General features: G+C 63.3%; 91 protein-coding genes, 2 tRNA genes and 28 pseudogenes (1 of these 121 cut by a window edge). 50 read left to right on the plus strand and 71 right to left on the minus strand.

Annotation, left to right across the window (positions count from 1 at the left end; translation table 11 throughout):
• The 5 genes and pseudogenes from H9K75_RS19925 to H9K75_RS19945 form a co-directional block, all read left to right on the plus strand.
• On the plus strand, window positions 1-1,377 hold the 3' portion of the coding sequence (locus H9K75_RS19925; RefSeq protein ID WP_187723864.1) for a PIN domain-containing protein. 261 nt of this gene lie to the left of the window's left edge; only the last 1,377 of its 1,638 coding nucleotides appear in the window; its start codon lies off the left edge, out of view; its stop codon occupies window positions 1,375-1,377.
• Window positions 1,378-1,491: 114 nt separating this feature from the next.
• The gene (locus H9K75_RS19930) at window positions 1,492-4,194 is read left to right on the plus strand and encodes a Tn3 family transposase (protein ID WP_008344252.1); all 2,703 of its coding nucleotides are present in this window, start codon (window positions 1,492-1,494) and stop codon (window positions 4,192-4,194) included.
• 144 nt (window positions 4,195-4,338) lie between these two features.
• Window positions 4,339-4,644: pseudogene (locus H9K75_RS19935) on the plus strand (CBASS oligonucleotide cyclase); the annotation flags it as partial.
• A gap of 38 nt (window positions 4,645-4,682) precedes the next feature.
• The gene (gene nucC / locus H9K75_RS19940; protein ID WP_003050273.1) at window positions 4,683-5,408 is read left to right on the plus strand and encodes a CBASS effector endonuclease NucC; all 726 of its coding nucleotides are present in this window, start codon (window positions 4,683-4,685) and stop codon (window positions 5,406-5,408) included.
• An 8-nt stretch (window positions 5,409-5,416) separates the two neighbouring features.
• Window positions 5,417-8,039: pseudogene (locus tag H9K75_RS19945) on the plus strand (AAA family ATPase).
• 40 nt (window positions 8,040-8,079) lie between these two features.
• Here H9K75_RS19945 and H9K75_RS19950 read toward each other — a convergent pair.
• The 25 genes and pseudogenes from H9K75_RS19950 to merT form a co-directional block, all read right to left on the minus strand.
• Window positions 8,080-8,829 (minus strand): TIGR03747 family integrating conjugative element membrane protein, encoded by a 750-nt coding sequence (locus H9K75_RS19950; RefSeq protein WP_003153644.1) that lies wholly within the window; start codon window positions 8,827-8,829, stop codon window positions 8,080-8,082.
• Window positions 8,826-11,015 carry a type IV conjugative transfer system coupling protein TraD gene (gene traD / locus H9K75_RS19955; protein WP_004350569.1) on the minus strand — a complete coding sequence of 730 codons (2,190 nt, stop codon included), beginning with the start codon at window positions 11,013-11,015 and terminating at the stop codon, window positions 8,826-8,828. The genes H9K75_RS19950 and traD overlap by 4 nt, the downstream gene beginning before the upstream one ends.
• 4 nt (window positions 11,016-11,019) lie before the next feature.
• A complete protein-coding gene (locus tag H9K75_RS19960) occupies window positions 11,020-11,568 on the minus strand; it encodes an integrating conjugative element protein (protein WP_003109779.1) in 549 nt (182 codons plus the stop codon).
• 1 nt (window position 11,569) lies between these two features.
• Window positions 11,570-12,154, minus strand: a pseudogene (locus H9K75_RS19965) (transglycosylase SLT domain-containing protein); the annotation flags it as partial.
• The gene (locus H9K75_RS19970; protein ID WP_003098886.1) at window positions 12,136-12,873 is read right to left on the minus strand and encodes a TIGR03759 family integrating conjugative element protein; all 738 of its coding nucleotides are present in this window, start codon (window positions 12,871-12,873) and stop codon (window positions 12,136-12,138) included. The gene H9K75_RS19970 and the pseudogene H9K75_RS19965, both read right to left, overlap by 19 nt.
• A 12-nt stretch (window positions 12,874-12,885) precedes the next feature.
• On the minus strand, window positions 12,886-13,530 hold the full coding sequence (locus H9K75_RS19975; RefSeq protein ID WP_003098888.1) for a hypothetical protein: 645 nt from the start codon (window positions 13,528-13,530) through the stop codon (window positions 12,886-12,888).
• Window positions 13,527-14,126: a PFGI-1 class ICE element type IV pilus protein PilL2 gene (gene pilL2, locus H9K75_RS19980; RefSeq protein ID WP_003098890.1), complete on the minus strand. Its 600-nt coding sequence runs from the start codon at window positions 14,124-14,126 to the stop codon at window positions 13,527-13,529. The genes H9K75_RS19975 and pilL2 overlap by 4 nt, the downstream gene beginning before the upstream one ends.
• A gap of 137 nt (window positions 14,127-14,263) precedes the next feature.
• Window positions 14,264-16,541, minus strand: a pseudogene (locus H9K75_RS19985) (helicase-related protein).
• A 136-nt stretch (window positions 16,542-16,677) separates the two neighbouring features.
• Window positions 16,678-16,983: a hypothetical protein gene (locus H9K75_RS19990; protein ID WP_003116817.1), complete on the minus strand. Its 306-nt coding sequence runs from the start codon at window positions 16,981-16,983 to the stop codon at window positions 16,678-16,680.
• Window positions 16,984-17,179: 196 nt separating this feature from the next.
• The gene (locus H9K75_RS19995) at window positions 17,180-17,392 is read right to left on the minus strand and encodes a hypothetical protein (protein WP_449757723.1); all 213 of its coding nucleotides are present in this window, start codon (window positions 17,390-17,392) and stop codon (window positions 17,180-17,182) included.
• A 50-nt stretch (window positions 17,393-17,442) separates the two neighbouring features.
• Window positions 17,443-18,550 (minus strand): annotated as a pseudogene (locus tag H9K75_RS20000) (DUF6094 domain-containing protein).
• 64 nt (window positions 18,551-18,614) lie between these two features.
• Window positions 18,615-19,262, minus strand: a complete 648-nt coding sequence (locus H9K75_RS20005) for a hypothetical protein (protein ID WP_003116820.1) — start codon at window positions 19,260-19,262, stop codon at window positions 18,615-18,617.
• A gap of 75 nt (window positions 19,263-19,337) precedes the next feature.
• Window positions 19,338-19,598, minus strand: coding sequence for a hypothetical protein (locus H9K75_RS20010; RefSeq protein WP_003090124.1), 261 nt, complete (start codon window positions 19,596-19,598; stop codon window positions 19,338-19,340).
• A gap of 16 nt (window positions 19,599-19,614) precedes the next feature.
• On the minus strand, window positions 19,615-20,022 hold the full coding sequence (locus H9K75_RS20015) for a hypothetical protein (RefSeq protein WP_003116821.1): 408 nt from the start codon (window positions 20,020-20,022) through the stop codon (window positions 19,615-19,617).
• Window positions 20,023-20,125: 103 nt separating this feature from the next.
• Window positions 20,126-20,467, minus strand: a complete 342-nt coding sequence (locus H9K75_RS20020; protein ID WP_003116822.1) for a hypothetical protein — start codon at window positions 20,465-20,467, stop codon at window positions 20,126-20,128.
• Between the two features lie 94 nt (window positions 20,468-20,561).
• Window positions 20,562-21,271: pseudogene (locus tag H9K75_RS20025) on the minus strand (DUF3275 family protein).
• A gap of 72 nt (window positions 21,272-21,343) precedes the next feature.
• Window positions 21,344-22,171, minus strand: coding sequence for a DUF932 domain-containing protein (locus H9K75_RS20030; protein WP_003116824.1), 828 nt, complete (start codon window positions 22,169-22,171; stop codon window positions 21,344-21,346).
• Window positions 22,172-22,314: 143 nt separating this feature from the next.
• A complete protein-coding gene (locus H9K75_RS20035) occupies window positions 22,315-23,220 on the minus strand; it encodes a DUF3577 domain-containing protein (RefSeq protein ID WP_003116825.1) in 906 nt (301 codons plus the stop codon).
• A gap of 213 nt (window positions 23,221-23,433) precedes the next feature.
• A pseudogene (locus tag H9K75_RS24240) lies at window positions 23,434-23,980 on the minus strand (XF1762 family protein).
• Window positions 23,981-24,119: 139 nt separating this feature from the next.
• Window positions 24,120-24,416 (minus strand): annotated as a pseudogene (locus H9K75_RS20045) (DUF3085 domain-containing protein); the annotation flags it as partial.
• A gap of 33 nt (window positions 24,417-24,449) precedes the next feature.
• A pseudogene (locus H9K75_RS25785) lies at window positions 24,450-24,968 on the minus strand (Tn3 family transposase); the annotation flags it as partial.
• Window positions 24,932-25,447, minus strand: a complete 516-nt coding sequence (locus H9K75_RS25790) for a Tn3 family transposase (RefSeq protein ID WP_003098931.1) — start codon at window positions 25,445-25,447, stop codon at window positions 24,932-24,934. The gene H9K75_RS25790 and the pseudogene H9K75_RS25785, both read right to left, overlap by 37 nt.
• An 18-nt stretch (window positions 25,448-25,465) precedes the next feature.
• On the minus strand, window positions 25,466-27,154 hold the full coding sequence (merA, locus tag H9K75_RS20055; protein ID WP_003098932.1) for a mercury(II) reductase: 1,689 nt from the start codon (window positions 27,152-27,154) through the stop codon (window positions 25,466-25,468).
• 10 nt (window positions 27,155-27,164) lie between these two features.
• Entirely contained in the window at window positions 27,165-27,452 is a 288-nt protein-coding gene (merP, locus tag H9K75_RS20060; RefSeq protein WP_003116826.1) for a mercury resistance system periplasmic binding protein MerP, read from the minus strand.
• A 12-nt stretch (window positions 27,453-27,464) separates the two neighbouring features.
• Window positions 27,465-27,814: pseudogene (merT, locus tag H9K75_RS20065) on the minus strand (mercuric ion transporter MerT).
• Between the two features lie 71 nt (window positions 27,815-27,885).
• Here merT and merR point away from each other — a divergent pair.
• Window positions 27,886-28,292: pseudogene (merR, locus tag H9K75_RS20070) on the plus strand (Hg(II)-responsive transcriptional regulator).
• 261 nt (window positions 28,293-28,553) lie between these two features.
• On the opposite strand, the pseudogene H9K75_RS20080 reads toward merR, so the two are convergent.
• The 10 genes and pseudogenes from H9K75_RS20080 to H9K75_RS25795 all read right to left on the minus strand — a co-directional run bounded on the left by H9K75_RS20080 (window position 28,554) and on the right by H9K75_RS25795 (window position 36,752).
• Window positions 28,554-29,377 (minus strand): annotated as a pseudogene (locus H9K75_RS20080) (GTPase).
• Between the two features lie 287 nt (window positions 29,378-29,664).
• Window positions 29,665-29,943, minus strand: coding sequence for a hypothetical protein (locus tag H9K75_RS20085; protein WP_003116828.1), 279 nt, complete (start codon window positions 29,941-29,943; stop codon window positions 29,665-29,667).
• 97 nt (window positions 29,944-30,040) lie between these two features.
• Window positions 30,041-30,777, minus strand: a pseudogene (locus H9K75_RS20090) (DUF5983 family protein).
• An 82-nt stretch (window positions 30,778-30,859) separates the two neighbouring features.
• A complete protein-coding gene (locus tag H9K75_RS20095) occupies window positions 30,860-31,546 on the minus strand; it encodes a hypothetical protein (RefSeq protein WP_003116830.1) in 687 nt (228 codons plus the stop codon).
• Window positions 31,547-31,728: 182 nt separating this feature from the next.
• On the minus strand, window positions 31,729-32,121 hold the full coding sequence (locus H9K75_RS20100) for a hypothetical protein (protein WP_187723865.1): 393 nt from the start codon (window positions 32,119-32,121) through the stop codon (window positions 31,729-31,731).
• 21 nt (window positions 32,122-32,142) lie between these two features.
• On the minus strand, window positions 32,143-32,355 hold the full coding sequence (locus H9K75_RS20105) for a hypothetical protein (RefSeq protein ID WP_003116833.1): 213 nt from the start codon (window positions 32,353-32,355) through the stop codon (window positions 32,143-32,145).
• Between the two features lie 337 nt (window positions 32,356-32,692).
• Window positions 32,693-33,004, minus strand: coding sequence for a hypothetical protein (locus tag H9K75_RS25655; protein WP_003108988.1), 312 nt, complete (start codon window positions 33,002-33,004; stop codon window positions 32,693-32,695).
• Window positions 33,005-33,378: 374 nt separating this feature from the next.
• Window positions 33,379-33,839, minus strand: a pseudogene (gene lspA / locus H9K75_RS20115) (signal peptidase II).
• A gap of 3 nt (window positions 33,840-33,842) precedes the next feature.
• Window positions 33,843-36,211: pseudogene (locus H9K75_RS20120) on the minus strand (heavy metal translocating P-type ATPase).
• Window positions 36,212-36,326: 115 nt separating this feature from the next.
• Complete coding sequence (locus H9K75_RS25795) at window positions 36,327-36,752, minus strand: cation transporter (protein WP_226858327.1); 426 nt, start codon at window positions 36,750-36,752, stop codon at window positions 36,327-36,329.
• A 91-nt stretch (window positions 36,753-36,843) separates the two neighbouring features.
• On the opposite strand from H9K75_RS25795, the gene cadR reads away from it, so the two are divergent.
• Window positions 36,844-37,242, plus strand: a complete 399-nt coding sequence (gene cadR, locus H9K75_RS20125) for a Cd(II)/Pb(II)-responsive transcriptional regulator (protein ID WP_003098965.1) — start codon at window positions 36,844-36,846, stop codon at window positions 37,240-37,242.
• A gap of 67 nt (window positions 37,243-37,309) precedes the next feature.
• On the opposite strand, the gene H9K75_RS24250 is transcribed toward cadR, so the two are convergent.
• Both H9K75_RS24250 and H9K75_RS24255 read right to left on the minus strand, forming a co-directional pair.
• On the minus strand, window positions 37,310-37,684 hold the full coding sequence (locus H9K75_RS24250; RefSeq protein ID WP_011516992.1) for a DUF3703 domain-containing protein: 375 nt from the start codon (window positions 37,682-37,684) through the stop codon (window positions 37,310-37,312).
• Window positions 37,685-37,696: 12 nt separating this feature from the next.
• Window positions 37,697-37,933, minus strand: coding sequence for a hypothetical protein (locus tag H9K75_RS24255; protein WP_003098970.1), 237 nt, complete (start codon window positions 37,931-37,933; stop codon window positions 37,697-37,699).
• A gap of 384 nt (window positions 37,934-38,317) precedes the next feature.
• Here H9K75_RS24255 and H9K75_RS20135 point away from each other — a divergent pair.
• Window positions 38,318-38,952: pseudogene (locus H9K75_RS20135) on the plus strand (cation transporter).
• A 723-nt stretch (window positions 38,953-39,675) separates the two neighbouring features.
• On the opposite strand, the gene H9K75_RS25660 reads toward H9K75_RS20135, so the two are convergent.
• From H9K75_RS25660 to H9K75_RS20185, 12 genes and pseudogenes are all read right to left on the minus strand, one after another.
• Window positions 39,676-39,960 carry a topoisomerase DNA-binding C4 zinc finger domain-containing protein gene (locus tag H9K75_RS25660; protein WP_404826447.1) on the minus strand — a complete coding sequence of 95 codons (285 nt, stop codon included), beginning with the start codon at window positions 39,958-39,960 and terminating at the stop codon, window positions 39,676-39,678.
• A gap of 30 nt (window positions 39,961-39,990) precedes the next feature.
• Window positions 39,991-41,705, minus strand: a pseudogene (locus H9K75_RS20140) (DNA topoisomerase III); the annotation flags it as partial.
• A 283-nt stretch (window positions 41,706-41,988) separates the two neighbouring features.
• Entirely contained in the window at window positions 41,989-42,429 is a 441-nt protein-coding gene (locus H9K75_RS20145) for a single-stranded DNA-binding protein (protein ID WP_003098976.1), read from the minus strand.
• A gap of 73 nt (window positions 42,430-42,502) precedes the next feature.
• The gene (locus H9K75_RS20150; RefSeq protein WP_003098978.1) at window positions 42,503-43,030 is read right to left on the minus strand and encodes a DUF3158 family protein; all 528 of its coding nucleotides are present in this window, start codon (window positions 43,028-43,030) and stop codon (window positions 42,503-42,505) included.
• A pseudogene (locus tag H9K75_RS20155) lies at window positions 43,027-43,817 on the minus strand (PFL_4669 family integrating conjugative element protein). Before H9K75_RS20155 ends, H9K75_RS20150 begins: the two are co-directional and overlap by 4 nt.
• 429 nt (window positions 43,818-44,246) lie before the next feature.
• A pseudogene (locus H9K75_RS20160) lies at window positions 44,247-45,484 on the minus strand (STY4528 family pathogenicity island replication protein).
• A gap of 3 nt (window positions 45,485-45,487) precedes the next feature.
• Window positions 45,488-46,046 (minus strand): annotated as a pseudogene (locus tag H9K75_RS20165) (DUF2857 domain-containing protein).
• Window positions 46,047-46,060: 14 nt separating this feature from the next.
• On the minus strand, window positions 46,061-47,740 hold the full coding sequence (locus H9K75_RS20170) for a ParB family protein (RefSeq protein ID WP_023108429.1): 1,680 nt from the start codon (window positions 47,738-47,740) through the stop codon (window positions 46,061-46,063).
• Entirely contained in the window at window positions 47,733-48,002 is a 270-nt protein-coding gene (locus H9K75_RS24260) for a hypothetical protein (protein WP_003050422.1), read from the minus strand. Before H9K75_RS24260 ends, H9K75_RS20170 begins: the two co-directional genes overlap by 8 nt.
• Window positions 47,986-48,860: pseudogene (locus H9K75_RS20175) on the minus strand (ParA family protein). The gene H9K75_RS24260 and the pseudogene H9K75_RS20175 overlap by 17 nt, the downstream one beginning before the upstream one ends.
• A 42-nt stretch (window positions 48,861-48,902) precedes the next feature.
• Window positions 48,903-49,115 (minus strand): AlpA family transcriptional regulator, encoded by a 213-nt coding sequence (locus tag H9K75_RS20180; RefSeq protein WP_003090093.1) that lies wholly within the window; start codon window positions 49,113-49,115, stop codon window positions 48,903-48,905.
• Window positions 49,116-49,233: 118 nt separating this feature from the next.
• Window positions 49,234-49,980: a hypothetical protein gene (locus H9K75_RS20185; protein WP_003120040.1), complete on the minus strand. Its 747-nt coding sequence runs from the start codon at window positions 49,978-49,980 to the stop codon at window positions 49,234-49,236.
• Window positions 49,981-50,430: 450 nt separating this feature from the next.
• Here H9K75_RS20185 and H9K75_RS20190 point away from each other — a divergent pair, with 450 nt between their 5' ends.
• From H9K75_RS20190 to H9K75_RS20210, 5 genes are all read left to right on the plus strand, one after another.
• On the plus strand, window positions 50,431-50,931 hold the full coding sequence (locus tag H9K75_RS20190) for a DUF305 domain-containing protein (RefSeq protein WP_003098996.1): 501 nt from the start codon (window positions 50,431-50,433) through the stop codon (window positions 50,929-50,931).
• Between the two features lie 599 nt (window positions 50,932-51,530).
• Window positions 51,531-51,606 (plus strand) — tRNA-Gly (locus tag H9K75_RS20195).
• Between the two features lie 154 nt (window positions 51,607-51,760).
• Window positions 51,761-51,851 (plus strand) — tRNA-Leu (locus tag H9K75_RS20200).
• 13 nt (window positions 51,852-51,864) lie between these two features.
• Entirely contained in the window at window positions 51,865-52,509 is a 645-nt protein-coding gene (locus tag H9K75_RS20205) for a DUF6806 family protein (RefSeq protein ID WP_187723866.1), read from the plus strand.
• 88 nt (window positions 52,510-52,597) lie between these two features.
• Complete coding sequence (locus tag H9K75_RS20210) at window positions 52,598-53,146, plus strand: M48 metallopeptidase family protein (protein WP_187723867.1); 549 nt, start codon at window positions 52,598-52,600, stop codon at window positions 53,144-53,146.
• A 3-nt stretch (window positions 53,147-53,149) separates the two neighbouring features.
• On the opposite strand, the gene murI is transcribed toward H9K75_RS20210, so the two are convergent.
• From murI to H9K75_RS20245, 7 genes are all read right to left on the minus strand, one after another.
• The gene (gene murI / locus H9K75_RS20215) at window positions 53,150-54,046 is read right to left on the minus strand and encodes a glutamate racemase (RefSeq protein ID WP_187723868.1); all 897 of its coding nucleotides are present in this window, start codon (window positions 54,044-54,046) and stop codon (window positions 53,150-53,152) included.
• Between the two features lie 114 nt (window positions 54,047-54,160).
• Window positions 54,161-55,267 carry a TerB family tellurite resistance protein gene (locus tag H9K75_RS20220; protein ID WP_187723869.1) on the minus strand — a complete coding sequence of 369 codons (1,107 nt, stop codon included), beginning with the start codon at window positions 55,265-55,267 and terminating at the stop codon, window positions 54,161-54,163.
• 253 nt (window positions 55,268-55,520) lie between these two features.
• A complete protein-coding gene (locus H9K75_RS20225) occupies window positions 55,521-56,081 on the minus strand; it encodes an NADPH-dependent FMN reductase (protein WP_187723870.1) in 561 nt (186 codons plus the stop codon).
• A 247-nt stretch (window positions 56,082-56,328) separates the two neighbouring features.
• The gene (locus tag H9K75_RS20230; RefSeq protein ID WP_187723871.1) at window positions 56,329-56,937 is read right to left on the minus strand and encodes a DUF938 domain-containing protein; all 609 of its coding nucleotides are present in this window, start codon (window positions 56,935-56,937) and stop codon (window positions 56,329-56,331) included.
• Between the two features lie 125 nt (window positions 56,938-57,062).
• Window positions 57,063-58,364 (minus strand): amidase, encoded by a 1,302-nt coding sequence (locus H9K75_RS20235; RefSeq protein WP_187723872.1) that lies wholly within the window; start codon window positions 58,362-58,364, stop codon window positions 57,063-57,065.
• Between the two features lie 20 nt (window positions 58,365-58,384).
• Entirely contained in the window at window positions 58,385-58,816 is a 432-nt protein-coding gene (locus H9K75_RS20240) for an MAPEG family protein (protein ID WP_226858328.1), read from the minus strand.
• 39 nt (window positions 58,817-58,855) lie between these two features.
• The gene (locus H9K75_RS20245; protein ID WP_187723873.1) at window positions 58,856-59,164 is read right to left on the minus strand and encodes a DUF883 family protein; all 309 of its coding nucleotides are present in this window, start codon (window positions 59,162-59,164) and stop codon (window positions 58,856-58,858) included.
• Between the two features lie 362 nt (window positions 59,165-59,526).
• Between H9K75_RS20245 and H9K75_RS20250 the strand changes: the two genes are divergently transcribed.
• The 3 genes and pseudogenes from H9K75_RS20250 (at window position 59,527) to H9K75_RS25290 (ending at window position 61,847) form a co-directional block, all read left to right on the plus strand.
• Window positions 59,527-60,741: an ABC transporter substrate-binding protein gene (locus tag H9K75_RS20250; RefSeq protein WP_187723874.1), complete on the plus strand. Its 1,215-nt coding sequence runs from the start codon at window positions 59,527-59,529 to the stop codon at window positions 60,739-60,741.
• Between the two features lie 45 nt (window positions 60,742-60,786).
• Window positions 60,787-61,158, plus strand: a pseudogene (locus tag H9K75_RS25285) (alcohol dehydrogenase catalytic domain-containing protein); the annotation flags it as partial.
• Between the two features lie 198 nt (window positions 61,159-61,356).
• Window positions 61,357-61,847, plus strand: a pseudogene (locus H9K75_RS25290) (zinc-binding dehydrogenase).
• Window positions 61,848-61,920: 73 nt separating this feature from the next.
• Here H9K75_RS25290 and H9K75_RS20260 read toward each other — a convergent pair.
• The gene (locus H9K75_RS20260; RefSeq protein WP_187723875.1) at window positions 61,921-63,474 is read right to left on the minus strand and encodes a fumarate hydratase; all 1,554 of its coding nucleotides are present in this window, start codon (window positions 63,472-63,474) and stop codon (window positions 61,921-61,923) included.
• A 239-nt stretch (window positions 63,475-63,713) separates the two neighbouring features.
• On the minus strand, window positions 63,714-64,268 hold the full coding sequence (locus H9K75_RS20265; RefSeq protein WP_187723876.1) for a DUF3617 domain-containing protein: 555 nt from the start codon (window positions 64,266-64,268) through the stop codon (window positions 63,714-63,716).
• Between the two features lie 348 nt (window positions 64,269-64,616).
• Between H9K75_RS20265 and fumC the strand changes: the two genes are divergently transcribed.
• Window positions 64,617-66,011: a class II fumarate hydratase gene (gene fumC, locus H9K75_RS20270; RefSeq protein WP_187723877.1), complete on the plus strand. Its 1,395-nt coding sequence runs from the start codon at window positions 64,617-64,619 to the stop codon at window positions 66,009-66,011.
• 23 nt (window positions 66,012-66,034) lie between these two features.
• Here fumC and H9K75_RS20275 read toward each other — a convergent pair whose 3' ends face one another.
• The 5 genes from H9K75_RS20275 to proV all read right to left on the minus strand — a co-directional run bounded on the left by H9K75_RS20275 (window position 66,035) and on the right by proV (window position 72,117).
• A complete protein-coding gene (locus tag H9K75_RS20275; protein ID WP_187723878.1) occupies window positions 66,035-66,775 on the minus strand; it encodes a response regulator in 741 nt (246 codons plus the stop codon).
• Between the two features lie 4 nt (window positions 66,776-66,779).
• Window positions 66,780-68,321 (minus strand): ATP-binding protein, encoded by a 1,542-nt coding sequence (locus H9K75_RS20280; RefSeq protein ID WP_187723879.1) that lies wholly within the window; start codon window positions 68,319-68,321, stop codon window positions 66,780-66,782.
• Window positions 68,322-68,497: 176 nt separating this feature from the next.
• A complete protein-coding gene (gene proX / locus H9K75_RS20285; RefSeq protein WP_187723880.1) occupies window positions 68,498-69,535 on the minus strand; it encodes a glycine betaine/L-proline ABC transporter substrate-binding protein ProX in 1,038 nt (345 codons plus the stop codon).
• 29 nt (window positions 69,536-69,564) lie between these two features.
• Entirely contained in the window at window positions 69,565-70,809 is a 1,245-nt protein-coding gene (gene proW, locus H9K75_RS20290; protein WP_187723881.1) for a glycine betaine/L-proline ABC transporter permease ProW, read from the minus strand.
• Between the two features lie 12 nt (window positions 70,810-70,821).
• The gene (gene proV, locus H9K75_RS20295; protein WP_187723882.1) at window positions 70,822-72,117 is read right to left on the minus strand and encodes a glycine betaine/L-proline ABC transporter ATP-binding protein ProV; all 1,296 of its coding nucleotides are present in this window, start codon (window positions 72,115-72,117) and stop codon (window positions 70,822-70,824) included.
• 385 nt (window positions 72,118-72,502) lie between these two features.
• Between proV and H9K75_RS20300 the strand changes: the two genes are divergently transcribed.
• Together H9K75_RS20300 and H9K75_RS20305 are read left to right on the plus strand one after the other, a co-directional pair.
• On the plus strand, window positions 72,503-72,772 hold the full coding sequence (locus H9K75_RS20300) for a hypothetical protein (RefSeq protein ID WP_187723883.1): 270 nt from the start codon (window positions 72,503-72,505) through the stop codon (window positions 72,770-72,772).
• Between the two features lie 76 nt (window positions 72,773-72,848).
• Complete coding sequence (locus tag H9K75_RS20305; protein WP_226858329.1) at window positions 72,849-73,772, plus strand: reductase; 924 nt, start codon at window positions 72,849-72,851, stop codon at window positions 73,770-73,772.
• Here the strand turns inward: H9K75_RS20305 and H9K75_RS20310 are convergent.
• Window positions 73,769-74,365, minus strand: a complete 597-nt coding sequence (locus H9K75_RS20310; RefSeq protein ID WP_187723885.1) for a YqhA family protein — start codon at window positions 74,363-74,365, stop codon at window positions 73,769-73,771. The two genes, H9K75_RS20305 and H9K75_RS20310, sit on opposite strands and share 4 nt — an antisense overlap.
• A gap of 418 nt (window positions 74,366-74,783) precedes the next feature.
• On the opposite strand from H9K75_RS20310, the gene urtA reads away from it, so the two are divergent.
• The 13 genes and pseudogenes from urtA to H9K75_RS20375 all read left to right on the plus strand — a co-directional run bounded on the left by urtA (window position 74,784) and on the right by H9K75_RS20375 (window position 88,647).
• Complete coding sequence (gene urtA / locus H9K75_RS20315; protein WP_187723886.1) at window positions 74,784-75,968, plus strand: urea ABC transporter substrate-binding protein; 1,185 nt, start codon at window positions 74,784-74,786, stop codon at window positions 75,966-75,968.
• A gap of 39 nt (window positions 75,969-76,007) precedes the next feature.
• Complete coding sequence (gene urtB / locus H9K75_RS20320; protein WP_187723887.1) at window positions 76,008-76,913, plus strand: urea ABC transporter permease subunit UrtB; 906 nt, start codon at window positions 76,008-76,010, stop codon at window positions 76,911-76,913.
• 3 nt (window positions 76,914-76,916) lie between these two features.
• Entirely contained in the window at window positions 76,917-77,984 is a 1,068-nt protein-coding gene (gene urtC, locus H9K75_RS20325; protein ID WP_226858330.1) for an urea ABC transporter permease subunit UrtC, read from the plus strand.
• Between the two features lie 103 nt (window positions 77,985-78,087).
• Window positions 78,088-78,816, plus strand: coding sequence for an urea ABC transporter ATP-binding protein UrtD (gene urtD, locus H9K75_RS20330; protein WP_187726125.1), 729 nt, complete (start codon window positions 78,088-78,090; stop codon window positions 78,814-78,816).
• 24 nt (window positions 78,817-78,840) lie between these two features.
• Window positions 78,841-79,536 carry an urea ABC transporter ATP-binding subunit UrtE gene (urtE, locus tag H9K75_RS20335; protein WP_187723888.1) on the plus strand — a complete coding sequence of 232 codons (696 nt, stop codon included), beginning with the start codon at window positions 78,841-78,843 and terminating at the stop codon, window positions 79,534-79,536.
• A 43-nt stretch (window positions 79,537-79,579) separates the two neighbouring features.
• Window positions 79,580-80,617, plus strand: coding sequence for an aliphatic amidase (locus tag H9K75_RS20340; protein ID WP_187723889.1), 1,038 nt, complete (start codon window positions 79,580-79,582; stop codon window positions 80,615-80,617).
• 102 nt (window positions 80,618-80,719) lie between these two features.
• Window positions 80,720-81,523: a CbbQ/NirQ/NorQ/GpvN family protein gene (locus H9K75_RS20345; protein WP_187723890.1), complete on the plus strand. Its 804-nt coding sequence runs from the start codon at window positions 80,720-80,722 to the stop codon at window positions 81,521-81,523.
• Complete coding sequence (locus tag H9K75_RS20350; protein WP_187723891.1) at window positions 81,510-82,778, plus strand: hypothetical protein; 1,269 nt, start codon at window positions 81,510-81,512, stop codon at window positions 82,776-82,778. The genes H9K75_RS20345 and H9K75_RS20350 overlap by 14 nt, the downstream gene beginning before the upstream one ends.
• Complete coding sequence (locus H9K75_RS20355) at window positions 82,744-83,568, plus strand: nitric oxide reductase activation protein NorD (RefSeq protein ID WP_187723892.1); 825 nt, start codon at window positions 82,744-82,746, stop codon at window positions 83,566-83,568. The genes H9K75_RS20350 and H9K75_RS20355 overlap by 35 nt, the downstream gene beginning before the upstream one ends.
• 90 nt (window positions 83,569-83,658) lie before the next feature.
• Window positions 83,659-84,840, plus strand: a complete 1,182-nt coding sequence (locus H9K75_RS20360; protein ID WP_187723893.1) for a transporter substrate-binding domain-containing protein — start codon at window positions 83,659-83,661, stop codon at window positions 84,838-84,840.
• Window position 84,841: 1 nt separating this feature from the next.
• The gene (locus H9K75_RS20365) at window positions 84,842-85,465 is read left to right on the plus strand and encodes an ANTAR domain-containing response regulator (RefSeq protein ID WP_226858331.1); all 624 of its coding nucleotides are present in this window, start codon (window positions 84,842-84,844) and stop codon (window positions 85,463-85,465) included.
• Window positions 85,466-85,614: 149 nt separating this feature from the next.
• Window positions 85,615-87,594 (plus strand): annotated as a pseudogene (acs, locus tag H9K75_RS20370) (acetate--CoA ligase).
• 531 nt (window positions 87,595-88,125) lie between these two features.
• Window positions 88,126-88,647: a LapA family protein gene (locus H9K75_RS20375; RefSeq protein WP_226858332.1), complete on the plus strand. Its 522-nt coding sequence runs from the start codon at window positions 88,126-88,128 to the stop codon at window positions 88,645-88,647.
• A gap of 104 nt (window positions 88,648-88,751) precedes the next feature.
• Here the strand turns inward: H9K75_RS20375 and H9K75_RS20380 are convergent, their stop codons facing one another.
• Window positions 88,752-89,057 (minus strand): c-type cytochrome, encoded by a 306-nt coding sequence (locus H9K75_RS20380; protein ID WP_187723895.1) that lies wholly within the window; start codon window positions 89,055-89,057, stop codon window positions 88,752-88,754.
• Between the two features lie 180 nt (window positions 89,058-89,237).
• Between H9K75_RS20380 and H9K75_RS20385 the strand changes: the two genes are divergently transcribed.
• Both H9K75_RS20385 and ilvD read left to right on the plus strand, forming a co-directional pair.
• On the plus strand, window positions 89,238-89,474 hold the full coding sequence (locus tag H9K75_RS20385; protein ID WP_187723896.1) for a TIGR04438 family Trp-rich protein: 237 nt from the start codon (window positions 89,238-89,240) through the stop codon (window positions 89,472-89,474).
• Window positions 89,475-89,815: 341 nt separating this feature from the next.
• Window positions 89,816-91,681 carry a dihydroxy-acid dehydratase gene (ilvD, locus tag H9K75_RS20390; RefSeq protein ID WP_187723897.1) on the plus strand — a complete coding sequence of 622 codons (1,866 nt, stop codon included), beginning with the start codon at window positions 89,816-89,818 and terminating at the stop codon, window positions 91,679-91,681.
• A gap of 52 nt (window positions 91,682-91,733) precedes the next feature.
• Here ilvD and H9K75_RS20395 read toward each other — a convergent pair.
• A pseudogene (locus H9K75_RS20395) lies at window positions 91,734-92,662 on the minus strand (MBL fold metallo-hydrolase).
• Window positions 92,663-92,888: 226 nt separating this feature from the next.
• Between H9K75_RS20395 and H9K75_RS20400 the strand changes: the two are divergent.
• Window positions 92,889-93,671: a LysR family transcriptional regulator gene (locus H9K75_RS20400; RefSeq protein WP_404826370.1), complete on the plus strand. Its 783-nt coding sequence runs from the start codon at window positions 92,889-92,891 to the stop codon at window positions 93,669-93,671.
• Between the two features lie 10 nt (window positions 93,672-93,681).
• Here the strand turns inward: H9K75_RS20400 and bfr are convergent, their stop codons facing one another.
• From bfr to H9K75_RS20415, 3 genes are all read right to left on the minus strand, one after another.
• Complete coding sequence (bfr, locus tag H9K75_RS20405) at window positions 93,682-94,164, minus strand: bacterioferritin (RefSeq protein ID WP_187723898.1); 483 nt, start codon at window positions 94,162-94,164, stop codon at window positions 93,682-93,684.
• An 83-nt stretch (window positions 94,165-94,247) separates the two neighbouring features.
• The gene (locus tag H9K75_RS20410) at window positions 94,248-95,447 is read right to left on the minus strand and encodes an MFS transporter (RefSeq protein WP_187723899.1); all 1,200 of its coding nucleotides are present in this window, start codon (window positions 95,445-95,447) and stop codon (window positions 94,248-94,250) included.
• 113 nt (window positions 95,448-95,560) lie between these two features.
• Window positions 95,561-96,601, minus strand: a complete 1,041-nt coding sequence (locus tag H9K75_RS20415) for a GlxA family transcriptional regulator (RefSeq protein WP_187723900.1) — start codon at window positions 96,599-96,601, stop codon at window positions 95,561-95,563.
• Window positions 96,602-96,700: 99 nt separating this feature from the next.
• On the opposite strand from H9K75_RS20415, the gene lgt reads away from it, so the two are divergent.
• The 6 genes and pseudogenes from lgt (at window position 96,701) to H9K75_RS20445 (ending at window position 103,626) form a co-directional block, all read left to right on the plus strand.
• Window positions 96,701-97,525 (plus strand): prolipoprotein diacylglyceryl transferase, encoded by an 825-nt coding sequence (gene lgt / locus H9K75_RS20420; protein WP_187723901.1) that lies wholly within the window; start codon window positions 96,701-96,703, stop codon window positions 97,523-97,525.
• Window positions 97,526-97,739: 214 nt separating this feature from the next.
• A complete protein-coding gene (locus H9K75_RS20425; protein WP_226858333.1) occupies window positions 97,740-98,399 on the plus strand; it encodes a GntR family transcriptional regulator in 660 nt (219 codons plus the stop codon).
• Window positions 98,396-99,898 carry a malonyl-CoA decarboxylase gene (locus H9K75_RS20430; protein WP_187723902.1) on the plus strand — a complete coding sequence of 501 codons (1,503 nt, stop codon included), beginning with the start codon at window positions 98,396-98,398 and terminating at the stop codon, window positions 99,896-99,898. The genes H9K75_RS20425 and H9K75_RS20430 overlap by 4 nt, the downstream gene beginning before the upstream one ends.
• Before the next feature lie 246 nt (window positions 99,899-100,144).
• Window positions 100,145-101,139 (plus strand): annotated as a pseudogene (locus H9K75_RS20435) (Bug family tripartite tricarboxylate transporter substrate binding protein).
• Window positions 101,140-101,197: 58 nt separating this feature from the next.
• The gene (locus H9K75_RS20440) at window positions 101,198-101,947 is read left to right on the plus strand and encodes an enoyl-CoA hydratase/isomerase family protein (protein ID WP_187723903.1); all 750 of its coding nucleotides are present in this window, start codon (window positions 101,198-101,200) and stop codon (window positions 101,945-101,947) included.
• Window positions 101,948-102,063: 116 nt separating this feature from the next.
• Complete coding sequence (locus H9K75_RS20445; RefSeq protein ID WP_187723904.1) at window positions 102,064-103,626, plus strand: malonate--CoA ligase; 1,563 nt, start codon at window positions 102,064-102,066, stop codon at window positions 103,624-103,626.
• Here the strand turns inward: H9K75_RS20445 and H9K75_RS20450 are convergent.
• Window positions 103,623-104,263 (minus strand): annotated as a pseudogene (locus H9K75_RS20450) (FMN-binding negative transcriptional regulator). The gene H9K75_RS20445 and the pseudogene H9K75_RS20450 overlap by 4 nt on opposite strands.
• A gap of 411 nt (window positions 104,264-104,674) precedes the next feature.
• On the opposite strand from H9K75_RS20450, the gene H9K75_RS20455 reads away from it, so the two are divergent.
• A complete protein-coding gene (locus H9K75_RS20455; RefSeq protein ID WP_226858334.1) occupies window positions 104,675-104,818 on the plus strand; it encodes a hypothetical protein in 144 nt (47 codons plus the stop codon).
• A 51-nt stretch (window positions 104,819-104,869) separates the two neighbouring features.
• On the opposite strand, the gene H9K75_RS20460 is transcribed toward H9K75_RS20455, so the two are convergent.
• A complete protein-coding gene (locus H9K75_RS20460) occupies window positions 104,870-105,313 on the minus strand; it encodes a universal stress protein (protein WP_187723906.1) in 444 nt (147 codons plus the stop codon).
• 160 nt (window positions 105,314-105,473) lie between these two features.
• Between H9K75_RS20460 and H9K75_RS20465 the strand changes: the two genes are divergently transcribed.
• The 8 genes and pseudogenes from H9K75_RS20465 to H9K75_RS20500 all read left to right on the plus strand — a co-directional run bounded on the left by H9K75_RS20465 (window position 105,474) and on the right by H9K75_RS20500 (window position 113,389).
• Window positions 105,474-107,930: a heavy metal translocating P-type ATPase gene (locus tag H9K75_RS20465; RefSeq protein WP_187723907.1), complete on the plus strand. Its 2,457-nt coding sequence runs from the start codon at window positions 105,474-105,476 to the stop codon at window positions 107,928-107,930.
• Window positions 107,930-108,067, plus strand: a complete 138-nt coding sequence (gene ccoS, locus H9K75_RS20470; RefSeq protein ID WP_187723908.1) for a cbb3-type cytochrome oxidase assembly protein CcoS — start codon at window positions 107,930-107,932, stop codon at window positions 108,065-108,067. The genes H9K75_RS20465 and ccoS overlap by 1 nt, the downstream gene beginning before the upstream one ends.
• A gap of 126 nt (window positions 108,068-108,193) precedes the next feature.
• Window positions 108,194-109,572: pseudogene (gene ccoN / locus H9K75_RS20475) on the plus strand (cytochrome-c oxidase, cbb3-type subunit I).
• A gap of 15 nt (window positions 109,573-109,587) precedes the next feature.
• Complete coding sequence (gene ccoO / locus H9K75_RS20480; protein WP_187723910.1) at window positions 109,588-110,220, plus strand: cytochrome-c oxidase, cbb3-type subunit II; 633 nt, start codon at window positions 109,588-109,590, stop codon at window positions 110,218-110,220.
• Between the two features lie 22 nt (window positions 110,221-110,242).
• The gene (locus tag H9K75_RS20485) at window positions 110,243-110,380 is read left to right on the plus strand and encodes a cbb3-type cytochrome oxidase subunit 3 (RefSeq protein ID WP_187723911.1); all 138 of its coding nucleotides are present in this window, start codon (window positions 110,243-110,245) and stop codon (window positions 110,378-110,380) included.
• A 29-nt stretch (window positions 110,381-110,409) separates the two neighbouring features.
• Complete coding sequence (ccoP, locus tag H9K75_RS20490; RefSeq protein ID WP_187723912.1) at window positions 110,410-111,324, plus strand: cytochrome-c oxidase, cbb3-type subunit III; 915 nt, start codon at window positions 110,410-110,412, stop codon at window positions 111,322-111,324.
• Between the two features lie 247 nt (window positions 111,325-111,571).
• Window positions 111,572-113,017, plus strand: coding sequence for a cytochrome c oxidase accessory protein CcoG (gene ccoG, locus H9K75_RS20495; RefSeq protein WP_187723913.1), 1,446 nt, complete (start codon window positions 111,572-111,574; stop codon window positions 113,015-113,017).
• A gap of 66 nt (window positions 113,018-113,083) precedes the next feature.
• Window positions 113,084-113,389: a FixH family protein gene (locus H9K75_RS20500; protein WP_226858335.1), complete on the plus strand. Its 306-nt coding sequence runs from the start codon at window positions 113,084-113,086 to the stop codon at window positions 113,387-113,389.
• Window position 113,390: the final 1 nt, after the last annotated feature.

Raw genomic sequence — 113,390 nt, forward strand, 5'->3', positions numbered from 1 at the left:
TTCTCGCATGTGCACGCGGTGCTCAAGCGCCAGTCAGCCCACTCAAAGATGGTCATGGACGCCTACCAGAATGGCCCGTTGACCTTGGGAATCGTCGCTCAAATGCTTGGAAGGAGCGTAGTTGACGTTGTCACCGGATGGCCCAATTCGGGCCCGAAGCTCTTTGTGTCGCGGGGCACTACCGAAGACCGTCAAAGCTCTGCCCAGCTATTGGAGCGGCCCGATGCGGCGTATGTGGTTGACGCTGCAACCATCGCGGAGCTTACGCGCATTGGCTGCCAAAGGGCACTTGCGGTTCTTCCAACGGTCTACTGCTCAACCAAGACGTTAGAAGTCCTGGAGGTCTGCCTTGAAAATGCGCAGACTGTTGGTGAGAGTGGGAGCCTGTTGGATGACGAAGGCCAGATACGCTTTATTGAGTACAGCGCCCGCGACAAGGAACGCCGCGTCGCGTTGTTACGGGAGATGGTCGAAGCCGTTCGTACACATTGCGAGGTTATTCCCGCGTACGGGCCGGATACCTTGCCTGATGGCTTGGAGAAAGCAGAAGAGGCGCTCGAAGCGGAAGAGTATTCCGCGATGCTGTTGATCGCTGAACGAGATGCGACGTTGTTGACAGTCGATGGTCGGCTGGCCCAACTGGCTGCTGCCACCCTCCAGCGACCTTGGGTGTGGCCTCAAGTGCTGCTGATGCATGCGGGCAGCAAAGGTGTGATTGGACCGAGAGACTACAGCCAAGCGGTGCTGCAACAGTTCCTGAGCAATCGCACCTTCGTGTCTTTGGCTGCGGATGACCTATTGTGGATGGCCTTGCAAGGTGGCTTCACCTTGCGATATGGCATTCAACAGTTCAAGGAATATCTGGCGAGCCCAGACACTGAGTTCGTTAGTGGCGCTCGCGTTGCGCTTGGGTTCTTGAACCTGGTGGCTTCCCATCATTCGCAGGTAAAAGCGTTTGCCGAGCTTTTGGGTCATCTCGTTGAAGGTGCATTGCGGCATCCGAGCGCCGATGCAGAGTGGCTACTGGCGAAGATTACGGACCTCGCTGCACAAGTGGTCGTATCAACTGCAGGCCCGGAAATGCACTATCCACCGTTGGAGACTCTGCGTGAAGCCCGGGCCAATGCCCTTGGCACTTTCCTGGGTGAGGCCGTCCAGGCAGGCTTGGAACTTACAGCACAGCCAGACCAACGGCGAGCGGTCAAGCTGGATGCACTCAAGTGCACAGTGGTGCCGCATCTCGTGTTTGACGGTGATGTTCCCGAGCTGGAAGCCGCTGTGATTGCGCAGGTTGAGCCCACGCTGCCACCCGAGGCTTCTGGACAAAAGACATCCCTATCCGAAATGGGGTCTCCTCGTTTTCAGTGCAATAAGTGACGGTACGCAAAGCTAGCACTGGCGCGGGGGTGGTCTGGGTAGACCGTTGATTTCATTGACTTTCCTGTTCGCTTTGTAAACGGGTATGGTGGCCTCCCACTTTTGAGGTTCACGATGCAGGGTTGGCACACAACGTTTTTGGGGATGCGTGGGCTCCCCCGCGATATCAGCGACTTCGAGATGAAGGCATTTTTCACCTTCGATGGTGCCGAGCGCGACGCAATCAATGCACGCCGAGGTGATTCCCACAAGCTTGGTCTGGCGCTCCATATTGGTTTCCTGCGCATGAGTGGGCGTTTGCTCGGTGCCTTTCGGGTAATTCCAGTACTCGTGCGGGCGCGTCAATGGCTGTACAAGAACAAGCTGGTGATCGTGCACGAGCGGGCAATTCGGACACTGATTGCGGCGGCACTTGCCCAGCTTGAAGTTGAAACAGGCACCGCCATCGCCGCCAGCGTTGATCCAGCAACACTTGATCGCTGGCGAGCCTCAGTTTCAGAGCTGCGCCCAGATGGACAAACCCAGCAGAGTTGGCTATGGGCTGCACCGGCGAAACACTCAACCCGCCAAATCAGCGAGGTACTGGAGCGCATCGACCTGCTTTACACGCTGGACGTTCATAAGCACCTGGCAGACATCCCCGATCTCATCTTGCGCCGCTACGCGCGCCGACTTGTCTCCAGGCCGCCCTCAGCCGGAGCCAAGATCAAAGAGCCAGCGCGCACCGTGGAGGTCGCATGCTTTCTTCGGTATTGCCTGTTCACCACCACAGACCAGTTGATCCTTATGGTGCAGCGCCGGATCGCCGATCTGTGGCGTCAGGCTGCCGCCGATGTCCCCGCTACCGTCAATTGGGCCGCAATGTACAAAACGCTGCTCGGCGAACTTGTTGCCTTGAGCGCGCAAGGTGCGGTGCCAGATGCTGAGTTGCGTGCCCGTCTTGAAGCCTTGATCACCGAAACCCAGAAACGCAAACCACCGAGCAGGGCCTCCCTGGTCCGCGAGGGATTGATTGATGGAATTCGCCCCGTGCGGTCGTTGCTCGTCGCCATTGCAAAGCTGCCCTGGCAGGCCACCGGCGAGCATCCTGCCATCGAGTACCTTGCCAAGCTGCAAGCTTTATATCTCAAAGGATCCAGAAAGCTGCCAGTTGAAGTGGTGGCACCAAGTCTGGGAATGATCTGGCAGGTTTCGATCTCCAGCCCAGACCGGGAACGGGCGTTTCAGGCGTTGGAGGTGGCCACCCTGTTTGCCCTGCGCCGCGCGGTGCGCAATGGCTCGGTCTGGATTGAGCACAGCCTGAGCTTTCGGGGTCGTGCGCGCTTGTTCTTCACGGACGAGCGTTGGCAGGCAGAGTCCAAGAAACACTATGCCCGTCTATCGTTACCCAGCAAGGCTGCCACTTTCTTGAAGCCTTTGCTGGCCAGAGTAACTGCCGGTGTCGATGCGGTGGCCGCTGCAGCCCGCAGTGGCGTACTGCGCGTGGATGATGAACTCCATTTGTCGCCATTGCCCGCAGAGGACGAAGACCCAGAAGTGACCAAGCTGCGCGCGGCTTTGGATCACCGCATCGGTGAGGTTCAATTGCCGGAAGTGATTCTGGCCGTTGACGCCCAGGTGCGCTTTAGCTGGATCATGCTCGGACGTGAGCCGCGCTCTACCGACGAGCTGCTGATGGTCTATGCCGGCATCATGGCCCACGGCACCAGTCTGACTGCGGTCGAATGCGCGCGCATGATTCCGCAATTGTCTGCCACCAGCATTCGCCAGGCCATGCGCTGGGCGCGGGACGAACGGCGTCTGAGCCAGGCCTGCCAGGCTGTGCTGGAATTCATGCAGCGACACCCGATTGCCGCCACCTGGGGGCGGTCCGATTTGGCATCTTCTGACATGATGACCATGGAGACCACCAAACGGGTGTGGCAAGCCCGGCTTGATCCTCGGCGCAACACACCTTCCATTGGAATCTACTCCCATGTAAAAGACCGGTGGGGCATCTTCCATGCGCAGCCCTTTGTGCTCAATGAGCGCCAGGCGGGCGTGGCCATTGAAGGTGTCATCCGCCAAGAAAAGCTGGAGACCAGCCAGCTTGCTGTGGATACCCATGGCTACACCGACTTTGCCATGTCACATGCCCGTTTGCTTGGTTTTGATCTTTGCCCGCGGTTGAAGGAACTCAAACAGCGCCACCTCTTTGTGCCACGCGGCACCAAAGTGCCCGCAGAAATCGCTGCGGTGTGCGAAGCCAATGTCGACGTCGCTTTGATCGAAAAGCATTGGGATAGTCTGGTGCACCTGGCAGCCTCGGTCATGAGCGGACATGCCAGTGCGGTGGCAGCTCTTGCGCGGTTCGGTTCTGCCGCCCAGGGCGATCCAATCTATGAGGCTGGCGTGCAATTGGGGCGGTTGCTGCGTACGGCGTTTTTGGCTGACTACTTTGTCAAGGACGCTTTCAGGAACGAGTTGCGCCGGGTGCTCAATCGGGGCGAGGCTGTTAACGCCCTCAAGCGCGCCATTTATACCGGCCGGATCAGCCCGGCGCAGGCCAAACGTGTCGATGAAATGCAGGCTGTGGCCGATGCGTTGAGCCTGATGGCCAACATCGTGATGGCGTGGAATACCTCACAGATGCAGGCGGTCCTGGATCGCTGGTCGAACCGCCGCCAGGTCATTCCACCGGAACTGATCGGGAAGATTGCGCCCACCAGGCTGGAGAGCATCAACTTGCGGGGTGTGTTTCGCTTCCCGGTTGACCGCTATGCTGACCAAATCCTGCCTTCGCGGCCAAATGCATCGATAACTGGCACCAATGGATGAAACCGACCACGGTTTGACGCCACGAATCGCAGATTTGAAAGTGAACAGGAAAGTCAATGAAATCAACGATCTACCAACACCACCTCCGCGCCAGTGCTAGCTTTTCGTACCGTCACTTATTGCACTGAAAACGAGGAGACCCCGTTCCTGATCGAGGTAATGGCCCTTGAGTGTCTTTACGGCGGCTGGGGAGGATCGTTCGATCGCGAGATCCAGTCGTTCTTTGCCACGCTTGCCGATCGAGTTCATGACGAGTGGCCGGATCCCGCCGGACTTGGCCCGGCGATCAGCAACGATATGGATGCCGCGCGCAAGCAGCGCGCGCAGCAGCTGCTGTTCCAGGCGAGCCAAGACGCAAGCATCGCCATCGACCACGCGCGTCGTGGTCGCAATATCGAAGCGCTTCGCGCCTGGCGCGCACTGTTTGGCCCCAAGTTCCCACTGTCCTGATTCCATCGGCTTCCATACACGTCCCATCGAGGTACAGCATGTCCCAGTGGTCGCTTTCCCAGCTCCTGTCGTCCCTGCATGAGGACATCCAGCAGCGCTTGTCCGTAGTACGCAAGACCTTCGGTCACCCGGGTACGAAGGGGGATGCGAGCGAGAACGTCTGGATCGACATGCTGGATACCTATCTGCCCAAACGGTACCAGGCGGCCAAGGCGCATGTGGTGGACAGCCTGGGGAACTTCAGCCAGCAGATCGATGTGGTGGTGTTTGATCGGCAATATTCGCCTTTTATCTTCACCTACGAGAACGAGACGATCATTCCAGCCGAAAGCGTGTACGCCGTTTTCGAGGCCAAGCAGACGGCTGACGCGGGGCTTGTGGCCTATGCCCAGGAGAAGGTCGCCAGTGTGCGCAGGCTGCACCGCACGAGCCTGCCGATCCCGCACGCTGGCGGGACCTACCCAGCGAAGCCGTTGATTCCGATTCTGGGTGGCTTGCTCACCTTCGAGAGCGAATGGAGTCCTGCATTGGGTCCATCCATGGACAAGGCGCTGAACGCAAACCTCACCGAGGGGCGTCTGGACATCGGATGCGTTGCCGCCCACGGGCACTTTTTCTATGACCAAGCCAGCGGCGCGTACAGCTACACCAACGAAAACAAGCCGGCGACCGCGTTTCTTTTCAAGCTGATCGCGCAGCTTCAGTTCAGTGGAACGGTCCCCATGATCGATGTGGAGGCTTACGGTCAGTGGTTGACCAAGTGAGGGGCGCTGTGGCAAGCATACGTTCGGAGTACCACCGGTTCCTGGCGCACTTGGCGCAGCGGCACGTGCACGACGACGTGCGCCGGCTGGCGCACCTGGTGCTCGATCACCTGCAGCCACTGGCCGAGGTCGGTGCTGCACGCCGGGGCGCTCCACGCGCTTGGCGCCGCTGGCCATCGCGCATCTGGCGCAGATGCCTGTCGCCTACGACGGGGACGCGCGCGGCCCCGAAAACGGGCCGGCGCTCGGGCGACTGCACCAGCTCGAAGTCGGGCCGTTTCGAGGATTCATGCGGCAGGAGACGTTCGACCTCAGCCATGACATCACCTTGGTCTACGGTGCCAACGGCACCGGCAAGAGCAGCTTCTGCGAAGCCTTGGAAGTGGCGATGCTCGGTTCGATCAGCGAAGCGCAGGCCAAGCGGGTCGACCAGCGGACGTACTGCAACAACGCTCGCCTGCGCCGCCACGTCGCGCCAGTCCTGTCGTCTACGGCGGCGGGCGAAGCGCAGGCCGTCCAGCCCGACGAAGCTGAGTATCGCTTCTGCTTCATCGAGAAGAACCGCCTCGACGATTTCGCCCGAATCGCCGCGCGGACCCCGAGCGATCAGCGCCAGCTCATCGCCACCCTGTTCGGCGTGGACCAGTTCAGCGAGTTCGTGCGCGGCTTCAACCCCTCGCTCGATCAGGACCTGATGCTTGCCGGCGTGCAGGCGGCGCAGCTGGCGCAGCGTCGCCTGCGGTTGGCGAACTCCGAACAGACCATCGCCGCCTACCCGCAGAAGATCGCAGCGGTCGAGGGCCTGGAACAAGCTTTGGCGCAGCGCATGTCACCTGGCGCGACCTATCAAGCCTGCGTGGACTGGCTGCTGGGTACGCCGCAGCAGCAAGGACGGCTACCGTATGTCCAGGCTCAGCTGGACGCCAACCCGCCTGCCATTCACGAGGTGACCCAGGCCCGCCTGCAAGCGTTGCTGGCAGAGGCCTACCGCGTCCAGGGACTGTGGCAAGCGTCTTCCGCGCAACTCGCGGCCCGCGCGGGCGAGGTGTCGTACGCGAAGCTCTACGAGGCCGTGCAAGCGTTGGCGGACGGGGCGACCGCGTGTCCGGCATGTGGAACCGGACTGGCCGCTGTGGCACAGGACCCGTTCGCCAGGGCGCGAATGGGCCTGGAGCAGCTCGCGCAACTGGCCGTCCTGCAGCAGCAAGAGGCCGGGCATCGGACGCAGTTGAGCGAGGCGGTCCGAGCGCTGTGGGACGAAATGCGCCGCGTGGTGGCGGCGGCTGGGGTCGCTTGTCCTGCCGAATCGCAGGCCGCGGGCCTGCCACTGCTGCCTCCCACGTCGGCGGGCAATTGGCTCGGCGGCTGGGTGAATGGGGACCAGCGCGCCTGGCAAGCCCTCTTACGGATCGCACAGATCATCGAAGGCTTCGACGCGCAGGCGCGCGACGTGCATGCCCAGCGCGGCGCGATGGCCCAGGAGCGGGACCGCCTGCAACAGCATCAGCTGGAGATCGAACGGCTGCGGACCATGCGCACGACTGCGGATCAGGAGCTGGCGGCCGCCCGCCAAACCGTGGCCCAATTCGACGACGCGAACCGCGGCCTGATCCAGGCGGCCACGGACGAAATGCCGGTGGTGGTGCACCATCAGCGGGTCAAGGCCGCCTACGACGGCTTCCTACCCGAGATTCAGGCATACCTGACCGCTCTGCCGGGGTTCTGCTACAGGGGCTGGGAGACCAAGCCCGCCATCTCTACAACGCATTCAACCGGGCCGATCCGCCCGGCGATCTGCTGCACGCGCTGTGGTTGCCCGTGGCCGAGAACGGCAAGATCGAGGTGGAGTTCGCCGGCGAGCCGGGCGTGCGCTACGACGCGTTGATCGTCTTCAGCGAAGGGCACATCAAATGCTTGGGTCTGGCGATTCTGCTTGCCAAGAACCTCGCGCAGGGCTGCCCCGTGGTCATCTTCGATGACGTCGTCAATGCGATAGACGACGACCATCGCGATGGCATCTGGCGTACCTTCTTCGAGGACGGTTTGCTCCACGGCAAGCAGGTTATCCTCACCTCGCACGCAGAGGAGTTCCTGCACCGCATCCAGCAGGAGTTGGGCGTGCGCCGCGCCGCGGCCATCAAGCGCTACAAGTTTCTCCCGCATCAGGGAGAGCACGAACTGCGGGTCGACAGCGACCCGCCAGCGAAGAACTATGTTCTTCTGGCCCAGCAGGCGTTGGCGGCTGACGAGAAACGCGAGGCACTGCGCCAGGCCCGGCCGGCGCTGGAGAGTCTGACGGACCGCCTGTGGACGTGGCTGGGTCGGCGGGCGGACGGCCGGATCGACATCAAGCTGAGCGGGCCCCGCGCGCCTTGGGAGCTGAACAATAAATGCACCAAGTTGCGGTCGGCCGTCGAGCGTATCGCGGCGCAACATGCGGGTGCGCCGGATGCCGTAGGGGCGTTGGTCAGGCTGCTCAATGTCAGCGGTACGAGTATTGAATGGGGTTACCTCAATAGCGGTGTGCACGACGCTCAGCGCGATCATGAGTTCGATCGGGCGACGGTAAGAACGGTCGTCGAGGCGGTTACGGCGTTGGATGCTGCTCTTGATACCCTGCAGAACCGATGAACGGCACACGGCTTTGCAGAGCAGTGCCGCCCGTGTCACCTCATAAGTACTTCTTGAAGCTGCCTGCGGTCAGGCTGACTGCCATCCCCAGCAACGCCGCGCTGGGCAGCAGGATGACCAGAGGATGCACCGCTATGGGCAGTGCGAGATAGGTGACCCAAGGCAGCACGGCCAACGGCATCAGGCTGGCCTTCGCGCGGTGGTAGATGAAGCCGGATTCGCGGCCCGCGCCGAACCGGCGCACATCCCGTCGCACCAGGCCGTCGATCAGGCCGACGAATGCTGCAGTGAGGATCAGCGGCAGCGTGAGTACCAGGACCAGCAGGCGCACCAGGAAGGTGAGCGTCGTGAAGGCCGCAGCGATCAGGTAGCTTTCGGCCCAGACATAGACTTGGCTGATGTAGTAGCGGAAGTTGCGGCTCTGCCCGTGGCTGGCCGCGCGGGCGCGCTCGGCGGTCTGGCTCATGCGCTCCAGCAACCCCGAGCGCACGAACACCCACTCGTACCCGGTATCCACCAGCTCGTGCGCCGTGCGCCCGGGCTCCTGCACCACCACGCTGCGCGTGAAGTGGTTGGACAGGTGCCCGAGTTCGTACTGCAGCATCTGCTGGGAGTGGCGCCAGCCCTGGTCCTTCCAGAACAGGTGCATGCCGACGCACTCCACCACGATCGAGAACAGCAGCGAGCCGATGAGCACCCCGAGCAGCCGGAACGGCAAGGTGATGGTGCCGACGATCAGCCCCTGGCGCTGGTTCTGCTCCCGCTGCGCGGTCGAGGCGGCATCCTTCATGGTGCGGCCTCGCCGGTGCTGTCGTCGGCGCCGGTGGCCACCGCGTCAGGCTCGGCTGGAGCGGCGTCATCCAGCAGGTCGTCGGGCAAGGCTGCATGCGGCAAGGCTGCGGAACTGGTGAACTCCCACCACTGCGTGGCCTCGCTGTAGCTCTGGCGCATATACCCGGCCAGTTGCTGCAAGTCCGTCGGCATCACTTCATCGGGGTCTGGCGCCGGAAGCGGCATGCGCACCTTCCAAAGCTGGCCGCCCTGCAGCAGCGCGAAGCATTGGCCCTTGGGCAGACCGACGACGTGTGACGGCTCGATCATCGGCACGCTGGCCATGCTGATGCGGTCCTGGGTGTTCGACGTGAAGTCCGTCGCGCCGCGGATGTCTGAGCTGTCCGTCGCGCCCGAGACGATGGTGGTCGTATAGACCTCGACCTTCGGCAACTGCCTCGTCAGCAGTTCCGCGGTGGCCGTCTCGCGCACGCGCAACATGAATAAATTGTTGAAATTCCCGATCACTTGGCCGGCCTTCGCGCGGTTGCCGATGCGGGCCTCGATGTCCGAAAGCGTTTGCGTGTAGGCGGTGACTTGCAGGCCCGCGCCACCGCCCTTGTTGATGAGCGGAATGAACTCGTCACCCATCAATTCATTGAACTCGTCCGCATGCACGTTGATCGGCACGCGCGCACCAGCCGATGCGCCCGGCAGGCCATCGTCGATTCCGTGCTTGTAGATGTGCCCAGCCACCGAGACGAGATCGCTGAACATCGAGTTGCCGACCGCTGCGGCGACCTCCGCATCGGACAGCGCGTCCAAGCCGACATAGACGACGGCGCGCTTCCTGATCACCTGCATCCAGTCGAAGATCGGGCGCGGGTCGGCCAGGTCGGAGTAGTTCGGCGCCAGGAGCTGGGCGATCTTGCCGCTCGTGAGCTTTTCCAGCAGCGGCAGCAGCGATGCAACGATCTTGTCGAAGTAGGTCTTGTCGTAGCGCACCGCCGAGCGCAGGCCATCGAGCACAGGGTCGTAGTTGCGCGCCTGGGAGAGGTATTGCTCCAGCGCCACCACACGCTTCTCGCGCCCGATCATGTTCCTTGGGATGTTCTTCTCGTTGAGCTTGGCCTCGATCTGGACGATCACCTCCCAGGCCTTGGGCTCCGTCTTGGCAAAGTAGTGCTGGGCGTACTCAATGAACAGCGCGTCGATGTTGATGACGTGGCGCTGGATCAGCATGTAGTCCGGGCGCTGCCCCAGTTCCACCAGGGCGCGGGCGATGATGTTCACGAAGCGCCATGCGAACTCGCGGAACGCCGCGCTGTTGCCTTCGCCGGAGAGCTGCCCCGCGATGCGTGTCGCCACTTCCGAGATCCGACCGAAGCGGCCCACGGCGTTGTAGCGGGCGCTGATTTCCGGCCAGCCCAAGTGGAAGATGTAGAACTCGCCTTCGCGGCCAGCGCGCTGGGCTTCGACGTACATCCGTTTCAAGAGATCGGCATCCCCCTTGGGGTCGATGACGATGACGACCTCATGCTCGCCGGCAGCATTCCTGCGGCGGATGTCCTGCGTGACGAACAACTCGGCCAGGCGCGTCTTGCCCACCCGCGTGGTGCCCAGCACCAGCGAGTGCCCGACGCGCTCGCCCAGCGGCAGGCTGACGTCCACTTCGTCGGGCTCGATGCCGTGCAGCCTTGGCAGGCCGCCGACAGGCGGCAACGGGCGCACGGGGTTGAAAGGCGCGTCCCAGCCGGTGAGCTTCGGCAGGCGCGAGAGCGGCAATGGCGCGAATTCCAGCCGTTCCTCCAGGCGCCTGGTCAGCCGGTAGGCCGGCGTCGGCTCGACGTAGCGGCGGAACTCGGGCCGGTACGTCTGCATCAGCCGATGCGTGTGCTTCTGCTCCCAGAGAAAGCCGCGCCCCACGAATAGGCGCTGCTGGCTGACCGGCACGTCCTTGCTGGTCATCACGTAACGCGGCAGACGGCGGATGTTGCGCCGGTAGCGCAGGATGATGCGGGCATCGCGGTAGCGGATCGCGCCGTAGGCGCCGAACGCCAAGGCGCTGCCGATGCCCATGGCCGGGCTCAGCGCGAGCGACCATGGGGCCACCAGGCACAGAAACGCGGCGCCTGCACACGCCGCGACGGTGTATAGCTCCACCGCTGGGCGTAGCAGAACCTCGACCGGCTGTTTGCCCGACATGGCTTCATTGCTCGATGCCGGTGGCCGTGATCAGCGCCGGGTAGTGCCGCAGGCCCAGGCGATCGGCCAGGTCGTCGCCGGCCACGGGCGCGAGCGGCACGCCCGGCACCAGGGCGCGCAGCCGCGCCAGGCCCTGCGCGGTCTCGACGTTGACGACCAGGCCGACCGCGCCACGTTCGCGCAAAGCGGCGGCGCGGCGCTGCAACCAGGCCCGGGAAGCCTCGTCGTCGCCGATGACCACGAACGGCCGCAGGCCGGGCGCTTCGATCACCCGTCGCGCGACGGTGCCGGGCGTGAGCTTGGCGCTGCGCACCGGCAGCATCGCGGCTTCGTCCGCCCGTGTGGCAGGAACCTGGGGCGTCGGGATGGACGGCCGCGCCGGTGCGTTGGCGCGCGGCTGGAGATTCAGGGCTTCGTAGTACGGCAATGCCGACGTGCCGCCACGGTCCTCGACAACGATCAGTGGCTCGCCGGCACGCGAGGCCAGCGGCAGGCCTGACAGCAGCATGAGTAGGCCCGTGAACGCGAGATGGGCGGGATGGGGTTTCGTCATGGGAGGTCTCCTGGCGCGCCGCGAGGACCGCGGCGGCTGGTCGCGTGCCCTGCACGCGGGCAAGGTGGCGCGACACGCTGCGCCGATAGCGGGCGGCGGGCTCGCCGCCTGCGGGGCGGTGGTAGCGGCCGATCGCCAGCAGCCAGTCCTCGCCGGGGGTGTGCTGCTCCTTCAGGATCTCGGCGGCAACGGCCAGGTTGCGATACGGATCCAGCAGGTCGCACGCGCCGGTAAAGCGGTGCTTGTGGTAGCCGAGGTTGATCTGGCCCAGGCCCGCATCAATGCGCGTGTGCGGCGTGGCGCGCATCGCCTGCTGCAGGCCAGCGCAGGCGTCGGCGCGCGTGGCGAAGCGGCGCGACTGGCCGGCGACGTTGAGGGACCACGGCCACGGCACCAGGCGCCCGTTGCGCCGGATGCCGCTCTCCTGCAAGGCCACGGCGTAGAGCACGGTCGAGGGGATGCCTGCGCGCTGGGCGGCAAGCTGGTAAGCCGGTGGCGGAACCTCCTGGGCCAGGGCGGCAACGGCATACAGGCCGGCAGTGAGCACCAGTGCGCGCAGGGGCATGGCTACGGCTGGCGCTGCCATTGGCCGTTCACTTCGCGCACGGCGGCGGGCAGATCGCCGGGCAGGCCCAGTGACAGCCAGCGGCCGCCGTCGTGGTTGAGCGTGATGCTGCCGGCGCGCACGCGCGCCGGGTCGATCTGCGCGCGCTTGGCCCAGTCGCGGATGCGCGCGTCATCCTGGCGGCTGCCCACCATGTACAGGTCGAACTCCGCGCCCGAGGATTGCAGGCGCTGCACGAGCTGTCCGCAGGCTGCGCAGCCGTCCTTGACGAACACCGCCATGCGGCCGCTGCCGCGCAAGGGACTGCTGGATGGGCCGGCGCCCGGCTTGTCGTCGGGCAGGTTCACGCGCTGCATCCCCGGATTCAGGCGCTGCCAGGCCTCGTCGTAGGCGCGCTGGTAGGCGAGCAGCTTCTCGACGCGGCGCGCTTCCACCTGCACCTGCAGTTCCGCATAGCGGCGCCGTTCTTCGTCCGTGCGAGCTTCGATGCCCAGGGCGGACAGCGGGTCCAGGTTGGGCGAGTAGATACCCAGCGGCCCATCCATCAGCTCGCGGTAGCGTGCCCATTCTTGTGGCTGCAAGCCCCATTCGGTTGCCACCCGGTCGTCCAGCACGCGGGCGGCCAGCGGGCGCTCCTGGCTCTGTGCGTTGCGCGCCGAGGTCGTTGCGGGCTGCTGCGCCCAGGCGGGCCATTGCGACGACGCCACCAGGACCGCGAAAAGGAGGATCGACGGCTTCATGGGGTGCTCCGGTCAGGGAATCGCCACGCGGCGGGTCTGGTTGCCGGCCTGGAACACTGCGGTGTTGCCCTCGATCGCCTGCAGGCGCCACGGGCCGACCGCATCCCCGGGCAGCAGCACCTGAAGTTGGGCGGGCGTGAAGTCCCCGATGCTCGGCGCGACGGACACGCTGCGCTGGCCGGCGCGCAGTTCGGCGCCGACGACGCGGAATGGCAGCGGCGGCAGCTCGGTCTTGGAGGCGGCGGACGTGCGCGATGCGCGCCGCTGGGCGGGTGCGGTGGCACGCGCGGCGGCTTGGCGCGCCTTGATCTGCTCGACCTCCGCGCGCAGCGCCTGGAGGTCGTCGGCCGCTGCGTAGCCACTGAGAGATTTCTCGACCTGGGCCGCGCGTGCTTCCAGAATCTGGCGGGTGTCTTTGAGGTCAGCGTCCGTCGCGACGGCCGGGCGCTGCTGGATGGCCTCGATCGTCTCGGCCAAGCCAGTTGCCTGCGCTTCCAGGCGTTGCAGGCGGGAATCCAGCCGCTCCTGGTCGGCCTGGTCGCTGAGGGCCTGGTAGCCCAGGGCCGCCAAGACGCTGAGGAAGATCAACCAGAGCCACATCAGGCTCTGCACCACCACGGCGGCGGTCGATCGCTGGGCAGGTTGCGGGGCGTTCATGGCTGGCCTCCCGAAACCATGGGTGCCAGCGGGAACGTCTGCACCGCCTCGGTGGCGGGTGGCTCGGATGGGGACTCGGCGACCGCGCGATCGCCGGGCCGCTCGAAGCAGATTTGCCGTGCGCGGTCATCCGCGTGCAGTTCCCAGGCCGGGCCAGCCAGCGTGAGCAGCGCATCGCGCAAGGTCATGGGGCCGAGGTGCAGGTGTACCGCCGGCAACGGCAGCGCGTACAGCTCGATCACGGCATGCGCGGTCTGGCACAGGCCATAGCCGCTGCGTTTGAGCACGTGCCGAAGCCCATCCCCGACCGTGGCGCGGGCATCCTCGGGCATGGACACGTCGATGGTCTGCAACAACAGGTCGCGCTGCGCCGCCATGGGTGCCAGTTCGACCAGTGTGTAGCGGGCGTAGCGCACGACCGGGATGTACTCGGAAGCCTCGGGTTCAGGCGCGGCCAAGACTTCCGCGATGGTGTCGGGCGCGACCGGCGCAGTCGTCGTCGCGCAGCCACCGGCCAGCACCGACCACAGCAGGCCGAGAAATCCCGCCAGAAGGCGGCGTTCGGGATAGTGAAACCACGGTGGAGAGGGGCACATAGCTCGGCGTCCTGAAACATCCAGCCCTCACCATCGCCGCTCAGGCCGCGAGCGGCAGCAAACAATGCGAACCAGGCAGCGTCCGATTTACCGGGAGCGGCAAAAAAAACGGCCCGAAGGGCCGTAAGTGGAACGTGTCATGCGGCGACAAGCTGCCGGGCCAGTGCGACCTCGACGGAATCACCGTCCTGGTTCAGGACATCGAGCCCGGATTCGGGCACGTCGCCCGAGGTGGACTGCGAGACCATGATCTTCTTGGCCATCAGCTCCAGGCAGGTCATCTGCGAGGAACCGGCGTAGCCGAGGTAGATCACACGCACGGGCTGCTTCTGCCCGATGCGCCAGGAGCGGCGTGCCGCCTGCTGGAGCGAGTACACGTTGTAGCCCGACTGCATGAACACGATCGTCGGGAACTCCAACAGGTCCAGCCCCGTCTTGACCAACTCGGGGTTGGTGATGAGCACGTCGATGCCACGGTCCAGTTGCTCGGCGATCCAGTCTTCGCGGCGGCTGGCATCCACGCTCGCGCGCAGCACCGCCACCTTGAAGCCTTCCTGCTCCAGCAACACCTTCAGGCGCGACGTGGTGTCGCGCGTGCCGGTATAGACCGTGTAGGCCAGGACCTTGCGGCCCTGCGCCTTCTCCTCTTTGCAGATGTCGATCAGCTCACGCTCCTTGGGGCTGATCTCGAACTCGTTGAACTGAGCCGGGACAAACGCCAAGGTGTTGCGCGTGCGCGGATGCACCACGGTCTCCGACCGGAAGCAGCAATCCGGCCAGGCCAGCAGCACGTTGAGGACCACACCCAGCAAGGTCGTATCGCGTCGCGCCAGAGCCTGTTTCAGCTCGGCGGTCAGCCGACCCGCCAGATCGCGGTAGGCCGCGGCTTGCGCCGTGTCCATCGCGACTTCACGGAACTCCTCGTCATACGGCGGCAGGACGTTGCCACCGATGTCCTTGAGCTTGAGAAAGATCGTGAACGGCAGGATGCAGCGCAGCACGCCCTTGGGCCAAACCCCGGGGCCTTGACCGTGCGCACCGATACCTTGGTGCCCTTGGCCGTCTTGTGCGCCGTGCCGGTGCTCTCGGAGTAGATGTCCTTCAACACCCCGTGATCGCGCATGAACGCCATCGCAGCCGAGGTCATGCTGCCGCTCGTGGTCGGGCGGTAGCCGTCTTCGATCATCCGCCCGGAAGGGCTCGGAACAGCAGGTGGAACAGGTCGTCCCCGTAGCCGCCCATCAACGTGCCGGTCAGCAGCAAGGTCTTGCGAGCCTTCGCCGCCAGCACGCCCATGGCCTGGCCCTGGGCACTGCCCCCGTTCTTGTACTCATGTGCCTCATCGGCGATGAGCAGGTCGAACGTGCCTTGCGGCAGGTAGCGTTTGATGAACTCGGACGGCTGATAGCCGCCCTCGCCAAAGCCGAACTCCATGTTGGCCATCGCACGTTCCATGCGCGTGGCCTGACGGTCGGAAAACACCAGCTCGCCGTTGCCATCCATGAGGTTGATGAACTCATGGATGTTGTCGCCGAGCATCGACGCCAGGAACCCGTCACCGAACTTTTGCATCAGCTTCTGCGCGGTGACCTCTCCGATGGTCGGTATGCGCTTTAAGGCTTTGAGCACGGCCGAGGACTGGTCGCTGCCGGACAGACTGCGCGGGCGGATCAGTGTCCACAGGGGCGCGGCGCAGTGGCCGCACTTCCTGCGGCACTCCTCGGCTTGGAGCGCGATCGGGTTGACCGGCTCGCCGTCGAGGTCGGTGATGACCGTGCCGCAGTCCGGGCAGGCCGCCACGTCGCCGTGGCGGGTGCGCCGCGTGGTGAAGACAGGCTTCCAGTGAAAGCCCATCCGCATCCTGACGCGCCCCAGGACGAAGAACTCCTGGCCCGTGGGCTGCACGCCCAACTGCTCGCGCAGCTTGATGAGCTTGACGAGCGTATCCGGCCCGTTGAGTACCCACACCTTGGCACCGGCCACCGTCTCCTGGATCTCGCGCCGCCACTTGTAAACCAGGTGGGGCGGCGACAGCACCAGAGTGCGGCGATAGCCTTCGGCGTTGAGCACGGCGGCCGTGGCAATGCCGACGGTCGTCTTGCCGCAGCCCATCTCGCCATTGACGATCGCAGCACGTTCGCCACGGTCGATCAGCAGCTCGGCGGCGGCGTGGACGACTTCGGCCTGGGCTGGGAACAGCTTGCGCTTGAGGCTGGCGACCACCAGTTGCCGGTGCGCCTGCGGTTGGCCGGTATAGACCGGCGGATTAGCGCTGTTGAGGGCGTCGAGTAGTTCGTCGCCGAACTCGCCGACAAAATCCTGAAGGCTCAGGGTCAGAGGGGAAGATTCCGCGTCGAGCAGTTCGCCCTGTACGGGCGCGGATTCAGCGGCAGTGGTTTCGAGATCGAGGGACATGGTGATGCTCCAAAGAAAAATGGGGCATGCACCACCCCCAGCGGGGCAATGGCATGCCCCGTGGTGGGAAGAGAATCGACGCGTGGCTGAGGGTGGTTGAAGGTGCTGGCCTGGGCGGCCCGCAGGTGAACCGTGCTCAGTCTTCGGACGGAAGCACGATGACGGTTGCGCAGCGCTGCGAATCGGTGACGATGCGAATGGCGAGCCCCGGATGGATCACGTAGTGCGATTCCAGCGACGCGCCCGATTGAAGCGCGCTGCTGTTCGTCTGCCATTGCTGGATGTTGACGTCGCCCCAGTCGCCACGGGTGTGGCGCCTGAAGTACGGGATCGGGTCCAGGCGACCCGCGCGGACCAGGCGGTCTACACCTCTGCTGAAGATGAGCGCCCCGATGGGGAACGCCAGCCGCTGGCAGTAGGTTTCGATGCGATGCGATGCCATGGGCTCCTCCTTGATGAGTCATTGAGCCACGACACCCCTGCCGGAGTGAAGTGGCTCCGTCAGGTGGATGAGGATGACGATGTGGGGCCTCAGATCAGGTCCCGCTCTTCGGGAAGCTGGACCACCGTGGTCTGGTGGTCCTCGCTGGTCTTGACGATCAGCGCCAGGTCCGGCGTGATCCTGAACTGCGAGATCATTAGGTTGTCCTGTTGGATCGCCACGTCGTTGGCTTGGCGTGTGGCCTCATCGATCTCGCCCCAGTCCCGCGCACATGGCGCTGGACATAGGCCAAGGGGTCGATCAGGCCTCGCCGGGCCAGCCAATGCACCTTCTCGCTCAACTTCAACGTACTCGGTGCGAACAACGGTTGCTTGTGCGGCGCAGGCCGCTTGAACGGATTGGGGATCATGGTGTTTCTCCTTCGAGTTGGTACAGCAGGACGGCAGCGCGTCCGGTGGATCAGCGAATGGTCAACACCTCGCCCCGTGTCGCGGAGCCAGGTGTCATGTCCCACGCGCGGATGACGGGAACGAACTTGTCGGTGAGGATGCGGGTCTCGGCGATGGAGCCGTCTTCGCGTTCGGTGAACTCCCGCTGGAGCGTCTTGTCCTTGTGGGTGTCACCTTTGACGACGAGCACGCGCCCGGTCTTGGAGCGCACAACCCCCGAGATCGCACCCGCGGCCAGAGCCAGGGCGAGATGCCAGCGGGACAAGGCCCGCGCCGGTGGACGCAGCGATTGCTGCGCAGCCCCAGGTGCGTGTCCTGCGATGGCCACAAGCCTTGCAGCCTGCCAACCTCATCGGCGAACTGCTCGGGCTCCATCGTCACGCGGAAGAAATGCTCTGGCTCGGCCGGGCTGGCGGGGACGATGTACGGCAGGAACGGCCACTCGCTCGGCAGTTCCTCGGCTTCGACTTCGCCTTGCCCTACCTGCAACAGCAGATTGCGCACGGCCTTGACGCCATCGGGCACCTGCTCGCGCTGGCGCACCCGGCGTCCGAAGATCACCACCTGCTTGAACTGCGTCTCCACCGCTCGGTAGATGCGCAGGTCCGTGTAGTGGCGCGTCAGCCAGCCGACCAACTCCGCGTCGAGCACGTAGCCGGGACGATGAAAACCAGCACGCCGCCGTATTGCAGCAGCGAGAGCGTGCGCTGGTAGAACAGCTTTTCAAGGCGGGCACGGCCCTGGCCCTGATAGCCGATGTTGCCGTTGACGTCCTTGGACAGGTCCCCATACGGCGGGTTGAGCCAGAGCAGCCCGAAGGACTGCTTGGAGACCATCGTGTCCATCAGGTCCGCGTGCAGGCAGTGATCGACCAGGCCGCGGGCATGGCGCGCCCGCTCCGCGTCGAACTCGACGGCGAACGCCTTTGCCTGCTCGCGCCCGAGGGCATGGGCGGCTTCGGCGATCGCCACGCCTTCGCCGGCGCAGGGATCGAGGATGCACATCGGCCCGTCGCTGGGCATCAGTGCGTTGAGCGCTCTTTCGAGCGTGGGTTCGTCGGTCGGGAAATATCCGTTCTTGACGAAATTGCGGGCGAGCCGCGGGAACATGAGGGCCATGGAAGTCTCCTGGTTGGCGGGGATGAAACACGGAAGTACGCCAAGGCGTGCCTCCGAGGGTGGGTCAAGCCGCTACCGCTTCCGGCGTCCAAATCTTGGCCGGATACGGATAGGCGGTGAGCGCGTCGCTGCGGATCAGGGAGCCGAGCGCCAGGGTCAGCGCCGGCACGTCGATGGCGAGCCGATGGCCTTCCAGCGGCCCGAGGGCGAACGGAAGGCGGGCCAGCATCTCGCGGGTTTGCAGCAGTTCCAGCACGGTCTCGCGCCAGTGATCGAGCAGCGGCAACGGGCAGGTGTCCCGCACCAGCATCCACAGGCGGTCAAGCCTGTGGGCGCTGTCGCGTGGCAGCAGTGCCAATGCGCTGGCGTTGGCCTTGTCGGGCTTGACGCAGCGCCGGTCGAACAGCCACACGTTGGACAGCGAGCCGAACAGCGTCCGCCGGTACGCGCGCGTGATGCGCTTTTCCAGGCGATCGACGTTGCCGATGAATACCGGGACGCTGCCGCCCTGGTCGGTGATGACGTGGAACTGGTCCAGTCCCTGCTCGTCGCGCCCGAGGGTCAGGCGAGCGAGGAACTGCTGGACGGCGGTGTCCCGCGCCCAGATGGACAGGAAGATCAGGTTGCCCTGGTCATCGCCGACGCAGGCGTCGGCCATCACGTCCGGGCATTCGTCGATGCGGTACAGCGTGGAAGAAGTGTTTGCGGGCATGGTGGTGTCCTCGGATGAACGGGAACAGCACCGCCCGCTGGGCAAGTACTGCCCCAGGGGGTGGAAGAAAACCGCTCAGTCCGGCTCGAACTGCCGGGTGTGCGGGTTGAAGTGAAGCGGCTCGTCCGCCGAAGTGATCGGCGTGAAGCCTTCCAGGTAGATGTTGTTGAGGTACTGGTCGCGGTAGGTCAGTGCCTGCCGTGCCTGGTCCTCGGTGAGGCCGTTGTCGATGAAGTACGCCAGCATTTCCTCGTCGGAGGACACTTCGTCGTTGGACAAACTCCCTTCAACGAGTGCCAGCAACGAGGGCGGAAGCGTTGCCAGGATCGGGTCCATGTCGGTTCCTCCTGGCTCAGGCCATCGACGCCGCGGCGGATGCCGCGGATGCCGTGGGTGTGCGCCGCCGGGCGTGGTAGGCGCGAACGCCTGCACGCCAGTCGGCGGACTGCTCCGGTGCGAGGTCCAGATAGGACAGCGGGCACGTGTAGTAGTACGGGTGCATGGACTCGTCCAAGGACTTGTAGCCCCACTGGCCGCCGCTTCGTTCAAGCAGATCGCAGCGGATGTAGCGCAGGGACTGGCCCGGTGCGAGATCACGATGCACGCCTTCGACCTTGGCGGTCACTTCGGCGACGGACCACAGCACGTTGCCGCGCAGGGTGTGAGCGATGACCTTGACGCTGGCGCGCTCGGTCTCTTGCGGTGCGATCAGTTCCGCGATCAGTTCGGACCGCGATTGGTTTGAGAAATACCAGCCCATGAGAGGCCTCCTCGAAAAGTTGAGCTGAAGGCCTCCCCGTGGGGAAGAACCCCAGCGGGTGATGGAATGCCGCATCTGCGGCGAAGGAACCTATGCGTCGCCCTCAATCCCAGTCGTCATCGTCTCGATCACAACCGGCCGGGCAGTAGCCGAACTCGATCCCGTGCGAGCAATAGCCATGCTCCGCATTCCAGTCCTGGGTTTCCTGCCGTTCGGCAGGTGTTGCGTAGTCCCATTCCTGGGCCGCGATTTCGAGAGCCTGAGCACGTTGCTCATCCGGCAAACGATTGGCCTGTGCGTCGATCGCCGAACTGAAGAGCGTCACGTAGTGGTCGTAGGACAAGCCGCAACCGCGCTGGGCGTGTGCGGCGGCCGCTTTGCAAAGGTCCCGCCACGCGGGTTCATCCAGCGTTGAACGCGGGGTATCGCAAGCGATGGTGGACATGATGGAGACCTCCAGAAAATGGCCAGGGCCTCCCCCGCATGGGAAAGGAACCCCGGCGGGTGGATGAAGAACACCGCGCATGCGGCGTCTGCGATCACGCAGGTTTTGGTTCGGCCTGGCGGCTCCACTCCTGCGTCTTGAAGTCCAGCGCGTAGCCCAGCTCGCCCAGGCGGGCGATCTGCGCGCGCAGGGTGCGGCGGTCGATGGTCGAATCCAGTTTCACGGACTCGCCCAGCGGCCACAGCAGGCCGAAGAGCGCGGCGTCACCGTCTTCGGTGCTGCCGGGGGCAGCGGCCGTAGCAGGCGGTGGCGCATCCACGCCGAAGGGCGTGGTATCGACCAGCGGGTCCGCGGACGCCTGCACGGGTGCGGGCTTGGCGGGCCTGGACGCTTTGGTGGGCTTGGCCGGCGTTGCCGCAGGCTGCGCCCCTTGCTCTTCATCGAGCGGATCGACGTCCTGGGTGGCGAAGCTGCGGGCTTCGTCGCGGCTGAGTTTGTCGATGCCGTTGAGCGTCATGCCGTCGAGGCTGGCACGGATCTCGAACCGCATGCCGCCGCCGACCGGATAGGACTTCGGGAAGATGTACCTGATGATGAATTCCCCGTCGTACTTGCCTTCGGGTACTGCTCCAGCTCCGGGTCTTTGACCTCGAAAGTACCGAGGTGCGTCGCGAGGCGGCCAACCGTGAACGGGCCGTTCTTGCCGCGGATGGTACGCAGCGTGAGCTGGCCGGGACGACGATGGGCGCAACAGATTTCTCGGAAGCCGATGGGGTTGCCATGATGGTTCTCCTGATGATGAATGACGGGCCGCCGACGGCACCCGGTGGATGAGAGGAAATGGCCTCGCCCGAGGTGGGCGAGGTCCGCGTGGCATCACGCCTTGAGCTGGCGCATGCCTTCGGCCAGCAGCCACAACGCCCGGTTCAGGCGCAGGTTCTGGTCGATGCCTTGCACCGGACGGGTGCGCTGATTGCGGCCGTTGGCCGTGCGTCCGTTCAGGCCCCCTTTGACTAGGTTCTCCTGGACGCGGTTGAAGACGGCCCACAGGTCGTTCTTGCGGTCGTCCCATCGCCGAGGGGCCAGCAGTTGGCTCTCGGTGACAGGCGTGGACTTGGCCGGATCGTCGTACTTGAGTGCGAGCGCAGAGTTCGCAAAGACCTCCGCTTCGCCCTCATCGAGGGTGATGGTGCGCATCGCATCGCGCGCGTTATGCACGCGCTCGAAACCTTCGAGGACTCCGTAGGCACCTTCGATCACCTGGCTGGCCACGTCGCCCTTGTGGGGAACGCGGATGTCTGCGGTGGTGTCACCGCAAACCAGGCCGTTGTGGCAGACGAACCGGAACATGCCGGCGAGCATCTGATAGCTGCTCGTGCCGTCATGGCTGTTGAGCAGGATGATCTCGTTCGCCTCGTCGCCGTTGATCTGGCTTGCATGGCGAAGTCGGATGAGGTGCTTCGTGTACTCGCGCCGGTCTTCGTTGCGCACGCGCGTCTGACACACCATGAAGGGCTCGAAGCCCTCCTGGCGCAGCTTGGTCAGCACGGTCGAGGTCGGTATGTAGGCATACCGATCGGACCGGCTCCCATGTGGAGCGTCGGCGAAGATCGACGGAACGACGGCACGAATGCGGTCGTCCGAGAGTGGGCGATCAGAGCGCAGGATCGGGGATTGCGGAGCAAAGCGGGATACCAGAGACATGGCTGATCTCCTTTGAGAAATTCGACAACCGCGTGGCCGTGAGACCACGCGGAACTCGGGGATGAAATGCGCAAGCACGCGTCCTGGGACGCGGCGTACGTGGGGAGGAAAAGCGACAAGGCCCCGTGAGAGGCCGTGCCGGATCAGAACGAAGCAGCCAATGCCGGCTCCTGCTCCTGGACTTGCGCCTCGGGCTCGCGCTCGGCGGGCTCGGTGGCCGTGTCGATGGCATCGTCGGCTTCGGACGCGGATGCGTCTTCGGCCGGCGGCGCCTCGGCTTGCGCCTGGCTCGTCGGATAGACCTGGGTGCCGTCGATCTTGATGAGACCGATGTGGACCAGCGTCGATTCCAGGCTGGCGGCCGGTTCCCCGGCGTGCTCACCCTTGGTGCGGATGTACGGATCGATCTTCATGTCGTTCAGACGGAAGGCGATCAGCACCTTGCGGTCACCCTCGACGGCCTGAACGCACCGGCGAACCAGGTGCTCGGCTTCCGGGGTGGCGACGATGGTGTCGAAGTACCGATACTCCGGTTCATCGACAGGCCCGGCCAGTGCCGCGACGGTGCAAGAGAGGAACGAGTCGCCAGCTTTTGGGGTGACGTCCTTCACACGATTGAGATAGCCGATGCCGCGGGTGATCAACTCGTGCTGCTCGATCGAAGCCAGTTCGGCCCGGTCGATCAGTTCGGCCTTGAGCAGTCGCGCCTTGAGGGACGCGGCGGCCTGACCCTTCTGCTCACCCTTGTCGCGGATGTACACATCGCCCCACAGGTCACCGAGGCGAAAGCGCACCAGCGGGCGCTGCTTGGGATCGTCAACGCCGATGTAGCGCTGAACGAGCTTCTTGGCCTCGGCACCCGAGACCTTGACGTCGAAGTAGCGGTAGCTGGGGTCCCGGGCGGGGCCGACCAGCGCGGCGATGGTGCATGCCAGGAAAGGCTGCGCACGGCGGCCGCCCCGGACGGGCACTTCACGGACACGCTGGATGTAGCCGATGCCCGAGGTGTGGAGGTCGAAATACGATTTCTCGTTGGACGTGGTGTTCATGGTGAATCTCCATTGGGATGAAGCGGAGACACACCGGCCCACGCATGCGGGGAAGGTGCGTGACCCCGCGGTGGGTTGATAAGGCGAAAGCATCCGCCACCAGAGGCTGGTGGCCGCTCGCGGAAGGATGCGGTGCGAGCTGGCTCGGTCACGCAGTGGGAACTGCGCCGCAACCTCGAAGACCGATGGTTGCCTGGCATGTCGCTGACGACGTCAGCAGGCATGGGGCCAGCATGGCGGGGCCTCGCGCGCGCGGCAGCAATCAATCGGCACCCGGGCGCTTCCCTTTGTCCGCGCCACCCGGCGCCTGTCACAGGCACTTGGCGCCGCGCAGGTGCTCGGGGTATCGGCGCGCGGACGGCCGGGACGGCTCCAGGCGCCGCCACCGCGCGCGCCGATCAGCCGCCAGCCGGCGGCGCGCAGGCTGGCGCCACCTTCGTCGGGCATGGTGTAGGTGAGCAGGCGTATGTAGCCCAGCGCCCTTGCCGCCTGCCAGGCCGCGCCGTAGAGCTTGCTGCAGGCGCTGGGTGTGCCGTCGGTGCACAGCCGCGTGACTTCCAGCGTCCAGGTGCCGCGCGACCGGGCGGCCGACAATGGCCACGCCGTGGATCAGGTCGCTGTCGCTCAGCGTGACGGCCAGGGCGAACTTCGCGCCCTGGACCGGGCGGTGGTGGCGATGGTGCGACAGAACGAATGCATTGGCCGTGCGCAGCGACACCGGTAGGAGGTGCAGCCTCGGCGAGGTCGATGGCGTGTTCATGCGGTTGTCTCCGGTGGCATGCCGGCGTTGTGGCCGGCGGGGCGTGCCTCGGCGGCTGGAGACAAACGCGCACGCGCGGCGATGGCGGCGGTGCGAACAAAAGAAGGCCCCGATGCGGGGCTGCGAGGCGGTTGCCGCGTCAGGCGGGAGGCACCACTGCTAAGGACAGGTGCGTGGCGGTGGCGGAAAGCACGAGATCGTCCGCCGAGTGCTGGAGGCGCGTGAACAGGCCGTCCTTCGGGTCGAAATACTCCGCGAAGTCATCGCCGCCCAGCTCGCGGCCGGCGAGGTGCCACCAGTCATCGAACGGGTCGGTGTCCGGGTTGCATCCGACGGCGTAGGCGAGCAGTGCCTGGCGCCCATCCGGGCGACGCTCCCCACGCTCGGCGAGGAAGTACACGCCCTGATCCTTGACCAGGACAATGCGGCACTGATTGGGGACGTCTCAGAAAACGGAAAAAATCGTACGCTAAGCCGGTTGCAGCGGTCGTAGCGGCCTGAACTTGCCCGCGCCGATCTTGGCGCTGCTGCGCCAGAGGTAATCGCCGGTCAGGTTGATGTGCTCCCAGCCCAGCGGCGACAGGTACTGCAACAGGGCGTCATCGACAGTCTGGCCGTGACCGCGTAAGGCGTTTGAGGCCCGTTCCAGATAGACCGTGTTCCACAACACTATGGCCGCCGTCACCAGGTTGAGGCCGCTGGCCCGGTAGCGCTGCTGCTCGAAACTGCGGTCGCGGATTTCGCCCAGCCGGTTGAAGAACACGGCGCGGGCTAGCGCGTTGCGGGCTTCGCCCTTGTTCAGTCCGGCATGCACGCGGCGGCGCAGCTCGACGCTTTGCAGCCAGTCCAGGATGAACAGCGTTCGCTCGATGCGGCCCAGCTCGCGCAGCGCCACGGCCAGGCCGTTCTGGCGCGGGTAGCTGCCGAGTTTCCTGAGCATCAGCGAGGCCGTCACCGTGCCCTGCTTGATCGAGGTGGCCAGCCGCACCTTGGCGTTGATCGCCTTGCCGGACGCCTGGAACTGCTGCTGATGCTTGTGCTTGGCAGCGTTGAACAGCTTGCCCAGGATGCGGTCGTGCAGGTCGATGATTTCGTCGGTGACGGTGGCCATGCCCTCGATGGCGAGCGCACCAGGGTCGCGTAGCGGCGCTGTGCCTCGAACTTGGCCAGATCGGCGGGCGTCATCTGGCCGCCTTCGCGGGCGATCTTGAGCAGGCGGTTCTGGTGCACCGACCGCTCGATGCCGGAAGGCAGGTCGAGCGCCTGCCAGGCTTTGAGGCGCTCGATGTGTTCGAGTATGTGGCGCGAGTTCGGCTTGACGGGCGACTGGCGCAGCCAGGCCAGCCAGGTCGTCTTGCCGTTGTCGTGGCGCTTGAGCAGATCGTCGAGGCGGTGCCGGTGGGTGGCCGACAGGGGATCGGACAAGGCCGCGTAGATGCGGCGGTTGGCGCGGCTGTAGGCGTTCATCGAACACCTCCCTTTTCCTCATCCGGCGCAACAGGACAGTTGCTTCACGTCCTTGTTGAAGGTCTGCGCCGCGAGCTTCAGTCCCTCGACCATGGTCAGGTAGGGGAACAACTGGTCGGCCAGCTCCTGCACGGTCATCCGGTGGCGGATCGCCAGCGCGGCCGTCTGGATCAGTTCGCCCGCTTCCGGCGCGACCGCCTGTACGCCGATCAGCCGCCCTGAGCCAGCTTCCGCCACCAGCTTGATGAAGCCGCGCGTGTCGAAGTTGGCGAGCGCCCTCGGCACGTTGTCGAGCGTCAGCAGCCGGCTGTCGGTCTCGATGCCGTCGTGGTGCGCTTCCGCCTCGCTGTAGCCCACGGTCGCCACCTGCGGATCGGTGAACACCACCGCCGGCATCGCCGTCAGGTCCAGCGCCGCGTCGCCGCCGGTCATGTTGATCGCGGCGCGCGTGCCGGCCGCCGCCGCCACATAGACGAACTGCGGCTGGTCGGTGCAGTCGCCGGCAGCAAAGATGTGCGGTGCGCTCGTGCGCATGGCGCGGTCGATGACGATGGCTCCCTGCGCATTGACTTCGACGCCTGCCGCTTCAAGGTTCAGGCTGCGCGTGTTCGGCGCGCGACCGGTGGCGACCAGCAGCTTGTCGGCGCGCACTTCCCCCTGCCCGGTGGTGAGCACGAATTCCCCGCCCGCATAGGCAACGTGGCTCGCCTGGGTGTGGTCCAGCACCTCGATGCCCTCGGCGCGGAAGGCGTCTGTTACGGCTTCCCCGATGGCCGGGTCTTCTCGGAAGAACAGCGTGCTGCGCGCCAGGATCGTGACCTGGCTGCCCAGCCGGGCGAAGGCTTGCGCCAACTCGACCGCCACCACGGAGGAACCAATCACGGCCAGCCGCTCGGGGAGCGAGCTGCTTTCCAGCGCCTCGGTGGAGGTCCAGTGGGGTGTGTCCGCAAGGCCCGGGATTGGCGGAAGCGCCGGGCTCGCGCCGGTGGCAATCAGGCAGCGGTCGAAGTTCACCTCGTGCGTGCCGCCGTCAGCGGTCGCCACGGTCAGCGTGCGCGTGTCCCTGAACCGGGCCTCGCCGCGCAGCACGGTGATGGCCGGAGTGCTTGCCAGGATGCCTTCGTACTTGGCATGGCGCAGCTCCTCGACGCGGCCTTGTTGCTGGGCCAGCAGCCGCTCGCGCAGTACAGCGGGCGCTGCGGCCGGCAGGCCAGCATCGAACGGGCTTTCGCGGCGCAGGTGGACGATGTGCGCGGCGCGGATCATGATCTTGGACGGCACGCAGCCGACATTGACGCAGGTGCCGCCGATGGTGCCGCGCTCGATCAGCGTGACGCGGGCGCCTTGCTCCACGGCCTTCAAGGCAGCCGCCATCGCCGCGCCGCCGCTGCCTATCACAGCCACGTGCAGCGCTTGTTCACCGCCAACATGCTTCGTTTCGCCACCGAGCCAGCCCAGCGCCTTGTCTAGCAGGCCGGCAGGCTTGTTCGGCGTGTCGGTAAGCCGTGCGCGATAGCCGAGCGTGGCCACTGCGGCAACCAGCGGGGCCACGCTCACGCCTGCATCCGCCTCGATTTCGGCCTGCCGCTGCGGATAGGACACCGAGGCCGCGCGCACGCCGGGCACGTTCGTCAAAGCCTGCTGGACGTGCTCGGCGCACGACGTGCAGGTCATGCCTTCGATGTGGAGGGTGATCGCCTCGGCCATGATTACGCCCTCACTGCTTGACGCTGGACGGGTAACCCGCGTTTGCGGTGGCCTTGGTCAAGGCGTCGGCATTGGTCTTGGCCTCGTCGAAGGTGACGACGGCCTCCCGCTTCTCGAAGCTGACTTCGGCCTTCTCGACGCCGGCGACCTTGGACAGAGCCGTCTTGACCGTGATCGGGCACGCGGCGCAGGTCATGCCGGGCACCGACAGGGTGACGGTCTTGGTGGCAGCCCAGGCGGGCGCGCTTAGAGCGGCGGCCAGGGCGATGAGGGTGGTGAGGGTGGTGAGTTTCTTCATGGTGATCTCCTTTCAGTAGAACAGCGGCAGGACGTAGGGAAACGCGAGGGCAACCAGAACCAGGGCGGCCACGATCCAGAAGATCACCTTGTAGGCAGTCCGCACTTGGGGCACGGCGCAAACGTCGCCGGGCTTGCAGGCATGGGCTGGTCGGAAGATGCTGCGCCAGGCGAAGAACAGCGCGATGAGCGCTGCGCCGATGAAGATCGGCCGATACGGCTCCAGCACGGTCAGGTTGCCGATCCACGCGCCAGAGAAGCCGAGCGCGACCAGGACAAGGGGCCGAGGCAGCAGGCCGAGGCGAGGACGGCCGCGACGCCGCCGGTCGCCAGTGCGCCGCAGCCGTTCTTGGGTTCCGACATAAGGTTCTCCTTCCGGGACTTCGCTTGATGCTGTAACGTTACTTCCGTAGTCAACTACGGAGTCAAGCGCCATGGAGAACGCTCAAGAGAATCTGACCATCGGGCCTTCGCCAAGGCAGCCCGGGTCAACGTGGAGACGATCCGCTTCTATCAGCTCAAGGGCTTGCTACCCCAGCCGGAGCGGCCCTACGGTCGCATCCGCCGCTACGGGCAGGCGGACGTGGCGCGGGTGAAGTTCGTGAAGTCAGCCCAGCGCCTGGGATTCAGCCTGGATGAAGTCGGCCAGCTCCTGAAACTGGAGGACGGCACCCATTGCAGCGAGGCGGCCGAACTGGCTGCTCACCGGCTGGCCGATGTGCGCGCACGCATGGCGGACCTCACGCGGATGGAAGAGGCCCTGTCGACGCTAGTGAGAGAGTGCAACGCGCACCATGGCAATGTTTCCTGCCCGTTGATCGCAGCTTTGCATTGCTGCTAAAGGGCCCACTTCGGCTCTTAGCGTACGATTTTTTTCCGTTTTCTGAGACGACCCCTGATTGGCGATGGCTTCGGTCAGCACGGGGCGCAGGTCAGCGCCTTTGAATCGCAGTGACATGGATGAAATCTCCTGTGTGGAAGAATGAGAAAGGCCTCCATCCGATGGGATGAAGGGCCTGTAGTGCACGCGGCCGGAACGGCTGGAACGCCGTGGCGGATGCCTCGGGTCAGCCGCAGGACCGCCCGGTTTCGCTGCGGGGCGTCATGCCGGGACGGCCTGGCGCTTGCGGGCCGCTTTCGCGTCGAGGATGCTCACGTCGATCTGGCGCCAGCGCCCGTCGTCGATGAGCCTCTCCAGCACTTCGCCGAGCATGTCGAAATACACCTCGTCGTGCCGATCGACCAGTTCGACCGATTCACCGTTCTGACGGTGCAGTTCCACCACGTAGGTGTCTCCGCCGCGGTCGTAGAGGATCGTCACCCGGCCCTCGAACTTCGCGGTCGAGACCGTGAAGCTGATCGCCGGCGGGGTCTCGATGATCTTGGAGGGCGTGGGATCGACCCAGGTGAAGTCGCGGGCACCGGCATCCACCAGCATGTGGGTGATGCGCCGGAAGCGATCGGGGCCGGCATCTCCTCCAACTGCTCGATGAGCTGGCCCAACTCCATGCACTGCGGCGTGGGAATGGGCAGCTTGGCCGGCGCCGAGCCGAGGATGTGCCTCGTGATGGTGTACGGCGTGCCGTCCGAAGTCTCCTCGGTGATGACCTCCGGCGTGTCCGCGCGCAGTCCGTCGAAGCGACGACGGGCATAGGGTTGGACATGCACCTTGGCGCCTTCGGCAGGAACCGTGGTCGCCAGGCTGGGATCGAGCACCGCGAACTCGGAAGGCTTGAGCTTGACGACGATGGCATCGTCGGTCGCGGCGACCACCTTGCCGTCGAAGGGTTGGGGGTCGATGGCGAAGCCCAGCGTTGAGGACAGCGGCTGATCATCGAACACGCGGTACTTGAACGACCGCACGTTGCGGGGCACATGGCCTGCGACCAGCGAAGGCATCATGGATTTGATGAGGGAACGATCCATGGGGAAACTCCTTGAGGAAAAACAAGGGATTCCCCGCCCGCAAGGGAGAGGTCCCTTGTGGGTGGCGTGGATGGACGCGGTAGGTCCGTAGGAAGAAACGACCAGCACGGTTTCCCGCGCTTGCAGCCTCGAAGGTCTCGACTGCCTGGGCATGTGCCGGCAACGCCGACGAACATGGGGCAAGCATGGCCCTGGGGCGGTCTGCCTGCCCGCAGGAAACGGCACCGCACCACAACCGTTTTCCTGTGCTGCGGGCAAGAAAAAGCCCCTCGAAAGGGCTGGAGGAATCAGGCTTGGTACACGAAGTAGTGCTCGCGCTGACGCGGAAAGAACACGTGTTTCCACGTGTCGCCGCTTGTGTTGCCACCGTCGAAGACGACCATTTCGTAGTCGTCCACGTCGGTGTCCACCAGGTCGGCGCTGGCGATATGGCGCATGTGCAGCGTGCCGCTCATGCGCTCGAATACCAGGATCTGGCCGATGGCATCTTCCTGGCTCATGGCGTTGACGCAGGCTCCGAGTTGGTGCTCGAAGTCGGATGCGGGTGTGATGAGGTCGGGGAACATGGGATCGCTCCTGTGAAAGTGCGCCGGCCCGGCTCTCTGGCGGGAGACCGGGCCGGCATGCGGTGAGGACAAGGAAGGCCGGGGATGTGTGTGGCAGCTATTCGCCGGCCAGCGATAGGCCCGGCAACACGGGTGCGTCGGCATCGAGGATGAGGATGCGCACGTCGGCCTGGCCGGCCAGTTCAAGGATCTGTGCCAGCTCGTCCGGCATGCCCTTGCTGCGGTGCTCCTGCCGAAGCTGCTCGGCGGCGATCCCCTCGACGTCCTGCAGGTGCTGGTCCGTCCAGGGCGTGGAGATCAGCTTGACGCCGATCGCCGGGCTGTAGGGAATCCGGAACGCGATGAACAAAAAGGCCTCCGGCGTCGCGAGGTCAGCCAGGTTGGCCAGGTACTGGCCGGTTTCGCGGCTGATGTGCGCGCTGCTGATTTCCCAGCACCGGCTGTAGTAGCCGGTCTCGAAGCTCAACCGCTGCACGACTTCCCGTGCGGCCTCGGCCGAATAGGTGTCGCCAATGTGGACGGGGCGGCCGTCGAAGTCGTCGCCGTGGATCGCGTACACCACGGCACCCACCATGCCTTCGCCGCTGCCCCTTCAGCCGCGTCGCATTCGGCGATCAGTGCGGCGCCGACAGGTTCGGTGCCAGTCCTGACCACCGCGAAGTCGCTGGTGATGATGCAAGGAGAAGAAACCAGCGCCGCGTCGCAGAGGTGCTGCTGGCTCGGGTGGATGTTTCGCCAAACATGCGGGCTTCCGTCCTCGTAGCTGATGGACAGCGTGCGGACGATTTTCAGATTCCAGTAGCCGCGTAGAAAGGGATTGGGATTCTGGGACATGGGATTTCTCCAACAGAATAATGATGGAGCAAATCCCGCCACCGGGAATTGACCCCGGTGGGTGGAAAGAAAGGAAACAGCGTCAGGTGACGCTGATCGTTGGCGTTTGGGCCAATCGCTCGGCGACGCGCCGGCGCAAATTCATGCGGAATGGCTCGTCGCTGACGCCCGCCAGCAGATTGATGGTCTCCAGCGCGATCAGGGCCGAAGCCTCTTCGATGTCGGCGGCCACAATGGTCTTGCGCAATTGGTCGCCGAGCTGGAGGGCCTGGGAGGAGGAGCTGATGAAGCGGACCTCGCGGCTCAGGTAGCAGCCGTTGCCGCCGAACTCGAACAGCCGCGGCTTGCTGCAGTACCAGCAGCCCTCGAACTGGATGGCGGTCAGGTGGTGCCCGTCATCGAACCGGGTGGCGATCAGAAACAATGCGTCGAGATCGGCGGTGTCCTCGAACGAATGACGGTCGATCAAGTTCCCCAGCTCTTCGTCCTCATCGGCACGGAAGTGCACGGCGAGCAGTTCGAGCAGCGGCGGGATCGACAGCCCTTCGTCGTCCGGCATCGGAATACCGAGTTGCGTGGCCAGGTCTTCCAGGCCATCGAGCACGTCCGGCCATTGCGGATTGGTGGTCTCGGCGATCTGGGCGATGTAGGCCTGCCCGTTGCCGGGGTGGCTCTCGTCCAGCGCGAAGGCGCCGAACAGCGCCTGGATGACGGGCGTCACACGGTCGAGCACGAGAACGCCGGTGGCTTCGTAGTAGTTGTTGGCCATGAAGGCTCCTTTCGATGAATGAACGGAGCCAGCCCTTGCGGACGATGGCATCCGCAGGGGAAACCGCCTGATGCCGGATGGCGCTGGGCGGGGAGAAAACGCGAGGGACATGGCCTCGAACGAGGCGCATGTCCCTCATGGGGTCCCGTGAACGCAGTGATGAAGGTGTGCCAGGGACCGGCTCACCAACCGCTGTAGTTCAGCAGCAGGTCGGCGATCACCTGGCGACGTTGCAGATCGAGACCATCGAAGTTCGACAGTCCTTGGAAGTGGCAGCGCTTGAGCATGGCACCGCCCTCGCGCGCGTTGTAGAAGCTGAACATGGCGGACAGGAACATGCGTTCCCCGCTGCTCAGGACGCCGAGTGCGTCGTTGGCACGCAGCATGTCGGGACGCAGATCCCACTTGCTCTTTGCCTGGTTCAGGCCTTCGCGCGTGCCGTCGCCAAACCATTGCGGGCCTGCGATCTCGACGCCGCGCTTCCAGACCTCGAAGAAGGCTTGGGGCGCGGCGGCGAAATGCTGCTCTTCCCGCATGATCTGATCGACGACTTCCTGGGGCAAAAGCTGGTTCATGACGTGGTTCCTCCAGTTGGATCAGGGTGTGGCGAGCTGGGACCAGCCGCCTCTTTCGAGGGCACGTTGAGCCGCGGCATAGCTGCGGAAGTACTGGCAGGATTCCCGCGAAACGGGACCTTCTGTATCGCGCGTGCCGATGTAGTGGCCGGCGGCGCTATGCAGGATTTCGAGCGGCAGGAACTTGCCGCAATGGATCAAGGCCAACTGGCCGAAAGAGGCTTGCTGGGACATGGACGGGCTCCTTGGAAAAAGCGGGGCCTCGTCCCTCACGGGATGGCAGCTCCCGCACGCGGTTGAGAAAAAAGCATCGGCGTCACGGGTGACGCGCGTCCGCAGACTCGATGCGATGGCGGACTGGCGGGTAGCGCGGAAAGAATCCGCGGCAGCCTGGAAACTCTGGCTGCTGGCATGGTGCTGACGAATCAGCGACACATGCGGGCAGCTTCATGCGCGAGGCGAGCCGCGTCAGCCGGAAATCGGCATTTGCAACAGCCCCGATTGGCGAACGCGGAAAAAAGAAAGCCCCGCAATAAGTGCGGGGCTGTCAGGAGGATGAGGCGAAACTGGGTCAGCGAGGCCTGTCGCCCAGTACATGCTGCTTCCACAGGGCGAATGCCTCGTCCGGTCCCAGCTCTGCGAGGATGACGATGGGCTGGCCCCGACGGGCACGCAGCGATGCGAAATACGCTGGCCGGTCGGCGATGGCGTTGAGCTTGATGCCCTTTAGGAACAGCAACTGGCGGGGGCGAACTTTGGTGGTAACGCAGGCATGATTGCGCTTGTTTGGGGCAAAAGGGCCAGCGAAGCGGGCGGACACGGCCAGAAAACCGCGACGAACTACTTGTACTTGCCAGGCGAGGCGAACGGGTGACATCAGCATATCGCTATGCGGTAAAGAAGACCGTCCTAAAGCTTGCAGGATCCCGGCATAGCTTCATCATCACCTCTCCGTGACGGCTCATTGGAACGAAAAAGGCCAGCATCGCCGTGATGGACTTTCATAATTGCCAGGTCAACTGGCTTGCGTGCTGTTTATTCACAGCAAGGCATTGCGACGTCGTTGCAGCAATCGCCGCCATCGCAACAGGGCGTTGCAGCAAAAGCGGCGGTGGGCGCTAGCATGAGGGCCAAGCCGCGGCCGCTCATGCTGGGGGCCGTTCTCTTCAGATTGGTGTCCTGCACCGTGTGCATTGCGAATTTCCGGATCGTCCCAGTGTCACTGGGACTCCTTTGTGGCGGCCGGGTTCTCCACGCTCATGAACGACTGGGCCACCAGCGCGATCGCCCCGCCACGATGGCCATGTCAGCGATGTTGAAGGCGGGCCAGTGCCAGCCGTGCAGGTGAAAGTCGATGTAGTCGATAACGTGCCGCGCGTGGCGCGGTCGAACGCGTTGCCCAATGCGCCGCCCAGAATGAGGCTGTACGAAAGGCCTTCCGTTTTGCGCAGCGGCCGGGAGAGCAGCCATGCGAGCCATGCCGATATTGCGAACGCGATCGCCAGAAAAAACCACCGCTGCCAGCCGCCCGCGCCAGCAAGGAAGCTGAACGCCGCGCCGGGATTGAGAGCGTGAACTAGGTTGAAGAATGACGCCACCTCGTGCGACCAACCCAAGGGAGTTGTCGCGTCAATGTAGCTCTTAGCTGCCTGATCGCCGGCGAATATAACGATCGCGAGTGAGTACCACTGCGTCTTGCGAAGAGATGGTTCATCCATTGTTCATGCCGCCTTGAACTTCAGGAGGCGCAGCCCATTGACGACAACCAAAAGACTTGCCCCCATGTCAGCGAACACAGCCATCCACATGGTGGCATGCCCTGTGAACGTCAACGCAAGGAACACCGCCTTGATGCCAAGGGCCAGAACGATGTTCTGCGTGAGGATCGCCGCAGTGCTACGCGACAGCCGGATGAAGGCGGGGATCTTGCGCAGGTCGTCGTCCATCAGGGCGACGTCGGCTGTTTCGATCGCGGTGTCGGTGCCGGCCGCGCCCATGGCGAAGCCGATGTCGGCACGGGCGAGCGCGGGCGAATCGTTGATGCCGTCGCCCACCATGCCCACCTGGCCCTCGCCGCCGACCAGGCTTTCGATGGTCTTGAGCTTGTCTTCGGGCAGTTGGTCACCACGGGCTTCAGAGATTCCGACCTGGGCAGCGATGGCCGCGGCCGTGTGCTGGTTGTCCCCGTCAGCATCAGCGTGCGCACACCCAGCGCCTGCAGGTCGGCCACCGCCTCACGGCTGGTTTCCTTCACGGTGTCGGCCACTGCAAAAATGCCGAGCACGGTCGCATCGTCCATCAGCAGGATCGCTGTCTTGCCTTGGCGCTCCAGGGTCTCCAGCCGAGCCTGGAGCGTCGCTTCGCTCAGGCCCAGCTCCTGGGCGAGCCTGTGGTTGCCCATGTGCAACATGCGCCCGGCGACGCGGCCGCGCACGCCGCGGCCAGGCAGCGCCGCGAAGTCGTCGACCTCGTGCAGCGCGATGCCGTCACGGTTCGCCTTGCGGGCGATGGCCTGAGACACAGGATGGTCCGAGCGTGCCGCGAGGCTTGCGGCCCAGGCGGCAACTTCCTGCGCCTCGCCGATCAGCGGCACGAAGTCGGTCTGCTCGGGCTTGCCATGTGTGAGTGTGCCGGTCTTGTCCAGGGCCAACGCCTTGAGCTTGCGCCCGCCCTCCAGGTAGACGCCACCCTTGATCAGGATGCCGCGTCGGGCGGCAGCGGCCAAGCCGCTGACGATGGTGACCGGCGTGGAGATGACCAGAGCGCAGGGGCAGGCGATCACCAGCAGTACCAGGGCCTTGTAGACCCAGTCAAACCATGCGCCGCCGAAGGCGAGCGGCGGCACGACGGCAACCAGCACGGACACCGCGAACACCGCCGGCGTGTAGACGCGGGCGAACTGGTCGACGAAGCGCTGCGTGGGCGCACGGCTGCCCTGCGCGGACTCCACGGCATGGATGATGCGCGCGAGCGTCGAGTCGCTGGCGCCTGCGGTCACCTTGTATTCGAAAGAGCCGGTCTCATTGATGGTTCCGGCGAAGACCTGGTCACCTTCGGCCTTCTCGACGGGCAGGCTCTCGCCGGTGATGGGCGCCTGGTTGATGGCCGATCGACCCGAGGTGATCAGGCCGTCCAGTGCGATGCGCTCGCCAGGACGCACGCGGACCACCGCGCCCTTTGCGACCTCCTTGGCCGGCAGCTCTGTCCATGAGCCATCGGCCTGCCGCACGGTCGCGGTCTCGGGCGCCAAGTCCATCAGCCCCGAATGGCGTTGCGGGCGCGGTCCAGCGACTTCGCCTCGATCACTTCCGCCAACGCGAACAGGAACATGACCATGGCGGCCTCCGGCCAGTGGCCGATCGCCATGCCGCCGGTGACCGCGATGGCCATCAGGGCGTTCATGTTCAGGTTGAGGTTCTTCAGCGCGATCCAGCCCTTCTTGTAGGTGCTGAGGCCGCCGGTGAAGATCGAAACCAGTGCCAGCACGATCACGGCCCAATGATTGCCGTCGTTGACCCAGTACACGCCTTCGGCGGCCACCGCCGCAACGCCCGAAACCGCCATCGGCCACCAATTGGTCTTGTGCGCGGCCACCGGGGCATCGCGCGGCTCATCAGTCCTCTGGACCTCGGCTTCCATGCCCAGCGATTCGATGGCTTCGACTGCCGGCTTGATCGCGTCGGGTGTGTGCCGAACCGTGAGCGTGCGCTGCATCAGGTTGAAATCCATTCCCTGCACGCCCGGCATGCCTTGCAGCTTGCCGCGGATCAGACTTTCCTCGGTCGGACAGTCCATCTTCGCGATGCGAAGTACCGTGGTGGCTGTCTGCATGTCCTGCCGCGCAGCCTGCATTCCAATGGAAGCAAGCGCCTTCTCGATCGGCGCTGAGGTCGCCAGCGTGTGCTGGACTCCCAGCACACGCTGCATCAGATTGAAGTCGAGCGCGGTCACACCCGGCAGCTTGCCCAGCCGGTCGCGGATCAGCGCTTCTTCCGTCGGGCAATCCATGTTCTCGATCCGGTACGTCACCCGCTCGCCGATCGGCGGCGCGGAAACGGCAGCGGTTGGTTGCTGCTGCAGGGCCGAGGATGGGATCACAGCCGCGGCTTCGATCGGCCCCGTGTGGCCGAAGGTCTGCTCCTTGGCGCGCATGCCGATCGAGGCCAGGACCTGCTCCATCTGCGCGCGTGCCTGAGCGAGGTGTTTCACCGACAGGGTGCGCTCAGCGAGGTCGAAGTCGAGGTCCTGAATTCCCTCGACTGCCCGAGGTGCGAGCGGATGAGTTTCTCCTCGCTCGGGCAGTCCATGTTCTCGATGCGGTAGGTGGTCGACACGGCGGCGTCTCGGACAGCCTGAGCCTTCATGCCCACCGAATTCAGCGCTTGCTCCAAGGCATCGGCCGAGACTTCGCGGTGCGAAATGGTCAACAAACGCTGCGGAAGATCGAACAGGAGCCGCTCGACACCGGGCATGCCCTCCAGCGTTCGCCGCACCAGTGCTTCCTCATTGCGGCAATCCATGTTGCTCACGTGGAAAACGGTGGTTTCAGTGCTGGCCTGCTCACTGGCGCACGCCGTCTGTTGGCCATTGCCGCCGGAGCAGGCGCATGGGCTGGAAGGTTCTTTGTTCATAGATCGCTCTTCATTGACAAGGTTTTCCCCGGATGCCATCATTAGAAAACCTCTAGTAGATATAGAGTCAAGTTTTTTATAGGAAGCAACCATGATGCGGATCGGTGAACTGGGCAAGAAGGCAGATTGCTTGGTGCAGACCGTGCGCTTTTACGAGTCAGAAGGCTTGCTGCCCGAGCCTGCACGTAGCGAGGGCAACTTCAGGCTCTATGACGAAGTCCATTTGCAGCGCTTGCTGTTCATCCGCCGCTGCCGGGCGAAGGACATGACGCTGGATGAGATCCGTCAACTGCTGAACTTACGGGATCGGCCAGAGTTGGGCTGCGGCGAGGTGAACGCGCTGGTCGACGCTCATATCGCGCAAGTGCGGACCAAGATGAAGGAATTGCGCGCCTTGGAGCGCGAGTTAATGGATCTGCGACGCTCCTGCGATAGCGCCCGAACCTCGCGCGAGTGCGGCATTCTCAACAGCTTGGCCGAGCCCGCCTGAAGCTCGAGCGTGTCATCGGTGCTGGAAGTGATCGGGTCCAGTTCTGAGAGCCACGTGCCGCGCTCCATCATGCGAAAGCGCGCGATTCTGACGTTTTGAGACGGCGTGCGACCGAGGGCGTGGCCCACAGGAGCCAGCGCGAGCCGGACGACCTGCGCGCCGCAATCTCCGCCACCTTACGGGTTCTCCAGGCCAGACCGAGCATCGCGGCGTGGCTGCGCAGGTGCAGGTGCAGGCCAAGGTAGCAGTGCGCCACGACGCGGCCCGACTCATGGGCACGCCACGCAACTCGCGATCGCTTCGCAAGAAGCCGCAAGGCCCGACTCGCGCAAGAATGCGACGTGGGCAAGATCGTATAGCCAGCAGCGCAAGCGTTTGCCGCTGCTGGCCGGCTCCGGAAGGGATAGACAAGCTGCGGGCCGTAGTCCATTGGAAAGTCCATCTTTCTTGAGTGTCACTCTTTGGCGCCCAGCGTGTGCTTTTGCGACCGGAAAGCGCTGAACAAGTGGCCCCCGGGCATCCAGAAATCGCCGTAGTTGACTTGGGCGTCTTCGTGCTCACGCTTGTGATGCCAGCGATGGGCTTCAGCCACCCCGATCAACAATCCCAACGGCCCGACCCGGTATCCCAGATTGGAGTGCTGGAAGGCCAGATGCACGACCAAGAAGCCGAGCCATGCGCCGACGGCCAACCACAGCTTGGAACGCCGCTACTGGCTCAACGGGGAGTGGAAAGGCCGCCCGCCCTCTAGCAAGGCGGCACAAGCGAGCGCGACGATCACTGTGAGTAGCTCCGTCGGAAAAGACGGCCGGCCGGTCGCGAGCTCGCCGAAGAGCACAACCGCAGTGGCGCCACGGATCAGTGGATAGCAGCCATACCGGATGACAGTCGCAATGAAGGGGGCGCATTGGTGCTCATCTGTTCTGTCCTAAAGCTCTGACTGGATTGGAAAACCTTCTAGCTACGGTAGAGTCAAGGGCGTCCGGGAAGACCCTGTGGCAAGTTCGTTGCATCTGCGCCTTGACTCTCCAGCCGCTACAGGCTTCAGCATCCATCGATTTGGAAGGAACAATGCATGGCTGAAAACCACAGAAATCACGAAAACGACGAGTTGGGCCGCCTAGATGCGAGCGATGCGAAGGACCGAAAGATTCTTCTGACTGTGTTGCTGATCAACCTGACGCAGTCCGCCGCCGGCATTGCCCTTGGCATCTGGGCTGGCTCTACGGCGCTGATGGGCGCCGGGTTGGACAACCTCGCCGATGCGTCGGTCTATGCGGTTAGCCTGTATGCCGTCGGTCGTGCGGCAACGGTCAAGGTGGGCGCGGCCCGCTTGTCGGGTTTCTTGCTAATCGGCCTGGCCGCGCTGCTGCTGTTGGAAGTCCTACGCCGCTTCGCTGGAGGGGAAGAGCCTGTCGGCCCAGCCATGATGGCCATGGCCGCGCTGAACGCGGCTTTGAACCTAGTGTGCCTCAGACTACTGCGCCGCCATCGCGGGGAAGATGTGAACTTCAAGGCGTCAGCGATCTTTACCAGCAACGACTCCATCGTCAATGGTGCGATTGTGCTGTCCGGGGTGCTGGTGATGGGGTTCGGGTCGAACATCCCGGATCTGGTGCTGGGCGTCATCGTGGCCGCAATCGCAGCGAATGGGGGCGGGAAATCCTGCGCGAAGCATCGGAAACAGCTCGCCGTAAGGCGGGCACATAAGGCATGTTTTCGCCCAGTTCATCCCGAGGTTTACCTCTGCAAAAGAGGTAGTCCAGCCTTTGGGCTACGGCCTCGGCTGCAGCCGAGCGTACCATTGGCGATGGCCGCGCGATAGGCGGGCATGCCGTTCTCGACCTCCGTCTGCCGTACAGCAGCGGTGCGCAAGGTTGAGGGTGCATGTCGTCTCTCCTGTTCGTGTGGCCCAGGCCAATGGCCGGGCCGGGACGTTGATGGGCAGGAGAATGGCGCCGAAGGCCCAACGGCCTTCGGCTCGGGAGAAAAGAGGAACCACCCGTGGGCTGATTGGCAGGCCCGGTCGTCGCTAGAACCGTCTGCTCATCAAGCAATCACACCCGGCCCATGTCGTGGCTGGGGCCGGCATCGTCTGGCGCACATCCGCGCACAAAGGGAGCCCGTTTTTGCACCGGCGGGCACCGGCACCGATTACCGCTGACCACGAAGGGTCTCCCGGTGGCTCGTGCAGCCTGGCAAGCCACCGGGAGACCCTTCGCAGAGGGCGGAAGAAACGCAGATCAACAGAACGCGCGTGGTGCGGCTCGCAGAGAAGCTACCTTCAGGTCCCGCGGCCGGGGACGGCTGGGCGGGACGCGCACACGGATCAAGAAGGCGTTGCGCGCTGGGCGTCCCGCAGGGCATGCGGCGGAGTGCGGGACAGGGGCCACGCCGCCGAAGGCGGGCACGGCTCACGGGGAACGGGGGCGGTCAGGAGCCTTTGCGGCCGCTACGGCGCGGGCGCGAGGCGCCGCGCTTGGAGCTGCCGGATTCGACTGGCAGCGTGCCTTTGCAGTCCGGGTAGCGGCTGCACGACCAGAACGGGCCGCTCTTGCCGCTGCGCTGGCGCGTGGGTGCGCCGCACTGCGGGCATGCCGGCCCTTGGGGAACCTTGATGGACAGGGAGGCGCTGCCGTACTGCGCAATCAACTGCGAAATCCACGCGGCCTGCTTGCCGATGAACACGTCCAGGGTGAGCTGTCCGGCCTCGATCATGTCGAGCGCCTGTTCCCAGACGGCGGTGGTGCCAGGGTCGGCAATCGCCGCAGGCACGGCATCGATCAAAGTGAAAGCCGCATCCGAGGCGCGGATGGCGCGCCCCTTCTTCACGAGGTAGCCGCGAGCGATCAGGCCGCCGATGATGTTGGCCCGCGTCGCTTCGGTGCCGATGCCAACCGTATCCTTGAGCTTCTGCTTCAGGCGGGGATCGGACACCAGCTTGGCGACGCCTTTCATGGACTTGACCAACTCGCCTTGCGTGTACGGTTTGGGCGGCAGCGTCTTGAGTGCCTTGAGATCGACGTCGGCCACCTGGCATGCCAGGCCCTCATACAGTTTCGGCAGCGCGGGCAGCACCTGGGCGCGGACCGCAGTATCGCCCTCGCCATCACCGTCTTCGGCCTGCGGCTCGGCGAGCACCTGGCGCCAACCCGGGATGACAACCTGCTTGCCCGTGGCCGCCAGGTTCTGCCCCCGCACGAAAACTTGGCCACAGTGCGGTCGAACTCGTGGTGAGGGAGGAACTGCGCCAGGTAATGCGACCGGATGAGCCTGTACACGGCCAGTTCCTTCTCGCTCATGGCGGAGAGCTTCGCCGGTTCGAGCGTCGGGATGATGCCGTGGTGCGCCGTGACCTTGCCATCGTTCCAGGCGCGCGAGCGCTGCGAGCGGTCGAGCTGGCCCATGATCGAGCGCAGCGAGGGATCGGTCTTGAGCAGGCTGTCGAGAACGGTGGGCACTTCGGCAAACATGCTCTCGGGCAGGTAGCCGGAGTCCGAGCGGGGGTACGTCGTGGCCTTGTGCGTCTCGTACAGGGCTTGGGCAATCTCCAAGGTTTCCTGCACGTCCAGCCCAAGCTGCTTGGAACACACTTCCTGCAAGGTGCCCAGGTCGAACGGCAGCGGCGGGCCTTCGCGGACACGCTCAGTCTCCACCGACACGACGTGGGCACTGCCCGCAGCGCGGATCTGCTGCATGGTCTGCTGTGCGACCGGCTGCCGCAGGCAGCGGCCTGCGTCGTCGGTGCACGCATCGGGTGGAACCCATTGCGCGGCGAAAGTCGAACCGCCTGCGAACAGGGACACGGCGATGGCCCAGTATGGTACGGACACGAAGCGCGCGATCTCGCGGTCGCGGTCCACAACGAGCTTGAGCGTCGGGGTCTGTACGCGGCCGACCGACAGCACGCCGTCGTAACCCGCCTGTCGCCCCAGCACCGTGAACAGCCGGCTCAGGTTCATGCCCACGAGCCAATCCGCACGGGAGCGCGCCAGCGCCGAGTGGTACATCGAAAGCGTCTCGGCCGAAGGCCGCAGCTTGCCCAGTGCCGCCCGAATGGACGCATCGTTGAGCGCCGACAGCCACAGGCGTTCGATGGGGCCGCGGTAGCCGCAAAGCTCCACGATCTCGCGGGCGATCAATTCGCCCTCGCGGTCGGCATCGGTGGCGATAACCAGGTGAGTCGCCTTCGCCAAGAGCGCCTTGACGACCTTGAATTGCGTGGCGGTCTTCGGTTTGACCTCGACCCGCCAGTGCTGGGGAATGATGGGCAACTGCTCAACGGACCATCGTTTGAGCTGCTCGTCGTAGGCCTCGGGCGGCGCCGCCTCCACGAGATGGCCGATGCACCAGGTGACCGTGACGCCGGAACCGTTGAGGCAGCCTTCACCGCGCTGCGTGGCGCCGAGAATCCGGCCAATGTCTTTGCCCTGGGAGGGCTTCTCGCACAAGAACAGCCGCATATCCGTCCATCCCGATTCCTGTTGTTCATGGAGTTGCTGGGATCGAGGATGCCGAGCGCAGCCCCTGGCAGCAGCAAACAAGCCGCATGCGGCAGCGACCGCTTTCACGCCGATGAAATGGCGAGTGCGGGGAAGGTGCGTGGCCGGAAGTGTGCGGGCCGAGAGCCGCGATTTCCGGGAGCGCGCGTGGAACTCGGTGGACGTTGGTGGAGCTATCCCCTGGGGATAATTCGCAGCGCATGGAGGGCGGCGAAGCACTGCGGCAGCCGCCCTCCATGCCCGATCACTTCCTGCGCTTGGTCTCTTTCGGCGCCGTCGATTCCTGGGTGGCCTGGGGCTTCGGCTCTGCCTCCTGTGGCTTCGGGCTGAGGGCCACAGACTCGATGCGGTACGGCAGGATGCCGACACTGCGCGCGTTGACCTGCCAAGTCTCACGCGGCTGATCTTCGTTGTCCGTCCAGGGGTCGCGCTCCATGCGGCCGACGACCAGCACCCGCATGCCCTTCTGGTAGAGCTGCTGCCAGCGGTCGGCGTCGTGGTGCCAGAGTTCCACCGGCGCCCAGAAGCCGCCGCGGTCCTCGAACTCGCCGCCCTTGGTGGGGACGGGGTTGTCGAAGTACACGTTCAGCCGGAGCAACCGGCGAGGATCGTCGTTGCCATTGGGGAATTCGCGGTACTCGGGAGGCGATCCGATGTTGCCCTCGCCGATGAATTGTGTGCTCATGTTGGAATCTCCGTGGTGGTTGAAATACCCGTGCCTCGTTGGGCTCGGGCGCGTGCTCGGATGGCAGGCGCAATCACCGATCGCGCACTGCGGCAGGAACGGACGCGAGCCGGCGCAGGTAGGTGTTGTCCGCCTGCGCGGCCTTGCTGGCGCATTCCTGTGCTTGCCTGCCCAGGGTGTGCAGCAGGCTGATCTGCATGTTCAGCATGACGCGCTGCAGTTCGATCTCGTGCAGGTCGTGCAGCAGGTTGACCGGCGTGCTGGGGCTCGCCATCAGCTCCTGCCACAACGCCACGCCCATGGCCGATCGATCGTGCTTGCGCCAGCGAAGAAAGGTCGTGCCTGCGCCAGTGGTCTGCTGGGCCAGCTCGACGGGAAGCAGGTGGAAGGGATGCCCGCACGCCTGTGGCAGCACCTGTCGCTGCGCCAGGGCAATCAACTCGTCGCGCATGGCGAAGCACTGGCTGGCCCAGGCCTCGAAGTCCCCTTTACCTTTAAAAGGCTTTAAAAGGCCTTTTAGAGAGGCCGCGTGTTCCAGCCGCATGAAGGCTGGCTGTTCCAGACGACGGAAGTAGCGCGGTTCGCGGTTCGGGTCGCTCATGCCGGTTCGTCCTCGCCGGCGGCTGTGGACTTGGCCTCGGCCGAATCGGCGGCAGCGCCTTCGTCGGTGGGAGATGCGGCTGCGGCAGCGCTATCACCACGCTGTTGCAGACCACGGCGCACGACGGGCGGCGCAAACTTCGAGCGGCGCATGCCTTCGAGCACGTCCTGCGGCAGTTCGCCGAACTTCTCCAATGCTGCCCGAGCTGCGGCGTTCTTGGCCGCGAAGTCGTCGCGGGTGCAGCCCGAGTAGCGGTATTGCTGGGCCAGGCTGAACAGGCTGCGCAGCGCGTGGGCACCTTCGTTGAGCCAGCGCTCCAACGTCGAGCGATCGATCAGCGCGGTGTGGTGGGCGAGGATCAGCTTGCGGGCGATGTCGTCGTAGTCGGCCAGCAGATAGACGGCGGCAAAGCCGAGCTGCGCGTTCACGAACAAGGGGAGCTTCACCGGCTGCACGTTGAGGTTCTCACCCAGGCTCAACGCCGCAGGCACGCCGGCCAGTGCCTGGTCAACCTGCTCGCGCAGCGATTGCAACGTGGTCCTGGTCTGGTCGAGCTTTTCCTCGATGCGCAACATCCACCAGTCGCTGTACGGGTCGTCCTGCTCCGAGCCGCGCTTCATCTTGTTCATCACGGCGATGTAGCCGTTCAGGCCGACGATGCCGGGTCGCCCTCGGCGGCGGCGCGGCCATGCCAGATGCGCGAGGCGTGGTGGGTGTGCAGCGTCAGCGACATCGCGCTGCGCAGGGAGCCGAGGTTGAGTTGCAATGGTTCGTTGCTGGTTGCCATGGTGATCGCTCGCTGGTGGACAGGGAGCCGCCAGCATCCGCATGCGGCGGAAGGCAGTCAGTCAACAAACCGAAATGAGCCGACCCCCGGTTCTGTGCGCGCTGGCGGCGCAGCGCGCAACGGTCCCCTGGGGACCGCTCCGCAGATGGGCACTCACATCGGCGTTCCCGTCCTCGGTTGTTGACGGTATGCGTGCTGCACCGCACGTCGCGCTGCCGTTCGACACGATCCTTCGCCGCGCAGCCGTCCCCAGGGGACCGTTCCGTTGAGCGCCATGGAGGTCTGCTTCATGGTCTTGCATGCGCTCTACTCAGGTTTTGCGCAGCATGTCGCGCCGTCGCCCGGCGCTTCACCGCACAGCCGTCCCCAGGGGACCGTTTCTGCCGACCGCCATGGAGATCTACTTCACGGCTTTGACAAGCCCTGTGCTCAGGATTTGCGCAGCAGATCGCGCAGGCGCTCGATGTGCTGCCGGGCCACCTCGGGCGGCACGACGTTGCGCGGCGGCTCGGTTGGTGGCGCTCGCGCCGCCGATGGTGTTGGCGGTGCCGGGCCGGTCTGCTTGGCCCAGGCATTGAACTCGCCGCGCATGGCGCGCTGGATGATGCCGAACAGATAACCGGCGGGGTTGCGGATGCCATGCTTGCCGCACCGTGCGGCCCATTCGTCCAGCACGGCCTGCCGCAGGGCAGCGTCCACCTGCTGCAACGCCATCTTGGCTCCGGCCTGCTGTTCCGCCTTCAGTTCCGCGAAGCGCTTGGGCCATTGCAGGTCGCCCAGCGCACGCGCCTGCGCGGTAGTACGTACTTCATCAATACGACTACTACGTACTGTACGGTCCTGCTTCGAATTCCGAAGAGCGCCGTCTGGCGCGGGTTTCGGCCCTGCTTCGGATTCCGAAGATGGGCGATCGCCATTCCGAAGAAGGCTCGCGGGCCCTTCTTCGGAATCGTGGACCGCATCCTCCTGTGGATAACTTTCGGAGGCGGTGATGCCCTGGTCGGCCAGGCGCTCGGCGAGCACTTGCAGCCGCGACGGCAAGGTGCGTCCGGACAGCATCGGGTCGTCCGCGATCTCCTGGAGGGTGTTGAGTCCCACCACCTGGACGGCCTTGGCCGAATGCCCAGCGACTGGCTGACCAGGGCCAGGTAGTCGGCGTCGAGTTGCATCGCCTCGAACGGCGTCAGCGGTTCGTCGTGCAGGACGTAGAGGTTGCCGAGGATGCGACCGGTCTTGGGGTCGCGCCGTCGTCGCACGAGGCTCAGCCAGCGCGTCAGGCGCAGCAGCGTCAGCGCCCGCGCCACGGTCTCATGGGAGGCCTGGCCTGCGCAGGGCATCGACGCCAGCCAGGGGCGCAACTGCTCATAGGTGGGAAATGCCGTGACGCCATCGTCGTTGAGCATCAATCGGAACACCTGCCAGGCGTTGCGCTCCAGCGGTGTCAGGCGGCGGTCGAGGAACAGCCGCCGCGGCACGCTCTCGTGCCGATTGCCACTGAACAGGAAGGCGTCGCCGGACGTAGGAGGCGTGGGCGTTGGAGCAGGCAGGGACGCGGGAGCGCCAGAGCTGGACTTGGGCGCGAGGTCCTTCAGCGCAGCGTCGAACAGGTCGGCGAGTGCGATGGGGCCAGGGCGCTGGGCTCGTGGGGCGGTGTCGTCCACGGCCATGGCCTAGCCCAATCCCTGATCGACCCAGTTCCTGATCGCGGCCCAGACCACCGAGAGCGGCAGCGACATGCCCTCGGCCAGGTCCATGGCCGCATCGAGAATCGAGGTCTCGTCCTCCAGATCGACGTTCCTGCTGCTGGTCACGGCTTTCCATTGCCGCCACAGTTCGGTGTCCTGGGTCTCGTCCAGGACGGGGTGGCGCCCTTGCGCTTGGGCAGGCCGAGGATCTCCCGCCGCAGGGCGACTTCCTGATGGGTCAGGCCATAGAAGCGGCTGACCATCTCCGTGCTGGCCCCCAGCCGCAGCATGCGATCGACCGTGGCGATTTCCTTCTCCACGTCCTGTGCCTGGTTGAGCAGGCGCTGCAGCACTTCGCGGTTGACCGTGACCGAGCACCACGAGACGCTGGCGTTGGCCAGCACGCTGATCAGCGCGGGTGCTTGAGCGCATCCAGCTCGGCCTCGCCGAAGCCCATGGCCTTGCAGCGGCGCAGTTGGCCGTTGCGAAGGTCATACAGCGCCTGGGCAATCACGGCCTGGTTGAGCGGATGCGATGTGGACATGCGACCTCCCTCGCTCACGTCCCGGGCGCCGTGGTGCCGGCTTCCAGGTCCAGCAGACGCCGGGCCAAGCGGAGCAGCCGAAAGAGCTTGACCAACGCGGTGTCGCTCAAGCGCCTTGCGCCGCTGCCATGGCCTTGGCTCTGGCCGTGCAACAGGGTCGGCAGGTCGGCGGCGAGCTGCGCGCCGTCCAGGCCCGCTTCGGCGACGGGCTGACCCGTCAGCGAAGTGAGGAGCGTCAGCACCGCGCGGCCGAGCGGCGACGGGGCTTGGCCGCGGGCGCGGCACGCAAACCCGATGCCATCGGCGCGATCCTCGATGTACTCGTCCAGGCCTGCCTCCCCGGCGATCTCGCGCGCGAACTGCGCGATGTGGATGCGCAGCCGATCGGGCGTGTCCAGGCCGGCGTCGATGTACCAGACATCGGAGATCGGATAGAGTCCGCCGGCTTGCACCGGGATGGACTGCAACACGCTCGCCGAGAAGTCGGGCGGCAGCGCATCGCCCAACTGGTCGGCGACCATGCGCTGGATCGACTGCAGCCGTTCGGTCGTCGGTGCCGGCGAGACGATGTGCTCACGAAGCAGATCGCTCGGTGCAGCCGCCGGGCTTCCCGTGGCCGCTTCGCCAGCCGCCGTGTCGTCGTGGCGCAAGGTGGGCTCGGACGCCGGAGGGCTGGCGGGTGGAGGACCGGCCGCCGCTGCAGGCGTGGCGATGGACGATGCTGCGCCCGGCGGAGTCGGCGTGCCGGCGGTGGGCGAAGGCAACGCCGGCTGCGCCGCAGGTGGCGTCGGGTCACTGACCAGCGCCCGGTGGCGGCTTTCCGATTCGGTCAGGTCCAGCGCCAGCACGTCGTAGCCGATGCCCAGCAGCTCGGACATCTGGCCGATCAGCTCGTCTTGCACGCGCTGCGGCGCGAACTCGTCGCCCTGCGTGTCGAACTGCGCCAGCACCTCCTGAAAAAAGCTGTCGAAGTCCAGCGGCAGCGAGCGGTCCTTGGCGTAGTGCTCCCAGGTGCGTTTGCAGGCCGTGCGCATGACCGACAGCCGCTCGACCTGGTGGCGCCCAAGGCCGCCATAAAGCACGGTGGGAATGGCGGGCAGCAGGTAGCGCACCGCGTCGGCCATGCGGGTGATGTGCGACCGCTGGACGGGGAAGCCATCGGCCGCCAGGCGGCGGGCCAGTTCCGACTGGCTCAGGGCGGCGCCGCTCTCCTGCTCGTAGAACTCCCGTGCTTTCTCGACGCCGAGCGCGCGCTCGATGAACGTGAGGCCGCCGCGCAGTTCGTTCTCGGCAAGATGCCCGGTCAGCGCGACGATTTCACCGCGCTCCGGCCATGGTCGGAACAGACACGATATGCGGAAGAAGCGTTCTTCCTTGGTCTCCGACCAGAGTTCGCGCAGGATCGCCAGCCGCGTGTTGCCGCCGTTGCGGATGATGTAGTGGTCCCCGCCGGGCCGGCGCGTGATAGCCGGCGCCGCGTCCAGGCCGCGCTCGCGGATGGACGCCTTGATTTCCTCGTAAGCCGGGTTGCGCTTCATGCGCGGGTCATGGTCGTAGGGCCGCAACTGGTCCAGCGTCACGACCATGGGCGTGTCCGCGATCGGGTCGCTCAACGCCGTAGCCGCTGGGCCGCTGCGCTCGAAGCCGGCCGCGAGCAGCTTGCCTGCCATGTCCTGCGAGGTCATGTCAGCCATGGCCGCACCCCTCGCAGTCCCCACGACCGCCGGCCGGCGCCATGCGGGCCTCTCGCTCGGCGCGGCGGATCTGCGCACGGGCGTTCAATTCGGCCCGGTGGTCACTCGCTGTCGAACTCGTGTAGATCGCCGCGCAGCCGGCCTTGGTGAACTTGAGGTGCCCGCCCGGCGTGCGCTTGACGTGCCAGCCCTCACCGACCGCGAACTCGATCAGGGCGCGCAGCCGCTTGTGGCCGCGGGCCAGCTCATGTGCGTTCGCCATGGGCCTCCCAGGATCAAGAGGTCGCTGCGGGCGGCCGGATACTTGAGCCAGTCGGTCCTGCCATTGCGGGAACAACTCGCTGGCGAGCGCGCGCATCGTGTCGAGCGCGGCAGGGGCGACTCTGCCGGGCGGCTGGCGGTGCTCGACCCGATGCACCGGCAGGCCGCGCGTTGCGGCACGTGGATACGCTTCTATGGCCGGCACGTCGGTGGCGAGCACGCGGATGCCGGCGCTGTCCTGGAACAGGTCGCGCAGGGCCTGCTGGATCAGCCGTGCGTTGGCGGACACCGGGTGGACGCGGTTGATGAGCAAGTGCAGCGGCGGCGGTTCGATACCCAGGTGCCGGTACGGCGCAATGTCTTCGAGCAACTGCATGGTGCCGCGCCGCAGCTCGCGTGCCGCGAGGATTTCCGGCGTGACGGGCGACAGCGCGAGATCGGAGGCGAGCACCGCCATCTCCAGCAGCACGGAACGCGCGCCCTGGGTGTCGATCAGCACCAGGTCGTAGAGGGGAGCAAGTGCTGGCAGCAGATGCCGCAACCGCAGGCGGCCATCCGGCGCATGCAGCAACAACGTGTTCAGCTCGCCCCGGTGGTCGTTGGACAGCACCAGGTCCAGGCCCGCGATGATCGTGCGGGACACGAGCTGGCCAAGGTCGCGCTCGTTGAAGGCCAACAGCTCATAGATGCCGCCCGGCGCGCGCTGGGTCAGTTCGTAGTAGGAGGACAAGGTGGGCTGCACGTCGAGATCGAGCAGCAGCACGCGCAGGCCCGCGTCCGCGGCGAGCCCGCCCAGGTTGGCGGCCGTCGTGGTCTTGCCGACGCCGCCCTTCGTTGAAATGATGGACACGACCTGCATGGCGCTCTCCGGCTGGGAATGGGAAGTCCGCGGGAGAGCGGGTCAGGTCCGGTGGTTGAGGCGCTCGGCGATCCACTGGTCGATTTCGATCGAATCCCAGCCGACAGCGCGCACGCCCAGGCGCAGCGCCTGAGGGAACTGGCGCTTCTTCATCAGGTTGTAGATGTGGGCGCGTTTGAAGCCGGACTTCGCTTCGACTTCATCGAGCCGCAGGATGCGGCGCTCGTTCGGCGGGAGTACAGGGGTCTGCGACATGGCGGTCACTCCTGAACGCTCGGTGGCGTTTGTTGGCGTGACCTCTATTCAATAGACCTGGCTGCGGAAAGACATTGCAAATGCAATCTCCGCGATTGCACATACAAGCTGGATAACCTCATGCGCTTGCGCTACGAACGTACCTCTTAGCGTTGGCGAACTTTCCGTTTAAGGTGCGCTCAGTGATGCCCATGGTGCCGCCGTAGTGGGCGACCAATGCAGAGACAAGGGCCTCCTGCGTTTTGAAGCTGGAATAGGGCACGCCTGAAGGCGACTGGCTCAGCATCAGCGTCAACATCCCTCCAATGATGTTGAGATAGGTCGTTTCCGCCCGTTCGCTGATCTCGCATTGCTTGGATGCCAACAGCACCGAGGATTGCTTGAGTAGCGTGTCGTGCTGCTCCTGCAGTTCTCGCATCTCACGTCGGGCTTGTTCAAGCGCGGCCTGAAGGGCCAGCCGCTCCACGAGGATCGCCTGTCCTGTTTCCATGGTGATGAAAGGATGCGCCATGCGTTCGCCACGGCTGAACAGAAATCCTGGCCGGTGCTCGGGATAGTGGGTGCGCATCCAGCGTTTTAGATCGACATGGCGAACAGTCAGATCCAGAGAATTGAGCAGCTTCGGATCATTGAGCGTGATCCCGTTCTTGCCGTAGGGCAGCTCTCCGTTGAGGATGCCGTCATAGATACGTTCCGAGTGCAGCCGGCACTCATTCCATCGAGGGCAGTTCAGCGACCGAGGCAGGACACGCGGTGACGCGATCGTGGCCAGGATCATCGGGAGATACCGCAGCAACCCAGCCCATCGGATGGCCGCCTCGATGGGACGATAGAACACCTTTGATGTTGAAATGTCCTTGTGCATGTCTTCGTCTCCTTTCGGGTGCGCTACATCACCGGCTCCTTTCTTGCCCAAGGGCTGTTGTGTCGTTATGGCCTGCGACGGACGCTTGAGGCGATGCCCTAAGCGAAGGCGGAGGAGGCCATTGGCGTCCGCCGCAGGTGGCCTTGTCTTGCTTGATATGCAAGAATCGATCAGTTGCCGGCCCATCGAGCGATGAGGACGCAAGCTCGATATTGGCGCTCACGGTACCAGCGTCATAGGTGGCGCAAAGCCCATCAAGACCGATTTGGTATGGTCTGATATCCAGACGGTTCAAGACCAGCGAGTTGAAGCGTTCGACGCCCCTACGTCCAGTTGGTGACTGGAAATCAGCGGTTAGTGATGCATCGCTCCACATGCTGATATATCGACAAAGTATCTGCCGCAGTACCAGTGACCCTGCCAGGTTGCCCCAGCACATAGGAGACGGAGATGGCTGAACATTCCCATGAACATCAACATCACACATCCGGTCAGATGGGTAAGCACGGCCGACCATACGCCAAGTTCTGGGTGAACATGGTGTTGGGCCTCGTCGTCATGTACTTCGTAATGTTCAGCATGATCGACGGCGCCAGGGACTTCAGAAACAATCTCAACATGCTCTACATGGCGGTCACTATGTGGGCGCCAATGGGCATCTTCATGCTAGCGACAATGCCCGGCATGTTTCCAAACCGGCGGCTCAATCTCGTGCTGTACGGCTTGTTTGCCGTTCTCACACTCGGTTCTTTTGCCGCGACCCGTGCTCAAACCGGAATCGGCGATCGACAGTTCATCGCGTCTATGGTCCCGCACCATTCGGGAGCGATCCTCATGTGCCGCGAGGCGCAGCTCTCAGATCCGGAACTCGTCAACCTATGCCAAGCGATTTCCGATGGCCAGCGCGCGGAGATCGAGCAGATGAACCGGATTGCTGCACGCCTTCGTTGAGGCTGGCTGCCACTACACTGGCGCCGCGTTGCGCTCCGGCGAAGTTAGCCGCAGCGATGTAAAGATGAGTACTTGCGGTGTTCCGATGCCGGCGGTTGTGTCCTACAGCCGTCCAGGTGCCAGGCAGTCCACGCGACACCACCCCGCGCTGCCTGCGGAGCGAGCGCAAGTCATGATCGTCGCAAGTTGGAGTTCGATAGCGAACCCGCTCAGCAGCTGGACGCATCAGGCGTAACGACGGGTGGATGGATCATCCTTGGACGCTGGTGGAAGTGGTTGGATGAACTTTGTTGCCGAGGGCGAAAAACAAGGCTATAATTGAGTTCTTCGCTGATCACCACAGTGGAGAAAGTGATTGGGAAACAGAGACTTAGCGCTCTAGTGCATGACTCGTTTCCCGCTCCAGATGGGCTTGAAAGGTAGCAAGTTTTTTTAGGGAGCAAAAACTCCTTTTAAATCAATAGCTTGTATCGTGATGCCCCGGAGTGCAAATCCGGTTCGACTCCGGATCGCGCCTCCGGTATCGGAAGGCCGGGCGGCGAAAGTCTCTCCACCGAAAACGTGATAGAATTGAGATCTTCGCGTCGCAAGACGAAAATGCGGGAATAGCTCAGTTGGTAGAGCGATACCTTGCCAAGGTATAGGTCGACGGTTCGAACCCGTTTTCCCGCTCCAGATCCCAAAGGGAAGCCCAAAAGGCTTCCCTTTTTTGTCGTTGCGGTGCGTTTTTTAACGATCGTCTCCGCGCGCACCGGTGAAACACAAGAGTACTGATACTTGCGCCCAGCCGCCGCGCAATGCGGTAAGCTGATCCCCTCATGTATCAGGCGCCCCGATGGTGAAATTGGTAGACACTGCGGACTTAAAATCCGCCGCTTCCGTAAAAGGGGCGTGCCGGTTCGACCCCGGCTCGGGCACCAGTCGAGATTCAATATGTCACATTACAACGCACCCTTCGAAATTCATGTGCACGGTCAGGTGCAGTTGCGCAGCGATGTCGATTTCGATCAGCTGCAGGACGCGCTGACGCCTCTGTGGAAATATGCGGGCGCCCGTTCGCTGGCCGCTGGTGCGGCGAGCGCTTATGAGGAAGAGCCGGGCATCCAGTTCGATCCCAAGGCGCACACGCTTCAGATGTGCTGGACGGTGCGCGGCGATGATGATTTTCGCCAGTCGCTCGACGAAATGTGCATGGGCCTCAACGAGCTGGCCGAGCAGGGCGCGGCCATCGAGGTGACGTTCTACGACGCCGAGTTCGACGACGAAGAGGAAGGCGACGGTCCTGCGGATGGGTCCGAGGCGCGCGACGATTTCGTGATGCTGTTCGTGGGCCCGACGCCTGCGGCCATCATGCAGGTACAGCGCGATCTGCTGGTGCAGGACGTGATCAACATGATGGAGCGCCATTTCGACGCCTCCGAGCTGGGCGGGGTGGTCTCCGAGATCGACAAGCTGTTCAACCGCCGCTTTGACGATCTGGTGAACTCGCTTGAAATCGGCAAGCCGCCGCGTGGCACGGGCGGCTCTGGCAGCGGTGGTCACGGCAGCGGCGGTCGTCGCCCGCGCCATCTGCATTGATCGATCGATCCATCGTTACTACGCCTCCCCCGTCACAACGAGCCCGCCGGTCTCAACCGGGCGGGCTTTGATTTGACTGCGCCTGCGTATGGCATCAAACGCCCATCCTTTGCGTGCAAACACCGATCTGCCGTACCTCGGCGGCTATTCGCCCACGCTCAAGGGACAGGCGCAAACCCTGCTCGACCAGGGCAGGCTCGGTGATCTGCTGGTGCGCAAGTACCGTGCGCCCCACGAAGTGCGCAGCGACAAGGCGCTCTACGACTTCACGCAGGAGTACAAGCAGCGCTACCTGCGCAATGCGGGCACGATCAACAAGGTGCTGTTCGACAACAAGATCCACGTCGTGCGCCATGCGCTCGGCCTGCACACCAGCATGTCGCGCGTGCAGGGCGGCAAGCTCGCGGCCAAGCACGAAATCCGTGTGGCTTCGTTCTTTCGCCAAGGGCCGGAAGAATTCCTGCGCATGATCGTCGTGCATGAGCTTGCCCATCTGCGCGAGAAGGATCACGACAAGGCGTTCTACCAACTGTGCACGCACATGGAGCCCGACTACCACCAGTTCGAACTGGACACGCGGCTTTATCTGACCTATCTCGACCACGGCGGCGAGCCGCTTTGGGGCGGTGGCCGCTGAGGCTCAGGCAGCCAAGGCATGGCAATGCTCGGGTGGCAGTTGCAGCCAGCGCTTTGCTGCGGCCTGCAATGCGCCGAGACGCCCCGTGGTGTAGAGCTGCAGCGTGCCGCGGCGCACTGTTGAGGGTGCCGAATCGTCGGCCTCAGGTGCGAGCGTGTCGCGCTGAACGAGTATGCGGCGGGTCTGCCGCGCGACCGGGGCTCCGGTGTCGATGATGTGCACGTCGGGGCCGAGCAGTTTGCGCAGTTCGTCCTTGATGAACACGTAGTGCGTGCAGCCGAGCACCAGCGTATCGATGTCTCCCGTGCGCACGCCGAAGCTGCCGAGCATGGCGGTATAGCGTTCGCAGAGTTCGCGAATCTCGATGGCAGCCGGGCTGCTGGCGGCCTCACTATCTTCTTCTTCGACGCTGCGTTCGATGGCGCGAACCAGGCCGTCGCAAGCTTGCGCGCGAAACTCGGTGCCGTCCGAAAAGGCCTGGCGCAGTTGCTCGAAACGCGCGCTCTGCACGGTGCCACGCGTGGCAATCACGCCGACACGATGGGTCTGGCTGCTGCTCGCGGCGGGCTTGAGCGCTGGCTCCACGCCGATCACGGGCAGATCGGGCAAGGCCTCGCGTAGCTGCGCGACGGCGGCGGTGGTGGCGGTGTTGCAGGCGACGACAAGCGCCTTGATGCGGTGCTCGTCCAGCAGGTGCCGCGCGATGGCGAGCGTGCGCTGCTTCACGAACTCATCACCGCGCTCGCCGTAAGGCGCGTTGCCCGAGTCGGCCAGATAGACAAAATTCTCGTAAGGCAGTTCGCTGCGCAACTCCTGCAGAACGCTCAGGCCGCCGATGCCGCTGTCGAACACGCCGACGGGCGAGGCTGAGGAAGAGGACAAAAATGCAGACGACGACATGGCCGGATGAACTCCCGATGACAGGCATGCACTGCTGTGCGATTCAGTCTGCCATTGTCATGCTTTTGGATGCGGCTTGCAGCGCCGCCCCAGCCATCTTTTGCGTGGTGCAAATCAACGCCCGCGCACCATCTCGAGAATCTTCGCGGTGTTCAGATTGCGCGCCATGTCCTGCATTTGCGGCGCGTATTGCGTCTGCAACGCGCGACCGTCCTGCATGATGTGTTCATACGCGCTCTTGAGCATCTGCGTGCTCAGTGTTCGACCGCCTGCGTAGTACTGGTTTGCCACGTGACCCAGCGCGTAGGTCGATGCAAAGCTCATGCCGCTGCTCACCGCCTGACGACCCACGCCGCCAAAGAGGCCGCCGCCGAGCACGCGCCCGAGTAATTTGCGTCCGGCCTGTTCAAGATATTGCGAGGTCAGGCCCACGCCGAGCGCGGCCAGCAAATCCTTGATGTGGCCTCGGTCGAGTTCATAACCGTAGGTCTCGCCGATCTGGTACACCAGCCGCATCTGCAGCGGAATGATCGCGAGCGTCGAAAGATTCTCCGGCAGCAATTCGATGGCACCGTTGACGATGGAGGCCTTGAGAATCTTGGCGTCCATCTCCTGCACCGACAGCGTGCTCTGCTTGCGTTCCGTGTTGGCATTGGCCAGCGAGTCGGCGGCGGTGGGGTGCGGCACGGTCTCCGCGCTCGGCATCACGGGTTCGCCGAACACGACGGGTTCGAGTCCTCCCTGCAAGGGTGCATTCGCAATCACCTGAGCCTGCGTGTCCACGGCATGCGCCGTGGCGACGGCCGCAGCAGCGCCAGCATCGGTTGTTGCAGCTGCAGCACCAGCATCCGCTGCCGGAGAGGGCGCTACCGATGCTGCGGGCGTTGTTGCAGTCGCCGCGAGTCCCAGTGAAGACTTCAGTTGCGCGAGGAATTCGGTTTCCTTGGCGCTGGTTTCACCATCAGCGTCGCAGACGCAGACCGCCATCTCGTAGGCGAGCTGGCGAGCCTCCTCGTTCGTGAGCTGAGCCGCCACGTTGGGCAGTTGCACCCTGCGCAGCAGCATGTCCTGGTAGAGACCGGGGAGGTTGATCTGCTCGTGCTGACCCAGCGTCTCGGCAACCTGCTTGATCTGGTCTCGTTCGCGATCATGCTTGGCATTGTCGGCATAGGCCGCGAGAAGACAGATGCTCAGAATCGAGCGAATTTCATCGTTGGACATGTTGGTCAAAATAAAACTCCTGTATGTGGTGGCCAGGGCCTGTTCACCCAACCCACGGGGTCGCGCAAGCCAGACAGGGCCGCTCATGCTGGGCGCGTGACGCCGCGCAGGTAGGCACCCGCGCAAGGAACGCAAGCGCCACGAGACGATGGACGTCCCAGGCCAGTAGGCCGTGTGCATAGCGTCGAAAATGGTATTGCTGTTGCATGATTCGAACGTGCGGCGCAAGAATCGCTCGCTCAGCCCATCGTCACTATTGTTTCTGACGCGGATGCTTTTCCACCCACGCGAGGAACTTCTGCATCCAGGTGTTCAGGTAGTCATGGCTTGCGGTGCCGATATTGCCGTTGGCATCGACGAGTCCATCCTTCCACTGAATGAAGCCTTCGGGCTGCTGCATCGTCGGCATGTCGAGGAAAACCAGAATATTGCGCAGATGCTGTTGTGCCATCGATGTCGCGGGACCGCCCGGGGACGTGCCGATCACGCCCGCCGGAATCCCATTCCACGCGCCTTGCTTGAACGGGCGGCTGCCGCCGTCGAGCGCATTCTTGAGCAGCGCGGGAACCGAACGGTTGTGCTCCGGCGTGACGAACAGAATGCCGTCCTTGCTGCCGATCAGCGCCTTGAAATCCACAAACGCCTTGGGCGTGTTGTCGTCTTCGTCGCGGTTGTAGAAGGGCAGTTTCGTGATGTCGATGATCTCGAAATTCGCCTGGTCGGACACCAGCTTGGTCAGCGCCTTGGCCAGTTGCATGTTGATCGATGACTGGCTGTTGCTGCCAACGATGATGCCAATATTCGGTTTGCTCATGAGCGATTCCTTCTCCGAAGTTTGAAAAAATATGAAAACAGGCAGACAGACAGACCGCAGCAACGGATCAACCGCCGATTGAGCGTCGATCCGATTCGTGCATGGGATACCAAGACTGCACAACGCGATCCCCGTGCGTTGGGTGAATAGGCCCTAGTTAGGCCCTAGTGCGCACCATATCCGCGTTTTCTTTGATGGAGCGTAGGACTGGAGGAAAGATGCGGGTTTTGAGCGCGCGCGCTGCTGCTTACGTCAACGCCTTGCCAAATACCAGCAAGCGATTGTTGGCGGGCATGGCGTGGTCTTGCAGCAAGCTCAGAGACTGGCTCCGCGCGAGTGCAACGATGTCTTCAAAATGACGTATGCCACTGCGCGGATCACGCTGGCGCAGGGAGGCGTCGAACGCGCGATTGCTCTCGCTCGTGAAGCTGCCGCCATAGTTGAACGGCCCGTAGATCGCGAATCGTCCACCATCGGGAAGATGCTGGCCCACGAGCGCAAACATGCGCTGCACCAGCGGCCATGACACGATGTGCGCGGTATTGCTGGTGAACACCGCGTCGAAGTGGTCACCATCGGGCCAGTCGCCGCGGTTCAGATCGAGAACAAAGGGCGCACGCAGATTGGCTGCGGGCTGCGCCGCATGCCAGGCCAGAATGCCCGCATGGTTGTGCGCCAGATCGCTGGTCTGCCAAACGAGATGCGGCAGACGCGGCGCGAAATACACACCATGCTGGCCCGTGCCCGAACCGATCTCGAGCACATGGCTGCTCTGCGCAAAGGTCGATTGCAACACCGCGAGGATCGGCTCCCGATTGTTCTCGCAGGCTTGGGAAAAAGGGAGGTGGTTGCTCATGTGGGGCCCTCCAAAGAAGGGTGGGTGACAATGGACCGCCGAGCATACCGGGCGCGCAAAATCGCAAAGCGCTCTGGCTCAGCCAGCGGGGTTGGCCTGTGGCAGCAGCGCGTATTACTTCAACCTCAGCGCCTGCACCTGTGCCTGGAGCGCCGCGCCATGGCCAGTAGATCGAGATCGCAATTGCGGCGTGCGACCACCATCAGGCCCACGGGCATGGCGGCTGCGCCGACATTGATGGGCAGCGACATGGCCGGAAGGTCGTAGAAGTTGAACACCGACGTGTTGCGCAGCACCAGCATGTTGGCCGTGTTGAAAGCATCGGGGTTGGCGACGCTGTCGATGTGCGGGGCGATCAGCGCCACGGTGGGCAGCATGAGCAGATCGAGGTCCGCTATCCGGGCGTCGAGCGATTGCCGTAGTTGCTCTCGTGCGCGCTGCAGCCCCACGTAGTGCGGGGCCGGCATGGTTTCGCCGCGCTTGATGCGTGCGAGCACGAACGGGTCGATGGCATCAGGCTGACGGGCCAGCGTGTCGGCGTGGATGTATGCGGCCTCGGCAGCGATCAAGGTGCCTTTTTCCTGGAGCTTGAACGGCGCGCCGCACCATTCGTCGAGCTGCATGTCGCTGATGCGGCAGCCGCTGCGCGAGAGTTCATCGATCACGCGCTCGAAGGCCGATTGCACCGCCTGTTCGGTCTGCGTGAACAGCAGGCCGCGCGGTATGCCGATGCGCAGGCCGCGCACTTCGCGTGGGGCGAGGGCGTTCCAGCGGCGACCGCTCATGATGGCGTCGGCCTGCGCGCAATCGAGCACGTTGCGCGCGAGCGGGCCGACGCTGTCGAGGCTGAAAGACAGCGGGAATGCGCCGTCACGCGGCACGCGGCTTTGTGTTGGCTTGAAGCCCGTGATGCCATTGAATGCCGATGGAATGCGCACCGAACCGCCGGTGTCCGAACCGATGGAAATCTCCGACATGCCGCGCGCCACCGCGACCCCCGCGCCGCTCGAAGAGCCGCCCGGGATGCGGGTCGCGTCGTGCGCATTTCCGGGCGTACCGTAATGCGGATTGATGCCGATGCCGGAGAACGCGAATTCGGTCATGTTGGTCTTGCCAACGATGACCGCCCCTGCCGCGCGCAGGCGTTGCACGATGACGGCATCTTCCTTGGCGGGCGGGGCGCTCCTGAGTACCGCCGAGCCCGCCGTGGTGGGCTCGCCCGCGATGTCGTACAGATCCTTGACCGAGACGACACGGCCATCGAGCGCGCTCAGGCTTATGCCATTCTTCGCCCGCTCGTCAGCAGCGCGCGCGGTCGAAAGCGCCGCGTCGCCATACACGCGCGTGAAGATGCGGCGACCCTCATCGCCAGCGTCGTGGATCGCGGCCAGTATCTGCCCGGTGCGTTGTACGGAATTGGATTGCATGGTTTGTGCCTTTTCTTCATTCAGCTGCCACGCGCGTGCAACTGAATTGCCAGCAACAGCCACATGCCGACAAGAACCACATTGCTTGCCGCGAACAGCGCAAAGCGATGCAGTACGTGGTTGTAGGTCACGTGAACGATGCTGTGCAGCACACGAAGCGCCACATACGTCCAGGCCAGGGCGACAAACCACGTGGCTTCGATGCCCGCGGCATAGGCCATCACGCCGACCACATAGAACAGTATCGGCATTTCCAGCAGATTCATGTAGTTCCGGTTGGCAAGAATCACCTGCTGCGACAGAGGCCCGGACTCTCCGAGCGCGAACTGGTCGATGCGCGCCTCTCTGCGCAGGAAGGCGCGCACGCGGCGAAATGCAAGATGCAGGATCATGAACATCGTCCATGCCGCCAGCGCGAACAGGGGCCAGAGTACGGTGTTGGAATGCGGCACGCCAGGCTTCTTCCCGTTCGATTCTTGCAGAGGAGAGTCTTAACGCCGACCCAACAGGAAACCCAGCACGACGCCTACCGCGAGTGCTCCGCCCACAAATTGCCAGGGCTCGTCGCGGACGTAGTCATCGGCAGCGCGTGCCGCGCGGCGTGCCTGATGCCTTGCTTCATGCATGACGTCGAGCGCCGAGTCATGAACGTCGCTCAGGCCCGCGTCCAGTCGCTTGCGAAGCTGCCGAACTTCGGGAATGTTGTCGAGATCTGCACTCGCCAGAAGCTCGCGCAGGCGGCTCACGGAGTTTTCCAGTTCATCCTGAGCGCTGACAATCTTGCGTCGACCGAATCCCATACGTCGTCCTTTCATCAATAAACATAGGAGATTCGGACAAGCATACCGGATGATCATTTGCTGTCGTATGAGAAAAGGGGTTCTTGGCGAGGGCCGTTCGCTCGTTTTTTTGGTCGCCTTTGCGACAGCCTCATTCATTCTTCATGGCGGCCTTCGGCAGCTTCAGGCCAGTGCTGGTGCGGGTTGCGCCAAGGTTTGTCCGGATTCTCCTGCAAGCCATCTCACGCGCGCGGCTTCGGGGTTACCCGCGCGGCACCCGAGGCGAGGCGCAGCACAATTTTTCGGGGCTCAAGACTGGCGTCTATGCAAGCGTCCCTCAAGGCCACCGGTGATTCATTCCAATGACAATCCAAGGAGATGCAATGACGGGTTTTTCTCAGAACGTCGCCGTGATCGCAGTGCTGACCGGGACCACGCTGGCCGCTGGTGCTGCCGGTATTTCCGATGACAAGGTGAAGATCGGCGTGCTCAGCGACATGTCGGGCCAGTATTCCGATTCGGGCGGTCGTGGCTCGATCGAGGCGGCCAGGATGGCGATCGAGGATTTTGGCGGCAACGTGGCGGGCAAACCCATCGAACTGGTATTTGCCGATCACCAGAACAAGGCCGACATCGGCGGCGCGCGTGCGCGTCAGTGGTGGGACGCCGAAGGCGTGGACATGATCGTGGACATGAACAACTCGGCAATCGCTGCGGCGGTCAATACGCTGGCCAAGGAGCGCAACAAGATGGCCATCAACACCGGCGCGGCCTCCACCGGGTTGACCAACGAGTTCTGTGCGCCCACGGCAGTGCACTACACCATGGATTCCTACTCGCTCGCCAATGCGGCGGTGGGGAGCATGCTCAAACAGGGCAAGAAGGAATGGTTCATTCTTGCCGTGGACTACTCATACGGAAAGGTCACTGCCGGGATCATTACGGATTTCGTCAAGGAAGGCGGCGGTCGCATTCTCGGTACCGCGTTCCATCCGTTCAACGCCAGCGATTTTTCCTCTTTCCTGGTGCAGGCGAAGGATTCTGGCGCGCAGGTGGTGGCGCTTGCCAATGCGACGCAGGACACAGTCAATTCGATCAAGACCGCAGCCGAATTCGGCATGATGAGCAAGCAGACCTTCGTGCCGCAACTCGTCTACATCAACGACATCCACGGGCTGGGGCTCAAGCTCGGCCAGGGACTTACGTTCGCGACCGGCTACTACTGGGACCGCAACGAGCAATCGCGTGAATGGGCGAAAAAATACCAGGCGCGGATGAAGAAGATGCCGTCCATGAACCAGGCCAGCGTGTATTCCGCCGTCACCACCTATCTGAAGGCCGTGCAGGCGGCCGGCACGGACGAGGGATTGCCGGTGAGCCAGCAGTTGCGAAAGATGAAGATCGACGACGTGTTTTCACAGAATGGCTACGTGCGCGAAGACGGTCGCATGGTCCACGACATGTTCCTCGTGCAGGTGAAGTCGCCCGCCGAATCCAGGGGGCCGTGGGACTACTACAAGGTGATCGACACCATCCCGGGCGACAAGGCGTTTCAGCCGCTGTCCAAAAGCACCTGCTACTACGTCACGAAGAAATAGTGCGTTTTCCCTTTGAATTGTCCAACAGCTTCTACAGGAGATGAAATGATCAGTTATGAAGTTCAGGAGTTTGGCGCACCGTTGGTGCGTGCGGAGCATCCGACGCCCACGCCCCAGGGCGACGAGGTGCTGGTCCGCGTGCTGGCAGCAGGGGTTTGCCATTCCGATCTGCACATCTGGCATGGCTCGTATGACCTTGGAAATGGCAAGTCGCTGAACATGGTGGATCGGGGCCTGAAGCTGCCGGTCACGCTGGGGCACGAAATCGCGGGCGAAGTGGTCGCGATGGGGCCTGAGGCCGGGAATGTCAAGGTGGGTCAGAAGTACGTCGTGTTCCCGTGGCTTGGTTGCGGCGAATGCAAGGTCTGCAAGCGCGGTGAAGAGAATCTGTGCCTCGCGGGGCGCGCCATCGGGGTCTACCGGCCGGGCGGGTATTCCGATCACGTGCTGGTACCGCACGCCCGTTATCTGGTGGACATTGGCGATCTCACGCCCGAGCACGCAGCGCCTTACGCCTGTTCGGGGCTGACGACCTACAGCGCGCTCAGGAAATTCGCGCCGCGCGTGTTCAAGGAGGAAAAGCTCGTGCTGATCGGCGCGGGTGGACTGGGCCTGATGGCGATCCTCATTGCCAAGGCGCTCGATGGCGCGGGCGTGATCGTGATCGAGCCGGATGCCAGCAAGCGCGAAGCGGCGCTCAAGGCGGGCGCGCAGGCGGCGTTCGACCCCAAGGCACCCGATTGCGCGGATCAGGTGCGCAGCGCTGCGGGGGCGCCGTCTGGATGGTGCTTGATTGCGTGGGATCGAGCCAGACGGTGGAGCAGGGCATCGGTCTGCTCACCAAGGGTGGCCATCTGGTGCAGATCGGTCTCTTCGGCGGACACATCGACCTGCCGACGCCGTCGCAGGCGCTGCGCGCCATCACCTATCAGGGAACCTACGTCGGCAATCAGCGCGAGCTGGAAGAGCTGATCAAGCTGGTGCGCGATCACGACATGCCGCCCGTTCCCACCACCTGCATGCACTTCAGCAAGGCGTTCAGCGCGCTGCTGGAGCTGGAGCAGGGCAAGGCGATTGGACGGCAAATCCTGACGCCCGAAGCCTGAACTGGCGGCGACCCGCAAAAAAACCGCCTCAGGCGGTTTTTTTGTGTCTGGACGCTTTCAGCGATTCGCGTCCTCAGACGGCCGCGACTTCGATGCCCTTGAATTCGCCCGAAGCGATGCGCTTGCTCCACTCGGCAGGGCCGGTGATGTGCGCGCTGGTGCCGCCCGAGTCCACCGCCACGGTCACGGGCATGTCGACCACGTCGAATTCGTAGATCGCCTCCATGCCGAGGTCTTCAAAGCCCACCACCCTGGCGTGCTTGATGGCCTTGGAGACCAGGTAGGCCGCGCCGCCTACGGCCATCAGATATGCGCTCTTGTGGTTCTTGATCGACTCGATGGCCGCTGGGCCGCGCTCGGCCTTGCCGATCATGCAGATCAGGCCGGTCTGCGAGAGCATCATGTCGGTGAACTTGTCCATGCGCGTGGACGTGGTCGGACCGGCCGGGCCGACGGCCTCATCGCCCACCGGGTCCACCGGGCCGACGTAGTAGATCGCGCGGTTGGTGAAATCGACGGGCAGTTTCTCACCCTTGGCCAGCATGTCCTGAATGCGCTTGTGCGCGGCGTCGCGGCCGGTGAGCATCTTGCCGTTGAGCAGCAGGGTGTCGCCGGGTTTCCAGCTCGCCACTTCTTCCTTGGTGAGCGTGTTGAGATCGACCTTCTTCGACTTGTTGTAGTCGGGCTCCCAATCAATCTTGGGCCAGAGGTCGAGCGAGGGCGCGTCGAGGTAGACCGGGCCGCTGCCATCGAGCACGAAATGCGCGTGACGGGTTGCCGCACAGTTCGGAATCATCGCGACGGGCTTGGAGGCCGCATGCGTCGGGTACATCTTGATCTTGACGTCCAGAACGGTGGCGAGGCCGCCAAGGCCCTGCGCGCCTATGCCCAGCGCGTTGACCTTCTCGTACAGCTCAAGGCGCAGTTCCTCGACCTGATCGAGCTTCTCGCCGCGCGCCGACTTGGCCTGAAGCTCGTACATGTCGAGGTCTTCCATCAGGCTTTCCTTGGCGAGCAGAACGGCCTTCTCCGCCGTGCCGCCGATGCCGATGCCGAGCATGCCCGGTGGGCACCAGCCCGCGCCCATCGTGGGCACGGTCTTCAAAACCCAATCGACCAGGCTGTCGCTCGGGTTCATCATGATCATCTTGGATTTGTTCTCCGAGCCGCCGCCCTTGGCCGCGACCGTGATGTCCACGGTGTTGCCGGGAACGATCTGCACGTTGATCACCGCAGGCGTGTTGTCCTTGGTGTTCTTGCGCGCGAAGTGCGGATCGGCCACGACCGAGGCGCGCAGTGTGTTGTCCGGGTTGTTGTAGCCACGGCGCACGCCCTCGTTGATGGCGTCTTCGAGGCCGGCGGTGAAGCCTTCCCATTTCACGTCCATGCCCACTTTGAGGAACACGTTGACGATGCCGGTATCCTGGCAGATCGGGCGATGGCCGGTGGCGGACATCTTGGAGTTCGTGAGGATCTGCGCCATCGCATCCTTGGCCGCAGGGCTTTGCTCGCGTTCATAGGCGCGCGCCAGATGCTGGATGTAGTCAGCGGGATGGTAGTAGCTGATGTACTGGAGGGCACCTGCAATCGAGTCGATCAGGTCCTGCTGGCGGATGGTGGTGGTCATCGTGAAGCTTGCTAGGGTTTTATGGGTGCGCAAGGGGATGCGCGGGAAAACCGGTCGATTATCCGCCGAAGGCCCGAAGGCCGCTCGGAAAACTCGAGAAGTCTTATAGATGACTTGTCGGGCTTCGGTATCGCAGGCCGCGTACGACGGTGTGGCCGCGTTGTAACCGCCCACAAAAAAGCACCCTTGCGGGTGCTCTCACGGATGAATCTCGGCGGACGGCTTGGTGCGCCGCGCGCTCACTTCTTCGGGGCCTGACCCATGTTCAGCAGATTCATCTTCTGACCGTTGACCATCACGTCGCCCGGCTTTTGATCGGCCTTGCAGGGGCCGACCCATTTCGCGACCATGGTGGATTTGGTGGTGGAGATACCGGACATCGGAGGGTTGAACGTGGAGTCCGCCGTCATCGTGTACTCCTTCTCGAAATCGCCGGAGGTCACGCTCTTGGTCTCGAGCTTGGACGGACCCATCTGACAGATCGAGTGGCCGGTGTACTTGCCGCCGTCCTTCTTGTTCTCGTTCTTCTCGCACTTCATGTTGTTCATCATGCCGGCGCCCATCTTCTGCAGGGCCTGGTCGCTGGCCGTGTCCACGCACTGCTGCATGACCTGCTCGGGGTTCTTGGTGGTGCCGGTGGTGCCGTTCGTGGTGATCTGCCACAGACCGGCCTTGCGCGCAGGCAGATCCTGGGCAGACACGGAGAGCGGCAGCGCGGCCGCGACGACGCAGGTCACGGCGAACAGTTTGGCAGCGGTGGAGGTGTGGGTGGAAGAACGACGAAACAGGTTCATGCTGGTTTCCTCTTGGATCGGTGGATGAAAAAGGGAATCTGACTTGGCTGTCCCTCGGTCATAGTTTTTGACTGAGGAGTTCGCGGGCATTATTGGCCGAGAGTCGGCATTTGCAATCGCAAATTTGGTAACCGAATACCGCAAGACTGTCGTCGCAGCGTGGTTTCTGGTAGCTGCGCTAGCATGGCGCTGTTACAGATTTTCCACCCTGCGGCCTGCCTCAGCCAGCCATCCCGATCCGCACTCGCAGCCTGCCGATCCATTCGTGCAGAGGATCCCCGATGCAGTTTCCGGACGATTTGCCAGCCACGCGCACCGCGTTTGTTTGTTCTCTCGAGGAGTATTCCCATGACCACTGCTGTACGGCAGGAGAAAGACACGTTCGGTTTGATCGACGTTCCCGCAGACCAACTGTGGGGCGCGCAGACGCAGCGCTCGATCCAGAATTTCAAGATCAGCGGCGAGAAGCAGCCCACGGAAATGATCCATGCGCTCGCGCAGGTCAAGCGCGCATCGGCGACGGTCAACCAGCGTCTGGGTCTGCTGGACGAAAAGAAGTCCCAGGCCATCGTGGCCGCGGCCGACGAGGTGATCGCGGGCCAGCATCCGGGCGAGTTTCCGCTCGTGGTGTGGCAGACCGGCTCGGGCACGCAGACCAATATGAACGTCAACGAGGTGCTGGCCAATCGCGCAAGCGAGCTGCTGGGTGGCGAGCGCGGCGAGTCGCGCCTGGTGCATCCCAACGACGATGTGAACAAGAGCCAGTCGAGCAACGACGTCTATCCGACCGCGATGCACGTCGCCGCGGTGACGGCCATCGAGGCGCACCTGCTGCCCGCGATGGCGCGGCTGCGTGCGACGCTCAAGGCCAAGAGCGAGGCGTTTGCCGACATCGTGAAGATCGGTCGCACGCACTTGCAGGATGCGACGCCGCTCACGCTCGGCCAGGAAATTTCGGGTTGGGTGGCGCAGCTCGAACATGGCGAAAAGCACGTCAAGGCCGCGCTGCCGCACCTCTATGAATTGGCGCTTGGCGGCACCGCCGTCGGAACCGGCTTGAATGCGCCCAAGGGATATGCGGAAGGCGTGGCCGCCGAGATTGCGAAGATCACCGGATATCCCTTCGTCACCGCGCCCAACAAGTTCGAATCGCTCGCCAGTTGCGACGGTCTGGTGCACGCGCATGGGTCCCTCAAGACCCTCGCGGCCAGTCTCATGAAGATCGCCAACGACGTGCGCTGGCTCGCGAGCGGGCCGCGCAGCGGCCTGGGCGAGCTGTCGATTCCCGAGAACGAGCCGGGCTCGTCGATCATGCCCGGCAAGGTCAATCCCACGCAGTGCGAGGCCATGACGATGCTGTGCGCGCAGGTGTTCGGCAACGACGTGGCGATCAATTTCGGTGGCGCTTCGGGCAACTTCGAACTCAACGTGTTTCGTCCGCTGGTGGCCCACAACTTCCTGCAAAGCGTGCGCCTGCTCGCCGATGGCATGGTGAGTTTCGACGAGCACTGCGCGGTCGGCATCGAACCGAATCGCGAACGCATTGCCGAACTCGTCGGCCGCTCGCTGATGCTCGTGACGGCGCTGAACACCCACATCGGCTACGACAAGGCCGCTTACATCGCCAAGAAGGCGCACAAGGAAGGCTCGAGCCTGCGCGACGCGGCGATTGCCAGCGGCCATGTGACCGCCGAGCAGTTCGATCAATGGGTCGTGCCGGGCGACATGGTCGGCAATCTATGAGAGATGGGTGAGGGCGCCGGGATTCAGAGCGCTTCCCAGGTGGACACGCGGGCTTGGCCGGATGAGTCGGGCGGCTCGAATGCGAAACCGACACCGTAGACCGAGCGGATCCAGTCGTGACCGCTGCGGTCCGTGCTGCGCAGCTTCTTGCGCAGGTTCTTGATGTGGCTGTCCACCGAGCGCTCGTTGAGGTCCTGCGTGTCCTCGTCGTAGGAAAGCTCGAGCATCTGCGCGCGCGACAGAATGCGGTCGCGGTGCTGGATCAGCGTCTGCAGCAAGCGGTATTCGCGATGGGTGAGCGGCACCGGCTTGCCGTAGAGCGTGACCTGCGAGAGGTTGTCGTCGAGCTGTAGCGCGCCGGTGTCCGCAGGCGCGTTGCTGGCGGTCGGCTTGCGGCGGCGCAGCACCGTCTTGACGCGCGCCACCACCTCACGCGGCGAAAAGGGCTTGCAGATGTAGTCGTCCGCGCCGAGTTCGAGGCCGATGAGCCGGTCCACTTCCTCCACCCGCGCGGTCAGCAGAATGATCAGCGCATCGCTGGTCTTGCGGGTCTGTCGCAGCACTTCGAGACCATCGACGCCGGGCAGCATCACGTCGAGCACCGTGAGATCGGGCGGATGGGCGCTCAGAAGCCGCTCCAGCGCGGCCGTGCCGTTGTCCACATGCTCGGCGTCGAAGCCCGCATGGCGCAGATAGTCGACCACCACGTTGGCGATGTCGGCCTCGTCTTCGACGATGAGAATTCGCGGGTTGTTGTTGTTCATGTCGTCATTTCTCCATCAGTGCAAGAGTGAGTGTGATGCGAAGACCGCCGAGCGGGGATTGCGCGGCGTCGATCTGGCCGCCGTGGGCCTGAACGATCGAGCGGCAGATGGCAAGCCCGAGGCCCGATCCGCCGAGGTCTCCGGTCGCGCGTTGGCGCGAAGACTCGGTGCGGTACAGGCGCTCGAAGAGGTGCGGCAGTTCCTGCAAGGAAACGCCGGGCTTGGTGTCGTCGAACACCACCAGGAATTGATCGCCTGTTCTGCCCGCCCTGTCGGTGTGGACAGAACAGGCGATCTGCAATCTGCCGCCGCTGTCGGTGTAGCGCAGGCTGTTCTCGATCAGGTTGAGGAACACGCGGTGCAACTGCTGCGCATTGCCCAGCACGCGCGGTGCGTGTGCGGCGAGCGCCCATTCGCGGGGCTCGCGAAGTTCGATGCTGACGCCGGCCTGCTCGAAACGCGTTTGCAGCGCCACGATGGCCTCCTTCAATTGCAGCATGGGCAGCATCGGCTCCATCTTCGCAGGCGCGATGGAGGCGCTGTCCACGCTCTCGCGCAGGTCGCCCACGAGCTGAATCAGTCGCATGAGCTGGCGATGCAGACGTTCGGCGGTGTGCGCGTCGAAATGGCGCACGCCATCCTGCACGGCTTCGATTTCCGCGCGCATCGCGGTGAGCGGCGTGCGCAGCTCATGGGCCATGTCGCCGATCCACTGGCGGCGCGAGGTCTCCATGCTGTCGAGCTGCTGGGCCATGTCGTTGAACGTGTGGATCAGGCGCGAGAACTCCTCGCTGTCGGTCTGCTCCGGAATGCGCGTCTGCAGCTGTCCCGAGGCAAGGCTCTTGGCGCCCGACATCAGCACTCCGATGGGCCTGAGCCAGCGATGCGCAAGCCAGACGGACAGCAGCAGCGCGAGCAGCAAGCCCGCCGCGCCCGTGCCCAGCACGAAGCCGAGCTGCTTTTCGAGAAACGCCTTGTCGGCCTCGCGCTCCAGTCCCTCGGGCGGATTCATGATCAGGTAGCCGATGGTGCGCCCGGCGTCATCCTTGAGCGGGGTGCGCGCGCTTCCGGGGAGCGCCGGAGCACCGGCGATCAGCGTCTGATCCGCATCGAGCAGTGCGAGCCGCCGCGCCAGTCCGTCGGACGCCAACGCAGGCGATGCGGAGGGCGGTGGCGGCTCGGGCGGCGGCGCAAGCTGCGTGACCGGTGATTCGTTGGCCGACGGCTGCGGCGCCATTCCCGAGTGCTGCAGGCGATTGGTCGGGCGGTTTCCCAGCGTTTCGGGCTGGAGATTCATAAGCGGGCGACGCACGGCGCGCCACAGCGCGGGGTTCTCCTTGAGCACGGTCCAACTGCCATTTTGCTGGTAGACGTCCTGCAGGCGATAGACCAGCCAGTCCATGCGCGCAAGCTCGATCTCCGCCACATACGGGCCGAGACCGCGCTGCAATCCCACGCGCGAAAAACCAATGAACATCATCATCATCACCGCCAGTAGAATGGTCAGCGTGAGGAAGGCCTTGGTTTGCAGGGACAGGCGTTGCATGGAGAAAGCGGAGAGAGCCGTGAGCGCGATGAGGTTTGTGGCGGACAAACACACATGCTAAAGCCTCGGCGAATCCGCGTTGCCCAAAAAACGGACAGGCAGCGGCTTGCGGTGCCTGTCGGGGCCGTTTGTTAGCACGGCGTAGCAATTTAGGTTGCTTTGTGGCGTCCTGCCGGTCAAGGCTTTGCCGCAGTGTTCGCGGCATCCTTGGCGAGCGTGATCCATGCGTCGAAAGTGCGTTGATGCGCCGCGATCCACGCGTTCGTGTGGCGTTCGATGTCGGCCTGCGAACCCTGGCCCTGGCTCATCAGGTAGTTCTGCGCGTTGATGTCGTTGACCGGCAGCTTGATGATTTCAAACAGCTTGGCCGCAGCCGGATTCTTTTCGGCCCATGCCCGGTTGGCAACGATCTGCTGGTTGTTGGCGATGAAGCCGTAGTTCCTGCCATTCGCCAGTTCGGTGTCCGTGCCCGATTGTTCGCCGGGCAGCGATGAGAACGGCACCTGAAGCCATACGACGTCCTGTCCCGGCTTGAGCACGTTGCTCACCCAGTACGGGGTCCAGGTGTAGTAGAGAATCGGCTTGCCGGCCTTGTAGCGGGTGATGGTGTCGGCGATCAGCGCGGAGTAGGTGCCCTGCCTGTGCGTGACGGTGCCGCGCAGCTTGTATGCGCCAAGCTGGTGCTCGATCATCGCCTCGCAGCCCCAGCCCGGCGTGCAGCCGGTGAGGTCGGCCTTGCCGTCACCGTCGGTGTCGAACAGCGCGGCGATCTTCGGGTCCTTGAGCTGGCCGATGTTGGTGATCTGGTGCTCATCGGCGGTCTTCTTGTCGATCAGATAGCCCTGCGCGGCATTGGCCGAGAAGACACCTCGGCGGTACAACTTGGCGTCTCCGCCCGCGTTCTTGTAGTAGTCGGCGTGCAGCGGATTCCAGTGATCGGCCATGAACGTGGCGTCGCCGTTGGCCAGCGCGATGTGGGCCGTGGGATATTCCACTTCCTTGATCGGTTGCACGTCATAGCCGAGCTTTTCCAGCGCCTTCATCACCAGCAGGGTCTGGAAGGTTTCTTCGGCAATCGAACTCTTGAGCGGCTGCACCTTCACGCCGCTGCCGGGCAGATCGGCAGCCACGGCCGTCGCGCCGAGGAACGCAAAGGCGGTCGCAGCAACGCCCGCGCGCAGGGCTTGCGAAAGAAATGGGTTGCGTTGGAACATGTTTTTTTCCTTGTTGCGGGGCTGAAAGATCAGGCGGCCTGCTCGCCGACGGTTGGCGGCAGTGCCTTGGGCAAGGTTTGCGGTTTGCCTTGCGCCTGTGGTGGCACTGCGGTCATGTGCGCGGCCTTGTCGCTGCGAGGGCGTGCAATACGCAAGGCCCGGCCCGTCGGGCCGGTCTGCCACCAGCGAACGCCGCCGCGCTCATTCTGTCCCATCGCCTGCGTGATGCGGTCCAGCACGATGGCAAGCAGCACGATGCCCAGTCCGCCGACGGTTGCCAGGCCCATGTCGAGTCGCCCGATGCCGCGCAGCACCATCTGGCCCAGACCGCCCACCGCGATCATCGAGGCGATCACCACCATCGACAGCGACAGCATCAGCGCCTGGTTGATACCGGCCATGATCGACGGCATTGCGAGCGGCAGTTGCACCTTCCACAGCAATTGCATGGGCGATGCTCCATAGGCGCGGCTGGCCTCGATCAGGTCGGGGCGCACCTGACGAATACCCAGATTGGTGAGCCGGATCAGCGGCGGCAGCGCGAACACGATGGTCACGATCACGCCGGGCACATTGCCGATGCCGAACAGCATCACCACAGGCACGAGATAGACGAACGCGGGCGTGGTCTGCATGGCATCGAGAAACGGACGCGTGATGCGCTGGGCGCGGTCGCTCGATGCCAGACAGATGCCTGCGGGCAGGCCGATGATCACGCAGAACAGCAGCGAGGTCAGCACCAGCGCAAGCGTCACCATCGCATCGGGCCAGATACCCAGCACGGCAATCAACAGCAGAGACACGGCGGTGCCGATCGCCAGGCCGCGTCCTGCGAACTGCCACGCCAGCAGCGCCATCACTATCAGCAGCACCGGCCATGGCACGACGAGCAACGCATCGGTGATGCCATTGAGCGTGGCGTCGATGGGCGTGCGAACGCTCTGGAAGAACGGGCGGAAATGCTCGACCACCCAGGTCAGTCCGTCATTGATCCAGCCCTGCACATGCGGGCCGCCAGCGGTCACCTGGCTCCACAGCTGGGCCATGCCGCCCTCATCGCCTGGCAGCGGAGCGTTCCCGGCCGCTGCCTCCAGCCAGTCGGCACCAGCCATGGGATCAGCGGCACCCGAATCCGGTGTCGCCCAGGGATCGACCGTGGCCGCCTCGGTGATGGCCGCATCCACGGGCGTGCTCGGCGGCGAAGCGTCTGCCCAAGGGTCGGCGGCAGTGGGTTCCGGGTTCGTGTTCTGTGCGATGGTGATTTTTTCACTCATGCGTGGGCCTCCTTATGCGGGTGCGTTTGCCGAAGCTGCCTGGGCTGCGGCCTGAAGCATCTGCGTGTTCAATGTGATCGGCGGGACTTCCTTTTGCGGCGGCGGCACTGGCGGGGTGTCGCGGTCGAGGAACTTGAGCATGGTGGTGCGGCTCACCACGCCGACGTATTTGCCGTCCTCATCCACCACCGGCAGCGCAAATGGCTGAGCGGCCACCGGGCCGAACAATTCGGCGACCGGCGTGGTGCTCGCAAGCGGCTGCACATCGGGCAGGAAGGCGTGCTTCAGACCGCGCATGCCGGTGTGCCCTTGCAGTGCGTCACGCAATGACTGCGACGAGACCACGCCGAGAAAACGCTTGCGCGCGTTGAGCACATAGGCGTAGTCGCGATCAGAGTCTTCCAGCAGGCGCAAGGCGGCGCGGCAACCGCGATCCTCATGCTCGGACACCACGGTGAGCGCCTGGCGCGCGATATCCGACGCCTTGAACACGGCGGCAGCGTCCACGCCGCGCACGAACTCGCGCACGTAGTCGTCCGCCGGGCTGCGCAGAATCTCGTCGGGTGTGCCGACCTGCACCACCTGTCCGTCCTTCATGATCGCGATGTGGTCGCCGATGCGCATGGCCTCGTCCAGATCGTGCGAGATGAAGACGATGGTGCGGCGCTTGATCTGCTGAAGCCGCAGCAACTCGGATTGCATTTCGGTGCGGATGATCGGATCGAGCGCCGAGAACGCCTCGTCCATCAGCAGGATCGATGGATCGGCGGCCAGCGCCCGGGCAAGGCCCACGCGTTGCTGCATGCCGCCAGACAGTTCGTCGGGATAGCTCGCCCCCCAGCCCGCCAGACCGACCTGCTCCAGCGCCTCCTCGGCGGCGCGCTGGCGCTCTGCATGGTCGATGCCTGCAAGCGCGAGGCCGAACGCCGTGTTGTCGAGCACCGTCAGGTGCGGCATCAGCGCGAACGACTGGAACACCATCGAGATGTCCTTGCGGCGCAATGCTCGCAAGTCCCGATCGCTCAATGCATTGATGTCCTGTCCGTCCACGAGGATGCGGCCTGCGGTGGGTTCGATCAGCCGGTTGAGCAGGCGCACGAGCGTCGACTTGCCCGAGCCCGAAAGACCCATGACGACGAAGATTTCGCCAGCCTCGATGGTGAAGTTCGCATCCAAGACACCGATGGATTGACCGGTGCGCGCAAGAATTTCCTGCTTGTCCAAGCCTTGCTTGACGAGCGAAAGCGCGGTCTTCGGCTCGTCGCCGAAAACCTTGAACACATGATCGAGCACTATTTGTTTGGCCACGTTGGGATCCTCCCGATGAGGGCCTGCGTCCGTGCAAAAAATGCGGGACCAAGGCCTGGGTTGAACTCAGCCCGACCCATGCTGAGGCGCACGCGCACGCAGCGAAGGTCAGGGCGCGAAAGGCCGAAATGTCGGCAATGCCCAAAGTTCAAGGGCGTTGCCGGAAACCGTGATTCCCTGATGCGATGAATGGCTGAGACGTGCGCTGCACAAAACCGGGAGCGCAGAGCCAACAAAAGACTCAGCGCCCGCTCCAGCCGGAGGGGAGCGTTTGACCAGGGGCGGCCCGAATGGCAGACATGGAAGCTGCGCAAGGGCCAGTGTTGCGCGCGGGGCGAAGCGCCGAAGTTTCATCGACGCGATCCGGAGGATTTTCGCCGCTCGCATGGAGGTCCGTCCGCTGCGTGGCAGCGTCGGGACGGTGGGCATCAGGGCCGGTAATTCGGCCAAGGTGCCGGAAGAAAGTTCACAAAGGATGCAAACCGTATCCGACAGGGAGATTCGCAAAAAACAGCGAATTACCTGCAAGGCAGGTGGTGAAACACCGCGAAATTATAGTCATTGTGTCTTTAAAAGTCAACAATCGGATCGTTTTGTATCCGTGGCAATGCGATTTGTTGACTCCGTTTTGATCGACTCTAGAATGAAAAAATGAAACTTTGTTCCATTAATTGGAATATAAAAATCCTGGTCCGTCCGAAGTAGGCCGGCTTCTTCTGGTGGAGATGAACGTGACGATGAGCAGCGCCGATGTGGCCGCATTCGACGACGTGCCCGTGCCCTACATGCAGCGCACGCGCGACTGGTATCTGGCGCTGGGCTACGACAACCCGTACCGCTATGCGCACTGCGCGCAGGTGCCGTTCACGGCATTGACGCGGCCGCTGTCGCAAAGCCGCGTGGCATTGCTGACCACGGCGGCGCCGTATCAGCCCGACAAAGGGCCTCAGGGTCCGGGCGCGCCGTACAACGCGGCGGCCAAGTTCTATGAGCCGTTCGTCGGCGACACGCGCGAGGATCACGATCTGCGCATCTCGCATGTGAGCATCGACCGCAAGCACACCTCGATGGAGGACAGCAATACCTGGTTTCCGCTGCCGTTGATGCGCGAACTCGTGAAGCAGGGCCGCATCGGCGCGCTCACCAGAAATTTCCATGGTGTGCCCACCAACCGCAGCCAGCGGCATACGCTTGCGGTGGACGTCCCGGTGATTCTCGAACGCTGCCGGGCCGAGGGTGCCGACGTCGCCGTGCTGGTTCCCAACTGCCCCGTCTGCCATCAGACCCTGTCGCTGACCGCGCGGGCGCTCGAGGCCGCCGGCATAGCCACGGTGATCATGGGCTGTGCCAAGGACATCGTCGAGCATGTGGGCGTGCCGCGCTTTCTGTTCTCGGACTTTCCGCTGGGCAACGGCGCGGGCAAGCCGCACGATGCGCAGTCTCAGCGCGAGACGCTGGAGCTTGCGCTGCGCGTACTCGAGTCAGCCCCGGCCCCTCGCACCACGGTGCAATCGCCGCAGGTGTGGAGCGAGCGGTGGGAATGGAAGCTCGACTACTGCAATGTGGAGCGCGTGAGTCCAGAAGAACTCGCCCACCTGAAGGCCGAAAACGACAAGGCCAGGGACACCGCCAAGGCGCTGCGCGACAGGCCTTAGGAAGCTGTACCGTGGCCGCTCGAATGACCGTGGCTCAGCAGCCTGTCGGTCAGCGCAATGGCGAGCGCGCTCAGCAGGAAGGTGATGTGGATGGCGGTCTGCGCGATCAGCACGCGGTCGGAGTAGTTGTCCGCGTTGATGAAGGTCTTGAGCAGATGGATGGAGCTGATGCCGATGATCGCGGTCGCGAGCTTCACCTTGAGCACCGATGCGTTCACATGGCTCAGCCATTCGGGCTGGTCGGGGTGGCCTTCGAGGTTCAGGCGCGAGACGAAGGTTTCATAACCGCCCACGATCACCATGATCAGCAGGTTGGAAATCATCACCACGTCGATCAACGCGAGTACGACCAGCATGATCACGGTTTCGTTCAACGTGGTGATCGGCGCGGTGGTCTTGTAGCCGATGCTCGTGACCAGCTTGTCGAGCGCGGTGGTGCTGCCGAACGCAGCCTCGACCAGATGCACCAGCTCAACCCAGAAATGAAACACGTAAATGCCCTGTGCAGCGATGAGGCCGAGGTACAAGGGCAGTTGCAGCCAGCGACTGGCGAAGATGAGACTGGGCAGCGGGCGCAGCGAAATATGCGGCATGGTATGGGTCTGGTTGGTGAGGTTTTGAGTGCAGATATGCGCACGCGAGAAATTCAATGCGCAATGCTCGCGAGGTGGGGACGAGCGCGTGTGAATATATTGGAAATTTTCGGGTAACTACCGATGTGGGGTGATAGTAAGGGGCTTCTACAATCTGCTACACGAATCACCCGTACAGATACAGGGACCGATCTGCCAGTGCTGCCAGATGAGTCCCGGGCAAGGAAGCCCAAGTCAGTTTTCTGACTTGGGCTTTTTTTGTTTTCAGCTTCCCACCAGTTCTTGTTTTGAGCTTCTCCATCAGGAGTTGGGCTTGCGCACGCCTGTGTCCGGTCGCTACCTGTTCAGGGACTTCGTCGATTGCCGCGCGTCGGCATTTCTCACAACGTCGGTTCAAACACAACAGGAGACCCAGGCCATGGAAAAACTCAACAGGCGCCAGCTCGTTGGCGGAATAAGCGGTTCGGTATTGCTGGGCGCCGGTGCGGGGCTGCCGCAGTGGGCGCTTGCGCAGGAGGCCGTCAAGCTCGGCCTGCTGCATTCGCTGTCTGGAACGATTGCGATTGCGGAAGCCTCGCTCGTCGATGCCGAGAAGATGGCGGTCGACGAGATCAACGCGGCCGGTGGTGTGCTTGGCAAGAAGATCGAGATCGTGCTGGAGGACGGCGCGAGCGAGAACACCGTGTTCGCCGAAAAGGCCCGCAAGCTGCTCGAACGCGACAAGGTGGCCGCCATCATCGGCTGCTACACGTCGGCGTCGCGCAAGGCGGTGCTGCCCGCGCTCGCGGCCAACAAGGGCTTGCTGTACTACCCGACCTACTACGAAGGCCAGGAGATGGACAAGCACGTCATCTATCCATCGCAGGAGGCGACGCAGTCGGTGGTTGCCGCGTCCGAGTGGCTGGTGAAGGAAAAGGGCAAGACGGTGTTCCTCGTGGGATCGGACTACATCTATCCACGCACCTGCAACAAGATCGCCAAACAGGCGATTGCCAAGGCTGGCGGACGGGTGGTCGGCGAGGAATACGCGCCGCTCGGCCATACCGAGTTCTCGTCGATCATCAACAAGATCAAGGCGGCCAAGCCCGACTGCATCTACAGCACGGTGGTCGGCGGCTCGAACGTGGCGCTGTACAAGCAACTGCGTGCTGCGGGGCTCGATGGCGCCAAGCAGGTGCTGCTGTCCACCGTGGTCTCGGAGAACGAAATCGAGGGCATCGGTCGCGACAACGCGGCGGGTTATTACGCCTGCATGGGCTACTTCCAGAGTTTGAAGAATCCGGTGAACGAGCGTTTCGTGAAGGCATTCAAGGCCCGCTACGGCGCGCAGCGCGTGATCGGTGATCCGATGCAGGTGGCCTACAACTGCGTGCATCTGTGGAAGCTGGCCGTGGAAAAGGCCAAGAGCTTCGACCCGCAAAAGGTGATCGAGGCATCTGCCGGGCTGGAGCTGGACGCGCCCGAAGGCAAGGTGCGGGTGCACGAATCCAACCATCACGTCTACAAGAAAGTGCGCATTGGACGCGCGCTGGCGGACGGGCAATTCGAGGTGGTCTGGGAATCGCCCGAGCTGATTGCGCCCAATCCATTCCCGAAATTCTGATCGGCATTGCCACATAGAAGAAAGAAACGGAACACGGCCATGAGCTTCGATATCGCTGTGATGCAGGCGTTCAACGGCATCAGTCTGTTCACCGTCCTGTTGCTCATGTCCCTGGGGCTTGCCATCGTGTTCGGCCTCATGGGTGTGATCAACATGGCGCACGGGGAGCTCATGGCCATGGGGGCCTATGCAACCTATCTCACGGCCAAGGTCTGCGAGCAGTTGTTGCCCGGATGGTGGGTGGGCATCTACCTGTTCATCGCAATACCGGTCGCGTTCGGCGTGACGTTTGCGGCGGGCTGGGCGATTGAGCGCGGACTGATCCGCTTTCTCTACAACCGTCCGCTCGACAAGCTGCTCGCCACCTGGGGTCTGAGCCTGATCCTGCAGCAGACCTACCGCAGCCTGTTCGGTGCGCAGGAGGTCAGCGTGCCGTTGCCCGGATGGCTGGCCGGGGCGTGGGAGCCCACGGACGGCATGCAGTTTCCGCTGAACCGGTTGTTCATCATCGCGCTGACCGCAGTCGTTGGACTTGCCGTGTATTGGCTGCTGTATCGGACGCGCTGGGGTCTGCGGGTGCGCTCGGTGATGCAGAACCGGCAGATGGCGTCTGCGGTGGGCATCAACACCGCGCGTGTCGATGCGCTCACGTTTGCGCTGGGCGCTGGCCTCGCCGGCATTGCGGGCAGCGTGTTCACGATGGTGGGATCGACCAATCCCGGAACCGGCCAGCTCTACATCGTGGACGCGTTCATCATCGTGGTGTTCGGCGGCGTGCAAAGCCTGCTCGGAACCGCGCTCTCGGGCTTCACGATTGCCGAGTCGCAGACGGTTCTTGAATATCTGATGAGTGGGTCGATGGCGCGCGTGAGCATCCTGGCGCTGGTCATCGTGGTGCTGTATTTCCGCCCGCAAGGTCTGTTTGCGCGGCGCACCCGGAGCTGAATCATGGGAACGCAAAAACTCAAACTGGAAGTCGTGGGTTCGCTGGTGCTGCTGGCGCTGCTGCTCACGGTCGTGCCGATGGCGCTTGATCCTTTCCGGCTCAACCTCATGTCCAAATATCTGGCCTTCGCGTTCGTCGCAATCGGGGTCGTGCTGACCTGGGGCTACGGCGGCATGTTGAGTCTGGGGCAGGGCATCTTCTTCGGGCTTGGCGGCTACATGCTTGCGATGTTTCTCAAACTCGAAGCCTCCGCGCCCGAACTGCCGGACTTCATGGTGTGGAGCAGCGTCGAGCAACTGCCGCTGTGGTGGGCACCATTCCAACATCTGGGCTGGACGCTGCTCTTCATCGCGGTGTTGCCCGCGGCACTCGCCTACCTGTTCTCGTACGCGGTGTTCAAGAAGCGTGTGAGCGGCGTGTACTTCTCCATCGTCACGCTGGCTCTCGCGCTCACCATGACGGTGCTGATCGTCGGTCAGCAGGGTGACACGGGCGGCGCGAACGGCATCACCGATTTCCGCACGCTGCTGCAGTGGCCGATCACGACCGAAGCGGCGCAGCGCACGCTCTACTTCGTGGAAGTGTTCGTGCTCGCGGGTGTGATGGGTGTCGCCTTGTTCGTGGCGCGCAGCCGCCTCGGCAAGGTGCTGATCGCGATTCGCGACCAGGAAGGCCGCGTGCGATTCAGCGGCTACAACACCGCACACATCAAGGCGGCGGTGTTCGCATTGGCGGCGTTCTTCTCGGCAATCGGCGGCGCGTTCTATGCGCTGCAGGTCGGGCTGATCGCGCCCAACGCCATCGGTGTCGTCGCATCGGTGGAGATGGTGATCTTCGCGGCGGTGGGCGGACGCCTGTCGATTGCAGGTGCCGTGCTGGGCGCGGTGCTGGTCGGCTTTCTGCGGTCGTGGCTCTCGGAAACCTTCCCGAAACCTGGCTGTACTTTCTGGGCGCACTGTTTCTCATCGTGGTGCTGGTGTTGCCGAACGGCCTGTTCGGGCTGCTGGACCGCTGGTGGATCGATCGCCGGAGAAAAAGCCCTGCGCCTGCGGTGCGCGCAATGGAGTTGAACACATGAATACCACCACCATGACATTGCAGCGAAATGCGCTTTCGATGGAGGCGCAGGCCTCGGCTTGCGTTGCTGCGACGACCGGAGAGTCCGCACGCAGGATGATCCTGGAAATCCGCGATCTGAGCGTGTCGTTCGACGGCTTCAAGGCCGTCGACAACCTGAACCTCAGTGTCGGCCAGCGCGAACTGCGCGTCGTGATCGGGCCGAACGGCGCGGGCAAGACCACGCTGCTCGACATGATCTGCGGAAAGACGCGCCCCACGTCGGGACAGATTCTGTTTGATGGGGAGGAGATGACGCGCCTCAGTGAGGACCGGATCGTCAAGGCCGGCATTGGCCGCAAGTTCCAGACGCCTTCGGTGTACGAGGATCTGACGGTTGCCGAGAACCTGGAAATCTCGCTGCCGCAAGGGCAGGGCGTGCTGGGTTCGCTGTGCTTTCGCCGCGATGCGCGCGCACGTGAGGCCATCGAAGCCGCGGCGCGCGAGGTGTTCTTGCTGGATGCGCTGGCGCACAAGGCCGGCCAACTCAGCCATGGGCAGAAGCAGTGGCTCGAAATCGGCATGTTGCTCACGCAGGAACCAAGGCTGCTGCTGCTTGACGAACCCGTCGCCGGAATGAGTCCGCGCGAGCGCGAACAGACGGCGGAGCTGCTCTCGCGCATCTCGGCTGGCAAATCGGTGATCGTGATCGAGCACGACATGGACTTCGTCAAACGCATCGCGCACAAGGTCACGGTGCTGCACCAGGGACGTTTGCTCAGCGAAGGTTCGGTCGAACAGGTGCAGTCCGATCCGCGCGTGATCGACGTGTATCTCGGACATTGAATCGCGCGTATCGGAGATTGAAAAATGCTTGAAGTCAACCAATTGCAGGTCGGTTATGGCGAGTCCGACGTGGTGCACCAGGTTTCGCTCCATGTGGCAGGTGGCGAGGCCGTGGCACTCATGGGTCGCAATGGCATGGGCAAGACCACCTTGCTCAAGGCGCTGATCGGCATGCTGCCGGCCAAGCGCGGGCAGATATCGCTTGATGGCGTGTCGCTCGCCGGGCTTCCGAGCCATCAGCGCGTGCACAGCGGCATGGCGTTCGTTCCGCAGGGGCGCATGATTTTTTCGCAGCTGACGGTCGAGGAAAACATTCTTGTCGCGATGGATCGCAAGGCGCAGGACTCAAGGCGTGTGCCTGACTACGTGCACGCAGCGTTTCCCGTGCTCGCAGAGATGCGTGATCGCAAGGGCGGCAATCTCTCGGGCGGTCAGCAGCAGATGCTCGCGATTGCGCGGGCACTGGTCACCAACCCGCGACTGCTGATCCTCGACGAGCCTACCGAGGGCATTCAGCCCTCGATCATCAAGGACATGGCGCGCATTCTGAACGTGCTCAGGCGCGAGCGGCAGTTCGCGATTCTGGTGTCCGAACAGGTGCTGAGCTTTGCGCTCGACCTCGCCGACCGGTTTCTTGTGATCGACCGGGGCCGCATCGTGCACGAGGAAGCACGCGCCACGCTCGATCAGGCCAAGGTCAGTGCCTTCCTGACCGTGTGATCCTGATTGCCAGTTCATCAACCCAACTCAATGGAGAACAGAAATGAGACACGGAGACATTTCAAGCAGTGCGGACGCCGTCGGCGTGGCCGTCGTCAACTACCAGATGCCTCGCCTGCACACCAGGGCCGAGGTGCTGGACAACGCGCGCAAGATCGCCGACATGGTGGTCGGCATGAAGCAGGGCCTGCCGGGCATGGATCTGGTGATCTTTCCCGAGTACTCCACGCATGGGATCATGTACGACCCCAAGGAGATGTACGAAACGGCCTCGACCGTGCCGGGTGACGAAACCGCGATCTTCGCCGAAGCCTGTCGCAAGGCCAAGGTCTGGGGCGTGTTCTCGCTCACCGGCGAGCGCCATGAGGAACACCCGAACAAGGCGCCTTACAACACGCTCATCCTGATGAATGATCAGGGCGAGATCGTGCAGAAGTACCGCAAGATCATGCCCTGGGTGCCGATCGAAGGCTGGTATCCCGGCAACTGCACTTACGTGAGCGAGGGTCCCAAGGGCCTCAAGATCAGCCTCATCATTTGCGACGATGGCAACTACCCCGAGATCTGGCGCGACTGCGCAATGAAGGGCGCGGAATTGATCATTCGTTGCCAGGGCTACATGTACCCCGCGAAGGACCAGCAGGTGATGGTATCCAAGGCCATGGCGTGGATGAATAACGTCTACGTGGCGGTCGCGAACGCGGCAGGCTTCGACGGTGTGTATTCCTACTTTGGTCATTCCGCAATCATCGGGTTCGATGGCCGCACGCTCGGTGAATGCGGCGAGGAAAACATGGGTGTTCAGTACGCAGAACTCTCCAAATTTCTGATCCGCGACGCACGCAAGAACGGACAGTCGCAAAACCATCTGTTCAAACTGCTGCATCGTGGTTACACCGGAAAGATGAATTCCGGAGAAGAAGCCAATGGGCTTGCGGCCTGCCCGTATGGTTTCTATGAAAAGTGGATCAATGATCCCGAGGGAACCCGGGAAATGGTCGAGTCGTTCACACGATCCACCGTCGGTACGCCTGAGTGTCCGATTGAAGGCATTCCGAACGAGCCTGCAAAGCACCGTTGATTTCCGGTTCGCGATGCCGGTGTGTCCTTGCAGTGGATTGGCATCGCGAATCGGTTTTTTTGCAGACCAATGGAGATGGGAAAGATGGAGATGGGAAAGCCCATGATCGAAGCTCTCGAAGAATACTGGATTGGACACGAGCCGTTCTACAACGAGGTCGACCGCGAGGTGGCCATGTTCGAGGCGGCCTATGCCTTGCGGCTGCCGCTGATGCTCAAGGGGCCGACCGGCTGCGGCAAGACACGGCTGGTGGAGCACATGGCCTGGAAGCTCGACAGGCCGCTCGTCACCGTGGCGTGCAACGAAGACATGACGGCGGCCGATCTCGTGGGGCGCTATCTTCTCGACGCCAACGGCACCACCTGGCATGACGGGCCGCTCACCATGGCGGTACGACATGGCGCGATCTGCTATCTCGACGAGGTGGTGGAAACGCGGCAGGACACCACGGTGGTGATCCATCCGCTGACCGACGCGCGCCGACAACTGCCGCTCGACAAGAAGGGGGAGTTGATTCAGGCACACCCGGATTTTCAACTCGTGGTGTCGTACAACCCGGGATACCAGAGTCACACCAAGGACCTGAAGCAATCGACGCGTCAGCGATTTCTGGCGCTGGATTTCAACTACCCTCCGGCAGATCTGGAGCGGCGGATCGTCGCCCATGAAGCAGGCATTGATTCCGCGCTTGCCGCACGCTTGGTGACGATTGGCGAGCAGTCGCGTGCCTTGGTCGAGCGCGGTCTCGAGGAGGGGATGTCCACACGCATGCTGATTCACGCCGGACGTTTGATCCGCCATGGCGTGGACGCCGTCGCGGCCTGCAATCTGGCGCTGGTTGTTCCTCTGAGCGACGAGCCCGATCTGCAACGTGCGTTGAAGAATCTGGTCGATGCGCATTTCTGAATCCACGGCGCTGTCGTCGAAGTCTCCGCGTGCCTGGGAGCGCATGCGCGCGCGGTGGCGTGTCGGCGATCTCGCACTGCTCGAACGCGCCGTTGCGCAGCAGGTCCACGCGCTTGCCGCACGCGTGCCCGAGCGCGACTGGCTTGCGCTTCTCGAACTGCTGGAAGCGCTGCATGCCGCGCAGCCGCTCGCGGCATTCGCGGTCGTCGAGCGGCTTGATGGATTGATGCGCAGATTGTCGGTCGAGGGATTGCGGCGCTGGATATTGACGGGCCTGCGTCTGCATGAGGGGGCGAACGGGCAGGCCCTCCAGCGTTATTTCGACCTGGACAGCGGCGATGCCGTCCAGGCCTTGCATCGCGAAGCGTCACTGGTGGATGTCTCCAGCCTGCTGCCCTCGCTGGGCTGGCTTGCACACCTGCTCGCGGGTGAGTCCATGGCGGTGCAGGTGCGGTCGCAAACCGTGCTGCACGCGGCAGCGCAGAGGCCGGTGCTGGAGCCTGAGCATGGCTTGTTCCTGCCCGACGGCTACACCGCGCTTGATGGCGCGGATTCCTGTGAACTGCTGCGCGCTGCCGTTGCGCATGCTGCGGCGCACTGGAAGCACTCGCCGCGCAAACTGCCCGGGCGTGGACTCAAGCCGATGGGTCATGCGGTCGTCGGTGCGCTGGAGGACGCGCGCGCCGAATGGTTGTTTGCGAACGAACTGCCGGGTGTGGGCCGCTGGTTTGCGCAGGCGTGGCCGGTTCAGGCGCGCGAGGAACGCCGCGACGATTTTGAAGGACTGCTCGCGCGGCTGCACTGGGCATTGGCGGACGAGGCTCATGAGGACCCGCATGCCTGGATCGTCAAGGCCCGCACAGCGTTTTCGCGGCTGCGCGACGACGGTCAGTTGAAAGGGCCCAACGCGCTGCGTCAGGCCGCCTCGGTGCTCGCCAACGATCTGGGACAGATGCGGTTGCGCATGAACTTGCAGACCTTCCATGTGCCTGCGGCCTACCGGGACGACAACAGTTTTCTCTGGGATCTGGGCGACAACGCGAATGACCCGCCGCCGGAAATTCAAAGCGACGTGCCGGTGCAGCAAACCGCACGCACGCCGCCCCCACAGTCCGGCGAAGATCGCGATGGCGTTGAAGCGCCACTGGTATGTGCGGGCGACCCGCTGCCGTTTTTCTACCCGAATGGGACTACCGCGCGGAGCGATTGCGCAGTGACTGGTGTACCGTATACGAGCGTTTGCCCTCGTGGGTGAGTCGGCGAACGCGCACTGGCGCGAGCCGCCATCGCGGCATGGAAAGTGGCGTGCCGCGCTACGCACCGACCGCAGTGTGCGCCTGCGCAGGCAGTGGCAAGGCGATGAGCTGGATCTCGATGCGGCCATCGAATGGCAGGTGGATCGTCGCTCGAGCCGCGATCCCGGTCAGCGCATTTTTCGTGATGCGGGCCGTGCATCTCCGGCACTGAGTCTGTTGGTGCTGGTGGACCTCTCGGAGTCCTGCAATGATTTGGTCGCAAACACCGATCTGCGCCTTCTCGATCTTCAAAAGCAGGCGCTGCGCCTGCTGGCCAAACGCCTTGACGGCAGCACGATGCGATTGGCGATTCATGGCTTTCATTCCGATACGCGCAAATCCATTTCGTACTTCAGGATGCTGGACTTTGGCGCGCGCCTGGATTCCGGGGGCGAGCGCGCGCTCCAAGGCCTGCGCGCGGCTTACTCGACGCGCCTCGGCGCTGCGTTGCGTCATGCGAGCGGCATGGTTGCGCACGAAACCAATGCCCGGCGCGTGATCGTCGTGTTGAGTGATGGTGAGCCTTCCGATATCGATGTGCATGATCGCGAGTATTTGCTTGAAGATGCGCGTCATGCAGTGCACGAAGCACGTCGAAATCGGGTTAATGTGGCGTCGCTGGTGGTCGGCGATACAGGTGCGGCATCGGCGCGCGCCATCTACGGCGCGGGTGCTTATGCGGTGGCGCGCAATCCTGCGGAATTGCCGGCGCGGCTGTTCGGCTTTCTGGAGCGACTTGCGCGGATGTGATCGTCGCGTAGGACTTGGGAAAACTGAGGATGCACAACTCTTGTTTTTCCGCCAAAGTTTGATTTGCGCATTAACCGAGGCAGTGAAAGGATGACTCAAGTGTCAAACAAGGACCCGCTACGAATCGGAGTGCTGTTCTCACAGACCGGCGCAACCTCGCGCATCGGGCGCTCGCAGTTGCAGGGTACGCTTTTGGGCATCGAGGAGGTCAACGATGCCGGTGGCGTGGATGGACGCGAAGTCGTTCCGGTGATCTATGACGCGCAGTCCGATCCGCGCGTATACGCGACGCTGGCCGAACGGCTGATTCTCGAAGACCGCGTCAATACCATCTTCGGCTGCTACATGTCGAGCAGCCGCAAGGCGGTGATTCCGATCATCGAGCGCTGGAACAAGCTGCTGTTCTACCCGACCTTGTACGAAGGCTTCGAGTTCTCCAACAATCTCATCTACACGGGCGCGGCACCGAACCAGAACAGTGTGCAACTGGCCGAGTACATGACGGCCAACTTCGGCGCGCGGGCCTATCTCATCGGATCGGACTACATCTATCCGTGGGAGTCCAACCGCATCATGAAGGAGTTGATCCAGCAGCGGCCGAACAGCGAACTGCTCGGTGAACGCTACGTGAAGCTGGACGCCACGGAAATCGATTTCGAGCCCATCCTCATGGACATCAAGGCGCGGCAGCCCGACTTCATCTTTTCCACCATCGTGGGCGATTCCACCGCGAGCCTTTACCAGGCCTATGCCAACGCGGGGCTGGACCCGACGCGCATGCCGATTGCCAGCCTGACCACCTCCGAGGCCGAAATCTCGCAGATGCTGCCTGGCGCGGCGGCCGGTCATTTCACGGCGGCGCCGTATTTCCAGTCGATCCGCTCGGATGTAAACCAGCGATGCCTTGAGCGCTTTCGCCGTCGGTTCGGGCATGGCTGCATGCCCAATCTGTGCTGGGAGGCCGCGTATTTTCAGATCCACCTGTTTGCCAACGCGTTCCGGTTGGCCGGCAGCGACGAGATCAACCTGCTCCTGCCGCATCTGCTCGGAAGTGAATTCACTGCGCCGCAGGGTAGGGTGCGCATCGACGAACGCAATCACCATACCTGCCTTTACCCGCGAGTGGGACGGGTGGACGTGAACGGGCAATTCGTCATCATGCGCGAGGCCACGCGTGCCGTGCATCCCGATCCTTATCTGGTCACGCACTCACTCGGCGACTGGACGGTGAAACTGCCCAACCTCATCAACGATGCACAGGAGGGCCCGTAAGGTGGACATACCTGTTCGTCGCCGCCCTGCGAATTCGGCCTTGCTGGGTGACCTGCGATCACTGCGCGTGGCGGTGCTGCATCCTGACGATTCGGATGGCCTGCATCTGATTCAGCAGTTGCAGCGCATTGGTTGCCATACGCAGGGATTCTGGCCGCCACCGCTCGCCTTGCCCGACTCCATCGATGTGGTGTTCGTGGCGGTGCGTCCCGACATCATTCACCACGACATGACATGGCGCACGCCGGACATGCGGGCCGCGCTGATCGCCATCGTCACCTACGAAAACCCGACGATTGTGCAGACCGTGTTGGAACTCGGAGCGCATGCGGTCATGCCGTCGCCGGTGCGTTCGTTCGGCGTGTTGTCGACCCTCGTGGTGGCGCGCGACGTGCAGCATGCACTGACCGGCCAGATCAAACAGATCCGCAAACTCGAGGCGCGACTGCTCGGGCAGCGCAGACTCACCGATGCCAAGGCGGTGCTGATGCAGACGCGGGGAATTTCGGAGGACGCGGCGTATGAGCTGATCCGCGCACAGGCCATGGCCAAACGCATGTCGATGGACGAGATCGCCACGGCCATCATCAACGCCAATGAAATCCTCAACCTCGGGAAAACCTGAATTCCATTCGACGACTTGAGTCAGGCAGACGTAAGAGCGACATTCGATATTATGAACATCAGGCCATGCTGGAAGATATGGGTTGCGCATCGCGCACGCACGTACACATTCACCATCGCCCCCAGTCAATTTACTCAGGAGACAAACCTATGAGCGCGATCGAATCCGTGCTGGTGGAAAATCGTGTGTTCCCACCCGCCGATCATTTTGTGAAGGCAGCCCACGTGTCCGGCATGGCAGGCTATCAGGCACTTTGCGATGAGGCAGAGAAGGATTTCGAAGGTTTCTGGGCGCGCCTTGCACGCGAGAACGTTCAGTGGACCAAGCCGTTCACGCAGACGCTCGATGGCTCGAATGCGCCGTTCTTCCAATGGTTTGCCGATGGCGAGCTCAACGCGAGCGCCAACTGCCTGGACCGGCACATCGGCACCGCGAACGAGAACAAGACGGCCATCATTTTTGAAGCCGATGACGGCACGGTCACCAAGGTCAGCTTCAAGGAACTGCTGGCGCGCGTGAGCCAGTTCGCGAATGCGCTCAAGGCGCATGGCATCAAGAAGGGTGATCGCGTCCTGATCTACATGCCCATGACCATCGAAGGCGTGGTCGCCATGCAGGCCTGCGCGCGCATCGGTGCGACGCACAGCGTGGTGTTCGGCGGTTTCTCGGCCAAGGCGGTGAACGAGCGCATCGTGGACGTGGGCGCGGTCGCTGTGGTGACCGCCAACTTCCAGTTGCGCGGCGGCAAGGAGTTGCCGCTCAAGGCCGTCGTGGACGAGGCCATCGACGCCGGTGGTTGCGAAGGCGTGAAGAACGTCTTCGTGTTCGAGCGCACCAAGACCGCATGCAACATGGTCGCCGGACGCGACAAGACCTTTGACGAAGCCCTCGCGGCCAGAGCAGCGAATGCGAGCCGGTGCCGGTGGGCGCCGAGCATCCGCTGTTCATCCTCTACACCAGCGGCTCGACGGGCAAGCCCAAGGGCGTGCAGCATTCCACCGGTGGCTATCTGCTCTGGGCCAAGGTCACGATGGATTGGACCTTCGACGCCAAGCCCGACGATGTGTTCTGGTGCACGGCCGACATCGGCTGGATCACGGGTCACACCTACGTGTGCTATGGCCCGCTCGCCGCTGGCATCACGCAGGTGGTGTTCGAGGGCATTCCGACGTTCCCGCACGCGGGCCGCTTCTGGGAGATGATCGAGCGCCACAAGGTCACCACCTTCTACACCGCGCCGACGGCGATCCGCTCGCTCATCAAGGCGGCGGATTCCGACGAAAAGGTGCATCCCAAGAACTGGGACAAATCATCGCTGCGCATTCTGGGCAGCGTCGGCGAGCCCATCAATCCCGAAGCCTGGATGTGGTACTACCGCCATGTGGGCGAGGAGCGCTGCCCCATCGTCGATACCTTCTGGCAGACCGAGACCGGTGGCCACGTCATCACGCCGCTGCCGGGCGCGACACCGCTGGTGCCGGGCTCGTGCACGCTGCCGCTGCCGGGCATTACCGCCGCCATCGTCGATGAATCTGGGAACGACATGCCCAACGGCTCGGGCGGCATTCTGGTGATCAAGAAACCCTGGCCATCGATGATCCGCACGATCTGGAACGACCCGAGCGCTTCAAGAAGAGCTACTTCCCGAGGAACTCAAGGGCTACTACCTCGCCGGTGACGGCGCGGTGCGCAGTGAAGATCGCGGCTACTTCCGGATCACGGGCCGCATCGACGACGTGCTGAACGTCTCGGGCCACCGCATGGGCACGATGGAAATCGAATCGGCCCTGGTCGCCAAGACCGATCTCGTGGCAGAGGCCGCCGTGGTCGGCCGTCCCGACGATGTGACCGGCGAAGCGATCTGCGCATTCGTGGTGCTCAAGCGTGGCCGCCCGACCGGCGACGAGGCCAAGGCCATCGCCACCGAACTGCGCAACTGGGTCGCCAAGGAAATCGGCCCGATTGCCAAGCCCAAGGACATCCGCTTCGGCGACAACCTGCCCAAGACCCGCAGCGGCAAGATCATGCGCCGCCTACTGCGCTCCCTCGCCAAGGGCGAAGCCATCACCCAGGACACCAGCACGCTGGAGAACCCCGCAATTCTGGATCAGTTGGCGGAGACCAACTGATCCAGAGCGCCGCGAAGCGGCGCATGCGCAAGGCGCATTGCGGGGTTCGGGAAGCACTCATATCGCGCAGCGATGTGACGTGCTTACCAGAATCCTCTTCCTTGCAGATCAGTTGGCGGAGACCAACTGATCCAGAGCGCCGCGAAGCGGCGCATGTGCAGGGCGCAATCGCGGGGTTCGGGAAGCACTCATATCGCGCAGCGATGTGACGTGCTTACCAGAATCATCTTTCTTGCAGATCAGTTGGCGGAGACCAACTGATCCAGAGCGCCGCGAAGCGGCGCATGTGCAGGGCGCAATCGCGCGCAAATGCTCTCGAAAAGACCGGTTCCCGTCAGGCAATCGGTCTTTTCTGCTTTTCTTTCCCTCCCACCCGGTTTGTATGTCTTTGTCAAAGACCTGTAGGACTTCGCCTTAAAACTCCCCGGTTTGCGTGACTGGCGGTTGGCTTCGGATACAAACAAGCTTTTCCACCATCACCTCTGTCTCTGTCGGTGCGCCGCTTTGCGGCGTTGAGGGAGTCTGTCAATCATGAATTTGAGAACCATTTTTCTGCTACTGATCGCCATCGTCATTGCTCTTTTGGCGGTGCTGAACTGGAACACGCTAATGACCTCCACGACGGTGTCGCTGGGCGTGACCGACATCGTCGCTCCGCTGGGTGCCATCATGCTGGGGTTGACCGTGCTGCTGTGCGTGTTCTTCCTGGCCTATGTGCTGTCTCTGCACGGCTCCGTGTTGATGGAAACGCGTCGCCACGTCAAGGAAATGGCGGCTCAGCGCGATTTGGCCGACAAGGCGGAGCTTTCGCGCTTCACCGAACTGCGCCAGTTCCTGGAAACGCAGCAGCGCCAGTCGCAGGATCTGTTCAACGCGCGCATGGACGCGATGGAAGCCCGCGTGACCGCACGCACGGCCGAGGCCGAGAATGTGACGGCGGCCTTCATGGGCCAGCTTGAAGACCAATTGCGTTTGCGAGGTTCGTCCCGGCCGCGACTTCGGTGCGCGCGACCGGTGTGGATCTGGATGTGGGGCGTTCAAGCCCTCCGGTGACCGCTTCTGAAATCAGGGCACGCGATACAAGGCAAAAACGCCGCGCTGCAGAAAATGGCAGCGCGGCGTTTTGCTTGGGCGGGCAACCGGGGATGCCCGGTGTATTACTTCAGCGTCAGTACCCACTCGGCCAGCTTCTTGGCTTCGGCGTCGTTCACCTGGGCGTTGGCGGGCATGGGGACCGGACCCCACACGCCCGAGCCGCCCTTGACGATCTTGCCGGCCAGGGTATCCACGGCACCGGCCTTGCCCGCGTACTTGCCCGCCACGTCCTTGAACGAAGGCCCCACGAGCTTCTTGTCGACCGCGTGGCAGGCCATGCAGTTCTTGGCCGTGGCAAGCGCCTGGTCGGCGAAGGCGGGAGCTGCCACCGCGAGGGTCATGGCGAGAGTGATCAGGGTGCGCTTCATCTTCTATTCCTATCTTCCGTGGGTTACAGTTACAGCTAATTAATGCGATTGTAGTGATCGGGGTTGACCTGATTCGATGAACCGGTTCAAGAATTTCGGGTCAATGCGTCCGGTGTGTCGGCCTGCCGGACCACAATCCGTTGCAAAGAATCATGCCAACAAGGTTTTGGAGGAAACGCCGTGTACACATTGGGTCTGGGAATTCTGCTGGTCCTGCTCAAGTATCTCGAAGTCAGCCCGGTGGTCAACTGGTCGTGGTGGGCGGTGCTTTCCCCGTTTGCCGTCACGGCCCTGTGGTGGGTGTGGGCCGATGCGTCCGGGCACACGAAGCGCAAGGCCATGGAAAAGATGGACAAGCGCCGTCAGGATCGCATCGACCGTGCCAAAAATGCCATGGGCCGCAACGACCGTCGCTGAATTTTCGCCGCGTGCCGATGGCATGAACGAATGAATGAATGAAACATGGGTGGATGCTGAGGCTATTTCGGGACGCTGTGGGTATCGCGCGCGTAAAGCCTGGGCAAACCTTTCGCCAGCCCCGGATTGTTGGCATGTCCTGTCATGAAAGCACGGCTGCGAGATAATCGCCATGTTCCGTCCTGATCGCTTTTGCTGGAGCCCACAAGGCCTCCCGATGGAGTGATTGGCGCCTATGACCCGGTTTACCCTGCGGGCCCACTCAACTTTTTTGATAAATTGGCTGTTGACGCAGAGCCGCTAAGAAAAAGTTTTTCCTCGTTTCTTCTCCAGTAACCACGATGCCCGCATACCGTTCCAAAACCTCCACCGCCGGTCGCAACATGGCTGGCGCCCGCTCGCTGTGGCGAGCCACCGGCATGAAGGATGACGACTTCTCCAAGCCGATCATCGCGGTGGTCAATTCGTTCACGCAATTCGTGCCCGGCCACGTTCACCTGAAGGACCTCGGGCAGCTCGTCGCGCGCGAGATCGAGGCAGCCGGCGGCGTTGCCAAGGAGTTCAACACCATCGCCGTGGACGACGGCATCGCCATGGGCCACGACGGCATGCTGTATTCGCTGCCCAGCCGCGAGGTGATTGCCGACTCGGTCGAGTACATGGTGAATGCGCATTGCGCCGATGCGATGGTCTGCATCTCGAACTGCGACAAGATCACGCCCGGCATGCTCATGGCGGCGATGCGTCTGAACATTCCGGTGGTGTTCGTCTCCGGTGGCCCGATGGAAGCGGGCAAGGTACGTCTGGCCGTGCCCGCAGCCGATGGCACGAAGACCATACAGATCAAGAAGCTCGACCTGGTCGACGCCATGGTGATGGCCGCCGACGACAAGGTCAGCGATGCCGAAATAGCCGAAGTCGAACGCTCGGCGTGCCCGACCTGCGGCTCGTGTTCGGGCATGTTCACCGCCAATTCCATGAACTGCCTGGCCGAGGCGCTGGGCCTCGCGCTGCCGGGCAACGGCACGGTGGTGGCAACGCACGCCGACCGCGAGCAGCTCTTCAAGCGCGCGGGCCGTCTGGCGGTGGAGCTGTGCAAGCGCTACTACGAACAGGAAGACGCATCGGTCCTGCCGCGCGCGGTGGGCTTCAAGGCCTTTGAAAACGCGATGACGCTCGACATCGCGATGGGCGGTTCCACCAACACCATCCTGCACCTGCTCGCGATTGCGCAGGAGGCCGGTATCGACTTCACGATGAGGGACATCGACCGCCTTTCGCGCACCGTGCCCCAACTCTGCAAGGTGGCGCCCAACACCAACAAGTACCACATCGAAGACGTGCACCGCGCGGGCGGCATCATGGCCATTCTTGGTGAACTCGACCGCGCGGGCAAGCTGCACACCGACGTGCCCACCGTGCACGCCAGGACCATGAAGGATGCGCTCGCGCAGTGGGACATCACGCAGACCAGCGACGACGCCGTGAAGACCTTCTACATGGCCGGCCCCGCAGGCATTCCGACGCAGGTCGCATTCAGCCAGAACACGCGCTGGCCGAGCCTCGATCTGGATCGCGCCGAAGGCTGCATCCGCTCCTACGACCACGCGTTCTCCAAAGAGGGCGGTCTGGCGGTGCTCACCGGCAACATCGCGCTCAACGGCTGCGTGGTGAAGACGGCGGGCGTGGACGACTCGATCCTGGTGTTCGAAGGCCCGGCCCACGTTGTCGAGTCGCAGGACGAAGCGGTCGAGAACATTCTTGCCGACAAGGTGGTTGCGGGCGACGTGGTCGTCGTGCGCTACGAAGGCCCCAAGGGCGGCCCCGGCATGCAGGAAATGCTGTATCCCACCAGCTACATCAAGTCCAAGGGCCTGGGCAAGGCATGCGCGCTGCTGACCGATGGTCGCTTTTCGGGCGGCACCTCGGGCCTGTCGATCGGCCACTGCTCGCCCGAGGCCGCAGCCGGTGGAGCGATTGGTCTGGTGAGGAACGGCGACCGCATCCGCATCGACATTCCCAATCGCACCATCGACGTACTGGTCAGCGACGAAGAACTCGCCAGGCGCCGCGAAGAGCAGGCAGCACTGGGCTGGAAACCCACCAAGCCGCGTCCACGCAAGGTGTCCACGGCGCTCAAGGCCTATGCCATGCTGGTGACTTCTGCCGACAAGGGCGCGGTGCGCGACGTGTCGCTGCTGGATTGAAGCGCCCCGTGGGTGGTGTGAACAGGGCCGGAGTGGTCCTGTTCATCGCTCCTCACTCCCACTTCATCTCGCCTTTGGCGACCTTGGCGCTGAGTTCCAGCGAGGCCTCGCCGCCGAGATTCGGGAAGCGCTTCTTCATCGCCTCGATCAACTGCGTCGAATTGGCGGCCCTGGCGCTTTCCTGCTCGAAGGCGCGGATGTAGTCGGCAGTGAAATTCACGGCCGCGATGCCTTGCGGCATCGTGCCCACGAAATGTCCGGGCACGACGGCTGCGGGTTGCAATGCCCGGATGCGATCCAGCGTTGCCAGCCAGTGCTTGCGCGACTCGGGGGATTGTGTGTCCGCCATCCATACGTGCTCGCCCGCCATCACCGGCACGCCGCCCACCACCGTCTTGATCGATGGAATCCAGGCAAATGTGCGGGCCGGCGTCGGGCCATCGAGCCCGATCACCTTGATGCTTTCGCCTTCGAGCATCAGCGTGTCGCCCTTCAAGGGCTCGGGCACGATGATTTGCCGGGGGCGTTCGCGCCCAGCTTAGGGCCCCAGACCTGCAGCTTGGCGTCCCTGGTTTTCTCTATATGGGCGATGGTGCCGGGCGTGGCGACGATTCTTGCGTCCGGAAACGCGGCGCGCAGGGTGTCGAGCCCGAAGTAGTAGTCCGGGTCGCCATGGCTGACGTAGATGGTGGTGAGACGCCTGCCAGACGCCTTGATGCGGTCGGCCAGATGCCGTGCCTGCTCGGCGGAGAACTGGGCGTCAATCAGCACGGCGTCCTTTTGACCGAGCACCAGCACGGAACTCACGGCAAAGATGGCCTTTTCGCCGGGGTTGAATACCTCGGTTGCAAGCGGCTGGCGAACCGGCTGAACTTCGGCGGCGGCCTTGTTGGCCGTGCCGGAGTTGACGGTGGAGCAGGCGGCCAAAGCCGCGGCGATGGCGAGTGCACCGGTGGTTTGCGCGAAGCGGGAAATGTTCATAACGTCACCTTCGGGGAAAACCTGAATCGTAGGCCGACTTGATTGACAGATAAATACATACGAGATAAACAGCTTGTATGCCAAAAGCAAACAATCTCGAATCGAGCCACACCGGCGGTTTCGCAAGCCTGAATCGGTTGGCCTATTTCGCCGCCGTGGTCGAGGCGGGCTCGTTCACGGGGCGGCGGATCGACTCGGGATCACCAAGGCGGTCGTCAGTCAGCAGGTGGCGAGGCTGGAGCGCGAGTTCCGCACGACGCTGCTGATACGCAGTACGCGGCGCTTGCAGGTAACCGAGGCGGGCAACGCGTTCTACGCGCGCTGCGCGCGTATCCTCAAGGAGGCCGAGGACGCGTTTGACGAATTGGCGGAAACGGCCGCAGAGCCCAGCGGCGTACTGCGCCTCACGGCCCCGTTCGACTATGGCATCGAGGTCGTCGTCCCGGCGATTGCCGCGTTTTCCACGCTGTATCCGCAATGCAAGGTGCAGGCACACTTCAACGACAGGACGCTGGACTTGCAGTCCGGCGATCTAGACATGGCGATCCGCGTGGGCTGGCTGACGCAGGACCATCTCCAGGCGCGCTTGATCGGCCATTTCGAGCAGCGGCTGGTTGCGGCACCGCATTGGCTGGATCGGCAAATGCGGATGGAGTCGCCCGACGAGCTTGCCGACATGCCGATCATTGCCAACCTGGCCCTGCGTGAGCCCACAAGGTGGCATTTCCTGTCTCGTGATGGGGCGGAGTCAATCGGCGTGACGATGAAGGCATCGCTGCTGCTGGATGCGACGCTTGCGGTGCGCGAAGCCTCGCTCTCGGGCGCCGGGCTGTGCGTTCTGCCGGACTACGTGATTCGCGCCGATCTTGCCGAAGGCCGTCTGGTCGAGGTGCTGCCTGATTGGCACCTGCCGCGCGGCGATATCCATGCGGTGTTCCCGACCGCGCGCTTTCGGCCCGCAAAGGTGCGGGCGTTTGTGGAGGTGCTCGGCCGTAAGGTCGAGGGCTGAAGCCAGCGCATCACGCGCTGACCGATCCTGACGACTGGGTCTGCAGATAGTTCTGCAGGCCTATCTGCGCGATCAGGCCGAGTTGCTTTTCGAGCCAGTAGGCATGGTCTTCCTCGGTATCGCGCAACTGGGCGAGCAGGATGTCGCGGCTCACGTAGTCCTGATGCTCTTCGCACAGCGCCATGGCGGCCTTGAGGTTGCCGCGCACGGTGTATTCGGTTTCCAGATCCTTCTCGATCATCTCGACCACGGTGGTACCGGGCTCGAACGCATCGGGGCGCATGTCGGGCGTGCCCGAGAGCATCAGGATGCGACGCAGGATCGCGTCGGCGTGCGCGGTTTCCTCTTCCATCTCGTGACCAATGCGCTCATACAGCCGCACAAAGCCCTGATCTTCATACTGGCGCGAATGGATGAAGTACTGGTCGCGCGCCGCGAGTTCGCCGCGCAGCAGGCTCTTCAGGCTTTCGATGACTTCGGGGTGGCCTTGCATGATGAACTGTTCTTTCTTTTCTGATTTCCGGGATGCCTGATTGTCCCGTGCATTGGCGCAAGCGTGCAAGTCAATCTGACTATTCACAGCGCCTGCTGCGTAGCCTGATTCTGACTCGCATTCACAGACCGGCGCAGCCACCACGCGACGACCATCAACACGATCAGTGCAAAGACGTTGATGGCGCGCCAGCCCAGCGTCTGCATGAGCGCGCCGCAACTGAACGACATGATGGCGGCGACGGCGCTATTGGTCCATTCCATGAGCGGTTGAGCCGCGGCGCGCTCCTCGGGCGAATGTGCGAGCGTGAGCAGGGTCGTGCCGGCCAGCAGCATCAGATTCCAGCCGGCGCCAAGGAGCAGCGAACTGATCAGGAACAGCGTCGCCGAGAGCCCGCTCAATGCGATCACCGCGCTGGCCGCAAGCAGCGCCGCACCGATCCAGGCCACGGGTCGCGTGCCCCAGCGATCCACCATCGACCCCGCTGCCAGCGAGGGCAGAAACATTCCCAGCACATGCCACTGGATGACATGCGTCGAAGTCACGAGCGCATGGCCGTGGACGTGCATGGCCAAGGGCGTGGCGTTCATCACGAGAATCATCAGGCCATGTCCGCAGGCCGTGATGCACAACGCCTGCCGCACGGCGGGGCGCGACCAGAGCAGCTTGCGCTGCGCGCGCTGCAATGAAGGGTCGGTCGCATCGGTTTTCGGCGTAGCGCAGCCCGGCAGCCACTTCAGAAGCACCAGCGCGCCAGACGCCAGCACCGCAATCGCCATATAGGCCCCGGCCATGGGAGTCGCAAGCCAGTTCACCGCGCGCAAGGCAAGACTGGGCGCGATCAGCGCTGCGACGATGCCGCCTGCGATCACCCATGCGGCGGCGCGGCCCTTGTGCTGCTTGTCCACGTCCTCCAGCGCGGCAAACCGGTAGAAGCCAGCCGACGCCTGATACGCTCCGAGCAACACCATCGCCACGCAGAACAAGGCAAAGTTCTGCCAATGCACGGCCAAGGTCGCGAGCAGGCCCGCTGCGATGCCGAATACCGCGCCGCGTTGCAGCCCGCGCCTGCGCCCGAGCCCTTGCATCCAGCGCGCGATCGTGCCCACGGCCAATAGGTTGCCGAGCACCAGCAATGCCAGCGGCAGCGTCGCCAGCATCGGCCACGGCGAGAGGCGCTGGCCGACCAGCGCCGTGAGCGCAATGCCGATGATCGAGCACGACCAGTACAGCGCTTGTGCCGCGCTAAGCACGGCCAGTGAGGGATAGCGACGCAAAATCATGAGGGCTTTCGGCTGAGGTGGGGCGAAGGAAAAAAAGCGCGGCAAACTCCATCCGCGCGCGTGCCTGAAGCAGCGCGAAGTCGGGGCGGTGAGGTGCCTGAAGGCGCGCTGGATCAGCCCGAGCCAAAGCGTTCTGCAAACGCCACGGGGCTCACGGCCAGATGTTTGTGGAAGCTGCGGCGCAGGTTCTCGGGATGGCCGAATCCGCACAGCCGCGCCACGGTGGCGACCGATGCCTGGCGCTGGCCGAGCAGTGCCGATGCGGCCTCGAGACGCACGCGCTCCACATACCGGGCGGGTGTCGTGCCCAGCTCCTTGTGAAACACGCGCGCCAGCGTGCGCGGTGGCAGGCAAGCCTGTTCCGCAAGTCGTTCGACGCTCAGATCGGCACCGATCTGGCCGGGAATCCAGTCGAGCAGCATGGCCAGACGCGGCGCATGCGTGGTCTCCGCAGTGAGCAGCGGGCTGAACTGCGCCTGTCCGCCGGGCCTGCGCATGAACATCACAAGCTGCCGCGCGACCGCGAGCGCCGTCGCGCGGCCCAGATCGGCCTCGACTAGCGCGAGCGCCAGATCGATCCCGGCCGTGACGCCTGCCGACGTGAAGATGTGGCCATAGACCGCGTGGCCCGCCTCGAAGGTGTGCAGCCGGTCGCTGTCCACCGCAATATCGGGATGGCCCGCGCGCAGCTCATCGATCCGGCACCAGTGCGTGGTCGCCGCGTGACCATCGAGCAGCCCGGCGCGGGCCAGCACAAGAGCGCCCGAACACACGGAGCCAAGCCGCATCACGCCGGGCTCGATGTCGCGCAGCCAGCGGCGAAGCTCCTCGTCGTGTTGCACTTCGTCGATGCCATCGCCGCCGGGAATCAGGACCGTGCTGTTGGCGGGCAATTCCAGATTGCGCCAGCCGTGGTCGGCCAGCAACTTCAAGCCGCAGGACGTGGTGACCGCGCCCGCTGAACGGGCCACCAATTGCGTTTGATACCAGGTACGCAGACCCTGCCTCGCGCGCACGTCGTTGGCGGTGGCAAACACCTGTAGCGGCCCGACGATGTCGAGGCTCATGGCATTGTCGTAGCCCACGCTGACCACCAGATGGCCCTCGCTGGCGCGGCGCGTGCTGACTGCAGGAATGGATGGTTTGGCTGGCATGCGCCAAGTGTGCAGCGGCGGGCATTTGGCAGCAAGGACATTGTTCCCACAAATTTTGCCACCCTGACTGACACGCCTCTCCGTCATTCATGCGGCACAATGCCGCCCATGCTGACGTACCCGCATATCGACCCTGTCGCCCTGCAAATCGGGCCTCTTGCCATCCACTGGTATGGCATCACCTATCTTGTCGCCTTTGGACTGTTCATGTTTCTCGGCACGCGCAGGCTGAAACACGAGCCCTATGCCTCGATGACAGGCGACCGCGCCTGGACGCGCAAGGACGTGGAAGACATCCTGTTCCTCGGCGTGGTTGGCGTGGTGGTGGGCGGGCGCCTTGGCTACTGCCTGTTCTACAAGCCAGGCTACTACCTCACTCATCCGCTCGAAATTTTCTATGTATGGCAGGGTGGCATGAGCTTTCATGGCGGCATGCTCGGCGTGATCGCGGCAATGATGTGGTTTGCCCATTCGCGCAAACGGCACTGGCTCGAGGTGACCGATTTCATTGCTCCGTGCGTGCCAACCGGCCTCGCGGCGGGTCGGATCGGTAATTTCATCAACGGCGAACTCTGGGGTCGCTTCTCCAGCCCGGACCTCCCATGGGGCATGGTGTTCCCGCAAAGCGGCTCGATGATGCCGCGCCACCCCTCGCAGATCTACCAGTTTCTGATGGAGGGGCTGCTGCTGTTCATCCTGCTGTGGTTGTACGCGCGCAAGCCGCGCAAACTCGGCGAGGTGTCGGCGGCGTTCCTCGTGGGCTACGGCGTGTTCCGCTTCATCGCGGAGTATTTCCGCGAGCCCGATGACTTCCTCGGCATCCTGTCGATGGGATTGAGCATGGGCCAATGGCTGTGCCTGCCGATGATTCTGGCAGGGGCGGCCATGTGGGGCTGGGCGCACCGACGGCCCGCCAGCGCTTGATAGCTGCGAAGGGTGTAGTCCCGTTCAGCATCCGCGAGGACTGAACGGGCGCGGACTCGCAACCGCATCATCGTTTCTCGCAAACATGCTCGGTAGTTTCCCGCAAGACGGATTCTCTCAGCATCGTCATAATTATTGAAAATTACGATGATGTTTTCCAATTGCCGACAATTGACTGCCAAAGGCGGTGAGTTGCGGTATTGACGAGCGTACCTTGACCCATTCCCTGCATGACCAAGCCGCCGAACGGCTGCGCGAGCTGATTTTTGACGGAACGCTGCCGCCCGGGAGCTTTCTGGATGAAGTCCGTTTGTGTGAGCGACTCGAGATTTCGCGCACGCCGCTGCGCGAAGCGCTCAAGGTGCTCGTGGCCGAGGGATTGGCCCGGCACGAGCCGCGCCGGGGTTGCTTCGTGGCGCAGATCACCGAGCGCGATGTGGATGAGATATTTCCGGTGATCGGCCTGCTCGAAGGGCGAGCGGTTTTCGAGGCCACGCAGAACGCCACCCAGGCCGACATCAATGCGCTCGAGCGCCTGCATGAGCGGCTTGAACGCCACGCGGAAGACGGCGAAATCAACGAATACTATGCCGCCAATCTCGCGATTCATGAAGCCTTCATCACGCTTGCGGACAACCGCTGGCTCGCGCAGAGCATTGGCGATCTGCGCAAGATTTTGCGTCTCGCACGGCTTCAGCAACTGCACGCGCCCGGACGCCTGAACCAAAGCCTGTCGGAGCATCTCGCGGTATTCGCGGCGCTCAAAAGGCGCGACGCCGCTGCCGCCGAGCAGGCCATGCGCCACCATCTTCTGGCCCAACACGAGGCGCTGCGCGAGTTGGCGCGCCTCCATTCTTCCCGGATCGCATCATGAACGCCGCCACGACCTGGTTATCCCGCAACGTCGCCCGTTTTCTGGGCAGCGACTCGAAGCCCGCCGAACCCACCGGCACAGGCGCAAGTACCAAGGACACCGCTCCGCGCTCCACGCACGAGCGCCTTGCGGCGACGCTGCGCCGCAATGGCGAAGCGCTGTCGCCGCGCGCGCTGCGGCGGGTGCTGACCGATCTGCAGGAGGTGGTTGCGCCGCGCGTGAGCGAGATGGAGGGCGGGCGCCGTGCCCAAGCCGTTGCCGCGTGGTACGCGGCGGCCAGCGCGCAGGAGCGCCGCGATCTCTGGTTGCTGATGTGCGAGCAGTTCACACCCGATGCGGCGCGCGTGAAGAACGCGCAGCAGAAATACGTGGCCGCCGTGGGCACGCCCGATGCGCCACAGGCCGAGGCCCAGTTGCGCCGCGTGCTGACCTCACCGCGCACGCGACTGGTACAGCGCTTTGCGGCATTTCCGAACGGCATGCGCTTTCTCGTCGATCTGCGCGCCGAACTGCTGCCGCATCTCAAGAGCGACAAGCGCCTGATGCCGCTTGAGGCAGAGCTGGAACAGTTGTTCGCCACATGGTTCGACGTGGCGTTCCTGGAGCTCAAGCGCCTGTCCTGGGATTCGCCCGCGTCGCTGCTCGAAAAGCTGATCAAATACGAGGCTGTGCACGATATCCGCAGCTGGGCGGATCTGAAGAACCGCCTGGACAGCGACCGCCGCTGCTACGGCTTCTTTCACCCGCGCCTTCCCAATGAACCACTGATCTTCGTGGAGATCGCGCTGGTGGCCGACATTTCGGCAAGCATCACGCCGCTCCTGGACGAAACCGCCGCGCCGTCCGATCTGGGCAAGGCGACGACGGCGATCTTCTATTCGATCAGCAACACGCAGACTGGCCTGCGCGGCGTGAGCTTTGGCGATTCGCTGATCAAGCATGTGGTCGAGACGCTGAATGCGGAGTTTCCCAAGCTCAAGCGCTTTGCCACGCTGTCGCCGATTCCCGGCTTCCGCTCCTGGCTCAACAAGAACTGCGCCGCTCAATTGCAATTGCTTGACGAAAAACGTCTGGCGGAACTGGGCCGGGAACTGGGCCGGGAACTGGGCCGGGAACTGGGCCGGGAACTGGGCCGGGAACCGGGCGCGGAGCCGCCGCAGCCTGCCCAGGTGCTGGCAGCAGCGGATGCCCAGGCGCTGGAGCTCGATGCGAAGTCGCCCCTGCGCCAGTTCGTGACCGAATGCGCGGCGCGGTATCTGGGCCGCACGCTCGTGGACGACAAGCCGATCGATCCCGTCGCCCGCTTTCACCTGGGTAACGGCGCGCGTGTCGAACGCCTCAACTGGGCGGGTGACCCGTCGGCCAAGGGCGGCAAGCAGTCGTTCGGGATGATGGTGAACTATCTGTACGACCTCAAACGCATCGACAAGCATCGCGGCCTGCTGGCTGAGGGGCGTATCCCGGTCTCCAGCGAAATCGATTCGCTTTGCAGGGACTGATGTCTTTGGGTTGTTGACTTTGAAGTATCGTTTGTCAATAGCAAAAGCGATGGACTGACAAAGCACGGAAATTGCGGATCATTGAAGGCTATGCATTCGGCCTGCAAGCGCGCATGTGGCGGCTCTTGCGGCATCCATTCAATCAATCAATCAACCAACCAACCAACCAACATGAAAAGTCAGAACGAGGAACGAGACATGCAAGACAAAAACGGCCTTGGCGCAGGGCAGGGCGCTGACCACATCATGATGCCGCGAAGGAATGTGTTGCGCGCGGCGGGTGCAGCGGGACTGGTGATGGCCGGTGCCGGGCGCAGCTTCGCAGCCGATCCCGCTGCAAGCAGTTGGCCGAGCAAGCCCGTCACGCTTGTCGTTCCTTTCCCTGCGGGTGGGGAACCGATGCGTTCGCGCGGCCGCTTGCGGCGCAGTTCTCCAAATCGACAGGCAAGACGCTGGTGATCGACAACCGGGGCGGTGCCGGCGGCACGGTGGGTGCAAGCATCGCTGCCCGGCTTCCGCACGACGGCTACGGCCTGTTCATGGGAGCGGTGCATCACGCCATCGCTCCGTCGATGTATCCCAAGCTCGACTACGACATCGAAAAGGATTTCGTGCCGCTCGCGCTGCTGGCCAATGTGCCGCAGGTCATCGTCGTCAATCCACGCAACGTGGTTGCCAAGGATTTCAAGCAGTTTCTGGCGATGATCAAGGCCAATCCAGGCAAGTACAACTACGGCTCGGCGGGTTCGGGAACATCGCATCATCTGGCCGGTGAACTGTTCAAGATCCAGACCAACACCTTCATCACCCACATTCCCTATCGCGGGGCTGGTCCCGCGCTGCAAGACCTGATCGGCGGCAATGTGGACATGATGTTCGACGGGTTGGGCTCGTCGGCCGCACACATCAAGGCCGGGCGCATCAAACCGATGATGGTCTCGGGCGGCAAGCGCAACCCGTCACTGCCCGACGTGCCGTGTGCCGCCGAAGTCGGGTTGCCAGAATACACCGTCACGACCTGGTATGGCCTCTGGGCGCCCAAGGGCACCTCGCCCGAGATGGCCGCGCGCATCACGCAAGAATTCAACAAGCTCGGTCAGGTCGATGAGGTCAAGGCCGTGTGGGCGAGCAACGGTGCGGAATTCGGCACGCTGTCGTCGCAGGATTTCGGCAAGATGGTGAGCGCGGAGGTCAAGCGCTGGGCGCAGGTGGTGAAGGCGTCGGGCGCGAAACTCGAGTGACAGCGCCTGCTCGCGCGGTATGCTTGCATCGCAATACCGGCCCCGACGCACGATACCCATGACGCCCGAACTGCATCTGCACCATCACGTTGCCACCATCACGCTCAAACGAGCCGATGTCGCGAATCGGCTGGCTCCCGAGGACCTCCCCGTCATCATTTCGCATGTCGAAGAGATCAACGCATCTGAGGATGTGCGCGTGCTGGTGCTGCGCAGCGAGGGCAAATATTTTTGCAGCGGCTATGACATTTCCGAGGTCAGGAACAGCCAGGACAAGGGTAGCAGCTTTGGCGAGATGGTCGATGCCGTGGAGCAATGTCGCGCCGTGACCATCGCGGTGATTCACGGCGGCGTCTACGGCGGCGCGACCGACATGGCGCTGGCATGCGACTTTCGCGTGGGTGCGACTCCCGCCGAGATGTTCATGCCGGCCGCACGCCTGGGGCTGCATTTCTACCAGGCGGGGCTGGAGCGCTACGTGTCGCGCCTTGGTCTCGACACCGCCAAGCGTTTGTTCCTGACCTGCGAGCGCCTGAACTCCGCCGAAATGAAGTCCTGCGGATTTCTCACGCATCTGGTGGAGAGCGAAGCGCTCCCGGAAACCGTGGGCGCGCTCACCGACACGCTCAGCGCCATGGCGCCACTGCCGCTGTTTGGCATGAAAAAGCATTTGAACCTGATCGCGCGCGGCCTGCACGACGGCGAGGCGATTGCGCGCGACGTCTTCCAGACCGTGCAATCGGAAGACCTCAAGGAAGGTGGAACGGCCTGGCGTGAAAAACGCAAGCCGGTGTTCAAGGGGCGCTGACAACGCATACTTTTTTAGGACCTGTGAGCGATTCGAAATTTCAGATCTACAGACGCTGCGCCATCGCCGGGCCACTTCATCGGCAGCTTGCGCAACCCAACCCACGAGTCTTTGAGATGTCCAACAACAACCTGTTTTCCACGCTGCGCGCAGCATTTCCCTCCGAACTCGACGAGATCGCCATCGAAGCCACGTCACCGCGCGGCGAGCCGCTGAACTACAGCTGGCGCGATATCGAGCACGCAAGCGCCCGCATCGCAAACCTGCTCGACGCGCTCAAGTTGCCCGAAGGCAGCCGCGTTGCCGTGCAGGTCGAAAAATCGGTCGAGGCCGTGCTGCTGTACCTCGCCACGCTGCGCGCGGGCTATGTGTTTCTGCCGCTGAATACCGCCTACCAGAGCGCCGAGATCGAATACTTCATCGGCAACGCGGAGCCAGCGGTGGTGGTCTGCACGCCCGACAATTTCGGTTGGGTCTCGAAGATCGCCTTCAAGGCGGGTTGCGCCTACGTGTTCACGCTCGGTGAGGACCGCAACGGCACGCTGCTCGAACGTGCGGCGCATTTTGGCGACGAGCATCAGGTGGCTGCGCGCGATGCCGACGATCTCGCCGCGATTCTGTACACCAGCGGCACCACGGGCCGCAGCAAGGGCGCGATGCTCTCGCATGGCAATCTCGCGTCGAACGCGGTCATGCTCAAGGACTACTGGGGCTGGCGCAAGGGCGACGTGCTGATCCATGCGTTGCCGATCTTCCACGTGCACGGACTGTTCGTTGCGATTCATGGCGCGATGATCAACGGCAGCAAGATGATCTGGATGTCCAGGTTCGACCCCAAGGCCGTGATCGCCGCGATGCCCCGCGCGAGCGTGTTCATGGGCGTGCCGACGCTGTATGTGCGCATGCTCGCCGAGCCCACGCTCACCCGGGATCAAACCCGGAACATGCGCCTTTTCATCGCCGGTTCCGCGCCGCTGCTCATCGAGACGTTCAAGGAGTGGCAGCAGCGCACAGGCTCGACGATTCTGGAGCGCTACGGCATGAGCGAGACCATCATGCTCACATCCAATCCGTACAGCGCCGATGCACGCTACCGCAACGAGGACGAACGCCGCGGCGGCACGGTGGGCTTTCCGTTGCCGGGTGTCGACCTGCGCGTGGTCGATGATGCGGGCAAGGAACTGCCGACTGGCGAAATCGGCAACATCCAGGTCAGGGGCCCGAACGTGTTCAAGGGCTACTGGCGCATGCCCGAGAAGACCCGGGAAGAGTTCAGCGCCGATGGCTGGTTCAAGACCGGCGACGTGGGCAAGGTGGACGCGCGTGGCTATGCGAGCATCGTTGGGCGCAGCAAGGACCTGATCATCAGCGGTGGCTACAACGTCTATCCGGCGGAAATCGAGGGCTACATCAACGATATGCCCGGCGTGGCGGAAAGCGCGCTGGTCGGCGTGCCGCATCCCGATTTCGGCGAGGTCGGCGTGGCCGTGGTGATCGCCAAGCCGGGCGCAAAGCTCGATGGCGACGAGATCGTCGCGAGGCTCAAGTCGCAACTCGCCAACTTCAAGATTCCCAAGCGCTGCTTCATCGCCACCGAACTGCCGCGCAACACCATGGGCAAGGTGCAGAAAAACCTGTTGCGCGATCAGTACAAGGGTTTGTTCGGCCAGCGAGCCTAGGGCTCCTGGCCCGAGAGTCCCGCCGCGCGCATGCGTTGGGCGAGTTCTTGCCCCCGCGCTCCTGCAGAGTGTCGGCGGCGCCGCCGATGTCGCGCGGCTCGCGGTTCTGGCTCAGCTTGAACTTGCCGACCAGCGAAGTGATCGCGATCTCGATGCCGACGATGTTCTGCAGCAACCCGTTGATCAACTCGGGCGCGGAGTCGCCCATCTTCCAAGGCTTTGGCTCGGCGGCTTCGTGCCGGCGCGTAAGCAGGGCGACGACGCGCCGCACGAAACGCTCGTCATCGCGAACCGTCATCACGCCGTGCGCGTGCACCACCTCGTAGTTCCAGGTTGGAACCAGGCGGTGGGTCTCGTGTTTGCTCGGATACCAGTTGGGTGAAACATAGGCCTCGGCTCCACGGAAGATCACCATCACCGGCGTACCCGTGGGGCAACGCTGCCAGACAGGATTGGCGCGCGCAACATGACCGATGAGCTGGCCGTGCTCGCCGATGGTCGGATCGAATTCAAACGGCAAGTGATCCGCATCGAGCCCCTCGCCACCCTGCGTGACCAGGATGCCAAGCGGATGCTCGCGAATGACGCGTTGCAGTTCTTCGGGGCGGTTTTCGGCGAAGTGGGCGGGGTTGTACATGGCGCTTGTGGTTGGGGCTGGATTCACCGGGCGGCGATTCGTCGTAGAAGCCGGTTTTACCATTTTTGTGAATCGGTCAGATCCGGACGATTGGTCTCAATTCATGGAATACGGAGTGCTGCAGAAAATGCACTCGGGTTTCATGGCTCTGCCCGTGACCTTCGTGTGCTGGCAGCAATGATCGAGCCACGCACTCACGAGTTTGAATGCCGACAGATTGGTACGTGGCCTTGTGCAAGTCTTTCAGTTCGCACAGCCCCAGCGAATCGCGCAACTGGCGGCTGCAAACGATGCTGATTTCCTTGCCGATCAGATAGCGCGTGTTGGCGCTGGGCCAGCTTCCGTATCCGAACTGGATTGCGGCATCGAAATGGAGCGCAAAAACTTCCCTCGCAAGGAGTTGCCGTCTTGATGGTGGAGCAACGTGCACGACAGGCTCTACAGATCAGCCAGTACGGCTACATCCTGGATCAGGGGCGCTGTGTTTTGAACGGCGGCGCGCATGAACTGCTGAACGACGAGCGCATGGCGCAGCTTTATCTGGGCAACCACTGAACACCGCGCCTGACTGGGCGCGGACTCGTGTGAACAGGCATTGGCTCGTGATTAGCGCAGCACCAGCACCGGGATATGCGAGTGCGTCAGCACATGCTGGGTCTCGCTGCCGAGCAGCACACGCTTGATGCCCTTGCGGCCGTGCGAGGCCATCACGATCAGGTCGCAGTTGTTTTTGGTGGCCGCGGTAATGATGGATTCGGCTATCAGGTCGGATTTGGCCACGACGCATTTCACGGCGGTCTTGTCCGCGGCGCCACGGTCCTTGATCTTGGCGAGATCCTGCTGCGCTGCGTCACTCCACCGGTTTTCGATTTCCTTGACCGCATCGCGATCCAGCGGCGCACTTCCCTCGAAGTAGCTGCGCGGATAGCGTGGAATGACCTTGAGTGCAACCACCGTTGCTCCGCTGAGGGCGGCCAGTGCCAGGCCCGATTCGACGGCCTTGTCGGAGAGTGTGGAGCCGTCGGTGGCAATCAAAATGCGCTTGTACATAAGAACCTCCTGGTGAAAGTCCGGCCAGAGCCCTGCCGGATTGGAACGGGCGTGTTGCCATGGACGCAACACTTGTTGGCTCAAGCATAGGCCCGGGTATGGTCCGCTCTCTTGATTCAAGTCAACTCGCAACCCGGGCTGAAGAATTATCTTCCGTTCCATGTCAATCAGCTCACCCGGGAATCACGCGATAGTGCGAGGTTTTTCGCCCGAAGAAGCGCCCACCAGCGCGCCCGCACAGCGGCATGATGCAGCGACGTTGCTCGATGATCCCGAGGAGTGGGGCACTTTTGGTCGCCCGCTGAAGGGTTCTCAAACCCACGCCGACGGTTCGCCTGTGTGCTGGGAATCGTTTGTGGTGCTTGAAGGCATGCATTGTGCAGCGTGCGCGCTGGCGATTGAAGATGCGCTCAAGCAGGTCAGGGGGATTCTGGATGTCGATGTGAGTGCTGCGACCCATCGTGCGCGCGTCGAGTGGAATTCTGCCGAGGTACTGCCATCGCAATGGATGGCTGCGGTACGCAAGGCCGGGTATCGCTGCCTGCCGGCCATGGACGCATTGCTGCGCGAGCAGCGCCTGCACGAGAGTCGCCGTGCCCTGTGGCGTTGGCTGGTTGCGGGCTTTTGCATGATGCAGGTGATGATGTACGCGTGGCCCGCCTACCAGTCCACGCCGGGTGATCTATCGCTTGAGATGGAAACTCTTTTGCGCTGGGCATCGTGGGTCATCAGTCTGCCCGTGATGTTCTTTGCCTGCGGCCCTTTCTTCTCGAGCGCTTTGCGCGACATACGGGAGCGTCGCGTGAGCATGGATCTGCCGGTGGCGTTGGGCATGCTGATCACCTTTGTCGTGAGCACGCTTGGAACCTTCGATCCAGCGGGCCCGTTCGGTGCGGAGGTTTACTACGACTCGCTCACGATGTTCGTGTTCTTTCTGTTGTCGGGTCGCTTGCTCGAACTGCGTTTGCGTGACCGCACGGCAGGAGCGCTCGAAGCGGTCGCCAATCGGCTGCCCGATAGCGTGGAGCGCAGGCTTGCCGGGTCTGACGATTTCGAGCGGGTCACGACGCGCCGCTTGCGCGTGGGCGACGTGGTGCGGGTGCTGCCGGGCGAGGCTTTTCCAGCCGACGGGGTATTGGTCGCGGGCGCGACGCAGGCCGACGAGGCGCTCATGACGGGCGAGTCGCGCCCCGTCGACAAGCCGGTCGGCGCACTGGTTTGCGCCGGTAGCTACAACCTGCGTGCGACCGTCGAGATGCGCGTGGAGCAGGTCGGCGACGCAACCCGCTTCGCCCAGGTGGTGGCGTTGATGGAAAGCGCCTCGCTTCAAAAGCCCCGGCTTGCGCAGTTGGCCGACAAGGTGGCTCGCCCATTCCTGGTTCTGGTTCTGCTTGCCGCGCTGACCGCTGCGCTCTGGTGGTGGCCGAGCAGCCCGAGTCACGCGGCGATGGTGGCCGTGGCTGTGCTCATTGTCACCTGTCCCTGCGCGCTGTCGCTCGCCACGCCGGTGTCGATGCTGACTGCCGCAGGAACACTGGCGCGCAACGGCGTGCTGGTGCGCAATCTGCAAGGGCTTGAATCGCTGGCATCGGTGGACACCGTGGTGTTCGACAAGACCGGAACGTTGACGCGCGACGGACTGTCCGTCACGGGCGTGCACGAGTCGAGCAATCCTTCGCTGAACCGTGCGCAATCACTTGCCTTGGCCGAGGCGCTTGCGCGCCGGTCGCTGCATCCCGTGTCCCGGGCGGTGGCTGCCTATGGGCGGGCAAGCGCTGAGTTAGGCGATGGATGGATGTTCGACTCCGTCGAAGAAGTCTCAGGTGCCGGCGTCATCGCAACCGCGCGCAACCCGGCGCTGTTCGATTCACCGATGACGTTGCGACTGGGCTCCGCGTCTTTTACCAATGCGCCATTGCGTGGCGATGGTGTGCAGGAAGCCGTGCTGTCGCTTGAAGCGAACGGGCGTAACCAGATACTGTTGCGCTTCGATCTCTGCGAAGACGTGCGAAGCGAATCTTTTGCGGTTGTGAAGGCCTTGCAGGACGCCGGCATCCGCGTGGAACTGCTCTCGGGTGACAACCCCTCGGTTGTCGAGCGCGTGGCGGGTCTCACCGGTATCGTGCACGCGCATGGTGGTTGCACTCCGCAGGACAAGCTCGCTCGCCTCAAGTCGCTGCAGGCCGAAGGGCGACATGTCGCCATGGTGGGCGACGGCCTGAACGACGGGCCGGTGCTGGCGCGCGCGCATGTCTCGTTCGCCTTTGGCCGCTCGGTGCCGCTGGCGCAGTCGCGATCTGACTTCGTGGTGATGGGTGATCGGCTGGAACTGGTCTGGCAGTCGCGGCTGCTCGCGCGCCGAACCATGGGCGTGGTGCGGCAGAACTTGATGTGGGCAGCTATCTACAACGCGCTGTGCGTGCCGCTCGCCATTGCGGGCTATATGCCGGCATGGCTCGCGGGCCTGGGAATGGCAGCGAGTTCGCTGCTGGTGGTGCTCAATGCGGCGCGGCTCGCGCGCGATCCGGAGCTTTCTGCGGTGCACGCCATAGCGACTGAAACTTTCCAACACTGGCCTTCGACACCGACCGCCGGCCTGGCTTCGGAGCCCATCTGATGGACATCCTCTACCTCCTCATCCCGTTGTCGGTGGCGCTGGTTCTTCTGGTACTGGGCGGCCTCTGGTGGGCCGTCTATCGAGGGCAGTTTGAAAACGTCGAGCAGGAAGCTGAACGCATTCTGAAAGACGGTTGACATGTGTCAACACCCCAAAGCCACCGCCGTTTCAAACTGATACGGCTATATAAGAGGTACTCGATGGAATCGCAAAAAGCAGGTGTATCGCACTATAACGACACGGTAGTGCGGCAGTTTTCTATCATGGCCGTCGTATGGGGGTGGTGGGGATGTTGGTCGGCGTAATCATCGCCGCCCAGCTGACCTGGCCAGAACTCAACTTCGGCATATCGTGGTTGAGCTATGGTCGATTGAGACCGTTGCATACCAACGCGGTGATTTTCGCGTTCGGCGGTTGCGGCTTGTTCGCAACCAGCTACTACGTCGTGCAACGCACATGCCAGACCAAACTGTTCTGTGCGCCGCTCGCGGCGTTCACGTTCTGGGGCTGGCAACTGGTGATCCTCGCCGCAGCCATCTCGCTGCCGCTTGGCTACACGTCCGGCAAGGAATATGCCGAGCTTGAGTGGCCAATCGACATCCTGATTGCGTTGGTGTGGGTGGCCTACGCCGTGGTGTTCTTCGGAACCGTCGGCATGCGTAAGGTCAAGCATATCTATGTGGCCAACTGGTTCTTCGGAGCCTTCATCCTGGCGGTGGCTTTGCTGCACATCGTCAACAGCGCGGCCATTCCCGCTGGCTGGATGAAGAGCTACTCCGCATACGCCGGCGTGCAGGATGCGATGGTGCAGTGGTGGTACGGTCACAATGCCGTCGGGTTCTTCCTGACCACGGGCTTCCTGGGCATGATGTATTACTTCGTGCCCAAGCAGGCCGGTCGCCCGGTGTACAGCTATCGCCTGTCCATCGTGCACTTCTGGGCGCTGATTTTCACCTACATGTGGGCAGGTCCTCACCACCTGCACTACACGGCACTGCCAGACTGGACACAGTCCGTTGGCATGGTGTTCTCGCTGATCCTTCTGGCTCCGAGCTGGGGCGGCATGATCAACGGCATGATGACGCTCTCCGGCGCGTGGCACAAGCTGCGTGACGACCCGGTGCTGCGCTTCCTGATCGTCTCGCTGTCGTTCTACGGCATGTCGACCTTCGAAGGTCCGATGATGTCCATCAAGACCGTCAATGCGCTGAGCCACTACACCGACTGGACCGTGGGTCACGTGCACGCTGGAGCCCTGGGCTGGGTGGGCTTGATCACCATGGGTTCGCTGTACTACCTCGTCCCGCGCCTGTTCGGTCGCGGCGAGAAAATGTATTCGACGAAAGCCATCGAGCTGCACTTCTGGATGGCAACCATCGGCATCGTCCTGTACATCGCTGCGATGTGGATTGCCGGCGTCATGCAGGGCCTGATGTGGCGTGCGATGAACCCGGACGGCACCCTGACCTATACCTTCGTGGAAAGCGTCAAGGCGACCTATCCGTTCTACGCGATTCGTCTGCTTGGTGGTCTGCTGTATCTGGGTGGCATGGTGATCATGGCCTGGAACGTGTGGATGACGACCATCTCCGGCCGTTCGGTTCAAGTGGCCATTCCCGCAGCCAATGCGGCGCACGCCTGAAAGTGGAGAAATTGAATGTCTGATATCCAAAACAAGGCAACGCCAGGTTTCTCGCACGAGAAGATAGAGACCAACAACTTCCTGATGATCGTGCTGATCCTGCTGGTGATCGCGATCGGTGGTCTGGTCGAAATCGTCCCGCTGTTCTTCCAGAAGTCGACCACGGTAGCCGTGGAGGGCGTCAAGCCCTACACCGCAACCCAGTTGATCGGTCGCGACATTTACATCCGCGAGGGCTGCTACAACTGCCACTCGCAGATGATCCGCCCGTTCCGCGCCGAGACGCTGCGCTATGGGCACTATTCGGTCGCGGGCGAATTCATCTACGACCACCCATTCCAGTGGGGCTCCAAGCGCACCGGTCCCGACCTCCACCGCGTGGGCGGCAAGTACAGCGACGAATGGCATCGCATTCACCTGAACAATCCGCGTGACGTTGTTCCCGAGTCGAACATGCCAGCCTACCCATGGCTCGAGAAGACGGCGGTCAACCCGGCCGACGCGGAGCCGCGCATGAACGCATTGCGCAAGGTGGGCGTGCCCTACACGGATGAAGAAATCCAGGGCGCCGCAGAACAACTCAAGGGCAAGACCGAGATGGATGCGCTGGTCGCATACCTCCAGGTCATGGGCCGTGCATTGAAGTGATCAAGGAAAGAAGGAGCAAACCATGGACATTTCGACCATGCGCAGCATCGCCACGGTGGCATCGCTGATCTGCTTTTTGGGAATCTGGTTCTGGGCGTTTCGTCGCCGCAACAAGGACCGTTTCGAAGAAGCCGCCCAACTTCCCTTCATCGAGGACTGAGTTCCTCCTAAAGAACAAAGAGTAATCCCATGAGTGACTTCACCAGTAATTTCTGGTCGATCTACGTGGCCGGTGTGACCTTGGCGGGCATTCTTGCCTGTCTGTTGCTTCTCATATTCACGGCCAGGAAAAAGGTCGTTTCGACCACTGACAACACCACCGGCCATGTCTGGGACGGGGACCTGACGGAGATGAACAACCCGCTGCCACGCTGGTGGATGTGGTTGTTCGTCATCACCATCGTCTTCGCGCTTGGCTATCTGGCCGCCTATCCCGGCCTCGGCGCGTTCACTGGCAAGCTGAGCTGGACCCAAAAGGGCGAGTACGAGGCCGAGGTGGCCAAGACCAATGAGCAATGGCAACCCGTGTATGCGCGATTCGCGTCGATGTCCATCGAGCAGATCGCGGAAGACAAATCGGCCATGGCCATCGGTGACCGCCTGTTCATGAACAACTGCGCGCAATGCCACGGCTCCGACGCGCGCGGCAGCAAGGGCTTTCCGAATCTCTCGGATGGTGACTGGCTGCACGGCGGATCGCCCGAGCAGATATCCAAGACCATCCACGATGGGCGCATCGGCGTGATGGCACCCGTGGCCGCTGCGGTGGGTACGGCCGACGACGTACGCAACCTCGCGCACTACGTCCTGAGCCTGTCCGGCAGCCCGAACGACTCTCTCAAGGCCAATCTGGGCAAGGAAAAGTTCGCTGTCTGCGCGGCCTGCCACGGCATGGATGGCAAGGGCAATCAGGCGCTTGGCGCCCCGAACCTGACGGATGACGTGTGGCTGCACGGTTACGGTGAAGAAGCCATCGTGAACATGGTGACCAAGGGCAAGATGAACGAAATGCCCGCCCAGACCGGCAAGCTCACGGACGATCAGATCAAGGTGCTGACTGCTTATGTGTGGGGCTTGTCCAACAAGACTGTAGCAGCGCGTTGATCCAGAGATCCTATGCACGGATCCAGGGCCTGTTCACACTTGGGCGGTCTGCAGCGTTGCAGTCTCTCGCAAGGTACCCACCTTGCTTCGAGCCTGCGCCTTGCATCCCATCCCAAGACTGCGCAACACAATCCCCGTGCATTGAGTGAACAGGCCCTGGCCAACTGACGCCGGTTCGCCTTCTCCACAAAGGCGGACCGGTGTTGTTCAATTTTGAGTTGAATTCACAGCAGCAAGAAGACAAATCATGACGTCAGAAGACGGTCGCAAAACTCCGGAGCGGGTGATTCCCATCACACCAGTGCCCGCAACGGATCAGACCGAAAGCGTGTCGCTTTATGAGGCGCACAAGAAGATCTATGCGCGATCCATCGGTGGCGTTTTTGCCCGCTGGCGCTGGTTGCTGGTCTTTCTGACGCAGGCATTCTTCTACCTTGTTCCCTGGTTTCAATGGGGCGAGCGCCAGATGGTGCTCTTCGACCTGGGAGCCCGGCGTTTCTATCTCTTCGGCTTGGTGCTCTATCCGCAGGACTTCATCTATCTCACCGGGCTGCTGATCATTTCAGCGCTTTCGTTGTTCCTGTTCACGGCAGTGGCAGGGCGGCTGTGGTGTGGCTTCGCATGCCCGCAGACGGTCTACACCGAAATATTCATGTGGATCGAGCACAAGGTTGAAGGCGACCGCAGTGCACGCATGCGTCTGGATCGCAATGGCTGGACGTTCGAGAAAATCTGGAAGAAAAGCACCAAGCAACTTCTATGGATTGCGTTGTCGCTTTGGACGGGCTTTACATTCGTCGGCTATTTCGTGCCGATCCGCGATTTGGGTGCTGAGCTTCTGGCGCTGCATGGTACCTGGCAACTGTTCTGGGTGGCGTTCTATGGGTTCGCGACCTACGGCAATGCGGGCTACATGCGCGAGCAGGTCTGCAAGTACATGTGTCCCTATGCGCGCTTTCAAAGTGCCATGTTTGACAAGGACACTCTTATCGTCAGCTACGACCCGGCGCGTGGCGAGATGCGCGGCCCTCGCAACAAGAAGCTTGACTACAAGGCGGCCGGACTGGGTGACTGCATCGATTGCAGCCTGTGCGTGCAGGTGTGTCCGACAGGCATTGATATCCGTGACGGTCTCCAGTACGAATGCATCGGTTGCGGCCTGTGTATCGACGCCTGCAATGTCGTGATGGACAAGATGCAGTATCCGCGCGGACTGATCCGTCTGAGCACCCAAAACGGCATCGCGCAGAAACTCACACAGTCGCAGATGTTCAAGCGCGTTTTGCGTCCGCGCGTCCTGCTCTACAGCTCGGTACTGATCGGCCTTTGCATCGCCATGATGGTCAGTCTCGTGGGGCGCACGCCGCTCAAGGTGGACGTGGTTCGCGATCGCGCGGCGCTCTCGCGCATTGTCGCGGGCGGCAAACTTGAGAACGTCTACCGTCTGCAGATCATGAACGCCACGGAGGGCGTGCGCAGCTACCGCATCGGTGCAACGGGCTTGCAAGGACTCTCCGTCGTCACGGATCCGCTGGTTGAAGTGGGACCTGCCGAATCCAAGTGGGTTTCCGTGCGTCTGCAGATTCCATATGGCAGTGCCGAACCCGGGTCACACAAGGTCATGTTCGACATCGCGGCACGGGAGGACAACGCCAGGGTTTCCGAGAAATCGGTGTTTCATGTGCCTCGTTGAAAACCATAGTCAAACTGCGCGTGGTATCGCCTGCCAGGGTGAGCCATGTGCCAAGGAGTAGTGAAGATGCAAAGCACGACAGAAATTTCCAAAGTGAAGAAGATGGACCAGACCCCACCCTTGCCATGGTGGCGTTTCGGGCACGTCTGGTTGATTATTGCGGGTCCAGCCATCGTCGTTGTTGCCGGTTTCGTCACGCTGTGGCTCGCAATCAGCAGGCCTGATCCGGTAGTCGAGGAAGACTATTACCAGCGTGGCCTACGCATCAACGAGACACTCCGCGAGCAGAAGGACCGGGCCATGATGCCAGCATTGAAGGGGCGCAATCATGCTGCTACTTCGGACGATGCGATGCGTCCCGCTGATCAGTGAG

Source organism: Diaphorobacter aerolatus, from assembly GCF_014489535.1.
Lineage (GTDB): Bacteria > Pseudomonadota > Gammaproteobacteria > Burkholderiales > Burkholderiaceae_C > Diaphorobacter_A > Diaphorobacter_A aerolatus.

What these genes read in the sequence shown, in the direction of transcription:
- H9K75_RS19930 (WP_008344252.1), top strand. Translation starts at nt 1,492, where the DNA reads ATGCAGGGTTGGCACACAACGTTTTTGGGGATGCGTGGGCTCCCCCGC.
- nucC (WP_003050273.1), top strand. Translation starts at nt 4,683, where the DNA reads ATGTCCCAGTGGTCGCTTTCCCAGCTCCTGTCGTCCCTGCATGAGGAC.
- H9K75_RS19950 (WP_003153644.1), bottom strand. Translation starts at nt 8,829, where the DNA reads ATGAAGGATGCCGCCTCGACCGCGCAGCGGGAGCAGAACCAGCGCCAG.
- traD (WP_004350569.1), bottom strand. Translation starts at nt 11,015, where the DNA reads ATGTCGGGCAAACAGCCGGTCGAGGTTCTGCTACGCCCAGCGGTGGAG.
- H9K75_RS19960 (WP_003109779.1), bottom strand. Translation starts at nt 11,568, where the DNA reads ATGACGAAACCCCATCCCGCCCATCTCGCGTTCACGGGCCTACTCATG.
- H9K75_RS19970 (WP_003098886.1), bottom strand. Translation starts at nt 12,873, where the DNA reads ATGAAGCCGTCGATCCTCCTTTTCGCGGTCCTGGTGGCGTCGTCGCAA.
- H9K75_RS19975 (WP_003098888.1), bottom strand. Translation starts at nt 13,530, where the DNA reads ATGAACGCCCCGCAACCTGCCCAGCGATCGACCGCCGCCGTGGTGGTG.
- pilL2 (WP_003098890.1), bottom strand. Translation starts at nt 14,126, where the DNA reads ATGTGCCCCTCTCCACCGTGGTTTCACTATCCCGAACGCCGCCTTCTG.
- H9K75_RS19990 (WP_003116817.1), bottom strand. Translation starts at nt 16,983, where the DNA reads ATGGCATCGCATCGCATCGAAACCTACTGCCAGCGGCTGGCGTTCCCC.
- H9K75_RS19995 (WP_449757723.1), bottom strand. Translation starts at nt 17,392, where the DNA reads ATGATCCCCAATCCGTTCAAGCGGCCTGCGCCGCACAAGCAACCGTTG.
- H9K75_RS20005 (WP_003116820.1), bottom strand. Translation starts at nt 19,262, where the DNA reads ATGCCCGCAAACACTTCTTCCACGCTGTACCGCATCGACGAATGCCCG.
- H9K75_RS20010 (WP_003090124.1), bottom strand. Translation starts at nt 19,598, where the DNA reads ATGGACCCGATCCTGGCAACGCTTCCGCCCTCGTTGCTGGCACTCGTT.
- H9K75_RS20015 (WP_003116821.1), bottom strand. Translation starts at nt 20,022, where the DNA reads ATGGGCTGGTATTTCTCAAACCAATCGCGGTCCGAACTGATCGCGGAA.
- H9K75_RS20020 (WP_003116822.1), bottom strand. Translation starts at nt 20,467, where the DNA reads ATGTCCACCATCGCTTGCGATACCCCGCGTTCAACGCTGGATGAACCC.
- H9K75_RS20030 (WP_003116824.1), bottom strand. Translation starts at nt 22,171, where the DNA reads ATGTCTCTGGTATCCCGCTTTGCTCCGCAATCCCCGATCCTGCGCTCT.
- H9K75_RS20035 (WP_003116825.1), bottom strand. Translation starts at nt 23,220, where the DNA reads ATGAACACCACGTCCAACGAGAAATCGTATTTCGACCTCCACACCTCG.
- H9K75_RS25790 (WP_003098931.1), bottom strand. Translation starts at nt 25,447, where the DNA reads ATGAACGCCTACAGCCGCGCCAACCGCCGCATCTACGCGGCCTTGTCC.
- merA (WP_003098932.1), bottom strand. Translation starts at nt 27,154, where the DNA reads ATGGCCGAGGCGATCACCCTCCACATCGAAGGCATGACCTGCACGTCG.
- merP (WP_003116826.1), bottom strand. Translation starts at nt 27,452, where the DNA reads ATGAAGAAACTCACCACCCTCACCACCCTCATCGCCCTGGCCGCCGCT.
- H9K75_RS20085 (WP_003116828.1), bottom strand. Translation starts at nt 29,943, where the DNA reads ATGTTCCCCGACCTCATCACACCCGCATCCGACTTCGAGCACCAACTC.
- H9K75_RS20095 (WP_003116830.1), bottom strand. Translation starts at nt 31,546, where the DNA reads ATGGCCAACAACTACTACGAAGCCACCGGCGTTCTCGTGCTCGACCGT.
- H9K75_RS20100 (WP_187723865.1), bottom strand. Translation starts at nt 32,121, where the DNA reads ATGAACCAGCTTTTGCCCCAGGAAGTCGTCGATCAGATCATGCGGGAA.
- H9K75_RS20105 (WP_003116833.1), bottom strand. Translation starts at nt 32,355, where the DNA reads ATGTCCCAGCAAGCCTCTTTCGGCCAGTTGGCCTTGATCCATTGCGGC.
- H9K75_RS25655 (WP_003108988.1), bottom strand. Translation starts at nt 33,004, where the DNA reads ATGCTGATGTCACCCGTTCGCCTCGCCTGGCAAGTACAAGTAGTTCGT.
- H9K75_RS25795 (WP_226858327.1), bottom strand. Translation starts at nt 36,752, where the DNA reads ATGAACAAAGAACCTTCCAGCCCATGCGCCTGCTCCGGCGGCAATGGC.
- cadR (WP_003098965.1), top strand. Translation starts at nt 36,844, where the DNA reads ATGATGCGGATCGGTGAACTGGGCAAGAAGGCAGATTGCTTGGTGCAG.
- H9K75_RS24250 (WP_011516992.1), bottom strand. Translation starts at nt 37,684, where the DNA reads ATGGACTTTCCAATGGACTACGGCCCGCAGCTTGTCTATCCCTTCCGG.
- H9K75_RS25660 (WP_404826447.1), bottom strand. Translation starts at nt 39,960, where the DNA reads ATGATCGAGGCCGGACAGCTCACCCTGGACGTGTTCATCGGCAAGCAG.
- H9K75_RS20145 (WP_003098976.1), bottom strand. Translation starts at nt 42,429, where the DNA reads ATGAGCACACAATTCATCGGCGAGGGCAACATCGGATCGCCTCCCGAG.
- H9K75_RS20150 (WP_003098978.1), bottom strand. Translation starts at nt 43,030, where the DNA reads ATGAGCGACCCGAACCGCGAACCGCGCTACTTCCGTCGTCTGGAACAG.
- H9K75_RS20170 (WP_023108429.1), bottom strand. Translation starts at nt 47,740, where the DNA reads ATGGCTGACATGACCTCGCAGGACATGGCAGGCAAGCTGCTCGCGGCC.
- H9K75_RS24260 (WP_003050422.1), bottom strand. Translation starts at nt 48,002, where the DNA reads ATGGCGAACGCACATGAGCTGGCCCGCGGCCACAAGCGGCTGCGCGCC.
- H9K75_RS20180 (WP_003090093.1), bottom strand. Translation starts at nt 49,115, where the DNA reads ATGTCGCAGACCCCTGTACTCCCGCCGAACGAGCGCCGCATCCTGCGG.
- H9K75_RS20185 (WP_003120040.1), bottom strand. Translation starts at nt 49,980, where the DNA reads ATGCACAAGGACATTTCAACATCAAAGGTGTTCTATCGTCCCATCGAG.
- H9K75_RS20190 (WP_003098996.1), top strand. Translation starts at nt 50,431, where the DNA reads ATGGCTGAACATTCCCATGAACATCAACATCACACATCCGGTCAGATG.
- H9K75_RS20205 (WP_187723866.1), top strand. Translation starts at nt 51,865, where the DNA reads ATGTCACATTACAACGCACCCTTCGAAATTCATGTGCACGGTCAGGTG.
- H9K75_RS20210 (WP_187723867.1), top strand. Translation starts at nt 52,598, where the DNA reads ATGGCATCAAACGCCCATCCTTTGCGTGCAAACACCGATCTGCCGTAC.
- murI (WP_187723868.1), bottom strand. Translation starts at nt 54,046, where the DNA reads ATGTCGTCGTCTGCATTTTTGTCCTCTTCCTCAGCCTCGCCCGTCGGC.
- H9K75_RS20220 (WP_187723869.1), bottom strand. Translation starts at nt 55,267, where the DNA reads ATGTCCAACGATGAAATTCGCTCGATTCTGAGCATCTGTCTTCTCGCG.
- H9K75_RS20225 (WP_187723870.1), bottom strand. Translation starts at nt 56,081, where the DNA reads ATGAGCAAACCGAATATTGGCATCATCGTTGGCAGCAACAGCCAGTCA.
- H9K75_RS20230 (WP_187723871.1), bottom strand. Translation starts at nt 56,937, where the DNA reads ATGAGCAACCACCTCCCTTTTTCCCAAGCCTGCGAGAACAATCGGGAG.
- H9K75_RS20235 (WP_187723872.1), bottom strand. Translation starts at nt 58,364, where the DNA reads ATGCAATCCAATTCCGTACAACGCACCGGGCAGATACTGGCCGCGATC.
- H9K75_RS20245 (WP_187723873.1), bottom strand. Translation starts at nt 59,164, where the DNA reads ATGGGATTCGGTCGACGCAAGATTGTCAGCGCTCAGGATGAACTGGAA.
- H9K75_RS20250 (WP_187723874.1), top strand. Translation starts at nt 59,527, where the DNA reads ATGACGGGTTTTTCTCAGAACGTCGCCGTGATCGCAGTGCTGACCGGG.
- H9K75_RS20260 (WP_187723875.1), bottom strand. Translation starts at nt 63,474, where the DNA reads ATGACCACCACCATCCGCCAGCAGGACCTGATCGACTCGATTGCAGGT.
- H9K75_RS20265 (WP_187723876.1), bottom strand. Translation starts at nt 64,268, where the DNA reads ATGAACCTGTTTCGTCGTTCTTCCACCCACACCTCCACCGCTGCCAAA.
- fumC (WP_187723877.1), top strand. Translation starts at nt 64,617, where the DNA reads ATGACCACTGCTGTACGGCAGGAGAAAGACACGTTCGGTTTGATCGAC.
- H9K75_RS20275 (WP_187723878.1), bottom strand. Translation starts at nt 66,775, where the DNA reads ATGAACAACAACAACCCGCGAATTCTCATCGTCGAAGACGAGGCCGAC.
- H9K75_RS20280 (WP_187723879.1), bottom strand. Translation starts at nt 68,321, where the DNA reads ATGCAACGCCTGTCCCTGCAAACCAAGGCCTTCCTCACGCTGACCATT.
- proX (WP_187723880.1), bottom strand. Translation starts at nt 69,535, where the DNA reads ATGTTCCAACGCAACCCATTTCTTTCGCAAGCCCTGCGCGCGGGCGTT.
- proW (WP_187723881.1), bottom strand. Translation starts at nt 70,809, where the DNA reads ATGAGTGAAAAAATCACCATCGCACAGAACACGAACCCGGAACCCACT.
- H9K75_RS20300 (WP_187723883.1), top strand. Translation starts at nt 72,503, where the DNA reads ATGGAGGTCCGTCCGCTGCGTGGCAGCGTCGGGACGGTGGGCATCAGG.
- H9K75_RS20310 (WP_187723885.1), bottom strand. Translation starts at nt 74,365, where the DNA reads ATGCCGCATATTTCGCTGCGCCCGCTGCCCAGTCTCATCTTCGCCAGT.
- urtA (WP_187723886.1), top strand. Translation starts at nt 74,784, where the DNA reads ATGGAAAAACTCAACAGGCGCCAGCTCGTTGGCGGAATAAGCGGTTCG.
- urtB (WP_187723887.1), top strand. Translation starts at nt 76,008, where the DNA reads ATGAGCTTCGATATCGCTGTGATGCAGGCGTTCAACGGCATCAGTCTG.
- urtC (WP_226858330.1), top strand. Translation starts at nt 76,917, where the DNA reads ATGGGAACGCAAAAACTCAAACTGGAAGTCGTGGGTTCGCTGGTGCTG.
- urtD (WP_187726125.1), top strand. Translation starts at nt 78,088, where the DNA reads ATGATCCTGGAAATCCGCGATCTGAGCGTGTCGTTCGACGGCTTCAAG.
- urtE (WP_187723888.1), top strand. Translation starts at nt 78,841, where the DNA reads ATGCTTGAAGTCAACCAATTGCAGGTCGGTTATGGCGAGTCCGACGTG.
- H9K75_RS20340 (WP_187723889.1), top strand. Translation starts at nt 79,580, where the DNA reads ATGAGACACGGAGACATTTCAAGCAGTGCGGACGCCGTCGGCGTGGCC.
- H9K75_RS20345 (WP_187723890.1), top strand. Translation starts at nt 80,720, where the DNA reads ATGATCGAAGCTCTCGAAGAATACTGGATTGGACACGAGCCGTTCTAC.
- H9K75_RS20350 (WP_187723891.1), top strand. Translation starts at nt 81,510, where the DNA reads ATGCGCATTTCTGAATCCACGGCGCTGTCGTCGAAGTCTCCGCGTGCC.
- H9K75_RS20360 (WP_187723893.1), top strand. Translation starts at nt 83,659, where the DNA reads ATGACTCAAGTGTCAAACAAGGACCCGCTACGAATCGGAGTGCTGTTC.
- H9K75_RS20375 (WP_226858332.1), top strand. Translation starts at nt 88,126, where the DNA reads ATGAATTTGAGAACCATTTTTCTGCTACTGATCGCCATCGTCATTGCT.
- H9K75_RS20380 (WP_187723895.1), bottom strand. Translation starts at nt 89,057, where the DNA reads ATGAAGCGCACCCTGATCACTCTCGCCATGACCCTCGCGGTGGCAGCT.
- ilvD (WP_187723897.1), top strand. Translation starts at nt 89,816, where the DNA reads ATGCCCGCATACCGTTCCAAAACCTCCACCGCCGGTCGCAACATGGCT.
- bfr (WP_187723898.1), bottom strand. Translation starts at nt 94,164, where the DNA reads ATGCAAGGCCACCCCGAAGTCATCGAAAGCCTGAAGAGCCTGCTGCGC.
- H9K75_RS20410 (WP_187723899.1), bottom strand. Translation starts at nt 95,447, where the DNA reads ATGATTTTGCGTCGCTATCCCTCACTGGCCGTGCTTAGCGCGGCACAA.
- H9K75_RS20415 (WP_187723900.1), bottom strand. Translation starts at nt 96,601, where the DNA reads ATGCCAGCCAAACCATCCATTCCTGCAGTCAGCACGCGCCGCGCCAGC.
- lgt (WP_187723901.1), top strand. Translation starts at nt 96,701, where the DNA reads ATGCCGCCCATGCTGACGTACCCGCATATCGACCCTGTCGCCCTGCAA.
- H9K75_RS20430 (WP_187723902.1), top strand. Translation starts at nt 98,396, where the DNA reads ATGAACGCCGCCACGACCTGGTTATCCCGCAACGTCGCCCGTTTTCTG.
- H9K75_RS20440 (WP_187723903.1), top strand. Translation starts at nt 101,198, where the DNA reads ATGACGCCCGAACTGCATCTGCACCATCACGTTGCCACCATCACGCTC.
- H9K75_RS20445 (WP_187723904.1), top strand. Translation starts at nt 102,064, where the DNA reads ATGTCCAACAACAACCTGTTTTCCACGCTGCGCGCAGCATTTCCCTCC.
- H9K75_RS20455 (WP_226858334.1), top strand. Translation starts at nt 104,675, where the DNA reads ATGGTGGAGCAACGTGCACGACAGGCTCTACAGATCAGCCAGTACGGC.
- H9K75_RS20460 (WP_187723906.1), bottom strand. Translation starts at nt 105,313, where the DNA reads ATGTACAAGCGCATTTTGATTGCCACCGACGGCTCCACACTCTCCGAC.
- H9K75_RS20465 (WP_187723907.1), top strand. Translation starts at nt 105,474, where the DNA reads ATGTCAATCAGCTCACCCGGGAATCACGCGATAGTGCGAGGTTTTTCG.
- ccoS (WP_187723908.1), top strand. Translation starts at nt 107,930, where the DNA reads ATGGACATCCTCTACCTCCTCATCCCGTTGTCGGTGGCGCTGGTTCTT.
- ccoO (WP_187723910.1), top strand. Translation starts at nt 109,588, where the DNA reads ATGTCTGATATCCAAAACAAGGCAACGCCAGGTTTCTCGCACGAGAAG.
- H9K75_RS20485 (WP_187723911.1), top strand. Translation starts at nt 110,243, where the DNA reads ATGGACATTTCGACCATGCGCAGCATCGCCACGGTGGCATCGCTGATC.
- ccoP (WP_187723912.1), top strand. Translation starts at nt 110,410, where the DNA reads ATGAGTGACTTCACCAGTAATTTCTGGTCGATCTACGTGGCCGGTGTG.
- ccoG (WP_187723913.1), top strand. Translation starts at nt 111,572, where the DNA reads ATGACGTCAGAAGACGGTCGCAAAACTCCGGAGCGGGTGATTCCCATC.
- H9K75_RS20500 (WP_226858335.1), top strand. Translation starts at nt 113,084, where the DNA reads ATGCAAAGCACGACAGAAATTTCCAAAGTGAAGAAGATGGACCAGACC.